The organism is Micromonospora taraxaci (assembly GCF_007830095.1).
In the GTDB taxonomy this organism is placed as follows: domain Bacteria; phylum Actinomycetota; class Actinomycetes; order Mycobacteriales; family Micromonosporaceae; genus Micromonospora; species Micromonospora taraxaci.
In genome coordinates this window covers 685,469-778,140 of sequence record NZ_VIWZ01000002.1, presented here as the reverse complement: position 1 = coordinate 778,140, position 92,672 = coordinate 685,469, and the positions used below count along the sequence as shown (strand labels likewise).

The 92,672-nt window shown below is 70.9% G+C and carries 85 protein-coding genes, 1 tRNA gene and 1 other RNA gene (1 of these 87 cut by a window edge); 20 read left to right on the top strand and 67 right to left on the bottom strand.

Annotation, left to right across the window (positions count from 1 at the left end):
• Positions 1–3,738, top strand: a 3,738-nt coding sequence (gene fxsT, locus FHU34_RS32765; protein WP_145786456.1) for an FxSxx-COOH system tetratricopeptide repeat protein, incomplete at its 5' end; no start/stop codon positions are given.
• On the opposite strand, the gene FHU34_RS32760 is transcribed toward fxsT, so the two are convergent.
• From FHU34_RS32760 to FHU34_RS32725, 8 genes are all read right to left on the bottom strand, one after another.
• A complete protein-coding gene (locus FHU34_RS32760) occupies positions 3,707–5,617 on the bottom strand; it encodes an HEXXH motif domain-containing protein (RefSeq protein ID WP_167524993.1) in 1,911 nt (636 codons plus the stop codon). The two genes, fxsT and FHU34_RS32760, sit on opposite strands and share 32 nt — an antisense overlap.
• On the bottom strand, positions 5,614–6,834 hold the full coding sequence (locus FHU34_RS32755) for an FxsB family cyclophane-forming radical SAM/SPASM peptide maturase (protein WP_244312075.1): 1,221 nt from the start codon (positions 6,832–6,834) through the stop codon (positions 5,614–5,616). The genes FHU34_RS32760 and FHU34_RS32755 overlap by 4 nt, the downstream gene beginning before the upstream one ends.
• Positions 6,816–6,986: an FxSxx-COOH cyclophane-containing RiPP peptide gene (gene fxsA / locus FHU34_RS32750; RefSeq protein WP_231924423.1), complete on the bottom strand. Its 171-nt coding sequence runs from the start codon at positions 6,984–6,986 to the stop codon at positions 6,816–6,818. The genes FHU34_RS32755 and fxsA overlap by 19 nt, the downstream gene beginning before the upstream one ends.
• A 275-nt stretch (positions 6,987–7,261) precedes the next feature.
• Entirely contained in the window at positions 7,262–8,338 is a 1,077-nt protein-coding gene (locus FHU34_RS32745; protein WP_145786454.1) for a hypothetical protein, read from the bottom strand.
• Positions 8,339–8,414: 76 nt separating this feature from the next.
• Positions 8,415–9,065 carry a response regulator transcription factor gene (locus tag FHU34_RS32740; protein ID WP_145786453.1) on the bottom strand — a complete coding sequence of 217 codons (651 nt, stop codon included), beginning with the start codon at positions 9,063–9,065 and terminating at the stop codon, positions 8,415–8,417.
• Positions 9,062–10,306: a histidine kinase gene (locus tag FHU34_RS32735; RefSeq protein ID WP_145786452.1), complete on the bottom strand. Its 1,245-nt coding sequence runs from the start codon at positions 10,304–10,306 to the stop codon at positions 9,062–9,064. Before FHU34_RS32735 ends, FHU34_RS32740 begins: the two co-directional genes overlap by 4 nt.
• Positions 10,307–10,361: 55 nt before the next feature.
• Positions 10,362–10,859 (bottom strand): hemerythrin domain-containing protein, encoded by a 498-nt coding sequence (locus FHU34_RS32730; protein WP_167524992.1) that lies wholly within the window; start codon positions 10,857–10,859, stop codon positions 10,362–10,364.
• 5 nt (positions 10,860–10,864) lie between these two features.
• Positions 10,865–11,845, bottom strand: coding sequence for an aldo/keto reductase (locus FHU34_RS32725; protein WP_145786450.1), 981 nt, complete (start codon positions 11,843–11,845; stop codon positions 10,865–10,867).
• Positions 11,846–11,915: 70 nt separating this feature from the next.
• On the opposite strand from FHU34_RS32725, the gene mgrA reads away from it, so the two are divergent.
• Positions 11,916–12,911, top strand: coding sequence for an L-glyceraldehyde 3-phosphate reductase (mgrA, locus tag FHU34_RS32720; protein WP_145786449.1), 996 nt, complete (start codon positions 11,916–11,918; stop codon positions 12,909–12,911).
• Between the two features lie 27 nt (positions 12,912–12,938).
• Here the strand turns inward: mgrA and FHU34_RS32715 are convergent, their stop codons facing one another.
• Positions 12,939–13,853, bottom strand: a complete 915-nt coding sequence (locus FHU34_RS32715) for a lytic polysaccharide monooxygenase auxiliary activity family 9 protein (RefSeq protein ID WP_145786448.1) — start codon at positions 13,851–13,853, stop codon at positions 12,939–12,941.
• A gap of 66 nt (positions 13,854–13,919) precedes the next feature.
• Positions 13,920–14,225 (bottom strand): SdpI family protein, encoded by a 306-nt coding sequence (locus FHU34_RS32710; RefSeq protein WP_167524991.1) that lies wholly within the window; start codon positions 14,223–14,225, stop codon positions 13,920–13,922.
• Positions 14,226–14,382: 157 nt separating this feature from the next.
• Between FHU34_RS32710 and FHU34_RS32705 the strand changes: the two genes are divergently transcribed.
• Entirely contained in the window at positions 14,383–14,505 is a 123-nt protein-coding gene (locus FHU34_RS32705) for a 50S ribosomal protein L36 (RefSeq protein WP_030331473.1), read from the top strand.
• Positions 14,506–14,586: 81 nt separating this feature from the next.
• On the opposite strand, the gene FHU34_RS32700 is transcribed toward FHU34_RS32705, so the two are convergent.
• Both FHU34_RS32700 and FHU34_RS32695 read right to left on the bottom strand, forming a co-directional pair.
• Positions 14,587–15,978, bottom strand: a complete 1,392-nt coding sequence (locus FHU34_RS32700) for a class I adenylate-forming enzyme family protein (RefSeq protein WP_145786446.1) — start codon at positions 15,976–15,978, stop codon at positions 14,587–14,589.
• Positions 15,968–17,506, bottom strand: coding sequence for an NAD(P)-binding domain-containing protein (locus FHU34_RS32695; RefSeq protein ID WP_145786445.1), 1,539 nt, complete (start codon positions 17,504–17,506; stop codon positions 15,968–15,970). The genes FHU34_RS32700 and FHU34_RS32695 overlap by 11 nt, the downstream gene beginning before the upstream one ends.
• Positions 17,507–17,569: 63 nt before the next feature.
• Between FHU34_RS32695 and FHU34_RS32690 the strand changes: the two genes are divergently transcribed.
• The 8 genes from FHU34_RS32690 to FHU34_RS32655 all read left to right on the top strand — a co-directional run bounded on the left by FHU34_RS32690 (position 17,570) and on the right by FHU34_RS32655 (position 26,361).
• Positions 17,570–19,084 (top strand): aromatic amino acid ammonia-lyase, encoded by a 1,515-nt coding sequence (locus FHU34_RS32690; protein ID WP_145786444.1) that lies wholly within the window; start codon positions 17,570–17,572, stop codon positions 19,082–19,084.
• Entirely contained in the window at positions 19,074–20,639 is a 1,566-nt protein-coding gene (locus tag FHU34_RS32685; RefSeq protein ID WP_145786443.1) for an NAD(P)-binding domain-containing protein, read from the top strand. Before FHU34_RS32690 ends, FHU34_RS32685 begins: the two co-directional genes overlap by 11 nt.
• A gap of 1 nt (position 20,640) precedes the next feature.
• Complete coding sequence (locus tag FHU34_RS32680; RefSeq protein WP_145786442.1) at positions 20,641–21,630, top strand: alpha-hydroxy acid oxidase; 990 nt, start codon at positions 20,641–20,643, stop codon at positions 21,628–21,630.
• On the top strand, positions 21,627–22,880 hold the full coding sequence (locus FHU34_RS32675) for a cytochrome P450 (RefSeq protein ID WP_145786441.1): 1,254 nt from the start codon (positions 21,627–21,629) through the stop codon (positions 22,878–22,880). The genes FHU34_RS32680 and FHU34_RS32675 overlap by 4 nt, the downstream gene beginning before the upstream one ends.
• Positions 22,877–24,136, top strand: coding sequence for a cation:proton antiporter (locus FHU34_RS32670; RefSeq protein WP_145786440.1), 1,260 nt, complete (start codon positions 22,877–22,879; stop codon positions 24,134–24,136). The genes FHU34_RS32675 and FHU34_RS32670 overlap by 4 nt, the downstream gene beginning before the upstream one ends.
• Before the next feature lie 63 nt (positions 24,137–24,199).
• The gene (locus tag FHU34_RS32665; protein ID WP_145786439.1) at positions 24,200–24,856 is read left to right on the top strand and encodes a response regulator transcription factor; all 657 of its coding nucleotides are present in this window, start codon (positions 24,200–24,202) and stop codon (positions 24,854–24,856) included.
• Positions 24,853–26,064, top strand: coding sequence for a sensor histidine kinase (locus FHU34_RS32660; protein ID WP_244312074.1), 1,212 nt, complete (start codon positions 24,853–24,855; stop codon positions 26,062–26,064). Before FHU34_RS32665 ends, FHU34_RS32660 begins: the two co-directional genes overlap by 4 nt.
• A gap of 36 nt (positions 26,065–26,100) precedes the next feature.
• Positions 26,101–26,361, top strand: coding sequence for a YciI family protein (locus FHU34_RS32655; protein ID WP_145786438.1), 261 nt, complete (start codon positions 26,101–26,103; stop codon positions 26,359–26,361).
• 146 nt (positions 26,362–26,507) lie between these two features.
• Here FHU34_RS32655 and FHU34_RS32650 read toward each other — a convergent pair.
• Both FHU34_RS32650 and FHU34_RS32645 read right to left on the bottom strand, forming a co-directional pair.
• A tRNA-Ala gene (locus FHU34_RS32650) sits at positions 26,508–26,580 on the bottom strand.
• Positions 26,581–26,669: 89 nt separating this feature from the next.
• On the bottom strand, positions 26,670–27,260 hold the full coding sequence (locus tag FHU34_RS32645) for a YqgE/AlgH family protein (RefSeq protein WP_088986211.1): 591 nt from the start codon (positions 27,258–27,260) through the stop codon (positions 26,670–26,672).
• A 321-nt stretch (positions 27,261–27,581) separates the two neighbouring features.
• Here FHU34_RS32645 and mdlC point away from each other — a divergent pair, with 321 nt between their 5' ends.
• A complete protein-coding gene (gene mdlC, locus FHU34_RS32640) occupies positions 27,582–29,177 on the top strand; it encodes a benzoylformate decarboxylase (RefSeq protein WP_145786437.1) in 1,596 nt (531 codons plus the stop codon).
• A gap of 10 nt (positions 29,178–29,187) precedes the next feature.
• Here mdlC and FHU34_RS32635 read toward each other — a convergent pair whose 3' ends face one another.
• From FHU34_RS32635 to pruA, 10 genes are all read right to left on the bottom strand, one after another.
• The gene (locus FHU34_RS32635; protein WP_145786511.1) at positions 29,188–30,141 is read right to left on the bottom strand and encodes a hypothetical protein; all 954 of its coding nucleotides are present in this window, start codon (positions 30,139–30,141) and stop codon (positions 29,188–29,190) included.
• A 46-nt stretch (positions 30,142–30,187) separates the two neighbouring features.
• A complete protein-coding gene (locus tag FHU34_RS32630; RefSeq protein WP_145786436.1) occupies positions 30,188–30,685 on the bottom strand; it encodes a hypothetical protein in 498 nt (165 codons plus the stop codon).
• A 152-nt stretch (positions 30,686–30,837) separates the two neighbouring features.
• Positions 30,838–31,509, bottom strand: a complete 672-nt coding sequence (locus FHU34_RS32625; protein WP_145786435.1) for a hypothetical protein — start codon at positions 31,507–31,509, stop codon at positions 30,838–30,840.
• 69 nt (positions 31,510–31,578) lie between these two features.
• Positions 31,579–31,954: a transfer-messenger RNA gene (ssrA, locus tag FHU34_RS32620) on the bottom strand.
• 104 nt (positions 31,955–32,058) lie between these two features.
• Complete coding sequence (smpB, locus tag FHU34_RS32615) at positions 32,059–32,538, bottom strand: SsrA-binding protein SmpB (RefSeq protein WP_145786434.1); 480 nt, start codon at positions 32,536–32,538, stop codon at positions 32,059–32,061.
• Positions 32,539–32,686: 148 nt separating this feature from the next.
• Positions 32,687–33,562 carry a permease-like cell division protein FtsX gene (ftsX, locus tag FHU34_RS32610; RefSeq protein WP_145786433.1) on the bottom strand — a complete coding sequence of 292 codons (876 nt, stop codon included), beginning with the start codon at positions 33,560–33,562 and terminating at the stop codon, positions 32,687–32,689.
• Positions 33,563–33,629: 67 nt separating this feature from the next.
• Positions 33,630–34,310, bottom strand: coding sequence for a cell division ATP-binding protein FtsE (ftsE, locus tag FHU34_RS32605; protein WP_030331491.1), 681 nt, complete (start codon positions 34,308–34,310; stop codon positions 33,630–33,632).
• A 118-nt stretch (positions 34,311–34,428) separates the two neighbouring features.
• On the bottom strand, positions 34,429–35,550 hold the full coding sequence (gene prfB / locus FHU34_RS32600) for a peptide chain release factor 2 (protein WP_145786432.1): 1,122 nt from the start codon (positions 35,548–35,550) through the stop codon (positions 34,429–34,431).
• 64 nt (positions 35,551–35,614) lie between these two features.
• Positions 35,615–36,130, bottom strand: coding sequence for a PadR family transcriptional regulator (locus tag FHU34_RS32595; RefSeq protein ID WP_145786431.1), 516 nt, complete (start codon positions 36,128–36,130; stop codon positions 35,615–35,617).
• A gap of 173 nt (positions 36,131–36,303) precedes the next feature.
• Positions 36,304–37,932, bottom strand: a complete 1,629-nt coding sequence (gene pruA / locus FHU34_RS32590) for an L-glutamate gamma-semialdehyde dehydrogenase (RefSeq protein ID WP_145786430.1) — start codon at positions 37,930–37,932, stop codon at positions 36,304–36,306.
• A gap of 336 nt (positions 37,933–38,268) precedes the next feature.
• Between pruA and FHU34_RS32585 the strand changes: the two genes are divergently transcribed.
• The gene (locus FHU34_RS32585; protein WP_145786429.1) at positions 38,269–39,378 is read left to right on the top strand and encodes a hypothetical protein; all 1,110 of its coding nucleotides are present in this window, start codon (positions 38,269–38,271) and stop codon (positions 39,376–39,378) included.
• A gap of 156 nt (positions 39,379–39,534) precedes the next feature.
• Here FHU34_RS32585 and FHU34_RS32580 read toward each other — a convergent pair whose 3' ends face one another.
• Entirely contained in the window at positions 39,535–40,044 is a 510-nt protein-coding gene (locus FHU34_RS32580) for a DUF6912 family protein (RefSeq protein WP_145786428.1), read from the bottom strand.
• A 215-nt stretch (positions 40,045–40,259) separates the two neighbouring features.
• On the opposite strand from FHU34_RS32580, the gene FHU34_RS32575 reads away from it, so the two are divergent.
• Together FHU34_RS32575 and FHU34_RS32570 are read left to right on the top strand one after the other, a co-directional pair.
• Positions 40,260–40,487: a helix-turn-helix domain-containing protein gene (locus FHU34_RS32575; protein ID WP_088986222.1), complete on the top strand. Its 228-nt coding sequence runs from the start codon at positions 40,260–40,262 to the stop codon at positions 40,485–40,487.
• 386 nt (positions 40,488–40,873) lie between these two features.
• A complete protein-coding gene (locus FHU34_RS32570) occupies positions 40,874–41,467 on the top strand; it encodes an Rv3235 family protein (RefSeq protein WP_145786427.1) in 594 nt (197 codons plus the stop codon).
• Between the two features lie 362 nt (positions 41,468–41,829).
• On the opposite strand, the gene secA is transcribed toward FHU34_RS32570, so the two are convergent.
• Positions 41,830–44,757, bottom strand: coding sequence for a preprotein translocase subunit SecA (secA, locus tag FHU34_RS32565; RefSeq protein ID WP_145786426.1), 2,928 nt, complete (start codon positions 44,755–44,757; stop codon positions 41,830–41,832).
• A 168-nt stretch (positions 44,758–44,925) separates the two neighbouring features.
• On the opposite strand from secA, the gene FHU34_RS32560 reads away from it, so the two are divergent.
• Together FHU34_RS32560 and FHU34_RS32555 are read left to right on the top strand one after the other, a co-directional pair.
• Positions 44,926–46,077 (top strand): GNAT family N-acetyltransferase, encoded by a 1,152-nt coding sequence (locus tag FHU34_RS32560; protein ID WP_145786425.1) that lies wholly within the window; start codon positions 44,926–44,928, stop codon positions 46,075–46,077.
• Complete coding sequence (locus FHU34_RS32555; RefSeq protein ID WP_145786424.1) at positions 46,074–47,186, top strand: GNAT family N-acetyltransferase; 1,113 nt, start codon at positions 46,074–46,076, stop codon at positions 47,184–47,186. Before FHU34_RS32560 ends, FHU34_RS32555 begins: the two co-directional genes overlap by 4 nt.
• 67 nt (positions 47,187–47,253) lie before the next feature.
• On the opposite strand, the gene hpf is transcribed toward FHU34_RS32555, so the two are convergent.
• The 8 genes from hpf to efeU form a co-directional block, all read right to left on the bottom strand.
• Positions 47,254–47,892 (bottom strand): ribosome hibernation-promoting factor, HPF/YfiA family, encoded by a 639-nt coding sequence (gene hpf / locus FHU34_RS32550; protein ID WP_145786423.1) that lies wholly within the window; start codon positions 47,890–47,892, stop codon positions 47,254–47,256.
• Positions 47,893–48,138: 246 nt separating this feature from the next.
• Complete coding sequence (locus FHU34_RS32545; protein ID WP_145786422.1) at positions 48,139–48,846, bottom strand: ComF family protein; 708 nt, start codon at positions 48,844–48,846, stop codon at positions 48,139–48,141.
• A 4-nt stretch (positions 48,847–48,850) separates the two neighbouring features.
• Complete coding sequence (locus tag FHU34_RS32540) at positions 48,851–50,668, bottom strand: LpqB family beta-propeller domain-containing protein (protein ID WP_145786421.1); 1,818 nt, start codon at positions 50,666–50,668, stop codon at positions 48,851–48,853.
• Entirely contained in the window at positions 50,665–52,497 is a 1,833-nt protein-coding gene (mtrB, locus tag FHU34_RS32535) for an MtrAB system histidine kinase MtrB (protein ID WP_244312073.1), read from the bottom strand. The genes FHU34_RS32540 and mtrB overlap by 4 nt, the downstream gene beginning before the upstream one ends.
• A 12-nt stretch (positions 52,498–52,509) precedes the next feature.
• Complete coding sequence (mtrA, locus tag FHU34_RS32530; RefSeq protein ID WP_088986230.1) at positions 52,510–53,199, bottom strand: MtrAB system response regulator MtrA; 690 nt, start codon at positions 53,197–53,199, stop codon at positions 52,510–52,512.
• Between the two features lie 130 nt (positions 53,200–53,329).
• A complete protein-coding gene (gene efeB / locus FHU34_RS32525; protein WP_145786420.1) occupies positions 53,330–54,607 on the bottom strand; it encodes an iron uptake transporter deferrochelatase/peroxidase subunit in 1,278 nt (425 codons plus the stop codon).
• Between the two features lie 19 nt (positions 54,608–54,626).
• Positions 54,627–55,760: an iron uptake system protein EfeO gene (gene efeO / locus FHU34_RS32520; protein WP_145786419.1), complete on the bottom strand. Its 1,134-nt coding sequence runs from the start codon at positions 55,758–55,760 to the stop codon at positions 54,627–54,629.
• 23 nt (positions 55,761–55,783) lie between these two features.
• On the bottom strand, positions 55,784–56,689 hold the full coding sequence (efeU, locus tag FHU34_RS32515) for an iron uptake transporter permease EfeU (protein WP_145786418.1): 906 nt from the start codon (positions 56,687–56,689) through the stop codon (positions 55,784–55,786).
• 168 nt (positions 56,690–56,857) lie between these two features.
• Here efeU and FHU34_RS33185 point away from each other — a divergent pair, with 168 nt between their 5' ends.
• On the top strand, positions 56,858–57,016 hold the full coding sequence (locus FHU34_RS33185) for a hypothetical protein (RefSeq protein WP_167524990.1): 159 nt from the start codon (positions 56,858–56,860) through the stop codon (positions 57,014–57,016).
• A 64-nt stretch (positions 57,017–57,080) separates the two neighbouring features.
• On the opposite strand, the gene ahcY is transcribed toward FHU34_RS33185, so the two are convergent.
• The 13 genes from ahcY to FHU34_RS32445 form a co-directional block, all read right to left on the bottom strand.
• Positions 57,081–58,580: an adenosylhomocysteinase gene (ahcY, locus tag FHU34_RS32510; RefSeq protein WP_145786417.1), complete on the bottom strand. Its 1,500-nt coding sequence runs from the start codon at positions 58,578–58,580 to the stop codon at positions 57,081–57,083.
• 278 nt (positions 58,581–58,858) lie between these two features.
• Positions 58,859–60,022 (bottom strand): mannose-6-phosphate isomerase, class I, encoded by a 1,164-nt coding sequence (gene manA / locus FHU34_RS32505; protein WP_145786416.1) that lies wholly within the window; start codon positions 60,020–60,022, stop codon positions 58,859–58,861.
• A gap of 3 nt (positions 60,023–60,025) precedes the next feature.
• A complete protein-coding gene (locus FHU34_RS32500; protein WP_145786415.1) occupies positions 60,026–61,033 on the bottom strand; it encodes a cation diffusion facilitator family transporter in 1,008 nt (335 codons plus the stop codon).
• Positions 61,034–61,100: 67 nt separating this feature from the next.
• Positions 61,101–62,297, bottom strand: coding sequence for an SIS domain-containing protein (locus FHU34_RS32495; RefSeq protein ID WP_145786414.1), 1,197 nt, complete (start codon positions 62,295–62,297; stop codon positions 61,101–61,103).
• The gene (locus tag FHU34_RS32490; RefSeq protein WP_145786413.1) at positions 62,294–62,482 is read right to left on the bottom strand and encodes a Trm112 family protein; all 189 of its coding nucleotides are present in this window, start codon (positions 62,480–62,482) and stop codon (positions 62,294–62,296) included. The genes FHU34_RS32495 and FHU34_RS32490 overlap by 4 nt, the downstream gene beginning before the upstream one ends.
• Before the next feature lie 61 nt (positions 62,483–62,543).
• Positions 62,544–63,929, bottom strand: coding sequence for a phosphomannomutase/phosphoglucomutase (locus tag FHU34_RS32485; protein ID WP_145786412.1), 1,386 nt, complete (start codon positions 63,927–63,929; stop codon positions 62,544–62,546).
• A 70-nt stretch (positions 63,930–63,999) separates the two neighbouring features.
• Complete coding sequence (locus FHU34_RS32480; protein WP_145786411.1) at positions 64,000–65,052, bottom strand: hypothetical protein; 1,053 nt, start codon at positions 65,050–65,052, stop codon at positions 64,000–64,002.
• A gap of 198 nt (positions 65,053–65,250) precedes the next feature.
• Complete coding sequence (nfi, locus tag FHU34_RS32475) at positions 65,251–65,934, bottom strand: deoxyribonuclease V (protein WP_145786510.1); 684 nt, start codon at positions 65,932–65,934, stop codon at positions 65,251–65,253.
• A 468-nt stretch (positions 65,935–66,402) separates the two neighbouring features.
• Entirely contained in the window at positions 66,403–66,543 is a 141-nt protein-coding gene (locus FHU34_RS32465) for a hypothetical protein (protein ID WP_208745234.1), read from the bottom strand.
• 134 nt (positions 66,544–66,677) lie between these two features.
• Positions 66,678–66,971: a hypothetical protein gene (locus FHU34_RS32460; RefSeq protein ID WP_145786409.1), complete on the bottom strand. Its 294-nt coding sequence runs from the start codon at positions 66,969–66,971 to the stop codon at positions 66,678–66,680.
• Complete coding sequence (locus FHU34_RS32455) at positions 66,943–70,968, bottom strand: toxin glutamine deamidase domain-containing protein (RefSeq protein WP_145786408.1); 4,026 nt, start codon at positions 70,966–70,968, stop codon at positions 66,943–66,945. Before FHU34_RS32455 ends, FHU34_RS32460 begins: the two co-directional genes overlap by 29 nt.
• A 16-nt stretch (positions 70,969–70,984) precedes the next feature.
• Positions 70,985–71,317, bottom strand: coding sequence for a hypothetical protein (locus FHU34_RS32450; RefSeq protein WP_145786407.1), 333 nt, complete (start codon positions 71,315–71,317; stop codon positions 70,985–70,987).
• Entirely contained in the window at positions 71,314–71,736 is a 423-nt protein-coding gene (locus FHU34_RS32445; RefSeq protein WP_145786406.1) for a YbaB/EbfC family nucleoid-associated protein, read from the bottom strand. The genes FHU34_RS32450 and FHU34_RS32445 overlap by 4 nt, the downstream gene beginning before the upstream one ends.
• 79 nt (positions 71,737–71,815) lie before the next feature.
• Between FHU34_RS32445 and FHU34_RS32440 the strand changes: the two genes are divergently transcribed.
• Positions 71,816–73,057, top strand: coding sequence for an SUKH-3 domain-containing protein (locus tag FHU34_RS32440; RefSeq protein WP_145786405.1), 1,242 nt, complete (start codon positions 71,816–71,818; stop codon positions 73,055–73,057).
• 34 nt (positions 73,058–73,091) lie between these two features.
• On the opposite strand, the gene FHU34_RS32435 is transcribed toward FHU34_RS32440, so the two are convergent.
• The 14 genes from FHU34_RS32435 to FHU34_RS32370 all read right to left on the bottom strand — a co-directional run bounded on the left by FHU34_RS32435 (position 73,092) and on the right by FHU34_RS32370 (position 85,793).
• Positions 73,092–73,766: an RlpA-like double-psi beta-barrel domain-containing protein gene (locus FHU34_RS32435; RefSeq protein WP_145786404.1), complete on the bottom strand. Its 675-nt coding sequence runs from the start codon at positions 73,764–73,766 to the stop codon at positions 73,092–73,094.
• 56 nt (positions 73,767–73,822) lie between these two features.
• On the bottom strand, positions 73,823–74,500 hold the full coding sequence (locus tag FHU34_RS32430; protein ID WP_145786403.1) for a M15 family metallopeptidase: 678 nt from the start codon (positions 74,498–74,500) through the stop codon (positions 73,823–73,825).
• Positions 74,497–75,627, bottom strand: coding sequence for a D-alanine--D-alanine ligase family protein (locus tag FHU34_RS32425; protein ID WP_145786402.1), 1,131 nt, complete (start codon positions 75,625–75,627; stop codon positions 74,497–74,499). Before FHU34_RS32425 ends, FHU34_RS32430 begins: the two co-directional genes overlap by 4 nt.
• Entirely contained in the window at positions 75,624–76,649 is a 1,026-nt protein-coding gene (locus tag FHU34_RS32420) for a threonine ammonia-lyase (protein WP_145786401.1), read from the bottom strand. Before FHU34_RS32420 ends, FHU34_RS32425 begins: the two co-directional genes overlap by 4 nt.
• A gap of 70 nt (positions 76,650–76,719) precedes the next feature.
• Entirely contained in the window at positions 76,720–77,784 is a 1,065-nt protein-coding gene (locus FHU34_RS32415; protein WP_244312072.1) for a sensor histidine kinase, read from the bottom strand.
• On the bottom strand, positions 77,781–78,446 hold the full coding sequence (locus tag FHU34_RS32410; protein ID WP_145786400.1) for a response regulator transcription factor: 666 nt from the start codon (positions 78,444–78,446) through the stop codon (positions 77,781–77,783). Before FHU34_RS32410 ends, FHU34_RS32415 begins: the two co-directional genes overlap by 4 nt.
• A 345-nt stretch (positions 78,447–78,791) precedes the next feature.
• Positions 78,792–79,562, bottom strand: coding sequence for a G5 domain-containing protein (locus FHU34_RS32405; protein WP_244312085.1), 771 nt, complete (start codon positions 79,560–79,562; stop codon positions 78,792–78,794).
• 268 nt (positions 79,563–79,830) lie between these two features.
• A complete protein-coding gene (locus tag FHU34_RS32400; RefSeq protein WP_145786398.1) occupies positions 79,831–80,646 on the bottom strand; it encodes an ABC transporter permease in 816 nt (271 codons plus the stop codon).
• On the bottom strand, positions 80,643–81,500 hold the full coding sequence (locus tag FHU34_RS32395; protein WP_244312071.1) for an ABC transporter permease: 858 nt from the start codon (positions 81,498–81,500) through the stop codon (positions 80,643–80,645). The genes FHU34_RS32400 and FHU34_RS32395 overlap by 4 nt, the downstream gene beginning before the upstream one ends.
• Positions 81,497–82,594 (bottom strand): ABC transporter ATP-binding protein, encoded by a 1,098-nt coding sequence (locus tag FHU34_RS32390; protein WP_145786397.1) that lies wholly within the window; start codon positions 82,592–82,594, stop codon positions 81,497–81,499. Before FHU34_RS32390 ends, FHU34_RS32395 begins: the two co-directional genes overlap by 4 nt.
• Before the next feature lie 5 nt (positions 82,595–82,599).
• The gene (locus tag FHU34_RS32385; protein WP_145786396.1) at positions 82,600–83,784 is read right to left on the bottom strand and encodes a polyamine ABC transporter substrate-binding protein; all 1,185 of its coding nucleotides are present in this window, start codon (positions 83,782–83,784) and stop codon (positions 82,600–82,602) included.
• Positions 83,785–84,078: 294 nt separating this feature from the next.
• The gene (locus FHU34_RS32380) at positions 84,079–84,273 is read right to left on the bottom strand and encodes a DUF397 domain-containing protein (RefSeq protein WP_145786395.1); all 195 of its coding nucleotides are present in this window, start codon (positions 84,271–84,273) and stop codon (positions 84,079–84,081) included.
• Positions 84,264–85,007: a DUF5753 domain-containing protein gene (locus FHU34_RS32375; RefSeq protein ID WP_145786508.1), complete on the bottom strand. Its 744-nt coding sequence runs from the start codon at positions 85,005–85,007 to the stop codon at positions 84,264–84,266. The genes FHU34_RS32380 and FHU34_RS32375 overlap by 10 nt, the downstream gene beginning before the upstream one ends.
• 411 nt (positions 85,008–85,418) lie before the next feature.
• Positions 85,419–85,793, bottom strand: coding sequence for a DUF3499 domain-containing protein (locus tag FHU34_RS32370; protein ID WP_088986253.1), 375 nt, complete (start codon positions 85,791–85,793; stop codon positions 85,419–85,421).
• Positions 85,794–85,945: 152 nt separating this feature from the next.
• Between FHU34_RS32370 and FHU34_RS32365 the strand changes: the two genes are divergently transcribed.
• Complete coding sequence (locus FHU34_RS32365) at positions 85,946–86,395, top strand: metallopeptidase family protein (protein ID WP_145786394.1); 450 nt, start codon at positions 85,946–85,948, stop codon at positions 86,393–86,395.
• 114 nt (positions 86,396–86,509) lie between these two features.
• Here the strand turns inward: FHU34_RS32365 and FHU34_RS32360 are convergent, their stop codons facing one another.
• The 6 genes from FHU34_RS32360 to FHU34_RS32335 form a co-directional block, all read right to left on the bottom strand.
• Positions 86,510–86,767: a WhiB family transcriptional regulator gene (locus FHU34_RS32360; protein ID WP_088986255.1), complete on the bottom strand. Its 258-nt coding sequence runs from the start codon at positions 86,765–86,767 to the stop codon at positions 86,510–86,512.
• Between the two features lie 458 nt (positions 86,768–87,225).
• Positions 87,226–87,555: a phospholipase gene (locus FHU34_RS32355; protein ID WP_145786393.1), complete on the bottom strand. Its 330-nt coding sequence runs from the start codon at positions 87,553–87,555 to the stop codon at positions 87,226–87,228.
• A gap of 20 nt (positions 87,556–87,575) precedes the next feature.
• Entirely contained in the window at positions 87,576–88,970 is a 1,395-nt protein-coding gene (locus FHU34_RS32350) for a DUF4331 domain-containing protein (protein WP_145786392.1), read from the bottom strand.
• 51 nt (positions 88,971–89,021) lie between these two features.
• On the bottom strand, positions 89,022–89,300 hold the full coding sequence (locus FHU34_RS32345; RefSeq protein WP_088986258.1) for a hypothetical protein: 279 nt from the start codon (positions 89,298–89,300) through the stop codon (positions 89,022–89,024).
• 158 nt (positions 89,301–89,458) lie between these two features.
• Positions 89,459–92,038 (bottom strand): bifunctional FO biosynthesis protein CofGH, encoded by a 2,580-nt coding sequence (locus FHU34_RS32340; protein WP_145786391.1) that lies wholly within the window; start codon positions 92,036–92,038, stop codon positions 89,459–89,461.
• Between the two features lie 211 nt (positions 92,039–92,249).
• Positions 92,250–92,672, bottom strand: partial view of a hypothetical protein gene (locus tag FHU34_RS32335; RefSeq protein ID WP_145786390.1) — the 3' end only. Its footprint extends 549 nt past the window's final position; the window shows 423 of its 972 coding nt (coding positions 550–972); its start codon lies off the right edge, out of view; its stop codon occupies positions 92,250–92,252.

Below are 92,672 nucleotides of genomic sequence, written 5' to 3'. Positions count from 1 at the left end.
CTGGGCAGCGCGGCCGACGTGCTGCATCACGCCGTCTCGCTGCATTGGGACTTCCCCGCTCCCGCCGCGGCCGTCCGGCCGTCGGCGGGTCCGATTGCACGGGGCAGTCTGGACCTCCTGCCGGCCGGCAGACAGGACACGGCGTACACGAAGGCCGTCAGCACGTTCGACTGGCAGGCGTTCTTCGAGAAGTTGGGCGGCAACAGCTTCCTGGACGCGCTGGCCGCCAGCATGCGGGAGCACTACGACTACGTGCTGATCGATAGCCGCACCGGTGTCAGCGACGGCGCCGGCATCTGCACCGTGCGACTGCCCGATGCCGTGGTGACCTCGTTCACGCTCAACGACCAGAGCATCGACGGAGCTGCCGGCGTCACCCGCTCCATCATCCGACAACGCGGCGACCGACCGATCCGGATCCTGCCGGTGCCGATGCGGGTCGACAACGCCGAGCAGCTCAAGTTGGAAGCGGGGCGTGACCACGCCCGCCGCCGCTTCGCGCCCCTGCTGCCTCGCACCTCACCTGAGGAGAGCGACAGGTACTGGGGCGAGATCGAGATTCCCTACCAGCCCTACTACGCGTACGAGGAGATCCTGGCGGGGTTCGGCGACCGGGCCCACCACGAGGGCACCCTGCTCGCCGCCTACGAGCGACTCGCCAGGGCGATCACCGAGAACGCCGTCGACAGCCTGCCGCCGATGGAGGATCGGCTGCGCCGCCAGTGGTTGGCCAAGTTCGAGCGGCAGCGCGTCTCCGGGGCGACACCCGACGTGTTCATCAGCTATGTCTCGCTCGACCGGTCCTGGGCCGAGTGGGTCCGCGACGAGCTCCGTTCGGCAGGCCTGCACACGGTGATGCGGGAGGTCGACTTCCCGGCCAGCCCTGGTGGCGGGGCGGCGACGGCCGTCGGTTTCAAGGACGCCGCCCGGCTGGTGGTGCTGCTGTCCCAGGAATACATGCAGTCGCCGAACGCCGGCGAGTTGTGGTCCCAGGCCACCACCTACGAGGCGGGCAGCGGCGGAAACTTCCTGGTGCCCGTCCGGCTGGACAATTCCCGCGCGCCGGCGGTGTTCCTGGAGCGGGTCCCGGTGGACCTGGTGGGCGCCACCGAGGAGGAGGCCGCCAGCCGGTTGCTCGAAGCACTGGACCACCCCGCCCGCCCGGCGACCGACCCGGAGGGCGCCGGGCAACGCCGACGGTTCCCGGGCAACGAACCCCCGGTCTGGAGGGTGCCGTTGCCGCGTAACGTCCAGTTCGTCGGCCGCAGCCCGCTCCTGGAGGAGATGCGCGACTGGCTGTCGTCGGCCGAGGCCCGGCACACCCCGCTCGCGCTGCACGGTCTGGGCGGCGTCGGCAAGAGCCAGATCGCCCTGGAGTACGCCTACCGCTTCCGCGCCGAGTACGACGTCGTCTGGTGGATCTCCGCACAGCAGCCGAGCGTGATGCGGCTCGCTCTGGCCTCGCTCGCCGACCGGCTGGCTGCCAAGGCGGACACGCCACTCGGAGGCAACGTCGCCGAGCGGGTCCAGTGGGTGCTGGACGCCCTGCGTCGGGGCGACCCGTACCGGCGGTGGCTGTTGGTGCTGGACAACGCCGACGATCCCGCCGAGTTGCACGACCTGATGCCGCAGGGCCCCGGGCACGTCCTCGTCACCACGCGCAACCACGTCTGGGCCCGGCATGCCCGCAACTTCGAGGTGGGCGCCTTCGACCGGGCGGAGAGCACCACCTTGCTCCGTCGCCGGATCCCCCGCCTGCCCCTGACCGACGCGGAGATGGTCGCCGCGCGCCTGGGCGACCTGCCGCTCGCCGTGGAACAGGCCGGGGCGTGGCTGGCGACCACCGGCGAGTCGGCCACCCAGTACCTGCGGCGGCTACGCCGTTACCTGCCCGGCATGCTCTCCGACGAGTTGCCCAACGACTATCGGCAGACCGGCGCGGAGCCGTGGCTCGTCTCGCTGGAGAGCCTGCGGGAGCGCAACCCGGCGGCGGCGAAGCTGCTGGAGGTCTGCGCGTTCTTCGCCGCCGAGCCGATCCCGATGTCGCTCCTCTACGACGACAGCTTCATCAACGTGCTGCTCCCCTACGATCCCTCGGTTCGCGATCCCCTGCTCATGGGGCGCGCGTTGCGGGATGTCGGCCGATACTCGTTGGCCCGCATCGACAACGTGCGCGGACGCACCTCGGACCGCGGTGACGACGGCAACCAGGCCAGCCTGCGAATGCACCCACTGGTGCAGGAGCTGATCCGGGAGTCCCTGTCCGACGAGGTCAAGGCGGAGAACCGGCGTCACGTGCACGCGATCCTCGCCGCCGCCAACCCGAAGGACCCCGACCAGCCCCGCAACTGGCCGATCTACGCCGACCTCTGGCCCCACCTGCTGCCGTCGAAGACGCTCCACTCACCGCAGCCGGAGGTTCGGCAACTGTTGCTGGACGTGGCCCGGTACATGTGGACCCGGGTCGACTTCGCCACCTGCTCCGAGCTGGCCGAGAAGGCGATCGAGGCGTGGCGGGCGGAGCACGGCGCGGACGACCCGCCGACCCAGATGATGCGCTTCCACCTCGCCAACGCGCTGCGCCTCGAAGCGCAGTACCAGGCCGCGTACGACATCGACCAGGACGTGTACGAGCGGCTCTCCGACACTCTCGGCGAGAACCACGAGTACACGGTGATCGTGGCCGGCAGCCTCGCCGCGGACCTGCGCGCGCTGGGGTTCTTCGAACGGGCGCGCGAGTTGGACACCCGGACGGAGGAGTTGGCCCGCGAGGTGTTCGGCGAGGAGCACTCGCGGGCGCTGATCGCCGCGCACAACCTGGCCCTGTCGCTGCGTCTGGTCGGCGACCTGCGCGGGGCGTTGCGGCTCAACGAGCGCACGTTGACCCGCCGCCGCGACACCCTCGGGCCGATGCACCCGTTCACCCTCTTCTCCGAGGGGCAGTACGGCCGGGACCTCCGCGACACCGGCGACCTCACCGAGTCCCGACGGGTCCTGGAGGCGGCCGTGCAGGCGGACCGGCAGGTGCTCGGCGAGGAGGACAGCGAGACCCTACGGGTGACCAAGAGCTACGCGGTGACCCTGCGGAAGCTGGGCGAGTTCGAGCGGGCCCACGCGTTGAGCGCCGACGTGCTGGTCCGTTCCCGCCGCCGGCACGGTCCCGATCATCCGGACGTGCAGGCCGCCGCGATGAATCTGGCCTGTGACGAGTCCGCCCTGGAGGACGACGCGGGCGCGCTCCGCCGGGCGCGCCCGGTGTACCGCTGGTATCGGGACGCGATGGGCGAGGACCATCTGTTCACCCTGGCGTACGGCAACAACCTGGCCATCTTCCTGCGGAAGGCCGGGGATCTGGACGCGGCGTTCGCGTTGTCCGACGAGGTCGTCAACCGGTTCACCGAGCAGATCGGTGCCGACCACCCGTACACGCTGGCCGCGAACATCAACCTCGCCAACTGTTGGTACGGGCGCCGGGAGTTCGCGGCGGCCCTCGCCACCGACCAGGACTGCTACGAGCGGGCCCAGCGCATCCTCGGCCCGTCGCACCCGGACACTCTGGCGGTGGCGAACAACCTGGCCACGAGTTTGAGTGTCGCCGGGGACCACCGAGGCGCCCGCGCCCTGCGCGACTCGGTGATGCCTCTCTTCCGCCGTGTCCTGGGGGAGCACCACCCGAACACCATCGCTCTGGTCGAGGCGAACCGCCTCAACTGCGATCTGGAACCGCCACCGACGTGACCGAGGGTTCTCCGTCGGGTTCGATGCCCGGTGCCGGCACGCAGGTCACCGGCGCGAGCCACCGGGACAACTCCAACGGGTCCTCCGGGTGCCCGTCCGTACGCAGCTGCCGGTACACCGCGCGGCACAGCTCGGGGTCGGCCCCGGCGGTCTTCTGCGCCGCCGTCAACCGCTGCTCGGCGAGGGCCAGTCCGACCCAGGCGGACAGCAGTTCCGGGTCGGCGCACACCTGCCGGCGATAGCTCTCGCGCGCGGCGAGGTCATCCCCGGCGGCGAGGGCAAGGTCCCCGTCGGACGCCGTGGGCAGTGCGTCGACGAGGCGTTCCGCGCCGGTACGCAGCCGCGTGAACCGCTCCGGATCGGTCAGCCGCAGCCGGACCAGGTCGAGCCGCGGGCTGAGGCTCAGCCAACGGCCGTCGGCCGGCTCCACCCGCAGCACGACGGTGACGGCGGGGCACGGCAGTCCGGCCGAACGCGCGGCGGCGAGCTGGTGTACGACGTGTGGGTCCGGTCGGCGGTTCCGCAGCCGCCAGACCGTCCAGTGGTCCTCGGCGGCCTCCCGGGCGAGTTCGGCCGCTCCCTGATCCACCGGGTCCCGCCAGTCGTCGATGACCCGCCGCAGGCCGGCGACGAATTCCCGGCCGGCGGCGGTCAGACGGCCGAACGACTCGATGTCCGCGCAGGTGCGGGACACACGGTCGCGCCAACGGGCGAACTCCACCTCGGCCATCCGGGCCGGGCCGCCGGTGAGCAGCGCGCGACGACCCCGCCAGAACTCGGTCACCGCGATGAAGGCGTAGACGCCCTGGAGGGCTGCCCCGAGGGGGCGCGGGTCGTCGCGCCAGGGGGCGTAGTAGTACCGACTGTCGTCGCGGTCGTAGAGGGGTTCGACGTCGAGCGTCGCACCGAGTTTGGCGTGCTGGAACTCGTGCAGCAGGCCGAGCGCGAACGCCTGCCCGTCGATCGGACAGGTCATCGAGACCGAGCCGAAGGCATCCATGCTGGTGACGTTGACCCCGGCGCTGACCGAGTCGGCCACCAGCGGCACGAGCCAGCCCAGTCCCTCGGCGATCGCCTCGGCGTGCCGGCGGTGGTGGCGTACCAGGATCGGCCACGCGTCGTCGAGCAGCCGTTGCCACTCGGCGACCTCGGCGGGTGTGAGCCGCTCGGCGGCGCAGAGCCGGTGCCGGTCCCGGTACGGGTCGAGATCGTCGAGGGTGATCCGCAGCGTCAGTCCGTCGGCCGTGCTGCGGAGTCGGTGCAGGCCGGACCAGCCGGCGTTCTCCGCACCCGGCCCCGGGTCCGACGGAGAGGCCGGTGACACCTCGACCGGCCCGATCAGGAGTCGCGAGCCCACCCGCGAGATGGTCACCCGCTGCGCGTCCCCGACCCGCGCCAGCCCGAGCGTGGGCAGGTAGACGGCGCCGTCGCGCGGCACGACGCTGAGCTCGAAGTCCATTCCCGCGCGGAGGGCCGCCACCGCGGCGAGTGACCCGAGCGCTGTCAACTCGGCTTCGACGGGCGCTTCGGACGCCGCCCGCACCACCAACCCGCCGGTCGTACGGCCGGCTGCCGCCTCGGACGCCGGTGCGGACGGCGTCGGCGTCCGCAGTCGCCGGAGCGCGCTGGCCAACCAGGCGCCGGTGTGCGGCAGGGCCAACACCGCCGGCCCCGCCTCGGGTGACCGGCCCGCCGCCGTCGCCCAGAGCCCGAAGTGCCGGCGGGTCTCCTCCGAATCCACTGTGTCGAGCAGGACGCGCAACTGGAGCATGCGTTTGCTCACCTGGCCGTCGCGCAGCAGTCGGATGGTCCGCTGGTCACCGAGGCCAGCCGCGAGCGCCGCGAGGTCGTCGGGGGTGAGCCGGTGGTATCCCGTCACGACCGCCCCCGGGGCATGGCTGCCAGATCCGCTCGTAGGCGTCGCTCGACGTGGGCGATGAGGTGCAGAAGGTCGGGACAGTAGACGGACGGGTTGGTGAAGCTTCCCGCCCGGTACCGGTGCGGATAGTTGCCGGCACCGCAGACCCGGTGCACCGGGCACGTACGGCAGGTGGCGGCGAGCGCGTCCACCCCCATCTGGCGGGCGACGACAGCGGGGTGGTGCAGCACGTCGTCGAAGGTGTCGGTGAAGACGGTCAGGTCGGTGCCGACCGCGCCGGGGTAGGTGGAGCGCAGCGTGTCGACCTGCTCGTACGCCCCGTCGGTGTTGATCACCACGGCGGCCACGGGGCTCAGCCCGAGGGACTCCGTTCGGCTGCGCCCGCCGAACAGCAGGTTGATGAGTTCCTCGAAGAGTCGGACACGGGTCAGTCGGGGCGAGGTGTCGTACCAGGCGTCGAAGGCCGCCGCCAACCAGGTGCCGTAGGGGCTCGGGTCCGTACCTCGCCGTGGCGGCGGCGCCTCCCAGTTGGCGTGCGGGAGCAGGAAGTCCACCATCGGCGGCCGGTACGACAGCAACGCCTCGTAGGTCTGTCGGGGGTCGGCGGCGAGGTCCACGACGCAGAGCACGCCCGCGTACGCGTCGGGCCGCTCGGCGAGCAGGCGCAGGGCCCGGTCGACCTCGTCGTAGCTGCTGCGGCCCGACGCGTACCGCCGGTGCCTGTCGTTCGCCGTCCGGTCGCCGTCGAGGCTCACGCCGATCCGCACCTGGGCGTCGGCGAGCAGTGTGAGGGCGTGTCGGGTCAGGAGGGTGCCGTTGGTCTGCACGGTGATCTGAGCCTGCGACGGGGCGAGTGCCTCCCGGAGTCGGCTCGCCATCCGGACCAGGTTGGGAGCGCCGACCAGGAGCGGTTCGCCGCCGTGCAGGACGATCCGTACGGCGGTCTGTCGGTGGGCGTGGACGTGTTCGCATATCCGCTGGCAGGCGTGGTCGAAGACGTCCGGCGCCATCAGCAGCGGGTCGGCGAGGGCGCTGCGGTCCGCCAGTTCGTACATGTAGCAGTAGTCGCAGGCCAGATTGCACCGGCTGTGGACCTTGAGGATGAACTCCGAGAACGGGACGGGCCGTGGGCGGGTGGACAGGCCGCCCTCGGCTACCGTGGCGGCCCCCATCGAGCCGCGCCCGCCACCCGGCATCCTCACATCGCCGAGTTCCACCCGGCGACCGCCTCCTGCGGGCGATCGATCTCGTCGAGAATTCGGCGCAACGAGTGGGCGAACACCGACTGGTCCAGCTCCTGAAGGTCGGCGAGGCTCACCTCGCTGAGGTCCACGAGGGTGCCCTGAGGTGCGCCATCGGTCGTATCCATCATGATCCGTCCACCCGCGAAAAGGACTCGCGCCCGAGTGAGCAATGAATTGTGCGGAAGCCGCCGGGCCGAGACCCGTCACCACGCCGACCCCGCCGACGAACCGGGTCATCCTAGCGGCCGCACGCTGTTTGCGCGGTGGGTCGGGCGGGTCATCCGGTTCAACGCCACAGTGCGGCCCGCAGACATTGTTCTCGGCCATCCGTCCATGGAAAATCCGGCGTCCGGACGGGAAGGACCATCGATCCGGTAGCTGGCTACGGCGACACGTGTGGTCAGTCCCGACCGCAGCGCCGGCAGGTTCCACGGCGGCGCAGGTGGTACGCGTAGGTGGCCGCGCCGAGCGCCACGCCCCAGAGTGGCCAGAGCAGCATCGGCGCCCCGGTCAGGCTGAGCCCGCCGGTGAGTTCCCAGAACTTCGGGTTGCTGAGCAGTCCCAGCGAGGCCGCGGTCACGGAGATGGCGACCACTGTGGCGGGCAGCACGGCCAGCTTCACCGGCACCCGCCGGCCGGCGAGGCCGAGCATCCAGCGCGGGAACCGCTCGCCCCAGCGCTGCACCAGCCCAAGGGTGAGGATCGCGCCGACGGTGGCGAACGCGGCCAGCCCGAACCCGGCCCAGACCAGCCCGGTGTCCTGCATCTCGGTGAGGAACTCGCGGGAGATGCCGAGCGGGATGCCGGCCGCCCAGGCGAACCGGGTCAACGCGTACGTCAGCGGGATGGCCGCGGCGATGCCCACGGCCCACCGACCCCAGCGGGTGGCGGCGGCCGGGGTGGTCCACCGTCGGCCGGTGTCGGCGCGACCGCAGCCGACGCAGGCCCCGGCGGTACGGCGCTGCCAGGCGAGCACCGCACCGGCCAGTAGCAGCCCGCCGGCCAGCGCCGCGAACCGGGCGAACAGCGCCCAGTTGAAGACGTCGGCGTAGTCGACCGGCGGCCAGCCGAACGGCGCCCCGACGATCAGTATCGGCAGGTAGCCGAGGACGACCAGCACTCGGACGTCCGGCACGACCAGGACGAGCGCGCACGCCACCGCCCAGCCGTAGCCGGCGAGCAGCGCCCGCAGCGGGCCGGGCGGGCGCACCGCCGGGCGGCTCATCGCCAGGGCTGCCACTGCGGCGGTGAGCAGCACGCCGGCGAAGAGCGGGGTGGCCACCTCGACCGGCACCAGGCGCAGCAGGCTGACGTCGCCGCCGTTGGGGTCGTTCGGGCCGAACGGGTAGCCGGCGTCGGTGAGCATGCTGACCAGGGCCAGCACGCCCCACAGGCCGAGCCAACCGGCGGCCAGTGGGGCGAGCCGGTCCGGCCAGCGGGAGCCGGTCCGGGACGGGGAGGCATCGATTTTCGTCATGCTCTCAGCCTCGACGGACAGCCGCCGGACTCCCTCCCGGCAAGCGGTGAACCCGCTCCCCCGGGCGAGGGAACCGTCAGCCGGACGGAGTGACGAAGCCGGACTCGTAGGCGGCGATCACCGCCTGGGTGCGGTCGCGGGCACCCAGCTTGGCCAGCACGTTGCCGACGTGCGTCTTGACCGTCTCCACGCCGACCACCAGGTGCGCGGCGATCTCCGGGTTGGACCGGCCGGTGGTCATCAACCGGAGCACCTCGGCCTCCCGTTCGGTGAGCCGTGCGGCGTGCAGCCGGTCGCCGCCCGCCGGCCCGTACGCGCCGACCAACTGGCGGATCGCAGCAGGGAAGAGCAGCGACTCCCCCGCCGCGACCACCCGGACGGCCTCCACCACCTCGGAGGGCCGGGCTCGTTTGAGCAGGAAGCCGGAGGCGCCGGCCCGCAGCGCCTCGTAGACGTACTCGTCGTTGGCGAACGTGGTGACGACCAGCACCCGGGGCGGGTCGGCGGAGGTGGCCAGCAGGTGTCGGGTGGCCTGGATGCCGTCGATGCCGGGCATCCGCACGTCCATCAGCACCACGTCGGGCCGGTGCCGGGCCACCAGCGGCGGCACCTCGGCGCCGTCGGCGGCTTCGGCGAGGACGCGCAGGTCGGGTTGGGCGTCGATGATGGCCCGCAGCCCGATCCGGATCAGTTCGTCGTCGTCGACGATGAGCACGCCGGTGGTCATCGGGTCTCCTCGTAGGGCAGGCGGGCCCGGATCAGCCACCGGTCGCCATCCGGTCCCACGGTGATCCGGCCGCCGAGCAGCAGCACCCGCTCCCGCATGCCGTCCAGACCGCGACCGCCGTGGCCCAGCGGGGTCCGACCGGGTCGGCTCATCGCGTTGACCAGCTCCAACTCCAGTGCTTCCGGGTGCAGGTCCAGCCGCAGCGTCACCGGCCCGTCGCCGTAGCGGGCGGCGTTGGTCAGTCCCTCTTGGACGATGCGGTAACCCTCCCGGGAGACGGCCGCAGGGACTCGCGCCGCGTTGCCGACCCGATGCGCGTGCACCGCCAGCCCGGCAGCGCGGGCGTCGGTGACCAACCGGTCCAGGTCGGCGAGGGTACGCTGCGGCGCCACCACCGGACGTTCGTTGCCGGTCTCCCGGAGCAGCCCGAGCACGTGGTCCAGCTCGTCCATGGCCGTCCGTCCGGTCTCCTCGATGGCGGTGAGCGCCCGTCGGACGAACTCCGGGTCGGTGTGCAGGACCTCGCGGGCGGCTCCGGCCTGGAGGGTGGCGACGGTCAACGCGTGGCCGATGGAGTCGTGCAGCTCCCGGGCCAGCCGGTTGCGTTCAGCGAGTTGGAGGGCCTCCCTCTCCAGGGCGGCGATCCGCTCCGCCGGGGCCGGCCCGAGCAGCACCGGCGCCATCGAGCCGGCGAGCGCGCCGAGCCCGGCGACCGCGTAGCCGAGGCCGACCAGCAGGACCACCCCGCTCACTGTCAGCCAGCCGCCGTCGCGCCCGTCCAGCGGCCCGAACCGTTCGCGGCTGATCAGTTCGGTGCCGATGCCGAACTGCTGGGCGATGAAGGCGAGAGCCATCGGCAGGGCACTGAACAGCGCGATCATCACCAGTGCGCCGACGACGAGGTGGGTGGCGATCCAGAGCGCGCTGCGCAGCCGGGTCTCCCGGTCGACCCGGTGCCCGGGCACCGGTTCGGGAAGGTCCACGCCGAGCAGAGCCCGTACGGCGGCGATCTCCAGTGCCCGACTGCCGTCCAGCAGCAACGGCGCCCCGGCGATCAGCGCCGCGATCACCAGCAGGGCGTAGACCAGTGGTCGGGGGATCGCCGAGTCGGCGAACAGTTGGGCGAAGGTCACCGCGAGCACCCCGTACGGCAGTGCCAGCACTCCGCCGAGCAGCAGGAAGACGCCGCGTCGCCAGGTCGTGCCGGCGACCAGCGGGGTCAGCGCCGCTCGGACTGTCACCTCGTCATTCTGCTGCCGAGGTGGGCCTGGGCGACTCCCCCGTGCCGGGGAGATCTCAGCGGTGGTCGGCGACGTACTGCTGCGGGTCCTTGTCGCGGAACGGCAGGTTGCGGCCGTTCTTGTGCTCGCCGTAGAAGGTGAGCCAGCGTTGCCCCAACTCGGCGCGGAGTTCGAAGCTGGCGTGCCGGCGGAAGTCGGGCAGCGCCTCGTCCTCCTCCTCGGCGAGGTGCTCGCTGTTCTCCCGGCGGGCCGTGCCGACCGCCGCCCACCACTCGTCCGAGCCGACCGGGTGCAGCTTCGCCTCGGCGATGGCGTCCCGGATCTTGTTGTGGTCGCCGATCGCGTCGGCGGTCTCGTCCTCGCCGTCGTCGCCGTGTTTGACCAGGTGCGGGTAGAGGATCGCCTCCTCCGCCTCGGCGTGGATGTCCAGGTGCAGGGCGAGGGCGTCCCAGACGGCGAGCATCTCCTGCTCGTCGCGGGCGTCGTCGAGGCGGGCGAAGCCACGCCGGAAGGCGGCGTGGTCGTCCAGGATCAGTGCGGTGATGTCGTCCACTGTGCTCACTTTCCCGTTGGGCTGGCGAACCGGGCACGCACCATCGCCGGCATCGCGGCGAGGCCGGTGACGGGGCGGAAGCGTTTCGCGGCCTCGACCAGTGCGGCGTACTCGTCGTCGGCGAGGTCGATGTCCGCGGCGGCGGCGTTGCGTTCCATCTGCTCCACCCCGGACGCCCCGGGAATGGCGAGCACGTTCGGATGGCGCAGCAGGTAGGCCAGCGCGATCTGACTGGGGGTGGCGTCGTGCGCGTCGGCCACCTGGCGCAGGGTGTCGATCAGGACCGCGCCGCGTTCCAGGTTCTCCGGCAGGAAGTACGGGTTGGCCCGGCGGACCGCGCCGCTCGGCGGGTTCTTCGCGTCGTATCGGCCGGAGAGGAAGCCCTGCGCCAGCGGGCTGTACGCGATGACCACCCGGCCGGCCTCCCGCGCGTATGGCAGCAGGTCCTGCTCGGGCGCGCGGTCCAGCATGCTGTAGCGGACCTGGTTGCTGAGCACCCGCCGGCCGAGCGCCGCCTCGGCGACCTGCCAGCGGCGCAGCCCGTAGTTGCTCACCCCGACCTCGCCGACCAGCCCGACGTCCTGCAGGACGCGCATACCGCGCATGGTGGTGTGGTCGGCGACGAGCGGGTTGGGCGAGTGCACCTGGTAGAGGTCGATGCTGGTGACGCCGAGCCGGGCCGCCGAGGCGACAGCCCGTTGCTGCACCACGGCGGCCACCGGCAGCACGGGCAGGATCTTGGACGCGATCACCATCTTGGGCCGGTCGTCGCCGAGGGCCGCGCCGAGGATGCGTTCGCTGCGCCCGAAGCCGTAGATCTCCGCGCTGTCGAAGACCGTCACGCCCAGTTCCACGGCCCGCCGGACGATCTGCGCCGCCTGCTGCTCAAACTCCCGGCCGTAGCCCCATTCGCGGGAACCGAACTGCCAGGTGCCCAGCCCGATCTTGGACAGCGGTTTGGGAGTGTCGAGCGCAATGAAACGCATGGCGTCGAAACTACCCCGATGTCCTGGTTCGCACGCGCTATCTCCGCCAGCACCTGCCGGAGCTAGGCTCATGATCGTGACCTACCTCGCCGCGGATGACCGCTACGACTCCATGACCTACCGGCGCAGCGGGCGTAGTGGCCTGCGTCTGCCCGCCGTGTCCCTCGGGCTCTGGCACAACTTCGGCCCGGACCGCCCGTTCGAACGGCAGCGCGACATCGTCCGACGCGCCTTCGACCTGGGTGTGACCCACTTCGACCTGGCCAACAACTACGGCCCACCGCCCGGCTCGGCCGAGGAGAACTTCGGCCGGATGCTCGCCACCGACCTGAAGGCGTACCGGGACGAGCTGGTCATCTCCAGCAAGGCCGGATACCTCATGTGGCCCGGCCCGTACGGCGAGTGGGGTTCGCGCAAGAACCTGATCTCGTCGTTGGACCAGTCGCTGGGCCGTATGGGGTTGGACTACGTCGACATCTTCTACTCGCACCGGTTCGACCCGGACACCCCACTGGAGGAGACGATGGGCGCGCTCGACGCCATCGTCCGCTCCGGCAAGGCGCTCTACGTCGGCATCTCGAACTACAACTCCGAGCAGACCACGCGGGCCGCCGCGATCCTGCGTGACCTGGGTACGCCGCTGCTGATCAACCAGCCGTCGTACTCGATGCTCAACCGTTGGACCGAGTCCGACGGCCTGCTCGACACGCTGGAGCAGGTCGGCGCGGGGTGCATCGCGTACAGCCCGCTGGCCCAGGGCCTGCTGACCGACCGCTACCTGGGTGGCATCCCGGCCGACTCGCGGGTACGCACCAGCGTCTTCCTCAACGAGAGCGACCTGAGCGACGAGAAGATGGCCACCATCCGGGGTCTCGGCGCGGTCGCCGACCGGCGCGGCCAGTCCCTCGCGCAGCTCGCGCTGGCCTGGGCGCTGCGCGACCCGCGGATGACCAGCCTGATCATCGGGGCGAGCAGCGTCGAGCAGTTGGAGACGAACATCGCCGCGCTCGACAACCTCGACTTCACCGCCGACGAGTTGGCCGAGATCGAGCAGCACCTGGGCTGAGCACCGCCGGGTTCCGGGCGGCTCGGATCACCAGATCCGACGCCGCCCGGCCCGGTGGTTACGGACCTCGCACTGGCGGCCCACGGGTGCGGCGGCACCGCGACGTCGCCGGGTCGCGCCGATCAGCAGCAGCAGGACCAGCACGACTGCGGCACCGGCCAGCACCGGCCACCGGCCACCGAGGTCGGTCACCGACGCCACCGGCACGCCCGGGTCGGCCGCCGCCGCCACCGCCGAGCCGCTGGCCGCCGGCTCACTCTCAGCGGTACGCGGAGCGGCCGCCGCGCTCTTCGTCGCGGCGGCCTTCGTCGCGGTGGCCTTGGCACCACGGAACACCACGTCGGAGCAGGAGTAGTAGGTGTCCTGGGTGTTGGAGTTCTGCCAGATCGTGTAGATCAGGTGCCGGCCCGTACGACCCGCCGGCAGTCGGCCCGCCAACTGGTACGCCCCGGCCCGCACCGGCGGGTCGGTCAGCGTCAGAAACGGGCGCGCTTCCAGGTCCGCCCAGTTCAGCGGGGATTTGGGGTCGTAGTCGGGTGTGGTGACGTAGAGCCGGAAGGTGCCCCGGTGCTCGATGGTGGTCCGGTACCGGAAGGTGAACTTCGCGCCGGTGGTCAACTCGGTGCTCGGCCAGTCGGTGCGGGGCAGGTCCAGCCCTCGGTACGCGGACAGCCCACCGCTGCACAACTCACCGTCCGGGATCCGTTCCCGGTCCCGGCCGTTGATGGCGGCAACGCGTACGTTGTCCCATTCGCGCACCGCCGCACCCGCCTTCACGGCCGCCCGACAGGCGCTGGTGGCCGCGTACCGGCCCTCGGGCCCGCAGGCCGCCGCCCGGCTGACCGGGTCGGTGGGGGCGCCGTGGGCGGCGGCGGGCGTGGCTGTCAGGGGCACGGTCGCGGCGACGACGAGCGCCACGGCGAAGAGCCGGCGTACGGGCATGAGGGCGACCTCCGCCCACTGGTACGGCCGGCGGGCGGCAAAGGTTCGACGGGGCTCCGGTAATCGTCAGCCGTCGACGGCGGCTGCGGCGTGATCGGCGAGGTAGGCCAGGTAGAGCAGATAGGGCACGACGAGCAGGGCGAGCACCAGCACTGCCGCGATCACCGGCGGATCACCGAAGGCGGCCCCGAGCAGAATCGGCAGCGGTGAGGCGACCGCCAGCAGGATGCCGGTGCGGCGCAGGGGGCGGGCGACCCGTTGGTGCGCCGCGTGCCAGTGCTCCGCAGAGCGCAGCGTCGCCGGCGTCCGTACACCGGGGCTGCGGTTTCTGTTCACCGTCGGTCGCAGCGCGGCCCGGGCGGTGAACGCCACGAGCCAACCAAGAAACGCGTAGACCACAGTCACAAAGGCCCCGGGCCACACTCTGGCACCTCCCCACGCATCGCCAACCATCAGCGTAAGGGGCGGGAATCCCCAGGGTGGGTGCGGCGTTTCGATACTCGGAACCGCTTGCACCGAGGAGGCAGAGATGAAGGTACGTAGCTCGTTGCGTGCGCTGAAGCAGAAGCCGGGTTCGGTGGTGGTCCGCCGTCGCGGCCGGACGGTCGTGGTGAACCGCGCCAACCCGCAGTGGAAGAGCCGCCAGGGCTGACCCCGGCCCCGCACCGGACATACAGTCGACAAACGCCCTGACCGGTGACCTGGTCAGGGCGTTTTGCATGTCGACCGGATGTCACGGATCGTCACGGAGCTGCGCGAGTCGACTCTTGTCCGGTTTGCCGCTCGGCGCGAGCGGAACCCGGTCGACGACAGTGACGGTTCGGGGCACCGCCAGGTCGTTCACCTGTGCGGCCACGAGCTTGCGCAACATATCCGGATCGGGCGTCCTCCCGGCCACCGGCACCACGAAGGCGTGCACGGCCTCGCCGGTCATCTCGTCCGGGCACCCGACGACGTACGCCTCGCCGACCGTGGCGTCGGCGGCGAGCGCCCGCTCCACCGGTCCGGCATGGACCAGCTGCGCGTTGACGATGATCACGTCCCGGGCGCGCCCGAGCAGCCGCAGGTATCCGTCCGCGTCGAGCTCGCCCAGGTCACGGGTACGCACCCACCCGTCCACGAACACCTCGGCCGACTCGTCCGGGTCCTGCCAGTACGAGGACGCCTGCGTGGGTGTGCGGACGTAGACCTCCCCGTCGCGGATGGAGACGTCCACGGCCGGACGACCGACAGTGGCGAGCGTGGCCGGGTTGGTCAGCATCTCGGCGGGGGTCACCATGGCGATCATCGACGTCTCGGTCTGCCCGTACCCGTGGAAGATCACCGGGCCCAGCACGTCGAGGGCCTCCGCCAGTCGGCCCGGCGCGAGTGGCGACCCGGAGACCATCAGCGCCCCCAGGTGACGCAGGTCCACCGGGTTGGCGCGCTGGTCCCGGATCAGCTGGTGCAGCTTGCCGACGGTGATCACGCTCGCCGTGGCCTGGTGTTCGACCAGGGCATCCGGGAAGACCGGCCGGGGCGCCACGACGAGGGTGCCGCCCGCCGCGAGGGCGAGGACGCCGTACTCCAGCATCACCTGACTGGCCAGCGACCCGAAGACCAGGTAGCGCTGCATCCGGGTCGCCAGTTCGGCGATGGCCGGGGGCCACCGGTCCGGGTACGGGACCCAGGCCGCCGACATGGCCGCATAGGTCTGGACCACGCCCTTCGGCGTCCCCGTGCTGCCACTGGTCCAGGTGATCCGCGCGGGATCCTCAGCCCGTCCCGCCGCGACAAGTGGCAGCCCGTTGTCGGGATGCTCGGCGAGCGAGGCCAGCTGAGCCGAGTCGACAATGAGGGAGCCGGACAGTTGTGCCGGGCTCAGGTCGGCACGCCACCCGGACACCCGCGCCCCGACCGCGAAGGCGGCCATGGTGGCGGCGAAGGCGGCGGCGGTGACCGGCAGATCGAGCGTGACACCCACTCCGGGCCCCGCGCCGGACGAGCGCAGCCCGGCCGCGATGCGCCGGATCAGACCCGCCATCTCCGAGGCGGTCGTGACGACCGGCCCGTCCTCGAAGACCGGCCGGTCCTCGCCGGTTGCCAGGAGGTCGAGGATGGGCTGCGGCCAGACGTCAGCAGGCATCGGCGAGGACGCCCTTGACGAAGACCTCGAGGGGCTGCCGATGCACTGTCGGCAGGTCCCAGGTGTTCTCCAGGTTCTCCGCCAGGTGGTGCTCGGCGACGACCTGCCCGTCGCGCAGCACCCGCACGACGGGGTGGAGATAGCTGGCGTCGTGCGCGGCGTTCGCGTCGTTCTCGGCCGGACGCGGCACCGTGATGTCGAACGGGTCGACCTGGTCGTGGTCGGGGCCGTACTCCAGGGTGACCAGGAACGCGAACACGTCCGGCAGCGCCTCCCGCAGGTAGGCGACCGGTACCTCCTCTCGGTAGCAGGCGGCTTCGCCCTCGACCGTGATGACGTCGCCGAGCACCGCGAACTGCTGCCACAGCGCCGAGGTCACGTTGATCCGGGCGATTATCGAGTCGGCTATCGCCTCCGGCGTCAGGGCGATCTGCCGCGACGGCCAGGGCTGCCCGTGGTGCCGCTCGCGCAGGATGTGGTGCAGTGCGCGGGTGGCGTAGCGGAAGCCGTGGATGAAGCCGTTGGTGGACTTCTTGAAGTCACGCTGCTGGCTGAGGGTGCCGGCGAAGTAGAGACCGCTGACGTTCACCGACTCGAAGGCCGGCGTCTGCGCCGGGAACCGATCGTTGATGACCAGCTCCGGCCGCGCGGACTCGGCGAAGATGGACGCGTCGAAGCGGAATCCGGTGCAGAGGATGACCCTGTCGTACTCGAGCTCGCGCAGGTTCTCGACCGTCCGGGCGTACCGGAAGAGCACCCGGAACCCGCCGCCCTCCCGCCGGCTGATCTGCTCCACAGTGCCGTCCAGGACGGCGTTCTGCGACTTCAGCTGATAGGTGTCCAGGAAGTTGTTGTTCACGGCGCGCAGGTGCCCGACGTAATGGGACTGCCAAGCCAGCTTGATGGAGTGCGGCCCGGCGACGTGAATCGTCGCGGCGGTCTCGACGAGCGCGTCCGCGGTCTCGAAGGCCGAGTTGCCCTTACCGATGATCAACACGCGTTGGTTGACGAAGTCGGCGGGGTCGACGCTCACCGTGTCGTAACGTTCGGCCAGGTCCGCGCCCTCGATCGGCGGCACGTGGAGCTGGGAGACGCCGGTGGCGACGACGACTCTCCGTGCCGTCCAGCTGTCGTCGCCGGCCCGCACCGTGAACACGTCACCGGTCTTCGACACGGAGGTCACCCGGGTGTCGTAACGGACGCGCAGACCCCGCGCGAAGTCGGCGAGATAACGCACCAGATCGTCCGCGGCCGGAAAATAGCGCGTGCTGTAGTTCTTGAAGAGCAACGCCGGATCGTCGGTCAGCAGTGAGTTCCAGTCCGACCGTAAATTGAACTCCGGGTCCTCCGATCCGGTCCACACCTTGTTGATCGAAATCAGCTGGCGATGCCGGGGATAGGTCTCGAAGAATGTGCCCGGTCGGGGGCCGCCCTCCAGCACCACGTAGTCGTGACCGTCGCGTTCGAGCAGGGCCGCGAGCTGCAGACCGGCCGGCCCGGCTCCGATGATCAGGCAATCGTGCGTCATACGGCGCAATTTACTGAGGCGATTTCAGAGCGCTCTGAGAAAGCGTCTCTAGCATCCGCTTCCATGACGATTGAGGTGGATCTGGCAGCACCGCTGCGCCCCGCCGACCTGCGCGCCGCAGCGGGCCCGGTCGCTGTCGTGATCGGCGAGGAGGTGCGCGACCGGGTGGCGACCGGCCGCACATTCCTCGGGAAGGCACTCGGCGACGACCGCGCGATCTACGGTGCCACCACCGGGTTCGGGGCGCTCGTCGGGTACGCGGGCCGAGCCGACCAGCGCGACCAGGCCGACAACACCCTCGCCCACCTCGGGGCGGGCCAGGGCCCGGACCTCGCACCGGATGTCGTGCGCGCGACGCTGCTGGTCCGCGCCTGGTCCCTGGCCCGGGGCGCGTCGGGGGTCTCGCCGCACGTGATCGACGCGCTCGCGGCCATGCTCGGCACGACGTTCACACCGGCCATGCCCCGATTCGGCTCGGTGGGGGCCAGCGGCGACCTGATCCCGCTCGGTGCCGCCGCTCAGGCGCTGCGCGGTCGCGGGCACGCCTACCTGGACGGTGTGCGGATGCCCGCCGGTGAGGCCCTGGCGAAGGCCGGCCTGGAACCGCTGCCGCTCGACGGCAGGGACGCGCTGGCGCTGGTGAACGGCACGTCGCTCACCACTGCGGTGCTGGCCCTCGCCCTGGGCCGGGTCCGCACCTCGCACCGCGTGGTGCAGACGCTGAGCTGCCTGCTCGCCGACCTGCTCGGCTGCGATCCGCAGTTCCTCGATCCCGCCCTCCTCGCCGCCTACGGTCACCGGGGTGCCATCGAGGTGGGCGCCGCGATGCGAACGACAGCCGCCGGCCTGGAGACGTCCGGTACCAGACCGTTGCAGGAGCCCTACAGCATCCGCTGCGCGCCACAGTTGCTCGGAGCGGCCGAGGACGCCCTGCGCTACGTCGACGGTGTCGTGACGGCGGACCTCGGCGGGGTCAGCGACAACCCGCTGTTTTTCCCGGCCGACGACAAGGTCGTGCACGGCGGCAACTTCTTCGGCCAACCCGCTGCGTTCGCCGCCGACGTCCTGTCCATGGTGATAGCCCAGGTCGGCAACCTCGCCGAGCGCCAACTCGACCTGCTCGTGGACCCGGGGCGCAACGGCGGACTGCCGCCGATGCTTGCGGCGGGACCAGGTCAGCAGCACGGGCTGCAGGGCGTACAGCTCGCGTCGACAGCGCTCATCGCCGAGATCAGGCGCGACTCCGTGCCCGCAAGCCTGCAGAGCCTCCCCACCAACCTGCACAACCAGGACGTCATCCCGCTCGGCACGCAAGCCGCTCTCCGCGCCCTGGACCAGGCGGAGCTGCTACGCCTGATCACCGGTTCGCTCGGGCTCGGGCTGCGCCAGGCGGTGCACGTGGGGGCGCGCCGGCCCACGGCGGTGGGCTGTGACCGGATCCTTCGAGCCTTGGAGGAGATACCCGCGATCGACCCGGACCGGCCGCTCGACGGAGACGTACGAAGGGCGGTCGCCATTCTGGAAGAGCTTGAAATCTCTCTGATTTCCGGCTCGTACGGTGAGCGCCGTGACGCTTGATTACCTGATCATCGGGGCCGGTCCGGCCGGTCTTCAGCTCGCCGCCCTGCTCGAGGCCGACGGCACGCGTGACTATGTGGTGCTGGAGGGCGCCGACGGGCCGGGGGCGTTCTTCGCCACCTATCCTCGGCACCGCCAGCTCATCTCGATCAACAAACCGCGCACGGGCACCGACGACCCCGAGCTGAATCTGCGGCTCGACTGGAATTCCCTGCTCACCGACGATCCGGCGCTGTTGTTCACGCAGTACACCGAGCGGTACTTCCCCGACGCCGACGTGATGGTGCGATACCTCGCGGACTTCGCGGCGAAGACGGGCGTCAAGGTCAGTTACGGCACCCGGGTGACCCGCGTGTCCAAGCACGACGACGTGTTCACGGTCGAGGCCGGCGACCGGTGCTGGGAGGCCCGCGCGGTGATCGTCGCCACCGGCGTGTCGAAGACCTACTCGCCGGACATCGCAGGATTCGAGCTGGCCGAGGGGTACGACGTGATGAGCGTCGAGCCACGTGACTATCTCGACCAGAAAGTGCTGATCATCGGCAAGGGCAACTCCGCCTTCGAGACCGCCGAGAACCTCATGGAGACCACGACGCTGATCCACGTCGCGGGGCCCAGCTCGGTCCGGATGGCGTGGCGCACCCATTACGTCGGGCACCTGCGCGCGGTCAACAACAACTTCCTCGACACCTATCAGCTCAAGTCGGCAAACGCGATCCTCGACGGCACGATCAAGAGCATCGAGCGTGACGGTACGGGCTACAAGGTCGCGTTCAGCTTCTCCAGGGCCAACGAGGTCGTGAAGGAACTGCACTACGACCGGGTGTTGGCGTGCACGGGATTCCGTTTCGACGACTCGATCTTCGACGCCTCCGCACGGCCGCAACTCACCATCAAGGACCGGTTCCCGGCACAGACCGAGGAATGGGAGTCGGTGAACGTGCCCGGGCTGTTCTTCGCCGGGACGATCTCGCAGGTACGCGACTTCAAGAAGTCCACGAGCGGTTTCGTGCACGGTTTCCGCTACGCCGTGCGCGCACTGCACAGAATCCTCTCCCGCCGGTACGACGCCACGGACTGGCCGTCCACCAGGCTCGCCGCCGACCCGGCGGCCATGACCGCGGCGGTCATCGAGCGGGTCAACCGCACCTCCGCCCTGTGGCAGCAGTTCGGGTTCCTCGCCGACGTGCTCACCCTCGCCGGCCCGGAGGCCCGCTACCACGAGGAGGTGCCGGTGGACTACTTCGTGTCGACCGGCCTGCGCACCGCCGAGCACGACTACGACCGGGCATTCGTGATCACCCTGGAGTACGGCCCCGACCACGACCAGGTCGACCCGTTCGACATCACCGTGTCCCGCGTCGCCCAGGACGTCGTGGGGCAGGCGCACGATGCGGCGTACCTGCACCCGGTCGTCCGTTACCACCGCGAGGGCCAGGTGATCAGCACGCACCACCTCGCCGAGAACCTGGAGAACCGGTGGGACCGGCCCGAGGTCCACGTGCGGCCGCTACAGGAGTTCCTGGGGCGTTGCCTCTCCGGCGTCGAGGGCTGAGATGGACCCGGTCCACCAGGACTTCTTCGAGGGCGGCGCCGGGCGGGAACGCACCATGGCCGCCAACGAGCGGGCTTTCGAGCGGCGGTGGCTCGTGCCACGGGTGCTGCGGGCGACCGGCGAGCGGGACCTGCGGACCACGGTGGCCGGCACGTCGCTGGCCGCCCCGGTCCTGGTCGCTCCGACGGCCTTTCATCGACTCGCGCACCCCGACGGCGAGGCCGCCACCGCCCGGGGGGCCGCGGCGGCCGGCGCCGCGATGGTGGTGAGCATGGCCGCCACCCAGCCGGTCGAGGAGATCGCGGCGGCGGGCGGAACGCTGTGGTTCCAGCTGTACCCGCAACCCGACCTCGACTTCACCGAGTACGTGGTCAAGCGCGCCGCGTCGGCGGGCTGCCGGGCGCTCGTGGTGACGGTCGACTCTCCGGTGTTCGGACGGCGCGAGCGTGACCTGCGCAACGGCTTCACGGACCTGCCGTCCGGCTACGCCTGCGAGAACATGCGCGACGCGGCCGGCCGGGTGCGCTCGATCGCGATGGACGCGACGGCGGGGTGGGACCGGATCGTGTGGCTGCGCGGCGTCACAGGGCTGCCGATCCTGCTCAAGGGCATCCTGCATCCCGCGGACGCCAGCCTCGCGGTGGAGCACGGCGCCGCCGGTGTGATCGTGTCCAACCACGGTGGACGTCAGCTCGACGGGGCGATTCCCACGCTCGACGCGCTGCCCGCAGTCGTGGCAGCCGTGGATGGGCAGATCCCGGTGCTGCTCGACGGAGGTGTGCGCTGTGGCACCGACGTGGTGATCGCGCTTGCTCTCGGAGCACGGGCGGTGCTGGTGGGACGTCCGGTGGTGCGCGGGCTCGCGGCGGGCGGGGCGGTGGGCGTACGGGAGGCGCTCGAACGACTCACCACCGAGCTGGACCAGGCCCTCGCCCTGGCCGGAGCGCGGCGACCGGCCGATCTGACGCCCGACCAGGTGGTAACCCGGTGAAGGCGGTGGTCGCCCTCCGCGAGTGGATCTTCGAGCGGGTGAACGGGGCCGAGGGCATTCCCGTCCCCGGGCCGCTGGTGGGGCCGGAGGACTTCGAGCGGGTCTACAGCGATCCGGCCGCCGACGGACGCAGCCGCGGGGCCGGGCTGTCGGACCTGTTCTGGTACTGGCTCGCCCCCGGTCCACAGATGCATCAGGAGCACCTGGAGCCCGGCGAGCCGTACAAGACGGTCGCGCGGACGACACGTCAGGTGCTGGCCGTCGCACACCCGCGCTCCGACGAACTCGCGACGGCCGCGACCCGGCGGATCCTCGACACGCTCCCGACCGGCCGAACCAGTCACGTGCGGCTACGGGACCTGATGATGCCGATCTGGGCCGAGGTCTCATACGAGCTGGTGTTCGGCGCATCCTGCCCGCGCGGCGTGCGGGAGCTCATCGTGGCGAATGCGGACGACGTGGTCACCGCGCTGAAGGGGATGAGTCTGCGGCACATGTCCCGGCGGGATCGCCTGACGCGCTACCTGCTGGACCGGATCGACGCGGGGACCTGCCCGGTCGTGCTGCCGCCGCCCTTCACCGCCCTGGAGACCGCCTGGTACCTCCAGGGCGCGTTCTTCAACACGGCGGTGGTGCAGATGTCGGAGGCCATGACGCACATCCTGCTGTGCGCTCGGTCCGTCGAGGACACGTCGGACGGCTCTCTCGACCGGGTCATCGACGAGACGCTCCGTGTGTACCCGCTGTTCGGTATCGCGCACCGGATCACCTCCGGGCCCATCTCCGTGGGCGATCACGTTCTCCCCACCGGATCGGTGCTGCTCTTCAACTATCTGGCCTATCAGCGCACCGGCCCCGCAGCCGACGACGAGTTCAACCCGGACCGCTGGCTGTCGCTGCGCCGGCAGGACGCGCATTTCATCCCGTACGGCGTCACCGCCAACCGGGCCTGTCCGGCGCGTGGTGCAGCCCCCGTCCAACTGCGGGCAGCGACACGGGAGGTGCTGCGGCGGTTCTCGGTCAGCTCGTCGGCGGCGCACACCCGCTCACTGCCGAGTCGCGGTCCCGCGTACCTGACGCCCCGGGGCCTCCCCGGTCCCGGCCGCAACCGGCTCGCCCTCATGCGGCACCGCGACCGGGTCTTCGACGTGGGGCGGTCGGTCAAGCAGCTCGTCTGCGGCACCTGGATGGTCGTCGACGCCCGGCGGCAGAAGTTGTGCACCCGATTCTTCGAGGAGGCAGGCCCGTGACCCCTACCGAACTCGCCCCGCGGTTCTTCATCGCGGTCGCTGTCATTCTGCTCTTCTGCAGGCTGGTCTCCTGGCTTCTCGGCAAGGCGGGTCAGCCTCCCGTGGTGAGCGAGATGCTCGCCGGGGTGTTGCTCGGCCCGTCGCTGCTCGGCCTGCTGTGGCCGGGCGCGCAGGCCGCGCTCTTCCCCGCGCCGCTGCTGCCGATCCTGTACGTGGTCGGCCAGGTCGGCCTGGTGCTGTTCATGTTCCAGGCGGGCTACGCCTTCACCTCGCACCGGGTGACCAGGCTGGCGGGCACGGCCGGGGCGGTGTCGCTGGCGGGTGTCACGGTTCCGCTGGTTCTGGGGGTCCTGCTGGTCCTGGGCATGGCGGGTTTCGTCCCGATCCGCGCGGAGGGCGTGTCGCTGGGGGTGTCCGCGGCGTTCGTCGGTGTGGCGCTGGCGATCACGGCCTTCCCCATGCTCGCCCGGATCATCACCGAGCGCGGTCTCGCCGGCACCCGTTTCGGGTTGCTCGCCCTGGCCTCCGGCGCGATCGACGATGCGGTCGCGTGGATCATGCTGGCCGTGGTGCTGGCGTTCGCCTCGGGCGCCGCCGGCCCGGCCCTGGTCACCGCGGGTGGCGCAGTGCTGTTCGGGCTGGCGCTGTGGCTGGGCGGGCGGCGGGTGGCCGGCTTCGTCATGGGGCTCCCGGGTGATCGCGCACGGCTGCTGGGCACTGTGGCGCTGCTCTTCCTGGTCGCCTGGTACACCGACGAGATCGGGCTCTACGCGGTCTTCGGCGCCTTCGCTGTCGGCGTGGTGATGCCGCACTCCGCGCAGACCGACAAGGTGGTCGACACGCTGACGCCGATCGCCGCGACGGTGTTCCTGCCGCTGTTCTTCACCTTCTCCGGGCTGCGCACCGAGTTCGCGCTGCTGGGCAACCCGGCAGTGCTCGGCTTCGCCGTCGCGTGCGTGGCCGTGGCGATCGTCGGCAAGTTCGGTGCCTGCTGGGGTGCGGCCCGGATGATGGGCGAGCCGAACCCGGTCGCGCTGCGCGTCGGCGCCCTGATGAACGCCCGTGGCCTGATGCAGCTGATCGCGCTGAACGTGGGGCTGGAGGCGGGCGTCGTGAACTCGTCGCTGTTCACCGTGCTGGTGCTGGTCGCGCTCGTCACGACAATCATGACGACGCCGCTGCTCAGCTGGATCGAGCGGCGCGAGGCGAGCGCTCCCGCATCTACACCGTCGCTCGTTCCCGCCGGAACCCCGTAGATTTATTGTTTGAGGAGACAAGTTTCACAACACATAGAGTGTTATCTATGTCACTATCCTTGTATGACTCGACTCCTGCTCGTCGAGGACGACTCTGAGCTCCGCGGGATGTTGGCTGAGGCCCTGACCGACGAGGGATACGTCGTCGACCAGGCCCCCGACGGCCAGCGCGGCCTCCACCTGGGGCTCACCCGGCCGTACGACGTGATGGTGATCGACCGGCTGCTCCCCGCCCTCGACGGGCTGGACCTGGTCGTCCGGCTGCGCTCCCGGGCGGTGGTCGCCCGGGCGCTGCTGCTGACCGCGCTCGGCACCGTCCAGGACCGGATCGCCGGCCTCGACGCGGGCGCCGACGACTACCTGACGAAACCCTTCGACCTGGACGAGCTGAGCGCCCGCATCCGGGCACTCTGCCGCCGGACCTCCGAGTCGACCGAGGTGCTGCGGCTCGGGCCTGGCCAGCTCGACCTCTCCGTGCGCGACGTCGTCCTGCCCGACGGCACCCGGATCGCCCTGTCCGCACGCGAGTTCGAGCTGCTGCGGGTGCTCGCGGCCCGACCGCACACCGTCCACTCCCGTTCCGAGCTGCGCAGCCGGGTCTTCGACGAGGCGGCCGCGGCGTCCCTGGTCGACACGTACGTCTACTACCTGCGGCGCAAGCTCGGTCGCTCGGTGATCCGGACCGTGCACGGCCTCGGCTACCGGCTGGGGACCCTGTGAGCTTCGAGGACACCATGCTGCGCCGGGCCCGGGTGCGGGTCAGCATGGTCGTCGGACTCACCGTCACGGCGCTGCTCGCCCTGGGCGCCGCCATCTCCTACGTCGCACTGCTGCACAGTCAGCACGAACAGATCGAACGGGAGCTCACCTACGGCGCGGTCCACGGCACCATCGACGGCCCGCCGGGCTGCAACTGGATCATCCTGTACGACGGCGGCACCATCGACTCGGGCCGCAACCCGCCACCCCCCGGTTTCCCACTGCGGTCCGCCATCGACGCGGTGGCCCTCGACCGTCAGGCTCGCAGCGACAGGGTCGACCGCAACGGCACCACCTACTACGTCCGCACACAGCCGCGCGGCACGGGCGTGGTGCAAGCGGTGTTCGACGCCCGCTTCCAGCTCTCCGACCGGCGTCACCTGCTCGCCGCCTTCCTCCTCGCCGCGATGGTCGGCCTCGCCGCGGCAGTGCTCACGGGCATCGTCGTCGGCCGCCGAGCGGTGGCACCGCTCGCCGAGGCGCTCAGCCGGCAACGCCGCTTCGTCGCCGACGCCAGCCACGAATTGCGCACCCCCATCGCCCACGTCCACACCCGCGCCCAGATCCTGGCCCGCCGCGCCGGCACCGACCGCGCCGACTACGACCGCCTGATCGAGACCACCCGCCGCCTCGGCGAGATCGTCGACGAGCTCCTGCTCTCCGCCCGCCTCGCCGCCACCCCGGCCGAACGGCAACCGTCCGAGCCCGTCAACCTGGCCCGCCTCGCTGCCGAGGCCATCGACTGCGAGGCCGACCGCGCCGCGGAGCAGGGCGTACAGGTGCACCTGACCGTCCCGGACACTCCGGTCCTGGTCCCCGGCGTCGCCTCGGCCCTGCGCCGCGTGGTCGGCGAACTGCTCGCCAACGCCCTCACCCACACCCCGACCGGCGGCCGCATCGACGTCACAGTGCGCACCTCCCGCCGCGACGCGGACCTGGTGGTCACGGACAGCGGAGCTGGCTTCGACCCCGCCGACGCGAACCGCCTCTTCGACCGCTTCCACCGCGGCGCCGGGGCCAAGGACCGGCGCTTCGGTCTGGGCTTGGCCCTCCTGCGCGAGGTGGTGACCAGCCACGGCGGGACGATCTCCACCGACAGCCGGCCCGGCGCCGGGGCGACCTTCACCGTCCGCCTACCGACGGCGGCGATGGCACAGCGCATCGACTAGGGTGCTTCGGGAGACCGCCCCCAGGAGGAGGAACCATTGTTCATCTTGGAGCTGTCCTTCGGCGATGAACCCGACCGGCTAGCCGCTCGGCCCAGGCACCGGGAACGTCTCCAGGCTCTGCATCAGGAGGGCCGCCTGGTCATGGCCGGGCCGTTCCCTGACGACTCCGGCGCGCTCCTGATCTTCGACGTCGCAGACGCCGAGACGCTCGCCGCGATCGTCGCCGAAGACCCCTATTACCGCACCCCCGGGGTGACGATCGTCAGCCAGCGGGAGTGGGCACCGATCGTCCGCTAGACGCCGATCGCGCCCGCGTGGTCGGTCCTGCCGGCGACCCGTGATGCGAGGTCGGTGAGCGGAGCGCACGAGAGAATGAACCGCAACAAAATCAGCGGCCTAGCGGATGATCTCCGACTAAGCCGCTGACCTGCGGTGCAACAAGGTGGAGCCGAGGGGACTCGAACCCCTGACCCCCACACTGCCAGTGTGGTGCGCTACCAGCTGCGCCACGGCCCCTTGCTGTCGTCCCGGTCGCCCGGGCACTGGGAAACTATACACAGACCGGCCGGCATGGTCATCTCGCGGGGTCCCCCCGCCGTGCCGGGTCAGTTGAGCGCCACGTCCGGGGGGAAGTGGGCGACGGCGGCCATCATTCCGCCCTGCCGGCGCAGCACCATCGGCCACAGGTCGTCGGGTCGGTCGACGAAGGCGTCGCCCGGGAGCGCGTCCAGCACGAACCAGGAACCATCGGCGATCTCCTGCTCCAACTGGCCACCGCCCCAGCCCGAGTAGCCGGCGAAGACCCGGATGCCGCCGATGCCCTCCCGCAGCCGCTCCGGGTCGACCGAGAGGTCGATCGTGCCGACCGCTCCGGAGACCTGGTGGAAGCCCTTGAGCCGACGCATCGGGTGTCGCATGCGGGCGAGACAGATGGCCGAGTCGGGCTGCACCGGGCCACCCTCGAACAGCACCGCCGGATGCCGGGCCAGGTCACTCCAGTCGCCGAGCACGTCGGCCACCGGAACCTCAGTGGCGCGGTTCAGCACCACGCCGAGCGCACCGCCCGGCTCGTGGGCGACCAGCAGCACCACCGTACGGTCGAAGTTCGGGTCCTTGAGCGCCGGAGTCGCGACCAGCAGCCGCCCGGTCATCGACTCCATCGCTCGTCCGCCGATCGCCTGGCCCTCTCCCTGCATCCCACACACCCATCAACCGTGAGCCCGCGCCGGGGATCGGTCATCTGCCGGATCCGACCGGTGCGCCGGGATCGGCCGCGCTGTCAACGCCATGCCTGGCACCATAGCCTGCGTCCCCGGTGCTGGCTAAGGTCTGACCGGCAGGTGATCGCACAGTTAAGACGGAGATTCGACAGCCCCGACGACGAACTTCCTGGTGATCGATGCTCTTGGTCACCGTCGGTGGAGAAACGCCCGAAAGGTCCGTCACATCCCGATAGATTCGGCTGATCGGGAGGGTGACAGTGGTCGTCAGTGCCCGCGACACGGAGGCGGGTGGCGATGGCAACGGTCCGGGATGCGACATACGACGTGCTCCGCACCCTCGGCATGACCACGGTCTTCGGCAACCCCGGCTCCACCGAGGAGCCGTTCCTCAAGGACTTCCCCGCCGACTTCCACTACGTCCACGCGCTGCACGAGGCGACCGCTGTGGCGATGGCCGACGGGTACGCCCAGGCCAGTGGAAATCCGGCGCACGTCAACCTGCACACCGGCCCGGGCACCGGCAACGGCATGGGCAACCTGGTCACCGCCTGGCACAACAAGACCCCGTTGATCGTCAGCGCCGGCCAGCAGACCCGGGAGATGCTGCTGCTCGAACCCCGCCTGGCCAACCGTCGACCCACCGAGCTTCCCCAGCCGTACGTCAAGTGGGCCTACGAGCCGGCCCGGGCGCAGGACATCCCCGCGGCGATGCTGCGGGCGTACGCGACGGCGGTGCAACCACCCGCCGGGCCGGTCTACCTCTCGCTGCCGATGGACGACTGGGCCCAGCCAGCCGACCCACCGCCCGCACCGCGTTCGGTGGCAACCCGGTTCGCACCGGACCCGGATCGGTTGGACGACTTCGCCCGGGTCCTCGCCGACAGTCGTAACCCGGTGCTGGTGTTCGGGCCCGGGGTGGACCGCTCCGGAAGCTGGTCGACAGCTGTCGAGCTTGCCGAGCGGTTGGCCGCACCGGTCTGGTCGGCGCCCGCCACCGAGCGGGCCGTGTTCCCCGAGGACCACAGCCACTTCCGCGGCGTGCTGCCGTACGCGATCGGTCCGCTGGCCGAGGCCCTGCGGGGGCACGACACGGTGCTGGTCGTCGGCGCTCCGGTGTTCCGCTACTACCCGTACGTACCGGGCGGGCACCTGCCCGACGGGGCGCGGCTGTTACACGTCACTGACGACCCGGACGAGGCCGCCCGCGCGCCGGTCGGGGACAGCCTCCTCGGCGACCCGGGGTTGACCCTGGCCGCGTTGATCGAACGGGTGCCCCCGGCCGACCGGCGACCGCCCGCGCCCCGGGAAGCGGCGGCAGCGCCCGAGATCACCGTTCCGCTGAGCGCCGACGCCCTGTTCGCCGCGCTGGCGGCGCACTGGCCGGCGGACGGCGTACTGGTCCAGGAGTCACCCTCCAACCTGTCCGCGCTGCGCCGCCAACTGAAGGTCAACCGTCCGGCGTCGTACTTCACGATGGCCAGCGGAGGCCTCGGCTACGGCCTGCCGGCCGCGATCGGCGTGGCCCTCGCCGAACGGGACGCCGGGCGTCAGCGACCGGTGGTGGCGGTGATCGGCGACGGCTCGTTCCACTACTCGGTGCAGGCGCTGTGGACCGCCGCGCGTCTCGCGCTGCCGGTGGTGGTCGTCGTCCCGGTCAACCAGCAGTACGCGATCCTCAAGGCGTTCGCCGAGCTGAAGGACACCCCCGGGGTGCCCGGCCTGGACCTCCCGGGGTTGGACATCGTGGCGATCGCGTCCGGCTACGGCTGCGCGACGGAGGTGGTGGAGACCCCCGACCAGCTCGGCGTCGCGCTCACCACCGGCCTGCGGGCCGACCGACCCACAGTGCTGCCCGTACCCATCAGCACCGACGTGCCCAGCATCCTCTGAGCCCGGCCGGTCAGCGCGACGCCATCGACAGTGGAGCGCCGGTGAACACGTCGAGCACCGGCCGGGCGCCCAGCGGCGTCGCGAGGGTGACAGTGACTGGCTCCACCTTCAGCACGTCGATGCACTCGCCGGCGGCTCGGGTGACGCGGCCACCGACCACCACGACGTCGGGCCGTTCCCACACCAGCGGGGTGATCCCGGTGTCGCAGGCACCGACGCCGAGCCGCACTGTCACGCGGGTGCCGTCGACCGCCGCGAGATTCTGGGCCGCCACCAGACCGGCCGGCAGCGGCCCGGCCGGCGCGGTGGGCGCGGGCACCCGGCCCACCGCCGTGGGCGCGACGGCGAGCTGGGCCACCGGGGTGGCCAGCTCCTCGACGTCGAACAGCCAGGCCGGGACCTGCGCCTCACCCCGGCTCGTGCGGACCGGCACGGCGCCGAGGGTGACCCCGGTGACGGTGAGCGACAGGCAGGCGGTCTGCGTCGAGCTGGTGGTCCAACCGTCTGGGCCGGGCTCGACGGTGGGGCCGCCGGGGGTGGGCAGGCCGGGCCGCTTGGGTCGTCCCGGGCACGGCAACGGGTCACCCTGGTCGAGCTGGCGGTACGCCTCGGCGGCGCTGACCAACGGCAGCGTCAGCCGCCCGTCCGGGAACCGGATCTCGCCGCCGACCCTTGTGGGGTACATCGGAACCTGCGCCCGATACCAGCCGGCCCGGAACGCCGCCTCGGTGTCAGGTGTGAAGCCTGGTTCACCGGTGAGCACTGTCGGCCCCTCCAGCGGCACGTACCCCGTGCGCCACGCCGTTCCGGGCTGCCACGCCTCGGCGACCTGGGCCGCCCTCTGGTCGAAGGCCTCCGCGGGTCGCGCCGGGTCGCTCGGCCGGCCGGCCCTGCCGGCATCGGTCGCGGCACAGCCCGCCACGAGAAGCAACGGGAGTACGAGCAGCAGGGCCGGTCGACGCATGAACGGTTCGACGCGGCCACCGACGACCCGGTTCCCCGGCACGGGTTCAGGTTTCGCCACCCAGATCCGTCTGGTACGCCTCCCAGAGCAGGTCGGAGCCGCGTCGCCGGTGCCGGGCCAGCTTCCGCAGCAGGTGCCCGGCTCGATGCCGTAGCTCGTCCGGGTGCACCTCGGTCTGCTCGGCGATCCGCTGGACCGCGAGGAGCGCGGCCACGATCGCTGCGTGCTCCCGGGTCAGCAACCGCACTCCGTGCTCCAGCCGGGGCGACTGGGTGAGCAGCTCCCGGTAGAGGCCTGCTGGCCCCTCGGTGACCCGGACGTGCTCGGCGAAGCCCTGCCGCACCGGACGCAGCCGCAGCAGGATCTCCTCCCGCCAGCGCGGCTCGGTGGTGACGACGGCGACGGCCCGGCCAAACGCGTGCACGTCTCCGGCGAGCCCGGCCGGGCGCGGCTCACCCGGTAGTCCGACGGGATGTGGATCGACGGGATGCGCGGCACGCGGACGGGCGACGAGTGACGGCTGCTGAACCGGACCGGTGACCATGGCACCTCCCGCGCGAAAGCTGCTATCCCATAACGCGATGGTGCGGCTGACCGGAGGGCCCTGTCCAGGGCCGTCAACCGGCTCATCTGCCCCGTTCGCCCCAGGAGCCCCACCTGCACCAGCGGTCACTGGTCACGGGGCCGGGGGGTGGCCTAGCGGGGGTGCGCCGCCAGGCGGTTCAGGTGGTCGGCGACGGCGTGCGCGGCGTCGTCGCGCCCGTCGGCCGGTCGGCCGGTCGTGATCGCGTCCGCCAACGCGCGTAGCTCGGACGGGGGCAGGGTGTCCAGACCCATGCCGCGCAGGGGGATGACGACCCGCGGCGCGCCCGACCGGTCGACGGCGACGACGGCGGAGCGCAGCCGCTGCCCGTCCACCGGGGCATCGTCCCCGCGAAGCGGCACCCCGTCGGCGTCGATTCGGGCGGTGGCGAGGTCGACGGAACGGGTACGGAACGCGCCCCGGACCCGTACCCGGCTGCCGTCCAGCCAGGCGGCGGTGCGGAGCACCCGCAGCACGAGGTAGACGCCGAGCAGGACGAACGGCAGACCGCACAGCCCGACCACCGGGACGGAACTGGACTGGTCCGCGCCACCGGTGGGTTCCCTCAGCCCGGGCGGCAGCATTCCCGGCGGCAGGTCGCGGGCCTCCTCATAGGAGGCGAAGGCGTCCCCCGGGCCGGTCAGCCGCCGCAGCAGCCCGCCGGCGAGCAGGGGCAGCGCCACGAACGCCATGCCGAGGGTCGCGACGAAGACGCCGGACAGCACCGCCACGGTGCGCTGGGCGGGTGACGCGCCTACCGACAGGCGCAGCTCCTGGTGGGTCACAGCAGGCAGCGTAAGACCCCCGACACGACGAAGCGCCCCGGCTGGTGGGCCGGGGCGCTTCGCTCGAGGTGGTGGAGGTGCCGGGAATCGAACCCGGGTCCTTCGCCGGTTTGTCAGGGCTTCTCCGAGCGCAGCTCGCTGTGCCTCTACTCGGCCCCACCGCTCACGCGAGCAAGTTGGTGTGACGGGCCCAGTCGCTGATTGATCTCGCCGCACGGACCCCGCGACCGGGTCCGATTGGCCAGCCTTCTAGCTGATGCCGGCTACTGGGACGAAGGCGTTCCCAGACCGACAGACTTAGCTACTCGCCTCAGGCGGCGAGAGCGAAGTCAGCGCGAGTGTTATCGGCGCTTATAAGTTTCCGACGATCGATTCTCGAGACGACGTCGGCTTCCTCGGCTCGCTTCCCCTGTCGCTGCGTACGAAGTCGAAACCAGTCACCCCCTCGACAGGCCACCGATGTGGCGGCACTGACAAGACTAACGCCTGCCGCAACAGCTTTCATCCCGAGCCCTGGGCCGGCGCGCCGACCCGGACAAACAGGATGAATCAGTCGTCCATGCCCTTGCCGCGTCGACCGGACACCCGGGCGATCTCCCGGTCCGCGTCCCGCTTGGCGAGGTCCTGACGCTTGTCGTACGCCTTCTTGCCCTTGGCCAGGGCGATCTCGACCTTGGCCCAGCCGTCGGAGAAGTAGACCTGCAACGGGACGATCGTCAGACCACCCTCGCGGGTCTTGCCGACGAGCTTGTCGATCTCACCCCGGTTGAGCAGCAGCTTGCGCGTACGCCGGGGCTCGTGGTTGGTCCAGGTCCCCTGGGTGTACTCCGGGATGTGCATGGCGTGCAGGTACAACTCGCCGTCGCGCTCCTGGGCGAAGGCGTCGACAAGCGACGCGCGACCGGCCCGCAGCGACTTGACCTCGGTGCCGGTCAGCGCCATGCCCGCCTCGTAGGTGTCGAGGATCGCGTAGTCGTGGCGCGCCTTCTTGTTGGAGGCGACCACCTTGCGCCCCTTTTCCCGTGGCATCGGTGCCACCCCCTCTCCGGCGTCCGTGGCCGAGCTCACCCCGGCCGGACAACCGATCATGCTACCCGAATGACAAGGACCCTCCCGCGCCGTTTATTTCCGGCTGCGGGAGGGTCCTCGGGAGACGACGGGACGACCCGTACGGTGCCTAGACCCGCAGGTAGAAGCGCAGAGTGATCCACGCGGTGCCCGCGCTGACCAGACCACCGACGCCGGCCATCAGCGGGAAGATGAACAGGATGTCGCCCCAGCTGATCGGCGAGAGCAGACCCTGCAACGCGCTCAACGAGCCGTCGAAGAGCAGATACTTCGCCGCGATCAGGGCGACCAGACCGAGCAGCGAGCCGATCAGGCCGGCCACCACGGCCTCCAGCACGAACGGCGCCTGGATGAACCAGTTGGACGCGCCGACGAGCTTCATGACCGCGACCTCACGCCGCTTGCTGTACGCGGCCACCTGAATGGTGTTCGCGACGAGCAGCAGGGCGGCGATCGCCATCACGATGGCGGCGGCCAGAGCGATGTTCTGGATCGACGTGAGGATGTTGAAGATCTTGTCGAGCAGCTTGCTCTGGTCGACGATCTCGTCGACGCCCCCGGTCTCCTTGTACTGGTCGTAGATGTTCTTGTACTGCTCCGGGTTGTTCAACGTGATCCGGAAGGACTCCGGCAGCTGGTCCGGCTTGACCGCGTTCACCAGGTCCGGAGCGTCCTGGTACATCGTCTTGAAGCGCTCGTACGCCTGGGCCTTGTCGACGTAGATGACCTCCTTCACCAGGGGGTCACCGTCGAGCTTGGTCCGCAGATCGGTGCGCTCCTGCTCACTCACCTCCTGGTTCAGGAAGATCGCGACCTGGATGTTCTTGAAGTAGAGGTCCTTCATGTCGTCGACCTGGCGGTACATGAGACCGCTGGCGCCGAGCATGGTCAGCGAGACCGCCATCGTGATGATCATCGCGATGGACATGGTCACGTTGCGCCACAGTCCGACCAGTACCTCGGACAGGACGTATTTCACGCGCATCGGGATTTCCTCCGGGTCTCCGGCATGAGGTGTTCGTCGTCAGGCTGGGCAAGGGTGGAGCGTCGGCTCACCCGTAGACGCCGCGGGCCTGGTCACGCACGATGCGACCGCTCTCGATCTCGACGACGCGGCGGCGCATCTGGTTCACGATGTTGGAGTCGTGGGTGACCATCACGACGGTCGTGCCGGTGCGGTTGATCCGGTCCAGCAGACGCATGATCTCGATCGAGGTGTCCGGGTCCAGGTTTCCGGTGGGCTCGTCCGCCAGCAGGATCAGCGGACGGTTCACGAACGCCCGGGCGACCGCGACCCGCTGCTGCTCACCACCGGAGAGCTCGTGCGGGTAACGGTGCTCCTTGCCACCGAGCCCGACCAGCTCCAAAACCTCCGGCACGACCCGGCGGGCAACCGCCTTGGTCTTGCCGATCACCTCGAGGGCGAACGCCACGTTCTCGTAGGCGGTGCGGTTCGGCAGCAGCCGGAAGTCCTGGAAGACACAGCCGATCGAGCGCCGGAAGTGGGGTCGCTTCCAGGAACGCATCGACGTGACGTCCTTGCCGTTGACGACGACGCGTCCCTTGTTGGGGGCCACCTCGTGCAGCAGCATCTTGATGATCGTGGACTTGCCGGAGCCGGATGGACCGATGAAGAAGACGAACTCGCCCTTCTCGATCGAGACGGACACGTTGTCGAGCGAAGGCCGGGACGCCTTCGGGTACGTCTTCGTCACTTGCTCAAGCTGAATCACGGGTCGTGAGTCTACGCGGTGTAACAACTGAGCCAAGCCCCACGCCCCGCCGATCCGTCGCGAGTCGCCGAATCAGGCCCCCACCTGGAGATCGATGACGCGCTGCGCCTACGCGCGGTTACGCACCGTCGTCGGCGAGTTGCCGCTGCTTGCGCCAACGGATGCCCGCCTCGATGAAACCGTCCAACTCACCGTCGAAAACGGCGCTCGGATTGCCGGTCTCCTGCTCGGTTCGGAGATCCTTCACCATCTGATACGGGTGCAGGACGTAGGAGCGCATCTGGTCGCCCCAGGAGCCGGCGGCGTTCTCCTTGAGACCTTCGAGCTTGGCCTGCTCCTCCTGGCGCTTGCGCTCCAGCAGCCGGGCCTGCAACACCCGCAGCGCGGAGGCCTTGTTCTGCAGCTGCGACTTCTCGTTCTGGCAGGTCACCACGATGCCGGTCGGGATGTGAGTCAGCCGCACCGCCGAGTCGGTGGTGTTGACGCTCTGCCCACCGGGGCCGGAGGAACGGTAGACGTCGACGCGTACCTCGTTCTCCGGGATGTCGATGTGGTCGGTCTGCTCGGTGACCGGCAGGACCTCGACGCCCGCGAAACTGGTCTGCCGGCGGCCCTGGTTGTCGAACGGGCTGATCCGGACCAGGCGGTGGGTGCCCGACTCGACGCTGAGCGTGCCGAAGGCGTACGGCACCTTCACCGCGAAGGTGGCCGACTTCAGGCCCGCCTCCTCGGCGTACGAGGTCTCGTAGACCTCGGTCGGGTAACCGTGCCGCTCAGCCCAGCGCAGGTACATCCGCAGCAGCATCTCGGCGAAGTCCGCGGCGTCCACGCCACCAGCGCCGGCCCGGATGGCGACCAGCGCCTCCCGGGAGTCGTACTCGCCGGAGAGCAGGGTGCGGACCTCCATCTCCTGGATGGCCTTGGTCAACCCGGTGATCTCCGACTCGACCTCGGTCAGCACGCCCGGGTCGGACTCGGCCTCGGCGAGCTCCAGCAGCACCTGGGCGTCGTCGAGACCGGAGCGGAGGCTGCCCAGCTTGCTGATCTCGCCGTTGACGTACGACAGCTGCGAGGTCACCTGCTGAGCCTTGGCCTGGTCGTCCCAGAGATCGGGGGCGGAGGCCTCCTGCTCGAGGCGGGCCTTGTCCTCGTGGAGCCGGTCGATGTTGAGGACGGCCTCGATGTTTCGCAGGGTCGCGTCGAGTTCCTTGAGCTGTTCGGCGTAATCGGCAGCGGTCACGACAGACAAGCGTACTGTGCCGTGGGCAGCTCAGCTCGTTGCGGATGCGCGAACCCGCCGATCATCACCCGACGGGGGCGGACTTCAACCACGACAGGGCGGCCCGGTGGTAGGCGACGGCGAACTCCAGCGCGCTGGCGTCGTACGTCTCGCCGTCCCGTTTGGCGTTCTTGACCTGTTCCCGGACCTGGGCGAGGGCCTCGGTGTGGTACTCGTTGGCCGAGGCGTACAGGCCCTTCAACTGGCTCGCCGAGTGCAGGTTGCCGAAGGCCATCCGCAGCGCGATCGGGTTGCGGATGGTGTCCCGCCCCGGGTTCTCCGCGAGCCAGCGGGAGAACGTCCGTTTCCCACTGGCCGTCAGTGCGTACGGCTGGCTCATCCGCGGCCCCGGCTTACCGAGACGCACGTAACCCCGCTCGGCCAGCACCGGCAACTCGCGGTAGACCTGACTGCGGGTCATCGACCAGTACGGCGCCAGACGGCGCTCAGCGGCGGCCATCAACTGACCGCCTGTCATCGGGCCCTCGTGGAGGAGGCCGAGCAGGGCCGCCGCCGTAGGGTTGACTCCGGATTCCGCCATGCCCACTACGCTGCCACTTTGCGCACCCGGCGTCCAGGATTTGCCAGTTTGCCACCCAACAGGACTTCCTAAGTGCACTGTCGGCGGCAGACTGTCCGTTGAGGACTATCGATGGGTTGCGGCAGGTCGTCCGACCGCCGGCAGCGCCGCGCGCCGCCGGCGGTCGTCGCCGGTCAGCCCATGTGGGGGTACGTGTGGTCGGTCGGCGGCACGAAGGTCTCCTTGATCGTCCGCGGCGACAACCAACGGACCAGGTTCAACCAGGAGCCCGCCTTGTCGTTGGTGCCACTGGCCCGGGCACCACCGAAGGGCTGCTGCCCGACCACCGCGCCGGTCGGCTTGTCGTTGATGTAGAAGTTGCCGGCCGCGTACCGCATGCGCTCGGCGACCGCGTCCACCACCCGGCGGTCGTTGGCGAACACCGAGCCGGTCAACGCGTACGGGGCGATCGACTCGGCCTGCGCGACCACGTCGTCGAAGCGGGCGTCGTCGAACACGTGCACGCCCAGGATCGGCCCGAAGTACTCGGTGGTGAAGGTCTCGTGGGCGGCGTCGGAGCACTCGAACAGCGTCGGCCGGACGAAGTAGCCGACCGAGTCGTCCGCCGTGCCACCGGCCAGCACCCGGCAGGAGTCGTCACCGTTGATCAGATCCAGCGCCGCGGTGTGCCGGGCGAACGCCTTGTCGTCGATCACCGCGCCGCCGAAGTTGCCGAAGTCGGCCACGTCGCCGTAGGTCAACGAGTCGGTGGTGGCGGCCAACCGGTCGCGCAGCCCACCCTCCCAGATCGAGCGTGGCACGTACGCCCGCGAGGCCGCCGAGCACTTCTGACCCTGGTACTCGTACGCGCCGCGGATCAGAGCAGTGTGCAGGGCGTCCACGTCGGCGCTGGTGTGCGCGACCACGAAGTCCTTGCCGCCGGTCTCGCCGACGAGGCGCGGGTAGCCCCGGTAACGGGAGATGTTCTCGCCGACGGTCCGCCACAACTGTTGGAAGACCTTGGTGGAACCGGTGAAGTGGATGCCGGCCAGATCCGGGTCGGCCAGCACGACGTCGGAGACCTCCTCGCCTCGGCCGGTGACCATGTTGATCACGCCGGGCGGCAGGCCGGCGGCCTCGAACAGCCGCATCGTGAAGTGCGCGGCGAACTGCTGGGTCGGGCCCGGCTTCCAGACCACGGTGTTGCCCAGCAGAGCGGGCGCCGACGGCAGGTTGCCGGCGATGGCGGTGAAGTTGAACGGGGTGACCGCGTAGACGAAGCCCTCCAGCGGGCGGTGGTCGAAGCGGTTCCAGACGCCGGGCGAGGACGCCGGCTGCTCCTCGAGCAGGCGACGCGCGAAGTGCACGTTGAACCGGAGGAAGTCGATGAACTCACACGCCGAGTCGATCTCCGCCTGGATCGCGGTCTTCGACTGGCCCAGCATCGTGGCGGCGTTGAGGGTGTCGCGCCAGGGGCCGGCGAGCAGCTCGGCGGCGCGCAGGAAGATCGCGGCGCGCTCCTCGAAGGGCAGCGCCCGCCACATCGGAGCGGCCTCCTTGGCCGCCTTGATCGCGGCGCTGGCGTCGTCGTGGGTCGCGTGACCCGTCACGCCCAGCACGTGCGCGTGCTTGTGCGGCTGCACCACGTCGATCGAGTCACCGGCAGCCATCCGCTGCTCGCCACCGATGGTCATCGGCAGGTCGATGCGCTCGGCGGCGAGCTCGGTCAGCCGCCGCTGGAGCCGGTCCCGGTCGGGGCTGCCCGGCTCGTAGTTGCGAACCGGCTCGTTGCGCGGCTCGGGAACGGAGAACACGGCATCCATCAAGGCTCCTGGCGATCTCGACAGCAGTGGCGAAACCGGACCCGCAGGCACCGACCGGACGGTCGGACACCGGACGCTACCCGGGGGGCCGAGCAGCGGCGGGACCTCCCGTGATTCTCCCATGGAGAGCTGCGTGCCCCACCTCCGCCACCGCCTTCGGCCAAGGACCGGCGTACCCCTTCTCCCCTTACCGATCGGGCTCGATCCGGCGACCCGACCCCTGCGCCGGCCGTCCGCCCGGCGCGTACCCCCTTCCGGTCCTCCCGGGGCGGCGGGCGACCCAGCGGGCCCGCGTACCCTGAATGGTCGGTGACCTGCCGCCTCGAAGGGGAGACGATGACCAAGCAGCCCGGCCGCGTCCCAGCCGCGGAGTCGGACGACCCGGCTGCCGACGCCGCCAGCCCTCGCAGCGGGCCGCTGCCCGCGCCCGGCGCGGCGGTCCTCGCGCTCCTGGCGCTCGCCTGGCTGACCGCCATGCTCTGGTCCACGCGGGAGGCCATCACCTCGGCGGCGGCCGGGGTCACCGCGATCAGCCTCTCCGCGTTCGCCCTGCCCGGCGTGATCTCGGCCGCGCTGGTGGCCGGGGCGGCCGTCGCGCTGGCGGCGGCCAACCTGCTGTCCCGTCGGTACGGCGACTGGGCCACCCTGCGCTTCACCGGGGCGATCGGCGGCGGCATGCTCGTCGGTCTGGGCGCCGCGCTGGCGATCAACCTCACCTACTTCGACACCTCGACCACCAACGTGATCGCCGGCACCACGGCGGCCGCCGCGATCATCGGCGGTGCCGTGGCCGCTGCGCGGACCGCCCCGGCGGTCGGCGCGGTGGTGGCCGCCGCGCTGGGCACGCTCCTCTTCGTGGTCGCGTTCAGCCAGGCCCGGGACCCGCTGTTCGACCTCTTCGGGGCCGGCGACAGCCAAGAGTCAGTGGTCGACGCGGCCAAGTGGGTGTCCCGCACCGAGTCGCTCGTCGCCGGACTGCTCGCCGGACTGCTCGCCTACGGCTACCTGACCTGGTCGCGACGCCGAGCCCTCCGCCGCGACCCCGAGGCTCCGGCACTGCGCTGGCCGGCGTACCTGCTCGCCGGCGCCGGGCCAGGGTTGTTCCTGCTGCTCGCCGAGGTGATCATCCGGGTCGGTGGCCGATCGCTGCTCGATCTGGCCAGCGCGCTCAGCGAGGCGGACGCGGTGGCGCAGACGTCGCTGGGCACCTCACGGGTGGACAACGGCATCTGGGTGCTCTTCGTCGGGGCGCTGACCGCGCTCATCGCTTTCGGCCGCACGCTCGGCCCCTCGCACAGCGACGACGACGAACCGGTCGAGAGCCAGCGGCCCGTCACGGACTCGGTCGGCGCGGACCGGGTCACCGCCGAGACGGACGAGCCGGACCCGGCCGAGGCGTTCGACAGGCTCGACACGGACCCGGCCAAGGCCGACCCGGCCCGCTGACGTCGGTCGGCGTCCGGCTCCGCGCGGGTCGGGGTGGCACTTCCCGGCGCCCTTTCGCGGCGTCCGGCTCCGCCGGTTGCAGTCCCGGCGCACCGTTCGCGGCGTCCGGCTTGCCGCGGGCCGGTCGCACCTCAGGGCGCCGTTGCGGTCTCCGGCTCAGCTTGCCGCGCGCAGCAGCTGGTCCAGCTCCGTCACGTCGTACCACTCCAGCTCGTGGTCCTCAGCGCCGTCGACGGCGAACTGGGCATCGGGGTCGCCGGCTGCCGCCTCAGCCACAACGTCAGCCGCCGCGGTGACGTCCTCGACCGCGTCCGCTCCATCCACGTGGATGGCCGCGATGGCGCCGACCGGCACGGCGTCAGACAACGTCACAGTGCTGGAACCCAGCTCACCGTCGCCCCGCCCGACCGCGCCCGCCGGCAGGTCGGCCGAGACGACGACACGGCGACGGGGAGCGTTCGGGTCGGCCCGGAGCAGGTGCAGCGCGTCCTGGGCGGCCCGGGTGAACGCGACGTACTCCAACTCCTCCTCGTCGCCCTCGGCGTACCACTCGCGCAGCGCCGGGGTCACGGCATGCGCCTCGTCGGCGGCCAGGCCCTCGGCACGCAACCGGGTCAGCATCGGTACGGTCGCCGGCACGTACACCCGGACAAGCTCGTCGGTCACCGGTCGTCTCCCCGCTTCGTCCACCGCCGGCGGCCGCCGGCACGGGCGCAGATCATGCCGCACGCCGTGACCGTCATACACCCCGCCTCCGGCCGGTGGAAGTTTCCGGCCGGTGTGTCCTCGCGCGGTCCGACCTACCGCCGGGAGCCGGGTGCTGGGCGGCGAGGGCCATCGGTGGCAAACTGAGTCAAACGTCATCAACCCCGGGAGTTCCTGTGGAGCCGAGGTTCCTGCTGCTCTCCGACGTCGCCGCCGAGCTGAACGTGTCGGACTCGCAGGTCTACCACATGGTGCGCAGCGGCGAACTGCCCGCGATCAAGATCGGCGGACGCGGCCAGTGGCGCGTCGAGCGTGCGCGGCTGGAGGACTACATCGCGCGCAAATACCATGAAACCGCAGAATGGGTGCAAAGCAACCCGCTGATCGACCGCGACCCCGAGTAGCCGCACCCCGGTCCTGCCAGACGAGCAGCACGACGGCTGATCATTCCCGGCGCCTGGCCCAGCTCACCCTCCCCGCCTGCCCTTGCCTCCCGCCCCTCTCCCGCCCCCTCATCAGGCGTCCCGGCGCGGTCGGGCCGGCCAAATGGGACATATACCTCCAGTCGGAGTGCATTCCTCGGCTTCGCGGCCGTCACGACGTTTGATCCACTCCACTTCGCCGAAGTTGGGGTGTCCGGGTCGCAGGGATACCGCAACTTCGGCGAACTCGAGTGGATCACGCTTCGCCAGCCGGCCAACTCACTCTTGAGGCATTGACCGGGGCCGCTTCGTCGTCCAGTATTGGATTAGTCGAAGGCAAACGTAAGTAAACGCAAGATCAAGGGGGCATGATGAGCGAGGCGCGACCCGGCCCCTCCCGGCCACCCGTGCGGCTGCGCCCCGTCCCACCCGTCGATCCCCCGTACGCCGACGAGACCGACGGGTCGTACTGGCCGGCGCCCACCCACGGGCAGCTCGCCCTCGACCTGTTCGCCTCGACACGGCCGGACCCGGTCCGACCTCCCGAACGCCGGGCTGCCCTCCGCCCGGTGCCCACTCGGCCCGCAACGCACCCGGCCGCGTCGCTCCCCGGAGCGACCGCCCCAGAGTCCGCCCGAGCCGCGCACCGTTTCGTCGGCACCTGCCTGGAAGTGATCAACGGCTACCGGTCACCGGCACAGGTGCGCGCGTTGCTCGACCCACCCCGCGCGGCTGACCTGCTGGCCGAGTTGGCCCGTGCATCCGCGCGAACCGGGGCACCTCGCCGCCGGGCATCCCGACCGGCGGTCCGACTACTACGCCTCCGTGTTTGCGAGCCCCGGGAAACGGCCGTGGAAGCAGCAGCCGTCCTCACCGGCGCAGCCGGCCGGAGCTGGGCGATGGCACTCCGCCTGGAACATCGTCGGGGCCGCTGGCTCTGCACCGCCCTGCACGTCCTCTGACAAACGCGCCCGAGCCAAGGCCGGGCCGACCGGGGCAGGGCCAGCGTGGGCCAGACCCGACCATGGCCAAGCCCGTGCCGCCAGATCGCCCCACTTCAGGTCGAGCCGTGCCGGCCGGGCTCGATCGACTCGGGTTCCTGGAAGTCGGGCCATCAACCTGCCGACGACACCCCGACTTCCTGGAAACCGAGTTGATCATCGGGAGCGCGAGCCGCGAGCCGCGGACGGCGAGCTGCGGCGCCGCAGGCGGCGGACGGCGAGCCGCAGGCCGGAGGCGGCGGGCGGGGTCTGCAGGAGAAGGGCCGTGGACGACGAACGGGTCCCGGCCATCAGGCCGGGACCCGTTCGTCAGGTGCTGTTGGTCAGTTGCCGCCGTTGGGGGCACCGTGGCAGCGCTTGTACTTGCGGCCCGAGCCACACGGGCACGGCGCGTTGCGGGACGGACCGTTGCTCGCGTCCGCCTGGTTCGGCGCCGGGCGACGGGAGCCGGCCGTCGGGAGCGCCGGGCCACGGAGCCCGGACGCGGGCCGCTGCGGCGCGGACGGGGCGGTCCGCCCCGGTGCCGCCGGCGCATTCGGGGACGGTCGGCCCACACCGAGCGCCGGAGCCTGCTGCTCGGCCTGCTCGACGGCGACCGCGCCAGGGCTGGCCTCACCGTCGATGGTGGGGGCGGAGTATTGCAGGCCCTGCCGCCGCGGTGCCTGATTGAGGCCCTTGGCCCGAATCTCCACCGGCTTGTCGAGCAGGGTGACCTCGTCGGCCCCCTCCTCCGGCTCCGGCTCGGTCACCTGGACGTCGACGTTGTAGAGGAAGCCGACAGTCTCTTCCTTGATGCCGTCCATCATGGTGGCGAACATGTCGAAGCCCTCGCGCTGGTATTCGACCACCGGGTCGCGCTGGGCGTACGCCCGGAGGTTGATGCCCTCCTGGAGGTAGTCCATCTCGTAGAGGTGCTCGCGCCACTTCCGGTCGATGACCTGGAGCAGCACCATCCGCTCGAGCTGGCGCACACCCTCGGTGCCGACCTGCTCCTCGCGCCGGTCGTACGCGGCGTTCGCGTCCTCCTTGAGGCGGGCGACCAGGAAGTCGGCGTCCATGCCGGCCCGCGAGCCGCCGGCCTCCTCCTCCAGCTCCTCGATCGTCACGCCGACCGGGTAGAGCTGCTTCAGGCTGGACCAGAGCTGCTCGAGGTCCCAGTCTTCGCCGTAGCCCTCGGAGGTGGCACCCCGCACGTACGCCTCGACGGTGTCGTCGATCATGTTGCGGACCTGTTCGGAGAGGTCTTCGCCGTTGAGCACCCGGAGTCGCTCGGCGTAGACGACCTGGCGCTGCTTGTTGAGCACCTCGTCGTACTTGAGGACGTTCTTGCGGATCTCTGCGTTCTGGCCCTCGATCTGGGCCTGGGCGCTCTTGATCTGCCGGGTGACCATCTTCGACTCGATGGGCACGTCCTCCGGGATGTTGAAGCGCTCCATCACCGCCTCGACCGCACCAGCCCGGAAGCGTCGCATCAGCTCGTCCTGGAGGGACAGGTAGAAGCGGGACTCGCCCGGGTCGCCCTGCCGGCCGGCACGACCGCGCAGCTGGTTGTCGATCCGGCGGGACTCGTGCCGCTCGGTGCCCAGCACGTAGAGACCACCGGCGGCGGAGACCTCGTCAGCCTCGGCGTCGCAGGCCTGCTTCCACGTGGGAAGGACCTCCTCCATCGCCTTGGCGTACTCTTCCTCGTTTTCCAACGGGTCGAGGCCGCGCTGGCGCAGCTCGTTCGCGGCGAGGAACTCGGCGTTGCCGCCGAGGAGGATGTCGGTGCCACGGCCGGCCATGTTGGTGGCGACGGTGACGGCGCCCTTACGCCCGGCCTGGGCGACGATCTCGGCCTCCCGGGCGTGGAACTTGGCGTTCAGCACGTTGTGCGGGATGCCACGCCGGCGCAGCAACTGGGAGAGGATCTCGGAGTTTTCCACCGAGACGGTGCCGACCAGCACCGGCTGGCCCAGCTGGTGCCGCTCGGCGATGTCCTCGATGACGGCGTTGAACTTGGCCTTTTCCGTCTTGTAGATGACGTCCGGCCGGTCTTCGCGAACCATCGGGCGGTGGGTCGGGATCGTCACGACGCCGACCTTGTAGACCTTGTTGAACTCACTCGCCTCGGTCTGCGCCGTACCGGTCATCCCGGACAGCTTCTCGTAGAGGCGGAAGTAGTTCTGGAGGGTGATCGTGGCCAGGGTCTGGTTCTCCTGCTTGATCTCCACCCCCTCCTTGGCCTCGATCGCCTGGTGCATGCCCTCGTTGTAGCGACGGCCGTGCAGGATGCGACCGGTGAACTCGTCGACGATCAGGACCTCACCGTCGCTGACGATGTAGTCCTTGTCGCGCTTGTAGAGCTCCTTGGCCTTGATGGCGTTGTTGAGGTAGCCGACCAGCGGGGTGTTGACCGACTCGTACAGGTTGTCGATGCCGAGCCGGTCCTCGACCTTGGCGACACCCCGCTCGGTCACGGCGATGGTGCGCTTGGAGTGGTCGACCTCGTAGTCGCCCTCGCCGTCGGTGCCGGGCTGGAGCCGGGCCACCACGCCGGCGAACTCGCCGTACCAGCGGGCCGAGTGCTCGGCCGGGCCGGAGATGATCAGCGGGGTGCGGGCCTCGTCGATCAGGATGGAGTCGACCTCGTCGACCACGGCGAAGTTGTGGCCGCGCTGGACCAGCTCGTCCTTCGACCAGGCCATGTTGTCGCGCAGGTAGTCGAAGCCGAACTCGTTGTTGGTGCCGTAGGTGATGTCGCACTCGTAGGCGGCCTTGTGCTCGCTGGCCGGCCGGTTGGGCAGCACCACGCCGACGGTCAGCCCGAGGAACTCGTGCACCCGACCCATCCACGCCGCGTCGCGCTGGGCGAGGTAGTCGTTGACCGTGATCACGTGCACGCCCTTGCCGGACAGCGCGTTGAGGTAGACGGCCATGACCGAGGTCAGCGTCTTGCCCTCACCGGTCTTCATCTCGGCGATGTTGCCGAAGTGCAGCGCCGCGCCGCCCATCACCTGGACGTCGTACGGGCGCTGGCCGAGCACTCTGGCGGCCGCCTCGCGGGCCACCGCGAACGCCTCCGGCAGCAGGTCGTCGAGGGTCTCACCCTCGTCGAGCCGCTCCCGGAACTGTTCGGTCATGCCGGCCAGTTCCTCGTCGGTGAGGTTGATGTAGTCGTCCTCGATCGAGCTGACGGCATTGGCGATCGCCTTGAGGCGGCGCACCATGCGGCCCTCGCCCGCGTTAAGGACCTTTTCCAGAATCGACACGGATCAACGCTCCCCTAGACAGTCTCGAACCATCGTAGGCGCTCCATCGGCCCGATGGTCACTGGTGGCGGTGCTCGACCCCGCCGAACCCGACAAAACTCGCGCCCTGCGCACGCTCCAAACGTTATCCGGTTACGCCGTCGGCGAACGCTACGGCAGGATGCACGGGTGGAGCCCGTGGAGATCATCGAGGACGGCGTGCTGTTGCGACCCTGGCGGGAGGCGGACGCCGAGGCCGTGCACCGAGCCTGCCAGGACCCGGACATTCAGCGCTGGACGACCGTGCCGCGCCCGTACCGACCGGAACACGCTCACGGTTTCGTGACCGAGATCAGCGGGCGGGCCTGGGCGGAGGGCACCGGGGCGCCGTTCGCGGTTTGCGACCCTTCGACAGGTGATCTGCTCGGCTCCTGCGGCTTGATCTCCATCGACCCGGCCGGCACCGGTGAGATCGGTTACTGGACTGCGCCCTGGGCGCGCGGTCGAGGGGTGATGGTCCGGGCCACCCGGGCGGTGGCTCGCTGGTCCTTCAACAGCCTGGGGCTGCGCCGGCTGATCTGGCAGGCCGAGGTGGGCAACCACGCGTCCCGGCTGGTCGCGCTGCGGGCCGGCTTCCGGGTCGAGGGGCGGCTGCGGATGAGTGACCCGGCGCTGCACGGTGGCGCGGACGGCTGGATCGGCTCGCTGCTGCCCGGTGAGGTGCCCGCCCCCGGGTCGACCGGGCCGGCCGGTCCGGGCACCCTGGCCGCCCGGCGGGCCGCCGTCTTCGGCCGCCCGCAGCCCGTCCTGTTCGCCACTGCCGCAGCCGGCGAGCTGCGGCTGCGGCCCATGGAGGAGCAGGACCTGGACGCCGTGGTCCAGACCTCCCGGGACCCGGAGACCATCCGCTGGACGACAGTGCCGGACCCGTACGAGCGCACCGACGCGCAGGGCTACCAGGCCTACGGCCGGGACGCCTGGGCTCGGGGCGACGCCGCCTGCTTCGTGGTCGCCGACCCCGACGACAGGTACGCGGGCACCCTAGACCTGCGGCTCTCCCCGGCCGACCCGCTGCTTGCCGACGTCGGCTTCGTGACCGCCCCGGAGGCCCGTGGCCGCGGATACCTGCCGGCCGCGCTGGTCGCCCTCAGCGCCTGGGGCTTCAGCACCTTGGGCCTGGCTCGGATCGAGTGGAGAGCGAACGTGGGCAACACCTCCTCCCGTAGGGCGGCGGAGAAGGCGGGTTTCACCGTCGAGGGGACCGCCCGGGCCGGGGTGCAGCACCGGGGCGAGCGGGTCGACGTGTGGGTGGGCGCACTGCTCGCCAAGGACCTGACGTGAGCCTCGAGCAGGTCGTCGAGGCGCACGGGGTGCGGCTGCGGCCGTTCCGCGCCGAGGACGTCCCCGACGTGGTCGACGGCTTGGCCGATCCGGTCAGCCAACGGTTCATGACAGGCCTGCCGTCGCCGTACACCGAGGTCGACGCCCGTTGGTGGATCGACGCGGGTGCCCCGGCGGCCTGGACCGGCGGCGGCGCGGCGTACGCCGTCGCGGACCCGGCCACGGACCGCCTGCTCGGCACCGTGGGCCTGTCGAACCCGGTGCCCGCGCGGGGGCAGGCCGAGATCGGCTACTGGGTGCGGGCCGCGGCGCGCGGACGAGGCGTGGCCACGGCGGCGACCCGTGCGCTCGCCGAGCACGCGTTCGCCTCCGGGACGGCTCGGCTGGAGTTGCTCACCGACGCGGAGAACGGCCCGAGCCAGCGGGTCGCGCTGGCCGCCGGGTTTCGCTACGAGGGTTCGCGCCGGTCCGCTGGTAGCGCCCGCGACGGGGGTCGGCACGATCTGCTGGCCTGGGTACGCCTCGCCGGCGATCCTCCCGGCCCGGCCGCCCGACTGCTGCCGGACCTGCCCGACGGGGTGCTCACCGATCAGGTGGTGGCGCTGCGGCGACTCGCGCCGGGCGACGCGGAGCTGATGCACCGGCTGCACAGTCGACCCGAGGTGGTGGCGAACCAGGCGCCGCCCGTGCCGCCGACGCGGGAGGCGATCGAGCGGCGCTGCCGTCTCGCGGAGAGCGGATGGCTGACCGGCGAGATCGCCCGACTGCTGATCACCGACGTGTCCAGCGGGAAGCCGGTGGGCAGTTGCGGGCTGTCGTACACCGATGTGGCCGGCGGCGAGGCTTCGGTGGGCTACGCGCTGTTGCCCGACTGGCGCGGCCGGGGGTACGCGACGCGGGCCGTCCGACTGCTCGCGGCCTGGGCGTTCGGCGCGGCCGGCATCGCTCGGCTGGCCGCCGGTACGGTGCCGGACAACATCGCGTCGCACCGGGTGCTGGAGCGGGTCGGGTTCCACAGTGAGGGCCTGCAGCGTGGCCGCCTGCCGGGCCTGGCCGGCACCCGTCTGGACGATCTGACGTTCGCGCTGCTCCCCACCGATCTGCGCTGAGACCGGATCAGGGAGTTGCGGCGGGACGCCCCACCACAACTCCCTGATCGACGCGGTCAGGGGCCGGTCAGGTGGCGAGGGAGATGATGCCGTAGTCGTAGGCGTGTCGCCGGTAGACGACGCTGGGGCGGCCGGACTCCTTGTCCTGGAACAGGTAGAAGTCGTGCCCGACCAGTTCCATCTCGAACAGCGCGTCGTCGATCGTCATCGGCTCCGCCGGGTGCACCTTCTCCCGGGCGATGTGCCACGGCTGCTGGTCGTCGTACTCCTCCTCGACCCGTTCCGCGACGGCGGTGCCGGCGCGGGCACCGTCGGCCGGCGCGCTCAGCGCGGGGGCCACCAGGTCCGCGACGGGCAGGCCCGCGGTGGCCTCGGCGACGGAGATCGGCGCGTGCCGACCTCGGTGTACGCGGCGACGGTCGGCCGCGCGACGCAGCCGGGTGTCGAGCTTGGCGATGGCCGCGTCGAGCGCGCTGTAGAAGTCGTTCGTGCAGGCCTCGGCCCGGATGACCGGGCCCCGGGAAACGCAGGTGATCTCCACCCGCTGGCAGTGGTCGGCCTGGCGCGGATTGCGCTCGTGAAACAGCTCGACATCGACACGAATAAGCTTGTGGTCGTAGCGTTCGATCTTTGCGAGTTTCTCGGCTACGTGCACCCGGTAATGGTCCGGCACTTCGACGTTTCGGCCCTTGACCACGATGTCCACGTGACCTCCCTTGTTCGGACGGTCTTCGATCCGGTTAGCCCGGTCGCGCGCCGTGGGGAGACCCGCTGGCGTCGACCGGTTGGTACGGCTACGCCTCCTCTCACCGCCAGGGGCGGGTGGAAAGACCTCCTACCCCCGACAGCGAAACGCTAACTCCTGTTTGCTCGACAGTCACCCCATGTTGCCGAGAGAGCCCAGGATTTTTCGCAGCTCGTACACCAATGGGTGAAACGGAAACACGATCGGTTACGAGTGGTGTCTTTTCTCGGTCGCCGCGAGCACCGCGGCCACACTGGGTGCCCACCCGGTGGCGGTCAGCACCCGGGCTGCGGCGGCCAGGGTGACGCCGGTGGTGACGATGTCGTCGAGCAGCACCACGACCGGCGCCCCGCTCACAGCTCGGCCCCGGCCCGACGCGGTGGAGCGCGGCCGGAACGCCGCTTCGGCCGCCGCCGCCCGCCCGGTGCTGTCCAGGGTGACCGAGTCGGGTCGGGGCAGCGCGCGCAGCGGACGGTGCACCCGCACCGCCCAGCCGCTACGGGTGAGACGGGCAGCGCAGTGCCGGGCAAGCCGGTCCAGGTGGTCCCCGTACCGGGATCGGGCCGCTGCCGCCGTGTCCGGGACCGGGACCAGCGCCAGCGGCCTGGCCTCGCCGACCGCCGCCGCGACGACCTCCGCGAGCAGCGCGCCGAGGGGACGGGCCAGCCCGTGCCGGCCGTGTTCCTTGTACGCCAGCAGCGCCTCGCGCAGCGGGCCGGCGTACGAGCCGAGCGCGACACAGGGCGGCAGGCCGGGCGGGGCGGGTGTGGGTCGGACCGACAGCGGACGCAGCGCCTCCAGCGCGGTGACGCAGGCCGGGCAGACCCCGTGCCGCAGGCCGGGCCGCCGCTCCCGACAGCCCGCGCAGGTGGTGGGCAGAACCAGGTCGGCGAGGTCCGCCCAGAGCCCGCTCACCGTGTCAGTAGAGGAAGAACGGCGCCGACGGGTTGCTCGGGCGGACACCGGCCGGCACCGGGGCGATGTCCCGCACCCGCTCGGGCTCGATCCGCTCGAACGGGCTGCTGCGGTAGGCCACCCCGTTCGCCTCGTACATGTAGGCCCCGCTGGGTGCCCGCACGGTCCGGTTGGTCGGGTACGCCGTCAGGTGGTTGACCTTGGCCCCCACGTCGGTCCGCAGCGGTGTCTCCAGGGCGCCGTCGACGCTGATCTCGTAGATCGCCTGCTGGCCCGCCGACCCAGCCACCACCAGCCGGTCCTCCCGGCCCCAGTCGACCGCCGTGAGACCGGTCAGCGAGGTGGCCAGTTGCCGGGGCGGCCCGATCGAGACCCCGCCGCCGTCGAGGTTGACCGCGGCGACGTAGAGCCGCCCGCCCGCGATCAGCGCGACGCGCTGGCCGTCCAGCGCGGCGGCCACCGCCGTGACGTTGCCGGAGGGCAGGTTGAGGGGCACCTGGTACATGCGGGCCGCCTCGTCGAACCGGTAGAGCTGCCCGTCGGCCACCACCAGGCCGCGACCGGCCCGGGTGTCGGCGGTACGCAGCCAGACCGGGCGGCTCATCGAGGTGTGCTCCGTGTCGCTGCGGCTGACGACGGTGACCGGCGCGGCACCCGTACCGACCGACAGACGGTACCGGCCGTTGCTGCTGCCGGTGGTGATCATCGCGGCGAGGATCCGCCGGTCCTTGGCCACGGCCAGGTCGGCGGAGACGATGTTGCGGTTGGCCTCGGGTGCCAGCGGCACCGTCCCGCTGAGTTCGCCCTGGAAGTCGAGCGGGTGGATGGCGCCCTCGTACACGCCGAACCGCTGCGGGCTGTCGGCGTTCGGGTAGAGCTGCTGGGCGATTCGTCGTTCATCCAGGTCCTGCACGGGCTGCGAGTTGTTGCGGATCTTCAACTCCAGCTCGCCGGTCAGGTCACCGAGCGACCAGGCGAGTTGGGTGATCAGCTGGTCGATCCCGTTCCGGTCGTCACCGGACATGTCGAGGTTGACCTCCCACCGGCTGTCCGCGCCGGTGGCGTTGTTGATCAGCTCGGTGCGGTCGGGCAGCCCGACGACACCCGGGCGCAACCAGTCGGAAGGGCCACCGACCAGCCACTTCACCACCTCGTTGACCCGGCGTTCGCTGGGCACGGCCAGCGGCCGGTAGCGCTGGTCCGGCACCAGGCGGCTGCGGTCGGAACTCCAGAAGTAGATCGTCTCGTCCTGGTAGTACTGCTTGAGAGCGACGTCGCTGAGCAGCAGCACGTTCGGCGGGTCGACGACGTAGAGGCCGGCACGCTCGTCGTTGGCGCCGCCGTCGAGCGCCGCGCTCCGAAGCCGGAACTCGTACTCCGTCTCGGTGGCGACGGGTGGGGCCAGGACGCCGTTGGCCCGCAGCACACCGATCTGCTGCACGGTGATCTTCACGGTGGTGGTGGAGTCGCTGTTCAGCGTGTAAACCGCCTCGCGCAGCCGGACCACGTTCAGCGCGACCTCGCTGCCCTTCTTGTCCTGCAGGCGGGACTTGGACTCCGGGGCGACGAACGCCTTGACCCGCTCGTAGGCCCGGTCCGGCTCACCCGCGGCGGCGGACAGGAAGTTGCGCACGAACATCTCGTTGTCGCTGCCGCTGGACGTCCGCTTCGGCGGCTCGCCGCTGCGCAGGTCGACGACGCCGGCCCCGGTCGCGGCACCGCCCTTGCCGTCCACCCGCACGTCGGAGCCGGCCGGGATGCCACAGCCGGCACCCAGCAGCACCACCACACCGAGTGCTCCGAGCAGAGACTGTCGTTTCACGAGCGCACCTCCGCCCGCTGCTCGTCAGTCTGAGCCGGACCGCCGGCCGGCTCCCCACCCGGGCCGCCAGCCGACTCCCCACCCGGGACGCCCGCCGACGTTTCGCCGCTGCCGGGGCCGATCGCCAGGGCACCACCGGTGCCGGGGCCGATGGCCAGCGGGCCACCGTCGCGGGGGCCGCCGAAGGGCAGCGCGGCGTCGGCCGGCACCAGTCGCAGCGGCGAGGTGGTCAGCCGGTCACCGGCGCGGGCCGGCAGGGTGAGCCGGAACTGCGCGCCCTGCCCGGGAGCACCCCACGCCTCCAGCCAGCCACCGTGCAGCCGGGCGTCCTCCAGGCTGATCGACAGGCCCAGACCGGTGCCACCGGTCTGCCGGGCCCGGGACGGGTCCGCCCGCCAGAACCGGTTGAACACCAACTTCTCCTCGCCCACCTTGAGCCCCACCCCACGGTCGCGGACGGTGATCGCCACGGCGGTCTCGTCGACCCCGAGGGTGATCAGCACCGGACGGGCCTCGCCGTGCTCGACCGCGTTGCCGACCAGGTTGCGCAGGACCCGCTCGACCCGGCGCGGGTCGACCTCGGCGATCACCGGTGCGCTCGGCAGGTCGAGCTCGATCGGGACACCCACCCGCTCGGCCAGACCAGCCAGCCGGTCGACCACCCGGTGCACCACCGGCACCAGGTCGGTCGGCTCGGAATCCAACATGGCGAAGCCCGCGTCGAACCGACTGATCTCCAACAGGTCGGTGAGCAACTCCTCGAACCGGTCCAACTCGGCCTGGAGCAGCTCGGCGCTGCGGGCCACCGCCGGGTCGAACTCGTCGCGCTCGGCGAAGATCAGGTCAGCGGCCATCCGGACCGTGGTCAGCGGCGTACGCAGCTCGTGCGACACGTCGGAGGTGAAGCGGCGCTGCAACCGGGACATCTCCTCCAGGCGCAGGATCTGCCGTTGCAGGTTGGTGGCCATCTGGTTGAACGAGGCGGCCAGCAGGGCGAGGTCGTCCTCGCCGTTGACCACCATCCGCTGGTCGAGCAGGCCGGCGGAGAGCCGCTGGGCGGTCCGCGCGGCGACCCGGACCGGGTTGACCACCAAGCGGGTGACCAGCGCCGCGAGCAACCCGAGAAGGATCACCAGGGCGACCCCGGTGGCCACCACCGTGGCCCGGGCGTCGGCGGCGGTGACGTCCTGCCGGGTCAACGGCACCAGGTAGTAGATCTCGATCTGGCCGAAGCGGGTGGGCACCGGTGAGCCGTACACCAGATATTTGGTCGTCTCACCGGTGAGCCGCCCGGTGCGGATCTGGCTGGCCACCTTGCCGTCGGCGATCGCGGCCCGCAGCTCCGGGCTGATCAACGGTCGGACGTTCGCGGCGGGCGCGGTGCGCGTCTGGATCTGGTCGGGGTAGCCGTTCGCCGTGATCGCCACCACCACCCCGCTGGTCTGCTGCGGGTCGCCACCGGCGAGGTAGTTGACAGTGTCGTCGATGGTCTCCTGGAGCTGCGCCTCCTGCGGCTGGCCGTAGAGCGAGACCTGCTTGGTGGCGTAGCTGGCGCCGCTGGTCACCCGTTGCCGGACGTCGCTGCGGGCGTTGTCGAGCAGGATGGTGGTGATCTTGTCAGCGATCAGGAACGCGAAACCGCCGACCAGCAGGCTGGACGCGACGAGCGTGATGGTGACGACCCGGACCTGTAGCGAGCGGCGCCAGGTCTGGTGCACCCGGGCCACCAACCGGGCGACCCGGCCGCTCACCGCACGCCAGACCTCCCCGCCGGCGCTGGGCCGGCGGGCAGCCGTGCTCGGGGAGGGTGTGGGCGGCGAGGTCGACACAGTGCGACCAGGCTATCCGGTCCCCGCCTTGTAGCCCACGCCCCGCACGGTGAGGATGATTTCCGGCCGCTCCGGGTCCGGTTCGATCTTGGCCCGCAGCCGTTGCACGTGAACGTTGACCAGCCGGGTGTCGGCAGCGTGCCGGTAACCCCAGACCTGCTCCAGCAGCACCTCACGGGTGAAGACCTGCCGGGGCTTGCGGGCGAGCGCGACCAGCAGGTCGAACTCCAGCGGCGTGAGCTTCACCTCCTCGTCGTTGCGACTGACGGTGTGCGCCGGCACGTCGATGGAGATCTGGTTGTCGGGCGGCCCGATGGTCAACATCTCCGGGGCCACGTCCTCGCCTCGGCGCAGGCGGGCCCGCATCCGGGCGACCAGCTCCTTGGGCTTGAACGGCTTGACCACGTAGTCGTCGGCACCGGACTCCAGGCCGAGCACGACGTCCACGGTGTCGCTCTTGGCGGTGAGCATGACGATCGGCACGCCGGATTCACCCCGGATCGACCGGGCCACGTCAATACCGCTCATTCCGGGCAGCATCAGGTCAAGCAGCACGATATCGGGACGACTGTCACGAAATGCGGCCAACGCCCGCTCGCCGTCCGCCACGAACGAGGGCAGGAAACCCTCACTACGCAGCACGATGCCGAGCATCTCGGCGAGCGCGGGGTCGTCGTCGACCACCAGTACGCGGGCTCTCATGGGATTAATATTGCATCCTCATTCAGTTCGGTGGGACCGGCGTCTGCCTGGCTGTCACATGATCCCCCTTTGACGCCGCCCGGCGCCACCGCAGCCCCGGCCGTTTCCGCTGTCGCCAACCGGACGGCGGTCACCCGAAGAGTGCCCGCCCCCAGTGGTCCCCGCCGTCACGTACCCCGGGAGGGCAGGCGAACACCCCGCTGGAGACGTGCCGCAGATATTCGTTCATCACGTCGTGCCGCGCCAACTGGGTCTGGATCGGCACGAACTGGCGACGCGGATCGCGCTGGTAGGCGATGAAGAAGAGACCCGCGTCGAGCCGTCCGAGACCGTCGGAGCCGTCGACGAAGTTGTAGCCGCGCCGGAGCAACTGGGCGCCGCCGTTCCGGCTCGGATGGGCCAACGTGACGTGGGCGTGCTCGGCGATCACCGGCTTGCCGTCCGCGCCGCGCGCCGCGAAGTCCGGTTCGTCGAACTCGTCGGTCTGGCCGAGCGGAGCACCGCTGCCCTTGCTCCGCCCGACGATCTCCTCCTGCTCGGCCAGCGAGGTACGGTCCCAGGTCTCCACCAGCATCCGGATCTTGCGGGTGACCAGGTACGAGCCTCCGGCCATCCAGTCCGGCCCGTCGCCCGGCTGCACCCACAACTGGTCGCGTAGCAGGTCGGTGTCCTCGGCCTTGAGGTTGGCCGTTCCGTCCTTGAAGCCGAACAGGTTGCGCGCGGTGGCCTGCTCCCGGGAGGTCGACGAGGTACGGCCGAAGCCGAGCTGCGACCAGCGGACGCTGACCACTCCCATGCCGAGCCGGGCCAGGTTACGGATCGCGTGCACGGCCACCTGCGGATCGTTGGCGCAGGCCTGCACGCAGAGGTCGCCCCCGGAGAGCTGTGGCTGCAACGCGTCGCCCGGGAACTTCGGCAGCTCGGCGAGGGCTGCGGGCCGCCGGTCGGCGATGCCGAAGCGGTCCCGACCGTCGGCGTCGCGGAACAGCGTCGGCCCGAAGCCGATGGTCAGGGTGAGCTGCGAGGGAGGCAGACCGAGCGCCTCACCGGTGTCGTCCGGTGGGGCCTCCGGCATCCCTCCGACCGCGCCGAGAACCCCGGCGTCCTGGCCCGCTGTCATCCGGGCGGCGGCGGCCGTCCACTCTTCGAGCAGCTCGACCAGCCGGGCCCGGTCCTTGGTGATCACGTCGAAGGCGACGAAGTGCAGCCGGTCCTGTGCCGGGGTGACGATGCCGGCCTGGTGCTCGCCGTGGAACGGCACCGCCCCGGCCGGGTGGTCGCTCGCCGCGGCCGGGCCGTGGGAGCCGTTCACCATCGCCCCCACGCCGACCGCCGCACCGGCGACCCCGGCCACCCCGGCGCCGGCGAGCGTGATCGCCCGCCGCCGGGTCAACCCGCTCCCGCTCATCTGTCCCCCTGAGGTCCGGTCACTTCGCGACGGCCGCGGCGACCTTGCTGATCGGCTCGGCGAGGGCGTTGATCCCGTCGGAGAGCTCCTTGAGCTCGGGCTTGCTCAACGCGGTGTGCAGCTTCCACCCGTCGCCGTCGCGGTGCTTGCCGAGCAGCGCCTCCACGTTGGCGAACTCGGTGTCGAGCTGCGTGACCAGCTCCGGCGAGCGCTGTTGCAACGCGGGACGGAGGGCGGAGACGGCGGCCTTGGAGCCTTCGAGGTTGGCGGCGAAGTCCCACAGGTCGGTGTGCGAGTAGCGGTCCTCCTCGCCGGTGATCTTGCCGCTGGCCACCTCGTCGAGCAGTTCCTTGGCACCGTTGGCGAGCTGGAGCGGCGAGAGCTTCTCGGCGTTGGCCTTGGCCACGATCTCCTTCACGTCGACCAGCAGCCGGTCGGCGATCGGGCCGTCCTTGCTGATGTCGCCGGACTCCCAGAGGTCCTTCTCGATCCGGTGGAAGCCGGTGAACTCCATCCCCTCCTCGATGACCTCCTCGCGGCCATCGATCTTGGGGTCGAGGTCGCCGAAGATCTCGGCCACCGGCTCGATCCGCTCCCAGTAGGTGCGGGCGACCGGGTAGAGCGCCTTGGACTTCGCGACGTCACCGGCCTTGACCGCGCCGACGAACTCCTCGGTCTTGGCGAGAAGCGCGGTGGTCTGGCTCTTGACGTAGCGCTGGTAGTTGGCGGTGGCGTCACCCAACGCGGCGTCGGCGGTGAGCGGCTGGGCGGACCCGCTGACCTTGAGCGCCCCCCGGATGCCCTTGCCGCTCATCCCCGGCTTGCAGGCCGTCTGGTACGTCCCGGCCGGCAGCTCGACGTGCAGCTCACGGCTGAGCCCGGGGGCGATGTTCTCCACCTCGCCCATCACCCGGTCGCCGTCGGCGTACACGTAGAACTCGGTCACCTTGGCGCCCGAATTGGTGATCTTGAAGGTGGCGGTGCCGGCGCCCAGGTCGGTCGTGCCGACCTCGCAGGCGGTGTCGCTGGCCTTGACCACGATCGCACTACCGGCCGCGGCCGGGTCGCCCTTGTCGGAGTCGGAACACGCGGCCAGACCGGCCGTCGCCAGCACACCGGCGGCGGCCAGCGCGAAGAACTGGGTGGTACGCATCTGAGCTGTCTCTCCTCGTGGGGTCAGGCCCGCGGCGACGTGGACGCCGCCTCGGCCTCAGCCTCGGTGCCGGACCCGGCCCCGCGCTCGGTGACGGTGGTGGTGGTCGCGGCGGGTGCCGGCTTACGCCGGGCCGGTCGCAGGAAGAGCAGGAGGACCGGTACGGCGTACGCGACCCAGGCGATCGTCTCCAGCACCGTGGGGGCGGGAGTCACGTTGAACATGCCGGCGAGCAGGTGGGCGTACCAGGTGGTCGGGTCGAGCACGCTGGTGATGTCGAAGGCCAGGTCGTTCAGGCCGGGCAGGACACCGGCCTCCTGGAAGTCGTGGACGCCGTACTTGAGGATGCCGGCGGCGACCAGGATCAGCAGGGCGCCGGTCCAGGTGAAGAACGTGCCGAGGTTGATGCGTACGGCGCTGGCGTAGAGCAGCACGCCGAGGACCACGGCGGTGACGACGCCGCCGATCAACGCGAGCAGCGGGCCACTGTCGCCGGCGGCTCCCTGGGCGGCCGAGTAGAAGATCAACGCCGTCTCCAGCCCTTCGCGGACCACCGCGAGGAACGCCATGCCGGCGACCGCCAGGGACCCGACGGCCAGCGCGTCGGTGAGCTTGCCTCGCAGCTCGCCCGCGATGGTCCGGGCGGCCCGGCGCATCCAGAAGATCATCCAGGTGACGAAGACCACGGCGGCGACGGAGGTGATCGCCTCGAACAGCTCGCGGTCCTCGGAACGGGCCAGCAGCGAGGTCGACGTGTACTCGATCAGCCAGCCGAAGAGCACCGAGAGCGCCACGGCCAGGCCGACGCCCGCCCAGACCTGGGGCAACCGGTCCCGGCGCTGCGACTTCACCAGGAAGGCGACGAGGATGCTGACCACCAGGGTGGCCTCCAGGCCTTCCCGCAGGCCGATCAGGTAGGTGGCGAACATCCGGGCTCCGAGTGATTAGGCACGCCTCAACTAACTTAGGGCAGGCATACCTTCCTCCCGCTCACGGCTCGCGTCAAGTCGTTCGCGACAAGCTCACTCGCCCCGTGACCAGGCTCTTCGACCTCCGGGAGCCAGATCGCCCCCAGCGGGCTGTGGGAGGATCCCGTCGTGAAGGGATTCCTGCCGTGGCTGACGGTGCTGGCCGTGGTGCTGCTGCTCAGCGCGCTGCGCATGCGGGCGCTCGCCACCATCGTGTCGGTCGGGTGGCTGGTCTGGTGCGTCTGGACGTGGTTCCGCCCCACCCGGCGCGACCCCCGCTCCGGCTGAGCCGGCGGCGGATACGACGAACCGGGCCGGCTGCGAACAGCCGACCCGGTCGAAGAACCGTCGATCAGTAGCGGTAGTGATCCGGCTTGAACGGACCCTCCGTGGAGACGCCCAGGTAGGCGGCCTGCTCCTTGGTCAGCGTGCTCAGCTTGGCGCCGAGCGCGCCCAGGTGCAGCCGGGCCACCTTCTCGTCCAGGTGCTTGGGCAGCACGTAAACGCCGATCGGGTAGTCCTCGGTCTTGGTGAACAGCTCGATCTGGGCGATCGTCTGGTTGGCGAACGAGTTCGACATCACGAAGCTCGGGTGGCCGGTGGCGTTGCCCAGGTTCAGCAGGCGACCCTCGGAGAGCACGATGATGGCGTGACCGTCGGCGAAGCGCCACAGGTCGACCTGCGGCTTGATGTTGATCCGCTCCACGTCGGAACGCTTGGCCAGACCGGCCATGTCGATCTCGTTGTCGAAGTGGCCGATGTTGCCGACGATGGCCTGGTGCTTCATCCGGGCCATGTGCTCGTTGGTGATGACGTCGAAGCAGCCGGTGGCGGTGATGAAGATGTCCGCCTGCTCGACAACGTCGTCCAGAGTGGCGACCTGGTAACCGTCCATCGCGGCCTGCAACGCGCAGATCGGGTCGACCTCGGTCACCACGACCCGGGCGCCCTGACCGCGCAGCGACTCGGCACAGCCCTTGCCCACGTCGCCGTAGCCCATCACCACGGCCATCTTGCCGCCGATCAGCACGTCGGTGGCCCGGTTGATGCCGTCGATCAGCGAGTGCCGGCAGCCGTACTTGTTGTCGAACTTGCTCTTGGTCACCGAGTCGTTGACGTTGATGGCCGGGAAGAGCAGGGTGCCCGCCCGGTGCATCTCGTAGAGCCGGTGCACACCGGTGGTGGTCTCCTCGGTCACGCCCTTGATGCCGGTGGAGATCCGGGTCCAACGCTGGCCGTCCTCGGCGAGCGAGCGGTGCAGCAGCTCGAGAATGACGGCGTACTCCTCGGAGTCGGCCGACTCGACCGGCGGGACCGCCCCGGCCTTCTCGAACTCGGCGCCCTTGTGCACCAGCAGGGTGGCGTCACCGCCGTCGTCGAGGATCATGTTCGGGCCCTGCCCGTCCGGCCAGGCGAGCACCTGCTCGGTGCACCACCAGTACTCCGGGAGGGTCTCGCCCTTCCACGCGTACACCGGGACGCCGGCCGGAGCCTCGGGCGTGCCGTCCGGGCCGACGACGATCGCCGCGGCGGCGTGGTCCTGGGTGGAGAAGATGTTGCACGACGCCCAGCGCACCTGAGCACCGAGCGCGACGAGCGTCTCGATCAGGACGGCGGTCTGGATGGTCATGTGCAGCGAGCCGGTGATCCGCGCGCCGGCGAGCGGCTGCGCCTCGGCGAACTCGCGGCGAATCGCCATCAGGCCGGGCATCTCGTGCTCGGCGAGCTGGATTTCCTTACGCCCGAACTCCGCGAGCGACAGATCCGCCACCTTGAAGTCGCCGTCGGCGAGCGTGCTCGGCCGGGCCTCGGACGGCGTACCGCTGGCGGCCGCCGGGAGGGTGCTGGTCATGAAAGCTCCTGTCGAACGATGTCTGCGCCGACCCTCCACCTTACGCGCGTTGGCGGCGGGCATCCGGGGGACCGGCCGCGGACAGCGCACGGGGCGGTCGGTGGTGGACGGATCAAGCCGCCCACGTCCCGCCCGCCCCGTGCATCCCCCCGGTTTGGTTCCCCCGCACGTTCTCGGACCGTCGTCGCGATAACGCTGCGTACTCATAGAGTCACACTCAGCCAGGGGCGCGTCAAGCTATTCCGGGAAAGTCGGACTTGTGTCGTGGCCTTGCGTCGTCAGCTCAGCCCCGACGTCGCCACGTACGCATCCCCGACGCCGCTGATCCGCAGCGGCTCGCCGGCCGCCGTGCCGATCGCTGCCTGGCCGGACACGAGCGTGACCGCCCCGGCGCCATCGTCCACCGTGATCGAACCGCCACCACAGAGCACCACACGAGGGCCGGGCAGCGGCAACGTGACGGTGGGCACCGCCGCGTCGACGCGTACGTGGTGCAGCGCGAAGTCGTCCACCGGCACGGGCCACCAGGCCACACCCGGGCCCACCGGCTGCGCGGCGCGTACCGGATCGTCGAGCACCTCGAAGCGCAGCACCCGCAGCAACTCGTCGACGTCCACCCGCTTCGGGGTCAGACCACCGCGCAACACGTTGTCGCTGGCCGCCATGATCTCCACACCACAGCCGCTCAGGTAGGCGTGCAGGTTGCCGGCCGGCATCCAGATCCCCTCCCCCGGCACCAGACGTACGTGGTGCAACAGCAGCGCCACCAGCGCGCCCGGGTCCGCCGGGTACGCCTTGGCCAACCGGTGCACCAGCTCCGCGTCCGGTCCGTCGGCCGGTGAGGCCAGCACGGAACCCAACAACGCGGCGCGCTCGGCGACCGGCCAGCCGAGCAGCGTCCGCACCGCCGTCCGCAGCCCCGCCGGCCCGGTACGCAACGCGGCGACCACCGGCGACAACTCCGGTACGCCGAACGCGGCGAGCGCCTCGGCCGACTCCGTCGGATCCCGGAAACCGCACAGCGCCTCGAACGGGGTGAGCGCGACCAGCAACTCCGGCTTGTGGTGCGGGTCGGAGTAGTTGCGTTCCCCCTCGGGGCGCCCCTCCTCCGCCGCAAAGCCGGCCCGGGCCTGTTCGGCGTCCGGGTGTGCCTGCAGACTCAACGGCGCGTCGGCCGCGAGGACCTTGAGCAGGAACGGCAACCGGCTGCCGAACCGCTCGGACACCCGCTGGCCGAGCCACTGCCCCGGCTCGTCCCGCACCAGGTCACAGAGGCTCACCCGCAGGCCGGCACGGGCCACGCTGGCCGGGGCGCCCGGGTGGGCGCCCAACCACAGCTCGGCCTCCGGCCCCTCGCTGGGTACCGGCCGCCCCTGAAGAAGCGCGATGGCGGAACGGGAACCCCAGGCGTAGTCGCGGATCGGTCCGTACAGCGGCTCCACGTGTCAGCCCCCGGCCCGCCCTGTCGCCTCACCGGACGCACCGCCGGCCTGCGGCACAGCGGTGTCGGCGGCAGCGCCGGTGCCGGCCTTGGCCGCAGCGACGCTGTAGACGTCCGGCTCCAGGTAGATCACCCGGGCGATCGGCACCGCCGCGCGGATCCGCGCCTCGACGGCGTTGATGCCGCGCGCCAGGTCGTGGGCGCTCTCCCACTCCGGCACGGCGATCTTGGCAGCCACCATCAGCTCTTCCGGCCCCAGGTAGAGCGTCTTCATGTGGATGATCTGCTCCACCTCGGGGCCGTCGGTGACGGCTCGCTCGATGGCGGCCAGCTCGGACGCCTCGGCGCCCTCACCGAGCAGCAGGCTCTTCGTCTCGATGGCCAGCACGACGGCGATCACGACCAGCAGGATGCCGATCATCGCGGTGCCCGCGGCGTCCCACTCACCGTTTCCGGTGATCAGCGTCATCGTGACACCGAAGAGCGCGAACACCAGACCGACCAGCGCGCCGAAGTCCTCCAGCAGCACCACCGGCAGCTCCGGCGCCTTGGCCCGGCGGATGAAGCGCACCCAGGACTGGTTGCCCCGGGTGTGGTTGGACTCCTTGATGGCGGTCCGGAAGGAGAACGACTCCAGGACGATCGCCACCACCAGCACCACGACGGGCAGCCAGTGCCAGGACTTGATGCCGTGCGGGTCCTGCCACTTGTGATACGCCTCGTACAGGGCGAACAGGCCACCGATGCTGAACAGCACGATGGACACGATGAACGCGTAGATGTAGCGCTCCCGGCCGTACCCGAACGGGTGCTCCGGGGTGGCCGCCCGCTTCGCCCGCTTACCGCCGAGCAGCAGCAGGCCCTGGTTGCCGGAGTCGGCGACCGAGTGGACCGCCTCGGCCAACATCGACGACGAGCCGGAGAGCAGGAACGCAATGAACTTGGTGACGGCGATGCCGACGTTGGCCAGGAGGGCGGCGACAATCGCCTTCGTCCCACCGTTGGCGCTCACGCCACCGCTCCGCTTCGCCGCACGAAGCCGACCGGTCCGCGCATGACGCGCCGCCCCCTACGTCCGCTCACTGGTTCGACAGCTCCTTCATCTCGGTGATGGCCGGAACGGCCATCGGGTCCAACCCGTGTGCCAGAGCAAGGTAGATCGAGGCGAAATCCGGGACCGCGATCAGCGAGGCCAACCGCTCCAGCGCGGAGCCACCCTCGGCGGTCACCACGTCGCACCGCACACCGCGACGCTCGGCGAGGGTCTGCACCGCGTCCGCGCGGCGCTCCTCGACGGCGAAGGGTTCGTCGGTGTCGTCCTCGGCGTTGAGCCCGCCGTCACGCAGCAGCACCAACCGCAGCCGGGTGCCCTCGCCGTCGTCGTCGGTCGGGTCGGCGAAGATGTCGCGCTCCCCCTCGGCCAGGCCGCCGAAGACGCCGTCGAGCAGGCCGACCCGGCCCCGACCGGCCTCACCCAGCGCTCCGGTGACCACCGGGTAGCGGGCGTTGGCGGACAGGGTGTCGCCAAACCGGCGGGCGGCCACCGTCGCCAGCGGGGACGAACCCCAGACGATCGGGATCGAACCGGCCAGCCCCAGGGCCAGCGACTTGGCCGGGTTGACGAACGACTCCGCGGCGGACCGACAGCGGTCGGCGTCCGCGTCGAGCCGGGCCGCGGTCTCCGCCAGGTCCGCCTCGTTGACCTTCACGAGCCCGAGGGAACGGGCGGCGAGCAGGACCGGCACGGTGAGCGCCCAGAGGCTGGCTCGCGCTGGCGCACGCCGGGGTACCGGAATGAACGGCGCCCGGGCCTGCTCGGCGATCGACTGCAACTGCGAGTCGGGAGCGCCCACGGCGACCAGTCGGGCACCGCGTCGGTGCGCGGCCTCCGCCGCGCCGAGCGCCTCCGGGCTGCGGCCCGACGCGCTCACCGCGATCACCACGTCGGCCGCGCCCACCCAGCCAGGCACGCCCGCGCTGCGGTGCCCGATGATCGGGACCGGGCAGCGGGGCCCGGCGACAGTGGCCAGCACATCCCCGGTACGCCCCGCCGTGCCGATGCCGGCGATGACCACGGCTCGGGGCCGCCCGTCGTCGGCGAGGACCGACAGGTTCGCCTCGGCGGCCAGGGCGGCGCTCTCCCGGACCTGCGCACCGGCCGACGCCGTGTGCCGGAGCATGCCACCCGGGTCGTGCTCGGCCAGCGCGTCCGGGTTGTCGAGCAGGGCCTCGTCGGCGTCGCGACGTCCGCTGACCCCGGCCGTACCGTCGATCATGAGGGCTGCCCCCCACTGCCGCCGCGCGCCTCGTCGAGCAGCAGCACCGGCACGTCGTCACGGACCTCGAAGATCCGGCCGCACTCCGTGCAGGTCAACGTCTGCGCCTCGGCATCGTAGGTGAGCGGGGCGTGGTGCGTGTCCGGACAGGCAAGAATCTCGAGCAACTGCGGATCCAGGGCCATGGCACGGCTCCTTCCACGTGTGCGGCTTCACCGACGGCGGTGCCGACCGGCGCAGGCGATCTTATCGGCGAACGCGGTCGAGCACGTCGTCCCGGAGCGAGACCATCCGATCACGGGAGGGCGCCTCGACGTTGAGCCGCAGCAGCGGCTCGGTGTTGGACGCACGCAGGTTGAACCAGGCGCCGTCGGGGAAGCGCAGGGTGAGCCCGTCCATCTCGTCGGCCACCGCGTCGGGGTACGCGGCCCGCACCTCGGCCACCGCCGCAGCCTGGTCGGTCACCGTCGAGTTGATCTCGCCGGAGGCGATGTAGCGCTCGTACTCGCCAGCCAACACGGACAGCGGCAGCGACTGCTCGCCCAACGCCGCCAGGGTGTGCATCGCCGCGAGCATGCCGGTGTCGGCGAACCAGAAGTCGCGGAAGTAGTAGTGCGCGGAGTGCTCGCCGCCGAAGACGGCGTTCGTGCGGGCCATCTCCGCCTTGATGAAGGAATGCCCGACCCGGGCGACCACCGGCTGCCCACCGTGCTCACGGATGATCTCCGCGACCGCGCTGGAGGTAATCAGGCCGTGGATCACCGTGGAACCCGGGTGCTTGGCCAGCTCACGCGCGGCGACCAACGCGGTGATCGCCGACGGTGAGACCGGCTCGCCCCGCTCGTCCACCACGAAGCACCGGTCGGCGTCGCCGTCGAAGGCCAACCCGATGTCGGCGCCGTGCTCGACAACCGCGCGCTGGAGGTCCACCAGGTTCGCCGGGTCCAACGGGTTGGCCTCGTGGTTGGGGAAGCTGCCGTCCAACTCGAAGTAGAGCGGCACGATCTCCAGCGGCAGCGGCGACAGGGCGGCGTCACCCAGCACGGTCGGGACGGTGAAGCCACCCATCCCGTTACCGGCGTCGACGACCACCTTCAACGGCCGGATGCCCGAGAGGTCCACCAGCTTGCGCAGGTAGCCGGCGTAGTCGGGGAGCAGGTCTCGCCGCTCGGCCGGCCGGGTCGGCTCACCGGCCGGACGGGCTTCGCCGGAGTCCAGAAGGGCCTGGGCCCGCTCCCGGATCTCCGCCAGACCGCTCTCCTGGCCGATCGGACGGGCACCGGAACGGCACATCTTGATGCCGTTGTACTGCGCGGGGTTGTGGCTGGCCGTGAACATCGCGCCGGGCAGGTCGAGCGAGCCGGAGGCGAAGTAGAGCAGGTCCGTGGAGGCGAGCCCGATCTCGATCACCGAGCGCCCCTCTGCCCGTACGCCGGCGGCGAACGCGGCGGCCAGCCCGGGCGAGGTGGCCCGCATGTCGTACCCGACGACGACCGCGTCGCCCGGCTCGTCAGTGGAGTTGAGCAGCTGGGTGAACGCCGCCCCGAGCGCCTCGGCGGCTCGTTCGTCCCACTGGTCCGGCACCGTCCCTCGAACGTCGTACGCCTTCACGATCTGGGACAGATCAGACACGTGTTCCACTCCTAGGCCGCAAGTTAGACACCGATCCTGAGCCTAACGGAGGCACCGGTTCGTGCCTGCCTCAGCCGGGGAGCCGAGGAATGAAGACTGTGTGGCCACCCTCGTCGGTGGGCGGCTTCCCGGTCTGCGGTGAGCCAGGCATCGGCTGCGTCGCCTCTGGCACAGCACCGGCACCGCCCGACGGTGCACCGTAGACCCCGCCGGCGGCGGGTCGCGGCGACGGCGCCGCACCCCAGCTCGGGGCTGGAGGCTGCTGGCCGTACACCTGACCTGGGTGACCGGGCGCGGCCGGGGGCCTACCACCGGCGCGGTAGGTCGTGCCGCCGGGGTTGCCCGGCAACGCGCCCGGCAACGCGCCCGGCGACTCGTCGGACGGCTTGCGGTCCTGCCGCGACCGCCGCAACAGCAGCACGACGAGCAGCAGGCCGACAGCCACCATCACGATGCCGAAGAACATCACCGGCGACCCTCCGCCGGACGACTCCGCGGCAGCCGGCTTGGTGTCCGGCGCGCTGGACACCAGAGCTGCTGGGTTCACCGCCTCGTCGACTGTCGCGACCTCGGTGGGAGTCGGGGTGGGAGACGGCGTCTTCGACGGCGTCGGCGACGGGGTCACCCGCGCACCGGTCACCCGGGCCGTATCGCTGTGGTTACCCAACGTCTGACCCTCGGCGCTGAGACCCACGCCGGTCACGACGAGCCGACCCCCGGGGACACCCGCGGCGATCGCCACCCGGTACCGCACCGTGATCCCCTTGCCCTTGCACAGCCTTGGCTTCGCAGGCGACGTCTGCGCGGTCTGCACCGTGCCAGTGCTGCCCGACACGCCCACCGGAAGCCAGCGCCCGTCCGCGGCGACCTCGACAGTCACCTGTTCCGGCTGGAGACCTTCGAGGCGCAGACCCAGCGCGGTACGCAGGATGACGCACCCGTCGGTGCGCTTGCGTACCGCGACGTTCACCCCCTGCGGAGAACCACCGGCGGCGAAGCTGCTGGCCGCACCGACCCGGACCACGTCGCTGTCGGCAGACGCCGGCGACGCGCCGAGCAGCACCAGGCCGCCCACCAGAGCGCAGACCGCCGCGAGCCGCGTCGTACGTCGACGCACCGTCATGATCACCTCGCCGTTCTCCCCGGGTGGGGTCCGCGGGACAGGCTACTACCGGCCCATCCAACCCACCGGTCATAGAGCGGCCCGGATGTGTGCGGCGTTACGGTTTACGGCCCAGCCCGTCGACCTGCGGAGAGGATGAGCATCGCACCGGTTCACCGCAGGCCGAGCGGGCGCCCGGCACGGTCGGTCGAGCCTCGATTAGTCGGCTTGTTGGGCCTGGGCGAGGGCGTCGCGGCTGAGGCGGTCGGCGGTGCGGGTGGTCTCCGGCAGCCGGTAGCGCGGGGACAACGCGACCACCTGCGCTGTCGCGTTCTCCAGGCTCATCCGATGCCCGACGCTGACGAAGACCGGCTTCACGCCGTCCTGGGTACGCAGCACCCGGCCGACGACGTCACCGCCGTCGCGGAGCGGCGACCAGGCACCCCGCTGGTCAGCCGGCGGATCCCACGTCCCGACCAGTGGTGTCTTCCCCACCCCGATCGCGGGCAATCCGGTGACCACCCCGAGGTGACAGGCGAGACCGAACCGACGCGGATGAGCGAGCCCGTGCCCGTCGCAGACCAACAGGTCGGGCACAACGGTCAGGCGGTCCAGTGCGGCGAGCAGCGCGGGCAACTCACGGAAGGCGAACAACCCCGGCACATAGTCGAACGCGGGCCGTCCCACGCTGACCGCGGAATCAACAACCTCCAACGTCCGGGCGTCCAGCACCGTCACGGCCGCCGCCAGAAGGTCACCGCCCTGGGAGTACGCGACATCCAGGCCGGCCACCGTCGCAGGCGCGCTGGGCCCCGGCCCGACCAGGTCGACCAGCGGCCGCAACTCCTCCTGTACGGCCACCGCCTCCGCCACACTGCCCGGCCCCACCGGCTGTGTGCCGATGTCCGGCCCTGCGTCCGCCCCCGAGCGTGATCCACTCGACTTCACGGAAACGGGGCTATCCCACAGCGCTGGATGCCCCGTCTTCCTGAAACCGGAGTCGATCACGGTCGGTGCGGTCCGTCCGCGTCGACGCTGGTGGCACTGCCGTCCGTCGCACGCCGGCCCGAGTGGTCACGCTCGTCGCCCTGGGCCGGGAGACCTGCCGGGGCAGACTCGACGGACTTTCGACCTCTCACCAGGCCGAGGCCGACCGCGATGGCAACGCCCAGGGCGACGCCGAAAGCCACCCCACCCTTCGCACCGAACACGGGGATGCCGACAGCCAAACCGATCGCAATGCCAACCGGCCATGCCCAGACAGTGGACCAGGTGCTCTCCGAGCCGGATCTCGCCATGCGTCGATCTTATTCGGACACACCAACTCTCGCGCCCACCCCGCCCGCTTACCGTGCCACCGGAGACCGCCGGTCAGGCAAGACCCACATCCGCTTCCAGCGCCGCCAGGTCCCGCTCCGCCTCGTCCAACGACTTCGCGTCACCACCGAAGACCGCCTGCTCGTAACGCTCCCCCGCCAGCACCAACCGAGCGTCCAACCCTTCGGCCGTCACTGGCCCTCCCTCCCGTCGACCAACTCGCGGAGCAATGCCTACGCCGCTCTCGCGATGTCCGGGTCCGCGCCCAAGCCCCTAAGGTGGACCGAGTCCTGATCGGAAGTCGTAGTGGAGATCGCCGTGCGTCGGCCTCAACGGTCAGCTCCGGCACCGCTTTCGAACATGGCGCGTAGCTCGCCTTCGGCGGGCAACTTCTCGCCGCCGGTGACCGTCTCGGCCACCGCTTCAGCCTCGGCGCGGCTCACGTTCCTGTAGCGGTCGAAATTCCGGTAGTCGTCGAGGAAGCGCACAACGAGACCAGGGTCATAAGCCCAGGCGCGAGCGCGATGGTCCCAGAGAACGGCCTGTCCGTGCCCCGCGTCCATGACGAAGAGACCCGCCGGCTCTCCTTGCTCATCAGTCCGGTAGATCACGTAGTAGCTCAACAATCTCCCGCTCCAACTCTTCGGCAACGTGCGGTGCTACCGGGAAGTCACGAGACCCTAGCTCAAACTCCCGCACAACCTGCGCAAGACTTGTCCCATGCCGACTCAGCCAGCCGCGATACTCACGCCAAGCGTCGGGGTTCTGGCTGATCCATTTCGCGAAAGTGGCGTCCTTCGGGCGGAAACGGAGGTCCAGTCCGGCCGGCAGAGCATCCGGCAGGCCGCGCTCGCGGTTCGCGACAAGCATCCGCAGAAACGCGTCGATTCGCCGTTCCGGACTGTTCGACGGCCGTCGCACGACCTCATACTCTCCGTGGGTTGCCAACCACGCCTCTCGTGATGCCGGGGTGTGCAGCTGCAACTCGATCAGCATCCCGTCGGGCGACCGGAGGGTGCAGTTCAATCCATAGAAGCGATTCCCCGGCCGCCAAAAGTTCTTACATGTTGAACTTGGCACTGAGAAGTCAGCCTCTACCAGCCCAGCAAGGACCAGTTCGACGGCTTCGGTGTAGTGCTCACCGGGCGGCATCTCGAAACAGAATCTCAGGGCGTCGTTGACTTCGGACGCGAACTCGATCACGTCGATCTCGGCGAGGCGGGCTTCGTCGAGATACTTCCGTGCCAGCGATTCCAGCCCTTTGACGCGAAACCTTCGACCCCGTAGTCGGATCGATTCACCGAGGCCGAGCGTGTCAGCCACACTCCGCCCGACCCGGGCCAGGGCATCCTCGACCTGATCAGCGGCTCCGAGGGCCCGCTCGCGAAGCTCCGTCAGCGCAGCCAACTCCGCAGTCGTGAGCAGATTGAGGTCGGTCGGTGGCTGGTCCGAGTGGCCCGAGGTCGCCGCACTGTCACCTACACCCGCCGAGCCCGGGCCGTCCAGGAGCAGGTACATCCGGTTGACGTACGGGTCACCGTGGCCGCCGCTGTCGTACGTCGAGGGGTGGTCCGGGAGGTCCGGCCGCTCGCTGAACCGGCCTCGGGGTAGCCCGCCGAGCGGCATCGGTCGGCCGTCGCCGCCCAGCACCAGCGCGTCGATGCCGACCACGTCGGGGTACAACGGCCGGTCCCGGACCACACCGGTCTGCGGGTCGACGTAGAGCACGGTGCCGTTCTGGTTGAGCGCCACCCAGGCGTGCGAACCGCCGTGTGCCCACTCGGTGACCAGGAACGCGTAGCTGCCGTGGCCTCCGAGGAGCAGCTGGTCTCGCAGGTTGCGGTAACCCCGGTCGGCGGCCTGCCGCGCCTGCTCGGCGTACGTGCGTTGGCCGGACGGGGCGAGGAGTTGCTGGAAGCGCCCACCGGTGATGTCCTCCACCCGGCCTGGGCCGCCGGCCTCGCCACGGATGGGTCGGCGGATGTCACCGTCCAGGTAGCCGTCGAAGGTGCGGGGCGCGGACACCCGGGGCCGCCCGTGGACCCAGGTCTCGAACAACGACAGCGTGCAGTCCAGGCAGTTGATGCCCCGGGTGGCGTCGGCGGCGGGACCTCCGTCATTGAGGAGCCGGAACCAGCCGCCCCTGCGGGGGTCGGCGGTGCGGGTGATGGTGCCGTCCTGCTCGCGGGGCATCTGCCGTTCCACGTCGACCTGGTGCAGGGCGAGCGGCGGGCGAAGCCCTCCAGGCTGCCCGTACGGCCGGGAGTCGTCGATCGGTGGAGGATCGTCGTCGCCGGTGAGCCGGGACGGGCCGGAAGTCTCCACAGCGCCGAGCGCGAGCGCGCCCACGTCCCGGTTGGCGTGTTCGAAGGTGGCGGCGTCGATGTCCACGACCGGCGGTGCCGTGGTGCCGGTCAGCACCGCGTCTGCCAGGTCACGCCATTGGGCGTACGCGCGTGCTTCGTCGTTCGCGGCCCGCTGCCAGCCGTCGGCCCACTGCCGGTGACCTGCCTGGTGCAACTGTCGGGCGTAGGTGGCGTACTCGATTGCCCTGCGATCGTGCTCTGCGGCCCGGGCGCGCAGTCGGGTCGCCTCTGCCTGGCGGCGGTTGTGCTCGAAGCCGGTCCGCTGCGATTCGTAGTGGCCCTGGTACCGCCGCCGCTCGGCGGCTTCGGCCTCGGCGGCCCACTGCGCGGCGTAGAAGTCGTCGGTCTCCGTTGCCGACACGACCGGATCGCCGAAGACCAGGTCGACGGGGATCGACGCCCTGCCCCGGGCCGGATGCTCGGGTGCCGGGGCCGGTGCGCGCACTGTTGATGTGGTTGCGCGGGACGGCACTGCGGAACGGCCCACCACCGTCGGGGTCGTCCCGACCAGCGGGGCAGCTGAGGTGCCCGGCGGCGTCGGGCCGGGGACGGTTGTCGGTGTGGGCGCGCCGGTCGACGGAGACCAGGCGACCGGACCGGCGGTGTGCGGCGGGCTCGCGGGCTGGCCCGGCGTGACACCGGTGGCCGGCCCGCCAACCGGCTCGACGGTGCCGGCCACGGGTGCGGCCACCGACGACAACCTCGGATCAGCGGTCACCGACGACAGCCTCGGATCGGTTGCCACCGACGAGAGCGTCGGATCAGCGGCCACCGGCGGCAGCGTCGGATCAGCGGCCACCGGCGACAGCGTCGGACCGGAGTCCATCGAGGACAGCGCCGGAGCAGCAGCCACCGATGACAGCACCGGATCGACGGCCACCGCAGGCAGTGCCGAATCAGCAGCCACCGCCGGTGGTGTCTGACCGGCCGCGACCGGTTGTGTGATGGCCGCGTCCGTCAGGAATTGTGCGTTCGTCGACGGCATCGGCTCGGGCGCGCGCAGCGGATCGTCGACGCGATCCACGTCGTAACTGGCGCCCACCGTTGCTGACGCCGATACGTGCACGTCGGCGACGGCCGGCGGGTCGGCGCGTAGCGGGACCACGTCGTTCGATGGCGTGGTCTGCGTCGGAACGACCGGAGAAGAAGGCCCATCCAAACTCGCCCCGGAAGAAGAGGAGGACCCGAGCGCCGCCACCGACGGCAGTGCGGGGCCGACCAGTGAGGCCCCGGCGAGGGCGTTGGTCTGTGCGTCGAGCCGGGCGCGTAGCGCGTGGTCGGTCTGGCCGGTCACCGAGCCGGTGGCTCCGGACGCGGCGGCGCGTGCCACGTCCTCCATCGAGGTCAGGCCCTGGCCGGTGGCGAGGCTGGCAGCGCTGTCGGCGAGCACCTCGCCGGTCATCTCCCGCCCCAGGTGTTCACCGACTCGGGCCGCTCGCCCCGTCGCGTGGCGGCCGAGCCCGGCGAGCGGTGCGACCGCCCCGCCGGCCATCCCGCCGACCGCCGACGCGCCGAGGTCGGTCAGGTCCAGGCCGTGCGCCCTCCCGGTGGAGTTCTGGTACGCCTGGGTGGCCAGCGTGACGCCGCTCTCCTCCGCGGCCTCCTCCAGCCCTTCGCGGGCGGCCCGCTTGGCGAGCCCCCGCACCCCTTCGCGGGTGACCTCCTTGGCGGCTCGCTCGCCGGCCTCCCGGAGCCCGTGTTTGAGCGACTTGCTGGCCAGTTGGCCCATCAACCGCTTGATGATCTGTTGGACCAGCAGCCGCGTCGCGCCGATCGCCGCGCCGGCGGCAGGGGTGGCGGCACCGGCGGTCAGCACCGCCGCGACCGCCACCGAGAGCAACTCGATGACCAGGATGCCCAGCTCGATCCAGACTTCGAGCTTGGCGCCCTCGATGTCGCACCCGCATTCCTCGACCAGGCGGCCGAGGTCGGCGGTGACCGCGAGCAGCACGGGCAGCGGGGCGTCGGGGTTTTCGGCGATGCCTCGCCAGGCAGCCTCGAATGCCGCGTCGACGGCCCCGACCCCGCCGTAGCCGTTGCGCACCTCGACGGCGGCCGCGGCGGCGTCGGTCTGCGGGCCGGCGAGCACCGAGGCGACGTCGTACCACCGGTCGGCGACGTCCCAGACGGCCCGCTCGTTGCCCTCCGGCCACTGCACACCGACGACCCAGTCGAGGGCCTCGTAGATCCAGCCTGGAACGTCCCACAGTGCGAGGTCCAGTGGGTGCGGAATCGGGCTGGGCAGCACGCTCATCGGGTGTCCCCGGCCGTCAGGGCTGGTCGGTGAGCCGGCCGAAGCGGGCGGCGTTGGCCCCGTCGGTCTGCACGCTCGCGTCGACCGCGCGGACCACGTCGCCACCCAGCTCGGTGAGCCGGTGCCCGACACCCGCCCAGGCCCGCATGACGGTCTGCTCGATCTCGCGGTAGTTGCGCTCGAACGCGGCGCCGATGTCGTCGCGGCCCCACGGTCTGGCACCGCTGGCGGTCTCGATCGCACCACCCTCGGCCGCTCGGCGGGCCGTCACCGCCTCGCCGGCGAGCCCCAGGTCGGCGCCACCCCGACGCGCCCGGGACGGATCGAGCCAGAGCTGCCCGTCGGTCATTCCTTCACCTCACGCCTGCCGAGCACCGCGTCGGCTCGACCGAGCAGGGCCGCGTAGTTGCCGGTACGCAGGAACTCCACCGAGCCGGAGCCGGCTGGCATGCTCTCGGCGACGAGGTCGCGGGTGGCGTCGGCTGCGGCGGTCGCGGCGGCGTGGACCGTTTCGGTGATTTTTCGGCCGAGTGCCCCCGCGTCGCGCTCGCGGTAGACGGTCGACGCCAGCTCCACCTGGACCAACTCGCCGCGGGCGCCCACTGTCGCGGTGACCTGACCGTCGGCCGACCGTCGGGTCACCCGGAGCTCGGCGAGCCGTGTCTGCAGGTTGTCCAAACCGGACCTGAGCTGCTGGTATTGCCCGTACACGTCGTCGAATCGGGCTCGTAGCTCGCGGTTGGCGTGCCGGTCCACGTGTTCGCTCACCGCCGCTCCTCCCGTCACCGTCGGTAGAGCAGCACCATACCGGCTGCCATCGATCCGTGTAGTCCGGTAGTTTCAGAGCGTGATCGACCGTCAGCAGGCCGAACAGCTCGCCGCCACGTGGGCCCGCCGCGACTCGCGGCGCCTGGGCCACGAGTGCACAGCGATGGTGGACGAGTTCGACCTCGGCTACGTCATCACGTCCGTCGTGCCCACCGAGGTGCGGACGGTCCCCGGGGACCTGCCGACGACGGTCATCGACAAGCAGACCGGCACGGTTACCACCTGGCCACGGGTGCCGACCGACGTGGTGGCGGAGTTGTACCGGCGCAGCCAGCCGTCCGGGCCGACCGCTCCCCGCACCGTCGATCCGTCGAGTCTGCTGGTCCGGGAGATCCACCGGGTGGCCACCCCGAACACGTCCGCGCACCTGACCATCGACGGGCGGATCTGGACGGCGGAGGGCGCGAAGGGCGACGTCCCGCTGAATCATCACCCGCTGGTCCGCAGCTATCTCGACGAGTTGCCCCCCGGCGATCTGGTCCGGGGCGGGGAGGCTCACGCCGAGCTGATCGTCGTCTCCGACGTGCTGCACGAGTACGACCACCGCCGGGCCGCCGAAGGCATTGCGCCGATGGGTCGGGCCGAGGCGGCGGCGCTGCTGGAGGGCGCCCGATTCGAGATCTTCCGGATCCGTGAGCCCGGCGATCCGGCTGGTGGTCCCGCCGAACTGCCCTGCGAATCGTGCATCACCTTCCTGATCCGCGCCAACGTCCTGCCGGAGTCGGCTCGGGCGTACACCGAGACCTGGCGTGCGCCGGCGGCGACCGATCCCGACCCTGGTCGCTTCCCGACGGAGGTCGCGAACGCGCTGGTCGCGGCCGGCTGGCGACCGCACATCGGAGATCAGATAATGGCCGCCGCAGCCGTGCGGGATGTGACAGCGGTGCCGGGGGCGACCCACCAGCACACGGTCTTTCCGGCGGCTGTGGAGGCGCTGACCGCGTTTCCCAGCCTGGTCGGCGCCCGGCGCGGCCGGGGCGAGCAGGTGTGGATCTCGCGTTTCGACATCCGCCCACACATGATCGCGCACACCGCCGACACACTCGCGGACTTCGGCGCGGTGCTCGGCGTACGCCTCTTCCCGATCGGCACCGAGCAGCAGGACAGCATCCTGGCAGTCGACGAGCGGGGTCGGGTCTTCGCGCTCGACCAGGCCGGCGAGTGGTTCCTCGGCGACACCATCGACGCCGCACTGACCACTCTGCTGCTCGGCCGTGCCCCGGCTCGCGTCCGCGACGACGGCACCTGGCAGGCGGACTAGGGCGGGGCCCGGTGCACGGGCCCCGCCTCCGAGATCAGCGAAGCACCTCGACCGTGTTGCGGCGGACCAGGTTCTTGCCCGGCTCGCGGATCTGCTCCATCGCGGCGGAGTTGAGCAGCACGCAACTGCCCGACGGGCCGGTCACCGTCACGGTGGTCGCCCGGTTGTTGTCCAGGTTGGTCACCCGCAGCCGGGTACCCACCGGGAACTGCCCGCTGGTGGCCCCCGGTCCGGCGGCCTCCTCGAAGAAGGTGATCGCACCCGAGCACGCCGACCGGGGTGCCGGGCCGGACGCGGCGGGCGACGCGGCACCGGGGCGTACCGTTCCGGGTGCCGGTGCGGCGGCAGGCGGCGCGGCACCGTCGAGGCGCTCCACCACGTTGCGACGGATGACGTTCTTCCCGGGCTCCCGGACCAGCTCCATGGCGGCGGCGTTGAGCAGCACGCAACTACCCGACGGCCCGGTCACCGTCACGGTGGCCGCCCGGTTGTTGTCCAGGTTCGTCACCCGCAGCCGGGTACCCACCGGGAAGCGGTCGCTGGTCGCCGCAGGCGCCCCGCCCTCCGCGGAGAAGGTGACCGAGCCGGAGCAGACGGACGACCGTGTCGGGGCGGTGCCGGCGAACCCCAGGTTGGTCCCCACCGCGACACCCGCCGCGGCGAGCACCGCCACGCTCGCCGCCAGCACGTGCTTGCGCTGCACCCTCATCGCCGTCACTCCCGTCCTCGGTGTTTCCGTCACCGCCTGGTACGGACGGGACGGGCCTACCGTTCAGCCGGCACGGGAATCGATCTAGCGACGGTCAGGTCCACCGGCCCGTACCGGGTACGTGACGCCCCGGTGATCAGCGCCCAGTAACGGTCCCCGTACGACCAGTGCCACCACTCGGTCGGGTAGTTCACCATCCCGGCGCCACCGAGGGCGTCCACCATGATCTGCCGGTTTCGGCGGGCGGTCGCGCTGATGGTGGGCGCGTCGGTGAAGCAGGCGTCGGCACTGTCCTCCGGGGTGGCGTCGATGGCCGTGCCCAGGTCCAGTTCCACGCCGTCGTCGGTGCACAGTGTCAGGTCAACGGCCCCACCCGTGCTGTGCGGGGCCACCTCGACCGGTGAGACGAACTTGGTGGTCTCGCGATGCAGTCGCTCCGGGGACCAGTCCGGGTGCCGGCGACGCAGCTCGTCCCGGTAACCCGTGAAGATGGCCAGCTGCGACTGGTACGGCCGGTAACCCTCGACCACCAGCAGGCGCAGCCCGGCGGGCAGGGCACGCTGCGCGGCCAGCAGGCGGTCCACGACCTCGGCGCGCAGCCGGGCGTACGCCCCGGCGGGGTCGACCGCGCGGCCGTCGAGGCGCAACTCGGGCAGCGCCCGTAGGTCGACCAGCGGGTCTCCGTCGTCGGAACTGGGTACGGCGGCCACCCGGGGATCGGAGAGCAGGATCATCGGATGCTCCCCGCCGTCGTCGCGGGCCGTCCGGCGTGCCGGACGCGGGCCAGCTCGACGAGTCGGTCCACCACCTCCCGGTAACCGACACCGACAGCGGCCCACACCTTCGGGTACATCGAGTGCGCGGTGAAACCAGGCATGGTGTTCAGTTCGTTGACGTACACCGAACCGGTCGTCTCGTCGTAGAAGAAGTCGACGCGGGCCAGGCCCCAACCACCGATCGCGGCGAACGCGCGCAGTGACAGGTCACGGATCAGCTCGGTCACCTCGTCCGGCAGGACAGCGGGAACGATCATCGGGTCGGCGTCGCCGAAGTACTTCTGCTGGTAGTCGAACCAGCCCCCGGCGACCCGCACCTCACCGACCGCCGACGCCTCGGGGCGCGAGCCGCCGAGCACCGCGCACTCCAGCTCACGACCGGTGACCCCCTGCTCGACAATGACGAGCTGGTCGTGGCGGAGCGCCTCCTCCACGGCGGCGGCCAGGTCGTCGCCCTCGCCGACCCGGGTGATGCCGATCGAGGAACCCATGCTGGCCGGTTTGACGAAGAGTGGCCGGCGCAGCCCGACGACCAGTTCCTCCGGGTCGTCGGCCGTCCGGTAGGTGTGCGAGTCGAAGGCGACGTACGGGGTGACCGGGATGCCCTCGGCCCGCAACGCCCGCTTCATCGCCACCTTGTTCATGCCCACCGCGGAGGCGAGGATGCCGCACCCGACGTACGGCACGTTCAGCGACTCCAACAGCCCCTGCACCACACCGTCCTCACCGAACGGCCCGTGCAGCACCGGGAAGACCACGTCCAGCTCGGCGTGCACGGCGCCGGGTGCGTTGCCGGCGGCCACCTGCACGACTCCCGGGCACGGGCCACTCCGGAGCTCGACGGCCGGGCCGGTCACCACCAGTTGGTCGTCGATGGCCCGCTCTCCGGCCGGCCGGTCCCGCAACTCGGCGAGCACCGAGTCGGGCATCAGCCGGAACCCGCCGCTGCGGGTGACGCCGATGGCGACCGTGCGGTAACCGCTGCCGGCGAGCGCCCGGGCCACACCGAGCGCGGACGCGCAGGACACTTCGTGCTCCGCCGACGGACCACCGAACAGGATCCCGATCCGAATGGGCGCGCTCACGCCGCCACCCCTTCCGCCGCCGTCACGGCGATGGGCCGCTGGACCACCAACCGCGCCAGGAGCGACGCCTCGACGTTCCCGCCGGTCAGCACCACGCCGGCCGTCCGCCGCCGGCCGAAGCCCACGCCCGCGTCGCCGGAGAGCCGTAGCGCACCGGCCAGGCCGGCCGCACCGGACGGCTCGGCGAGCACCTTGAACTCCATCAGGATCAGCCGGAACGCCGCGCTGATCTCGTCGTCGTCGACCCGGACGACCCCGCGCAGCGCGTCGCGCACGATGGCGAACGGCAGCTCACCCACGCAGGACGGCCGCAGCCCGTCCGCGATCGTGGGCGCCGACGCGACCGGCACGCGCACACCGGCCGCCAGGCTGCGGGCGAGCGAGTCACAACCCACCGGCTCCACGCCGTACACCTCGATGCCTCTGCCGGCCGCGGCCAGGCACGCGCCGGCCACCCCACCACCACCACCGACGGGTACGACAAGCGCGTCCAGTGGTGTGCCCGCGCGCTCGGCCTCCTCGATCAGCTCCAGGCTGGCCGTGCCCTGCCCGGCGATGACGTCCGGGTGGTCGTACGCGTCGACGACGGGGTGACCACTCTCGTCGCTGAGCTCGTTGGCCGTCGTCACCCGTTCCTCGACGTCGGTGCCGGCGAGCACCACACGTGCCCCCGCCGCACGGGCCCGGTCGACCTTCGTCGGTGCCGCGTCGACCGGCAGGACCACTGTCGCCGCGAGCCCGTGCTCCCGGGCCGCCAACGCCACCGCTATCGCGTGGTTGCCGGTGCTCTGTGCGATCACACCGGTGTGGCCGGCCGCGGCGAGCCGACCGACCGCCCGCAGCGCGCCCCGCATCTTGTACGAGCCGCCGTTCTGCAGGTTCTCCGCCTTCAGCAGGATTCGCGCCCCGGCCAGATCGTCGATCACCGGGGACCGCAGCACCGGAGTGCGGACCACCCGACCGGCGAGCCAGGCGGCGGCCCCCTCGACATCGACCCGGACCTGGCCAACGGTGCGTGACATCGTTTCTCCTTTCGGGCACGCCGCAGGTGGGGTCCAGCGGTACGCGGACCCCGGCGGTGTGGTGGAAGCGTTAGTGCGGGTTGGGTAGTCGGACGTCGACTCTCAGGCCGCCGTGCTCGGCGGGCCGGGCCGCGATGATGCCGTCGTGCGCCTGGGTGATCGAGCGGGCGATGGCCAGGCCCAGGCCGGCGCCCCCGCCCTGCGAGGTGCGGTCCCGGGCCAGCCGGCGGAACGGCTCGAAGAGACCGGCCACCGCTTCGGCCGGCACGGGCTGACCGGTGTTGACCACCGACAGCGCGGGTTCGCCGCTCACCGTGACAGTGAGCGAGCCGCCCCGCCGGTTGTACTTGATCCCGTTCTCCACCAGGTTGGTGACCAGGCGTTCCAGCAGCACCCGTTCGCCGACGACGATCCGGGGCGCGAGGTAGGTGTCGATGGTGACGTCGGCCTCCCGGGCACGGTCCTGGTAGCCGGCGAGTACCGCCTCGACGATCGTGTCGAGCCGCTGCGGTATCCGCGACCGCAGGCCCTGGTCGCTCTCGCTGAGCGCGAGCAGACCCTCGATCAGCCGCTCGTTGCGCTCGTTGGTCTCCAGCAGTTGGCCGGTCAACAACTCCAACTGCTCGCCGTTGAGCGCTCGGGCCATGCCGACCTCGATGAGCGTCCGCTGCACGGCGAGGGGCGTACGCAACTCGTGCGACGCGTTGGCGGCGAACCGCCGCTGCCCGTCGTACCCGGCGGAGATGCGTTCCATCATCGCGTCGATCGCCCGGGACAGTTGGGCCAGCTCGTCGCGGCCCCGGGGCCGGATCCGGTGACCGAGGTTCTGCGGGCCGAGATGCTCGATGGGGCCGGTCAGGTCACGGACGGGACGCAGGCACCACACCGCGCCGAGCCAGACCCCCACGAGCGCGGCCACTGTCACGAGCAGGACGGCCGCCAGGGGCAGCACGAACGCCCCCGGGCGCGCGTCCGCGCAGACCGTGTACAGCCCGGGTATCGGCAGGTCACAGAACTGCTGCCCCCAGGTCCAGGTCATCGCCGCCACCCACTTGCCGATGGCCGGCAGCGCAGGCCCGGCCAGCAGTGCCAGCAGACCCACCAGCAGCACCCGACGTCGGGGCGTCCAGGTCACGCCGTCCCGCCGATGCGGTAGCCGGCCTTCGGAACGGTGTGGATGACCGCCGGATCGCCGAGCTTCTTGCGCAGGGTCATCACGGTGACCCGTACCGCGTTGGTGAACGGGTCGGCGAACTCGTCCCAGGCCTGCTCCAGCAGATCCTCGGCGCTGACGACCTGGCCGTCCGCGCGCAGCAGCACGTGCAGCACCGCGAACTCCTTCGGGCTGAGCGCGAGCGGGCGGCCGTCCCGGGTGGCCGTGTGCCGACCCACGTCGAGCACCAGGCCCTCCTGGGCGAGCACCGGTGGCAGCGCCGGCGTGGACCGGCGGCCAAGGGCCTGTACCCGGGCGACCAGCTCGGCGAAGGCGAACGGCTTGGTGAGGTAGTCGTCCGCGCCGAGCCCGAGACCCTCCACCCGGTCCCGGATGCCGGCCGCAGCGGTCAGCAGCAGCACCCGCGTGCCGACCTGAGCGTCGGTGATGCTGCGGCACACCTCGTCACCGGTGTGTCCTGGCATGTCCCGGTCCAGCACCGCGACGTCGTAGCGGTTCACCCCGATCCGCTCCAACGCACCGTCACCGTCGTAGCAGACGTCCACGGCCATCGACAGGCGGCGCAGCCCTTCGGCCACCGTGTCCGCCAACAACCGCTCGTCGTCCGCCACCAGCACCCGCACGTCGTCCGCTCCCCCGCGTTCCGCTTACCCGGCATACCGTGGCAGGCCCGGGTTAAGGGTTCTGTAAGCACCCGCCGACAGCCATCGTCCACGGCATTGCCCCAGGGACAAGTAACCGCGACCCAGGTGGCCGCCGGGTTCGTCCCGGCCGCCGACCTCATGCGCCCTGTGTCCCGACGTCCCCGGCGGCAGGTGACCCAGAGTGAGCCGCGTCACCGGGCAGCGGGGCCGCTCGGCCTCACAAGCGATACCTCTGAGTCATAGATATGACTCAGAGGTATACCGCTCTCTGCTCTGTCCTCCTCCGGGGAGGTGACGCCGCGTGAGCACGGGCCGCTGGGCGGGTCAGTCGCAGGCTGTGCCGTCGCCGTCGCGGTCCAGGTCGTAGATGTCGGACCCGATCACGCGGATGGGGCCGCTGACGTAGGCGGGACCGTTGCCGCTGCCGCCCGCACAGTCGACGTCGCTGGCGATCGGGACGCAGCCGCTGTAGTTGGGGTCGCACTTCGACGACTGCGGCTTCTTGGTGCCGACGGCGACGACCTGGGTCACCGGCTGCTTCGTCACTGTGGACTTGACCAGCTTCCTGGACGTCCGCACCCCGTTCGTGGTGGTCACCTCGTACGTCAGGGTTCGTACCCCGTTGACGCCCTTGGTCCGCACGACCCGCTTGCCCTCGGCCAGGGAGGCGTCCTTGACGGTCCTCTCCGCGTACCGGACGGTGGCTTGCTCCGTCTCGGTCGTCACCTTGACGACCGGCGCGGTCGCGGCATCCGACGGGGTCGGCGAGGCCGCCACCGAGGAAGCGACGGCGTCGGGCGTCGCGACCAGCTCGGCGACCGGGGCGGGAGACTCCTCGGTCGGGTCGGCGGGCGCCGCCACGATGGGTTGCTGCGCCTGCTCGGCGGCTGTGCCGGTCTTGGTCGGCTCCGGCTCGCCGGCCAGCGCGCCGATGATGGCGGTGCCGGTGCAGCAGAGCAGCAGGATCGACAGGGTCACCGAGCCGAGGATCACGGCGGTACGGCGGGCAGGGCTGGCCCGACGGAACCAGTTCGGGCGGGGGGCCTGACCGAACGACGACGGGTACGGCGGGCCCGGGTTCTGTGGTGGTTGCATCGTCACGGCGATGAGTGTCGTCGCAAACACCGTGTGCAATATCATCCGTCGCGCTCGTCACCTGCGCCGTTCGCTTCGCACCGATGATCCGTGGGCGCTTCCTCGGGCGACGAGGCGTCACCTGCGGCAAACCTCCAGGCCGGTCGGCCAGGGCCGATCGTGCGGCTGCATTTGCCCACAAGCCTCGCAAATCCGCACTCCCCACGCCCTCACACCCTGCACAGTCGACGGACGGCCGGGAATGTGTCGAGATGCCGTCAGCAGGGGGTCAACGCGGCGTCGGCGTCGGAGCAACCCGCGACGTCCGCCTACCGCGCAGCGACGTGAGCCCCACCAGCAGCAGCGCGATCGCGAACATCGCGGTGCCGATGACGTTGACCTGCGGTGGGATGCCCCGCTGGGCAGCGCCCCACACGTACATCGGGAAGGTGACTGTGGTGCCGGCGTTGAAGTTCGTGACGATGAAGTCGTCGAAGCTCAGCGAGAAGGCCAACAGCGCGGCGGCCACGATGCCGGGCAGCACCAGCGGCAGGGTGATCCTCCGGAAGGTCTGCCACTCGCTGGCGTAGAGGTCCATCGCCGCCTCCTCCAGCCGCCGGTCCATCCCGGCCAGCCGCGCCTTCACGGTGACCACCACGAACGACACGCAGAACACGACGTGCGAGATCACGACGGTCCAGAATCCCTGTGGCACCCCGGCGGACACGAACAGCGCCAGGAGCGACGTGCCCATCACCAGCTCCGGGGTGGCCAACGACAGGAAGACCAGGACGTTGACCCCGGCCCGACCTCGGAAGCGGTGCCGGACCAGCGCGAACGCCATCAGGGTGCCGAGCACTGTGGCGACGACAGTGGCGAGGAACGCGATCTGCACACTGCGGACCACCGCATCGCACATGTCCGCTGTGGCACACGGCCGACGCCAGTTGTCCACAGTGAACTCGTTGAAGTCGTACGACAGCCGGTTCGACGGGCGGTTGAACGAGAGCGCCGCCACCACCAGGTTCGGCAGCGCCAGGTAACCGAGCACCAGCAGCGCCACGATCAGCACCCAACGGTCGGCCAGCCACCGCGCGATCCTCACAGCACCTCCTCCCGGCCTGCCGTGCGGAGATATCCGAAGACCACAGCGAGGATCGCCGCCATCAGGAGGACCGACAGCGCGGCGCCCTGCGGATAGTCCAGCCGGACCAGGAACGCCGAGTCGACGACGTTGCCGATCATGTACTCGTTCGGGGTGCCGAGCAGCTCCGCGTTGATGTAGTCGCCGCTGGCCGGGATGAAGAACAACAGCGTGCCGGCGACCAGACCGGGCTTGGACAGCGGCAGTGTCACCCGACGGAACGCCTGCGCCGGGCTCGCGTACAGGTCGCCGGCCGCCTCCAGCAGTCGGGGATCCAACCGCTCCAGGCTCGCGTACAGCGGCAGCACCAAAAACGGCAGGAAGGTGTACGTCAGGCCGAGCACCACCGCGAACGGGGTCGCCAGCAGCCGTCCGTCCGGTGCGAGCAGGTGCGCGTCACGCAGCAGACCGGCGAGCGTCCCGTTGTCCGACAGGATCGTCTTCCAGGCCAGCGTGCGGACCAGGAAGCTGGTGAACATCGGTGCGACAACGCACACCAGCAGCAGGTTCCTCCACCGGCCGGCCTTCACCGCTATCGCGTACGCCAGCGGGTAGCCCAGCAGCAACGCCAGCACCAGCGCCAACCCGGCGTACCCGAAGGAGCGGAGGAACTGCGGCCAGTACGCCTGCACCACGTCGGAGTAGTTGCCGAACGCCCAGGTCATCGCGTAGCCGGTGGTGAGCGAGCCGCTGGGGTCGTAGAGGCTGGCCGCCGCGAGTTGCGCCAGCGGCACACCGAAGAACACCAGCAGCCAGGCCACGCCAGGCAGCAAGAGGAGGTACGGCAGGAGCCGCCGCCGCGTCAGCCGGGTCACGACGACGCGGGCAGCAGGAACGCGTGCCGTGGATCCCAGTGCGCCACGGCCGCCTCGCCGACCGCCACCCGCGTCGACGTTCCACTGTTGGCGACGAACACCGACAGCTCGGCACCCCAGCCGGTACGCAACAGGTACTGCGTGCTGACCCCCACGTAGGAGGCGTCGGTGACCACCCCGGCGACGTGCTGATGACCCACTGGCACCTGGGCGGCGGAGCCGACCAGTTGCAGTTTCTCCGGGCGTACCCCCAGCTGGACCGGCCCGTGGTCGGCCCGTGCGCGGCCGACGGGCACCGAGAAGCGCGCGCCGTGCGCCGTCACCGCGACGTCGCCGGCGCTGACGCCGGTGGCCACGCCGGCGAGCAGGTTGGACTGGCCGAGGAAGTTCGCGACGAACGCGGTGGCGGGGAACTCGTACAGGTCGGCGGGTGCGCCGAGTTGCTCGATCCGGCCGGCGTTCATCACCGCGACCGTGTCCGCCATGGTCATGGCCTCCTCCTGGTCGTGGGTGACGTGCACGAAGGTGATGCCGACCTCGGTCTGGATGCGCTTCAGCTCGATCTGCATCTGCCGCCGCAGCTTCAGGTCGAGCGCGCCCAGCGGCTCGTCCAGGAGCAGCACCTGCGGCCGGTTGACCAGCGCGCGGACCAGCGCGACCCGTTGCTGCTGACCGCCGGACAGTTCGGCGGGGCGGCGGCTGCCGTAACCGTCGAGCTGCACCAGCGACAGCATCCGGTTGACCTCGTCGTCCACCGAGCGGATGCCGCGTCGACGCAACCCGAAGGCCACGTTCTCGAAGACGTCGAGGTGCGGGAAGAGCGCGTAGCTCTGGAAGACGGTGTTGACCGGTCGCTGGTGGGGCCGCAGCCGGCCGATGTCCCGGTCGCCGAGCAGCACCTGACCGCTGGTCGGCTGCTCCAGACCGGCGATCATCCGCAGGGTGGTGGTCTTGCCGCAGCCGGAGGCACCGAGCAGCGCGAAGAAGGAGCCCTGGGGAATCGTCAGGTCGAGGGCGTCGACAGCGGTACGGGTGCCGAACCGCTTGGTCAGGTCGGCCAGGCGCAGATCGCCGGCCGGTGTCTCCCGCGCCATCCTCGTCACGCTCCGATGACCTGCTGGAACTTGCCCTCGTACTCCCTCTCCTGCTTCTCGTCCAGGGTCATGAACACCGTGGACCTCGACAGCAGTGCCTCGTCGGGGAAGATCAGCGGGTTGGCCGCCAGCTCGGGGTCGATCTTCTCCATCTCGGCCTGGGCGCCCCGGACCGGGCAGATGTAGTTGACGTACGCGGCGAGCTTCGCGGCGACCGCCGGCTCGTAGTAGTAGTTGACGAGCTGCTCGGCGTTGGCCTTGTGGGTGGCCTTGTTGGGCACCAACATGTCGTCGCTGTAGAGCATCACGCCGGAGTCGGGCGCGACGAACCTGACCTTCTCGTCCGCGCCGGCGAGCTGGATGACGTCGCCGGACCAGCCGATACACGCGGCGATGTCACCCTTGGCCAGGTCGGGCGCGTAGTCGTTGCCGGTGAACCTGCGGATCTGCCCGGAGTCGACGGCCTTCCTGAGCTTGTTCAGCGCGTCGTCGAACTGGGCGGGCGTGAAGTTCGCCGGGTCGTGCCCGTTGGAGGAGAGCAGGAGGCCCATGGTGTCGCGCATCTCGCTGAGCGCCGTGACCCGGCCCTTGAGGTCGGGGCGGGTGAGCAGCTCGTCGACAGTCCGCAGCTCCTTGGTGACGTTGCCGTTGTACGCCAACCCGGCGAGGCCGGACTGCCACGGGATGGAGATCCGGTTCTCGGTGTCGAAGGAACGGTCGAGCAGCGATGGAAGCAGGTTGGCCCGCACGTTGGGGATCCTCGCCGGGTCGAGCTTCTGCACCCAGCCGAGCCGGGTCATCCGGGCCGCCATCCAGTCGCTCAGCACGATGATGTCCCGGTCGATGCTCTGACAGGCGGCGAGCTGGTTCCGTACCTTGCCGAAGAACTCGTTGTTGTCGTTGATGTCCTCGGTGTAGGTGACCTCGATGCCGGTCTTCGCGACGAACTCGTCCAGGCTCGGCCGCTTGGACTCGTCAGTCTCGTCCACGTCCAGGTACTGCGGCCAGTTGGAGAAGGCGATCTTCTTCTCGGTGCCGGACAGGTCCTCGCTGACGCAGCCGGCCTCGGTCTGCTGGGCGCCCTTGGTGCCGCAGCCGGCGAGGCTGCCGCCAGTGGTGAGCACGGCGACCGCGCCCAGAGTGCCGGTGAGTAGTCCACGCCGGGAGAGGGGCCGGAGGGGCGCGCGCATCAGTCTTCCTCAGGGTCGGTGCCGTGGACGCCTGACACGATGACAAACCCGCAGCGCCAGAAGAGCATCGGGGCCGACGCATCACCGCCCGTGCAGGCGGTCCTCACGCTCAGCTCGGTCCGCTCGCGTGCCGGGCGGCTCGATCCCCTCGCCTTCCGGGAAGTCGGGGTGTCCGCGCGCCGGGATACCGCGCTTTGCAAGAACGCGAGTGGATCAGCGGGCGGCCAGGGACGAGTGGCCGGTCAGGGCGGCCAGGGACCAGCGGCCGGGCGGCCAGGGATCAGCGGCCCGGGCTCAGCGGCCGGGCCGACGGACACCCTCGACGAAGGACGCCCAGGCGGCCGGCGCGAAGGCCAGGGTGCCGCCGTCGCGGTCCTTGCTGTCGCGCACCAGCACCCGACCGGGCAGGTTGGCGGCCACCTCGACGCAGTCGCCGCCGTTGTTGCTGCTGCGGGTCGCGGTGTGCCAGCGGGCGTCGGTCATGTCCATGTCGTCGCCACTTCCCTGATCAGCTCGGTCGACCGGCGTTGGGGCAACGCCTCGCCGGTGACGCTCTCCCACCTGCGTCCCAGGCTAGCGACGTCGGCGGGATCGGTCACGATCTGACCGCGGAGCTGGTTGTCGAGATACGCCAATTCCGTCCCGTCGGGCAGGCGACCCAGCACGAAGGGACCAGCCAGACCGGTGTGCCACGGGCTGTCGGCCGGGATGACCCGGACCTGCACGTGTTCCCACTCGGCGACCGCCGCCAGGTGGGTCAGCTGCTCGGACATCACGGCGCGGTCGCCGACCAGCCGACGCAGCACCACCTCGTCGATCACCGTCACGAGCTGCGGTGGGGCATCGCGGCCGAGGACCGCCTGCCGTTCGAGGCGGCTCGCCACGATCAGATCCACCTCGGACGGTGGGACCAGTCCACCGGTGCCCAGCACCGCGCGGGCGTACCCCTCGGTTTGCAGCAGGCCCGGCACGAGCAACGGCTGATAGGACCGGATCGAGGTGGCGTCCTGCTCAAGCTCGGCCCATGGTCGGAACCACGGCAGGTCACGGCGGCGGAACGGCTCCGGCCAGAGGTCGGCCGCGTCCCGGCACAGGACCTTGGCCACCGCGACCCGGGTACGCGCGTGCGGGATGTGCCCCACGGCAAGCCACCGCGCGGTCGTCTTGGGGTGGACGCGAACCTTCTCCGCCAGCGACTCGACCGTCTCCCCCGCCTCGGCCATCGCCACCCGCAACGCCTCGTTCGCCACCGGAGCCTCCCGCCCGCCAGGCGCACATCGCGACTTCGCTCGATGCACGTTGCGGCGGATGGTAACCACGCTGCGTGGCGATGTCTGCGGTCTACCGGCGTGTGGCGGTCAGACATGTCGGCGCGCTTCCAGAACGCTCACTGAACGCCCCGAAGGTGCCCCACCAACGTCCCCAGCCAGGCCGCCGCACCCGTGCGACCGATCCACTCCACGTCGCCGATAAGGCGGTATCAACCGGCCCCGACACCGCCACATCGCCGATCAGGTGTGGATCACCCCGCACCCACCTCGCCCACGCCTGTTGATCAAGAGCTTTCGGTCAGAAGTCGGCGCGTTCTTGACGCAAACCTCTTGATCAACACCGAAGGGGCGGGGGCCCAGGGGTTAGTGGTTGGGGGGGATTACGCGGAGGTGGCCTCGGCGGCCGGTGGAGTGGGACTGGTCGGAGTGCGACCGGTCGTGGGGCTCCTCCGGCGGGCGGGGGGCCGGGCGGGCGGCTTCGCGGACCGCCTCGGCGAGCGCGACCAGGTCGTCGGTGGTGGGCGGCGGCGGCTCGAACTCACCCTCGTGCCGGACCACGTCCCAGCCCCGCGGCGCGGTCAGGCTGCGGGCGTGCGGCTCACACAGGTCGTACGTGTGCGGCTCGGCGAACGCCGCCAGCGGCCCCACCACCGCTGTCGACTCGTTGTAGACATAGGTCAATGTGGCGACCGCTTGCCGGGGGCAGCCGTTACGGGAGCAGCGCCGTGGTGACCTCACGGCGGCAGGGTATCTCCATTACCGGGTCCGGCGCATCGCTTCGCGTTGCGACACGCCCGTCATGGTGATCACAGTTGACCGTTCCGGGCACGCCGCGCCACGGGAGCGGCGCTGCCGCTGACCAGCCCAACGTGGGCGCTACCCTTTGCCTCATGACGAGTCCGGAACACCGCCGCCCCGGCTCCGGCCGGCGTGCGCACCGCGACCGGCACGGGCGCGGCCTGCGCGGGCGGTTGGTGCCGGCCACCGTGCCGCTGGCGCGGACCAAGGCCGAGGTCTTCGACGACCTGGTCCTGGACACGGTGGAGACGCTGGAGCGTCGGTTCGCCAAGGAGTTGGCCGGTGTCGAGTTCGCGGTCGAGGACGTCCCACCGGACCTGAACGTCTACGACTCCGACGTCCTGGAGGACGGCGAGGTCCCCCTGGCCCGACTGCTGCCCGGTCGCCCGGGCCGGCAGGAGGTGCCGCCGAGGATCGTGCTGTACCGGCGGCCCCTGGAGTTCCGGGCGATGGACCGTGAGGACCTTGCCGATCTCGTCCACGACGTGATCATCGAGCAGGTGGCGAACCTCCTCGGGGTAGACCCCGAAGAGCTGGCCTGAGCAGTCCGGCCGTGCGCCGCGCTGAGCGACCCCCCGCGGGCCGGACCCTGCTCCGGTAGAGCTGCCATCCGGGTGTGCTGTCGGGCGGCCCCCACCGCCCCGACCTCGCACCGCTCAGGCGGCCCGCCGCTTCAACTTGCGCCGCTCCCGCTCGGAGAGCCCACCCCAGATGCCGAACCGCTCGTCGTGACCCAGAGCGTATTCAAGGCACTCGGTCTTGACCTCGCAGCGCCCACAGATCCTCTTCGCCTCGCGGGTGGAACCGCCCTTCTCGGGAAAGAACGCCTCGGGGTCGGTCTGCGAGCACAGTGCTCGCTCCTGCCACTCCGGCGCGTTTCCGAGCAGGTCGGCCACCTCAAGCTGGCCGTCCATCAAATGCCTCCTTGTCGCGCACCGGCGTCATCGCCGCTGCAACCCCCCACGCGAAAGGCGTGCTTGTCCGTCCGGTCCCATTTTGTTGCGTTCCGTGCGAACAACCCCATTCAAATTACACGCGTGTAATGCGTGCGCCGTCAAGCCAAACTTGATAATGGAGTCGCCCTCCCGACACCCCCGGCCGGCCATCCAGGCCGTCCAGCCTCGCAACCTGCCCTATCGATTCAGACCCCGGCCGAGTAACGCCCTCTTCGGCGAGTTGCCCGACTTTTCTGCCGTGGCGCTCCCCCCACGGGCCGCCGCCAGGGCAGCACGAGACACCCCCATCACTAAGCTGATCTTGGTGGGGGACAGGTTAACGCGGCGCGGCACAGACTGCCCGTCGAGCAGTGGACAGCACGTACGCCCCGTCCACAATGTGGACGGGGCGCGACGTGGAAATCGGTGTCGAGAGGTCAGCTGGCGACCCCGAAACCGCTGCTGGGCCACACGAACTCGGCTATCCCTCCACCATGGACAGAAACCGTCCCCGCAGAGGTCATCTCGTCCCACCAGACGGTATAAATTCCGGCCGGCAGGTCGGGATAGACCGCACTGTGGAACGAGCCGTCCCGCACCCGGCGCTCACGCACCGCCGAGTGGACCCGACCGTCCTCCTCCCGGCTGATCTCGATCTCCCGACCGTGCAGATCCGGGCTCGTGTAGACGATCAAGGCGCCGGTGTCGCCGCCCAGATCGAGGACCACACTCCCGGTCTCCGACGGCCCGTACGCGTGATCATGCATCCGCTTCTCCCCCGCGCCGATCAGGACCCCGCCGGCGGGTTGTTGAACCCGTCGTACGGCGTACCCAGGTAGGGGAAGTTCCCGAGGAACGGCGCTGTCACATCCGCGGCGCTCAACCCCGGGGTGACCGCGGCAGCCGCCGCGTCCGGGCGGAACGTCTTGTCCACCAGCGGGACGGTCAGCCCGGCGATCGCCCGCAACGCGATGCTCACCACGTCGTCGCCGACCCGCCGCCCGTTCGGGAACCCGGCCAGGTCACCCGCGAGCACCCCGAACCGGTCCGGACGCTTGGTCGGCGGGATCGCGGTGTTCAGCCGCAGCATGTCCGCCTGCACGTCGCCGGTCGCGTTGGTGAAGCCGTCGATCAGCCCGGCCGGTACGCCCGTGAGCAGGATCGCCACCAGGTCGGCGCGGGCCTTCTTGGCCTTGGTGAGCTTGTCCAGGTTCGGGAAGACGTCCGGGTAGAGCGCCGGCAGCAACGCTGCCAACTCCGGCTGCTCGACGAACTGCGCGAACCGCTTGTCCTCCGACGGCGGCAGCGAGTTCCACTGGTCCTTCTTGGACATCGGCACGATGACCTCGTTGAACAGCGGATTGCCCAACCGGGAGACCTGCGTGAACGGGCCGGTGGCGGTGTCCGCCGCACCCCGGTCGCCGAGCACCCGCACCTGCCGGCGCGACGCCGACGTCCACACCCCGATCACCGACGCCCGGTCACCGACGCCGTACCGGTTGGCGCGCCGACGCACCCGGTCCAGCGGCACCTGGACGGCGATGCTGTGCACGTTCATCCGGTCGGTGGCGTTGACCGGCTCGCCCTCGGCCTTGAAGATCTTCTTGCCGGCGACGTGCAGCTGCTGGAACGGCCGCAGCGTGCCCAGATCGAAGATCGCCCCCAGGTCGACGAAGAAACCGTCAGCACGCTGGCCGGCGAAGACCCGTTCCCCGGTGGACAGCGAGTACGTCGCCTGCCGGACCAGCTCGGCGTACTTCGGGGTCGACAGCGGGCCGACGTTGCACGGCGGGCAGGGCAGTTTGTGCGCCAGCCGGTGCTCCCGACCGTCGGCCACCCGGGTCAGGCTGTAGAACTGGCGCCGGTTCCAGGTCTTGCTGTCCAGCGAATCGATCGGGCCGGTGTTGTAGAGGAAGCTGTTCGGGTTGGTGATCTCGGTGGTGAATTCGAACCGGTAGGTGACATCCGGGCGGCCGTCACCGTCGTTGTCGATATGGATCTCGTAGCGCACGTCGTCGCCGAACTCGAAGAAGTTCGGACCCCCGGAGGGAAGCTGCAACGGCACGTAGTTGGCGATCAACGTGACCGTGTCGCGCTTGTCGGGGCTGACGAACGCGTACAGGTCGGAGCTGTCGGCGACCGGATCCTTGGCTATCTCCGGGGCCTCGCGGTGGGAAGACATGGCGGACCAACCTCACTGGGCGGGAACAGGGTGGCAGGGCGGGATGTCGGGTCAGCGCCGGGCGGCGCGCCGCAGTCGATCCGCCAGGCCGCGGTCGCGTACCTCGATCCGGGTCTCACCGACGAAGACGTCCATCGTTCCGGAGCTTGCGTCGCGCAGATGCACGACGATCGGCTCGTCGGCCCGCCCGGCCGCGCCGGGGGCGTTCTGCGCGGCCGACAGGCCCGGCACGGTGAGCGCGGCGGCCCCGAGGGTGGCGCTGGCCGCGGCGGTCAACGTCTGCCGGCGGGTCAGTCGCGGCCACTGCCGCTTCCGCTGATCACTGGTCATGGGCAACCTTTCCGGCGGCGGCGCGAACGCGCCCGCTCAGACGGTCGGGTCCGGTGCCGTCCAGCGACGCCGGGCCCCGAAGGGACACCGGCGGCGGTCCTCGCCGCGACCGCCGCCGGCATCGCGTGGTACGGCCGGAGGCGGGGAAAGGTTCGACGTCAGGATCTGGCGTGACCGTACGCGGTCGTACGCTTACGCGCCGGACGCCCGGCCGCCGTCGCGATGGCCCGCAACTGCTCCTCGGTACGCGCCGAACCGTTGCCGGAGCCGGCCATCCGGGAGATGGTCTCCTCCATCAGCGTGCCGCCCAGGTCGTTGCAGCCACCCTGGAGCATCGCCACAGTGCCCTCGTCGCCCAACTTCACCCAGGAACACTGGATGTTGTCGATCCGGCCGTGCAACAGCAGCCGGGACATCGCGTGCACCACCCGGTTCTCCCGCCAGGTGGGCCCGGGTCGGGCGATCCCGGCCAGGTAGATCGGGGCGTTGGTGTGCACGAACGGCAGCGCCACGAACTCAGTGAACCCGCCGGTACGGTCCTGCACCCCGGCCAGCACCCGGAAGTGCGCCAGCCACTGCCCGGGATGGTCGACGTGGCCGTACATCATCGTGGAGCTGGACCGGATGCCCAGCTCGTGGGCCGTGCTGACCACGTCGACCCAGGCGGCGGCCGGGAGTTTGCCCTTGGTCAACACCCACCGCACATCGTCGTCGAGGATCTCGGCGGCGGTGCCCGGGATGGTGTCCAGCCCGGCCTCCCGCAGCTGGGTCAGCCACTCGCGGACCGGCACGCCGGCCTTCGCGGCGGCGGTGACGATCTCCATGGGCGAGAACGCGTGCACGTGCATGTCGGGCACCCGGGCCTTGATCGCGCGCACGATGTCGGCGTACCCGGTGACCGGCATCTTCGGGTCGATGCCGCCCTGGAGGCAGACCTCGCTGGCGCCGGCCGCCCACGCCTCCTCGGCCCGGTCGGCGACCTGGTCGACGGAGAGCCGGTAGGCGTCGGCGTCCCGTTCGCGTTGCGCGAAGGCACAGAACCGGCAGCCCACGTAGCAGACGTTGCTGAAGTTGATGTTGCGGTTGACCACGTAGGTCACGTCGTCGCCGACCACGTCGCGGCGCACGTCGTCGGCCAGACGGCACAGCTCGTCGAGCGCCGGCCCGTCCGCGCCGAACAGCGCCAACGCCGCGTCGGTGTGCCGGGGGTCGAGCAGCGCCGCCGGATCGTCGGCGGCGAGCCGCAGCCCGGCCGCCAGGTCACGGTCCGCGCCGCTCCCGGTCGGCGTCGGGGGTACGCCCGCGCGACGCGCCGCCGCCTCGGGTGCGACCTTGCCAGCCACCTCGGACCAGTCGCCGTAGACGCTGTCGAAGTCACCGCGCCGGTCGTCGGTGCGGCCGGTGGTGTCGATGGTGGCGTGCAGGTCGACCCGCCCGCCGAACGTCTCCTCCGGCTCCTGCCAGGGGCGCCCCTGCGGCAGTGCCGACTCGACAGCCATGCCCGTCTCCGGATTGGCGAGCGCGCTCACGTGCGGCAGCAGCCGAGGATCGAGCCACGGGTCACCGGCACGCACGTACTCCGGGTAGATCGTCAACCGCTCCCGCAGTGTGAACCCGGCCAGCTCGGTGTGCCGGGCCAGCTCCTCGATCTGCGGCCACGGGCGCTCCGGGTTGACGTGGTCCGGGGTGAGCGGGGAGACGCCACCCCAGTCGTCGATGCCGGCCCGCAGCAGCAGGTCGTACTCGCCGGCGATGAGATTCGGCGGGGCCTGGATCCGGGCCTTCGGGCCGAGCAGCAACCGGGCCACCGCCACCGTGGCGGCCAGGTCGTGCAACTCCGCGTCAGGCATGCCGCGCATCGCCGTGTCCGGCTTGGCGCGGAAGTTCTGCACGATCACCTCCTGGAGGTGCCCGTACTCCCGCTGCGCGCGGCGGATCGCGAAGAGCGCGTCCACCCGCTCTGCCGGGGTCTCCCCGATGCCGATCAGGATGCCCGTGGTGAACGGCACCCCGACCCGGCCGGCGTCGTCCAGCACCCGCAGCCGGACCGCCGGCTCCTTGTCCGGTGAGCCGAAGTGCGGGCCACCCGGCTCGGACCAGAGCCGGGTCGCGGTCGTCTCCAGCATCATGCCCATGCTCGGCGCGACCGGCTTGAGCCGCTGCAACTCCGACCAGGACAGCACCCCCGGGTTGAGGTGCGGCAACAACCCGGTCTCCTCCAGCACCGCGACCGCGCAGGCGCGCAGGTAGTCCAGTGTGGAGTCGTAGCCACGCTCGTCCAACCAGGTCCGGGCCGCTGGCCACCGCTCCTCCGGCCGGTCACCCAGGGTGAACAGAGCCTCCTTGCAGCCCTGCGCGGCGCCCTCCCGGGCGATGGCCAGCACCTCGTCGCGGTCCAGGAACGGCGCCGGCAGCCGGTGCGGCACCGTCGCGAACGTGCAGTAGTGGCAGCGGTCCCGGCAGAGCCGGGTCAGCGGGATGAAGACCTTCTTGGAGTACGTGACCACGCCCGGCCGCCCGGCGTCGCGCAGCCCGGCGTCCCGGATCCCCCCGGCCACCCGGAGCAACTCGTCGAGCGCGTCACCACGGGCCGACAGCAGTGCGGTCGCCTCGTCGACATCCAGCGCCCGCCCGGTCGCGGCCCGGCCCAGGGCGCGCCGCACGCTCGCGTCGCTCGGGCCGGAGTGGTCGCTCAGGCCGGAGTCGCCGCTCGCGCCGGAGTGGATGCGATCAACCATCCGCTCAGCCTATGCGCAGCGCGAGCCCGTTCGACCGACCAGTGCCCGCACCGTGAGAAACGGCCCACCTGGCTCGGCACCCGGCGCGGTGACGGTGCCCGCTGATCTCGCCGCGCCGGCGCTGGCGATCCCCCCTGGTGATCAGGTGATGAAAAGTAGGTGCCAGAGCGTCTGTGGAACTACTTTTCATCACCTGATCATGAAGTCCGGCTCAGCGGGGCTGGTCGGGGTGCTCTCCGGGCTTGATGTGCTGGGTGCGGTCGTCGTCCGAGTCGGTGGGACGGGTGATCGCCTGCGTCGGGTCTGCGGGAGCCGAGTCGGGGTGCGCGATGGCCTGCGTCCTGTCGGCGGCGGCCGAGTCGGCGGGCTGACGCGGGATGGCCTGAGTGGGATCTGCCGACGGCGGCTGCCCGAACGGCGGCGCGGCGGGAGACGGCGGCGCGGGGTTGACCGGCGGCGCGGACTGCGGGAACGGCGGCGCCGACTGCGGCGCAGCCTGGAACGGCGGCGACGGCTGACCGAACTGGCCCGGGTACTGCGCCGGCGGGTATCCGCCCGGCTGGCCGGCGGAGGGCCATCCACCCTGCTGCTGACCACCAGGCTGCCCCGGCGCCGGCCAACCACCCTGCTGCTG

Coding starts and splice junctions, on each gene's coding strand:
- fxsA (WP_231924423.1), bottom strand. CDS start 6,986: ATGGATACGACCGATGGCGCACCTCAGGGCACCCTCGTGGACCTCAGC.
- FHU34_RS32745 (WP_145786454.1), bottom strand. CDS start 8,338: ATGACGAAAATCGATGCCTCCCCGTCCCGGACCGGCTCCCGCTGGCCG.
- FHU34_RS32740 (WP_145786453.1), bottom strand. CDS start 9,065: ATGACCACCGGCGTGCTCATCGTCGACGACGACGAACTGATCCGGATC.
- FHU34_RS32725 (WP_145786450.1), bottom strand. CDS start 11,845: ATGCGTTTCATTGCGCTCGACACTCCCAAACCGCTGTCCAAGATCGGG.
- mgrA (WP_145786449.1), top strand. CDS start 11,916: ATGATCGTGACCTACCTCGCCGCGGATGACCGCTACGACTCCATGACC.
- FHU34_RS32715 (WP_145786448.1), bottom strand. CDS start 13,853: ATGCCCGTACGCCGGCTCTTCGCCGTGGCGCTCGTCGTCGCCGCGACC.
- FHU34_RS32705 (WP_030331473.1), top strand. CDS start 14,383: ATGAAGGTACGTAGCTCGTTGCGTGCGCTGAAGCAGAAGCCGGGTTCG.
- FHU34_RS32700 (WP_145786446.1), bottom strand. CDS start 15,978: ATGCCTGCTGACGTCTGGCCGCAGCCCATCCTCGACCTCCTGGCAACC.
- FHU34_RS32695 (WP_145786445.1), bottom strand. CDS start 17,506: ATGACGCACGATTGCCTGATCATCGGAGCCGGGCCGGCCGGTCTGCAG.
- FHU34_RS32690 (WP_145786444.1), top strand. CDS start 17,570: ATGACGATTGAGGTGGATCTGGCAGCACCGCTGCGCCCCGCCGACCTG.
- FHU34_RS32680 (WP_145786442.1), top strand. CDS start 20,641: ATGGACCCGGTCCACCAGGACTTCTTCGAGGGCGGCGCCGGGCGGGAA.
- FHU34_RS32665 (WP_145786439.1), top strand. CDS start 24,200: ATGACTCGACTCCTGCTCGTCGAGGACGACTCTGAGCTCCGCGGGATG.
- FHU34_RS32645 (WP_088986211.1), bottom strand. CDS start 27,260: ATGCAGGGAGAGGGCCAGGCGATCGGCGGACGAGCGATGGAGTCGATG.
- mdlC (WP_145786437.1), top strand. CDS start 27,582: ATGGCAACGGTCCGGGATGCGACATACGACGTGCTCCGCACCCTCGGC.
- FHU34_RS32635 (WP_145786511.1), bottom strand. CDS start 30,141: ATGCGTCGACCGGCCCTGCTGCTCGTACTCCCGTTGCTTCTCGTGGCG.
- FHU34_RS32630 (WP_145786436.1), bottom strand. CDS start 30,685: ATGGTCACCGGTCCGGTTCAGCAGCCGTCACTCGTCGCCCGTCCGCGT.
- smpB (WP_145786434.1), bottom strand. CDS start 32,538: ATGCCACGGGAAAAGGGGCGCAAGGTGGTCGCCTCCAACAAGAAGGCG.
- ftsX (WP_145786433.1), bottom strand. CDS start 33,562: ATGCGCGTGAAATACGTCCTGTCCGAGGTACTGGTCGGACTGTGGCGC.
- FHU34_RS32595 (WP_145786431.1), bottom strand. CDS start 36,130: ATGGCGGAATCCGGAGTCAACCCTACGGCGGCGGCCCTGCTCGGCCTC.
- pruA (WP_145786430.1), bottom strand. CDS start 37,932: ATGGATGCCGTGTTCTCCGTTCCCGAGCCGCGCAACGAGCCGGTTCGC.
- FHU34_RS32585 (WP_145786429.1), top strand. CDS start 38,269: ATGACCAAGCAGCCCGGCCGCGTCCCAGCCGCGGAGTCGGACGACCCG.
- FHU34_RS32570 (WP_145786427.1), top strand. CDS start 40,874: ATGATGAGCGAGGCGCGACCCGGCCCCTCCCGGCCACCCGTGCGGCTG.
- mtrA (WP_088986230.1), bottom strand. CDS start 53,199: ATGAGAGCCCGCGTACTGGTGGTCGACGACGACCCCGCGCTCGCCGAG.
- efeB (WP_145786420.1), bottom strand. CDS start 54,607: ATGAGCGGGAGCGGGTTGACCCGGCGGCGGGCGATCACGCTCGCCGGC.
- efeO (WP_145786419.1), bottom strand. CDS start 55,760: ATGCGTACCACCCAGTTCTTCGCGCTGGCCGCCGCCGGTGTGCTGGCG.
- efeU (WP_145786418.1), bottom strand. CDS start 56,689: ATGTTCGCCACCTACCTGATCGGCCTGCGGGAAGGCCTGGAGGCCACC.
- ahcY (WP_145786417.1), bottom strand. CDS start 58,580: ATGACCAGCACCCTCCCGGCGGCCGCCAGCGGTACGCCGTCCGAGGCC.
- FHU34_RS32495 (WP_145786414.1), bottom strand. CDS start 62,297: ATGATCGACGGTACGGCCGGGGTCAGCGGACGTCGCGACGCCGACGAG.
- FHU34_RS32490 (WP_145786413.1), bottom strand. CDS start 62,482: ATGGCCCTGGATCCGCAGTTGCTCGAGATTCTTGCCTGTCCGGACACG.
- FHU34_RS32480 (WP_145786411.1), bottom strand. CDS start 65,052: ATGACGGTGCGTCGACGTACGACGCGGCTCGCGGCGGTCTGCGCTCTG.
- FHU34_RS32455 (WP_145786408.1), bottom strand. CDS start 70,968: ATGAGCGTGCTGCCCAGCCCGATTCCGCACCCACTGGACCTCGCACTG.
- FHU34_RS32450 (WP_145786407.1), bottom strand. CDS start 71,317: ATGACCGACGGGCAGCTCTGGCTCGATCCGTCCCGGGCGCGTCGGGGT.
- FHU34_RS32435 (WP_145786404.1), bottom strand. CDS start 73,766: ATGAGGGTGCAGCGCAAGCACGTGCTGGCGGCGAGCGTGGCGGTGCTC.
- FHU34_RS32430 (WP_145786403.1), bottom strand. CDS start 74,500: ATGATCCTGCTCTCCGATCCCCGGGTGGCCGCCGTACCCAGTTCCGAC.
- FHU34_RS32420 (WP_145786401.1), bottom strand. CDS start 76,649: ATGTCACGCACCGTTGGCCAGGTCCGGGTCGATGTCGAGGGGGCCGCC.
- FHU34_RS32405 (WP_244312085.1), bottom strand. CDS start 79,562: ATGCAACCACCACAGAACCCGGGCCCGCCGTACCCGTCGTCGTTCGGT.
- FHU34_RS32390 (WP_145786397.1), bottom strand. CDS start 82,594: ATGGCGCGGGAGACACCGGCCGGCGATCTGCGCCTGGCCGACCTGACC.
- FHU34_RS32385 (WP_145786396.1), bottom strand. CDS start 83,784: ATGCGCGCGCCCCTCCGGCCCCTCTCCCGGCGTGGACTACTCACCGGC.
- FHU34_RS32380 (WP_145786395.1), bottom strand. CDS start 84,273: ATGGACATGACCGACGCCCGCTGGCACACCGCGACCCGCAGCAGCAAC.
- FHU34_RS32375 (WP_145786508.1), bottom strand. CDS start 85,007: ATGGCCGAGGCGGGGGAGACGGTCGAGTCGCTGGCGGAGAAGGTTCGC.
- FHU34_RS32365 (WP_145786394.1), top strand. CDS start 85,946: ATGACGAGTCCGGAACACCGCCGCCCCGGCTCCGGCCGGCGTGCGCAC.
- FHU34_RS32360 (WP_088986255.1), bottom strand. CDS start 86,767: ATGGACGGCCAGCTTGAGGTGGCCGACCTGCTCGGAAACGCGCCGGAG.
- FHU34_RS32355 (WP_145786393.1), bottom strand. CDS start 87,555: ATGCATGATCACGCGTACGGGCCGTCGGAGACCGGGAGTGTGGTCCTC.
- FHU34_RS32350 (WP_145786392.1), bottom strand. CDS start 88,970: ATGTCTTCCCACCGCGAGGCCCCGGAGATAGCCAAGGATCCGGTCGCC.
- FHU34_RS32345 (WP_088986258.1), bottom strand. CDS start 89,300: ATGACCAGTGATCAGCGGAAGCGGCAGTGGCCGCGACTGACCCGCCGG.
- FHU34_RS32340 (WP_145786391.1), bottom strand. CDS start 92,038: ATGGTTGATCGCATCCACTCCGGCGCGAGCGGCGACTCCGGCCTGAGC.